At 68.3% G+C, this 115,343-nt stretch carries 91 protein-coding genes (2 of these 91 cut by a window edge); 60 read left to right on the top strand and 31 right to left on the bottom strand.

Annotated features, from left to right (window positions below; translation table 11 throughout):
* Nucleotides 1-520, bottom strand: the 5' portion of a protein-coding gene (locus tag ACQPYM_RS25420) for a FadR/GntR family transcriptional regulator (RefSeq protein ID WP_433004667.1). The gene continues 173 nt to the left of window position 1, outside the view; 520 of the gene's 693 nt are visible here — the first part of the coding sequence; its start codon is at nt 518-520; the stop codon falls past the left edge of the window.
* Between the two features lie 78 nt (nt 521-598).
* Here ACQPYM_RS25420 and ACQPYM_RS25415 point away from each other — a divergent pair, with 78 nt between their 5' ends.
* Nucleotides 599-1,810, top strand: a complete 1,212-nt coding sequence (locus tag ACQPYM_RS25415; RefSeq protein WP_433004664.1) for an alpha-hydroxy acid oxidase — start codon at nt 599-601, stop codon at nt 1,808-1,810.
* A gap of 5 nt (nt 1,811-1,815) precedes the next feature.
* On the opposite strand, the gene ACQPYM_RS25410 is transcribed toward ACQPYM_RS25415, so the two are convergent.
* From ACQPYM_RS25410 to ACQPYM_RS25400, 3 genes are all read right to left on the bottom strand, one after another.
* Nucleotides 1,816-2,943 carry a sensor histidine kinase gene (locus ACQPYM_RS25410; protein WP_433004661.1) on the bottom strand — a complete coding sequence of 376 codons (1,128 nt, stop codon included), beginning with the start codon at nt 2,941-2,943 and terminating at the stop codon, nt 1,816-1,818.
* A gap of 81 nt (nt 2,944-3,024) precedes the next feature.
* The gene (locus ACQPYM_RS25405) at nt 3,025-3,663 is read right to left on the bottom strand and encodes a pyridoxamine 5'-phosphate oxidase family protein (RefSeq protein WP_433004658.1); all 639 of its coding nucleotides are present in this window, start codon (nt 3,661-3,663) and stop codon (nt 3,025-3,027) included.
* The gene (locus ACQPYM_RS25400) at nt 3,663-4,937 is read right to left on the bottom strand and encodes an MFS transporter (protein ID WP_433004655.1); all 1,275 of its coding nucleotides are present in this window, start codon (nt 4,935-4,937) and stop codon (nt 3,663-3,665) included. The genes ACQPYM_RS25405 and ACQPYM_RS25400 overlap by 1 nt, the downstream gene beginning before the upstream one ends.
* A 141-nt stretch (nt 4,938-5,078) precedes the next feature.
* Between ACQPYM_RS25400 and ACQPYM_RS25395 the strand changes: the two genes are divergently transcribed.
* Nucleotides 5,079-5,528 (top strand): hypothetical protein, encoded by a 450-nt coding sequence (locus tag ACQPYM_RS25395; RefSeq protein ID WP_433004652.1) that lies wholly within the window; start codon nt 5,079-5,081, stop codon nt 5,526-5,528.
* Between the two features lie 15 nt (nt 5,529-5,543).
* Here the strand turns inward: ACQPYM_RS25395 and ACQPYM_RS25390 are convergent, their stop codons facing one another.
* A complete protein-coding gene (locus ACQPYM_RS25390) occupies nt 5,544-6,188 on the bottom strand; it encodes an alpha-ketoglutarate-dependent dioxygenase AlkB (RefSeq protein ID WP_433004649.1) in 645 nt (214 codons plus the stop codon).
* Between the two features lie 442 nt (nt 6,189-6,630).
* On the opposite strand from ACQPYM_RS25390, the gene ACQPYM_RS25385 reads away from it, so the two are divergent.
* The 5 genes from ACQPYM_RS25385 (at nt 6,631) to ACQPYM_RS25365 (ending at nt 11,401) form a co-directional block, all read left to right on the top strand.
* A complete protein-coding gene (locus ACQPYM_RS25385) occupies nt 6,631-6,975 on the top strand; it encodes a DUF664 domain-containing protein (protein WP_433004647.1) in 345 nt (114 codons plus the stop codon).
* 73 nt (nt 6,976-7,048) lie between these two features.
* Nucleotides 7,049-7,903, top strand: coding sequence for an AAC(3) family N-acetyltransferase (locus ACQPYM_RS25380; RefSeq protein WP_433004644.1), 855 nt, complete (start codon nt 7,049-7,051; stop codon nt 7,901-7,903).
* Between the two features lie 56 nt (nt 7,904-7,959).
* On the top strand, nt 7,960-9,321 hold the full coding sequence (locus ACQPYM_RS25375) for an amidohydrolase (RefSeq protein WP_433004641.1): 1,362 nt from the start codon (nt 7,960-7,962) through the stop codon (nt 9,319-9,321).
* Between the two features lie 50 nt (nt 9,322-9,371).
* Nucleotides 9,372-10,184: a dienelactone hydrolase family protein gene (locus tag ACQPYM_RS25370; protein WP_433004638.1), complete on the top strand. Its 813-nt coding sequence runs from the start codon at nt 9,372-9,374 to the stop codon at nt 10,182-10,184.
* A gap of 443 nt (nt 10,185-10,627) precedes the next feature.
* On the top strand, nt 10,628-11,401 hold the full coding sequence (locus ACQPYM_RS25365) for a hypothetical protein (RefSeq protein WP_433004635.1): 774 nt from the start codon (nt 10,628-10,630) through the stop codon (nt 11,399-11,401).
* A gap of 50 nt (nt 11,402-11,451) precedes the next feature.
* On the opposite strand, the gene ACQPYM_RS25360 is transcribed toward ACQPYM_RS25365, so the two are convergent.
* A complete protein-coding gene (locus ACQPYM_RS25360; RefSeq protein WP_433004632.1) occupies nt 11,452-12,984 on the bottom strand; it encodes a glycoside hydrolase family 71/99-like protein in 1,533 nt (510 codons plus the stop codon).
* Between the two features lie 250 nt (nt 12,985-13,234).
* Between ACQPYM_RS25360 and ACQPYM_RS25355 the strand changes: the two genes are divergently transcribed.
* The 8 genes from ACQPYM_RS25355 (at nt 13,235) to ACQPYM_RS25320 (ending at nt 27,401) form a co-directional block, all read left to right on the top strand.
* Nucleotides 13,235-14,506 (top strand): ROK family transcriptional regulator, encoded by a 1,272-nt coding sequence (locus ACQPYM_RS25355; RefSeq protein ID WP_433004629.1) that lies wholly within the window; start codon nt 13,235-13,237, stop codon nt 14,504-14,506.
* Nucleotides 14,503-16,044 (top strand): sugar ABC transporter ATP-binding protein, encoded by a 1,542-nt coding sequence (locus tag ACQPYM_RS25350; protein ID WP_433004626.1) that lies wholly within the window; start codon nt 14,503-14,505, stop codon nt 16,042-16,044. Before ACQPYM_RS25355 ends, ACQPYM_RS25350 begins: the two co-directional genes overlap by 4 nt.
* Nucleotides 16,044-17,201: an ABC transporter permease gene (locus tag ACQPYM_RS25345; RefSeq protein WP_433004623.1), complete on the top strand. Its 1,158-nt coding sequence runs from the start codon at nt 16,044-16,046 to the stop codon at nt 17,199-17,201. The genes ACQPYM_RS25350 and ACQPYM_RS25345 overlap by 1 nt, the downstream gene beginning before the upstream one ends.
* Nucleotides 17,202-17,253: 52 nt before the next feature.
* On the top strand, nt 17,254-18,303 hold the full coding sequence (locus tag ACQPYM_RS25340; protein WP_433004620.1) for a substrate-binding domain-containing protein: 1,050 nt from the start codon (nt 17,254-17,256) through the stop codon (nt 18,301-18,303).
* 18 nt (nt 18,304-18,321) lie between these two features.
* Nucleotides 18,322-19,485: a Gfo/Idh/MocA family protein gene (locus ACQPYM_RS25335; protein WP_433004617.1), complete on the top strand. Its 1,164-nt coding sequence runs from the start codon at nt 18,322-18,324 to the stop codon at nt 19,483-19,485.
* Entirely contained in the window at nt 19,482-20,633 is a 1,152-nt protein-coding gene (gene xylA / locus ACQPYM_RS25330; protein WP_433004614.1) for a xylose isomerase, read from the top strand. Before ACQPYM_RS25335 ends, xylA begins: the two co-directional genes overlap by 4 nt.
* A 138-nt stretch (nt 20,634-20,771) precedes the next feature.
* A complete protein-coding gene (locus ACQPYM_RS25325; protein WP_433004611.1) occupies nt 20,772-26,162 on the top strand; it encodes a ThuA domain-containing protein in 5,391 nt (1,796 codons plus the stop codon).
* Between the two features lie 228 nt (nt 26,163-26,390).
* Nucleotides 26,391-27,401 (top strand): sugar phosphate isomerase/epimerase family protein, encoded by a 1,011-nt coding sequence (locus ACQPYM_RS25320; protein ID WP_433004608.1) that lies wholly within the window; start codon nt 26,391-26,393, stop codon nt 27,399-27,401.
* A 57-nt stretch (nt 27,402-27,458) separates the two neighbouring features.
* Here the strand turns inward: ACQPYM_RS25320 and ACQPYM_RS25315 are convergent, their stop codons facing one another.
* Together ACQPYM_RS25315 and ACQPYM_RS25310 are read right to left on the bottom strand one after the other, a co-directional pair.
* On the bottom strand, nt 27,459-30,941 hold the full coding sequence (locus ACQPYM_RS25315; protein ID WP_433004605.1) for a hypothetical protein: 3,483 nt from the start codon (nt 30,939-30,941) through the stop codon (nt 27,459-27,461).
* Between the two features lie 181 nt (nt 30,942-31,122).
* Nucleotides 31,123-31,893: a hypothetical protein gene (locus ACQPYM_RS25310; RefSeq protein ID WP_433004602.1), complete on the bottom strand. Its 771-nt coding sequence runs from the start codon at nt 31,891-31,893 to the stop codon at nt 31,123-31,125.
* Between the two features lie 66 nt (nt 31,894-31,959).
* Between ACQPYM_RS25310 and ACQPYM_RS25305 the strand changes: the two genes are divergently transcribed.
* The 3 genes from ACQPYM_RS25305 (at nt 31,960) to ACQPYM_RS25295 (ending at nt 33,165) form a co-directional block, all read left to right on the top strand.
* Nucleotides 31,960-32,454 (top strand): MarR family winged helix-turn-helix transcriptional regulator, encoded by a 495-nt coding sequence (locus tag ACQPYM_RS25305; protein ID WP_433004599.1) that lies wholly within the window; start codon nt 31,960-31,962, stop codon nt 32,452-32,454.
* A gap of 73 nt (nt 32,455-32,527) precedes the next feature.
* Nucleotides 32,528-32,734, top strand: coding sequence for a hypothetical protein (locus ACQPYM_RS25300; RefSeq protein WP_433004596.1), 207 nt, complete (start codon nt 32,528-32,530; stop codon nt 32,732-32,734).
* A gap of 41 nt (nt 32,735-32,775) precedes the next feature.
* On the top strand, nt 32,776-33,165 hold the full coding sequence (locus ACQPYM_RS25295) for a YciI family protein (RefSeq protein ID WP_433004593.1): 390 nt from the start codon (nt 32,776-32,778) through the stop codon (nt 33,163-33,165).
* Here the strand turns inward: ACQPYM_RS25295 and ACQPYM_RS25290 are convergent.
* Both ACQPYM_RS25290 and ACQPYM_RS25285 read right to left on the bottom strand, forming a co-directional pair.
* A complete protein-coding gene (locus tag ACQPYM_RS25290; protein WP_433004590.1) occupies nt 33,162-33,746 on the bottom strand; it encodes a GNAT family N-acetyltransferase in 585 nt (194 codons plus the stop codon). The genes ACQPYM_RS25295 and ACQPYM_RS25290 overlap by 4 nt on opposite strands.
* 11 nt (nt 33,747-33,757) lie before the next feature.
* Nucleotides 33,758-34,534: an SGNH/GDSL hydrolase family protein gene (locus ACQPYM_RS25285; protein WP_433004587.1), complete on the bottom strand. Its 777-nt coding sequence runs from the start codon at nt 34,532-34,534 to the stop codon at nt 33,758-33,760.
* A gap of 58 nt (nt 34,535-34,592) precedes the next feature.
* On the opposite strand from ACQPYM_RS25285, the gene ACQPYM_RS25280 reads away from it, so the two are divergent.
* The gene (locus ACQPYM_RS25280; protein WP_433004584.1) at nt 34,593-37,568 is read left to right on the top strand and encodes a sacsin N-terminal ATP-binding-like domain-containing protein; all 2,976 of its coding nucleotides are present in this window, start codon (nt 34,593-34,595) and stop codon (nt 37,566-37,568) included.
* On the opposite strand, the gene ACQPYM_RS25275 is transcribed toward ACQPYM_RS25280, so the two are convergent.
* Together ACQPYM_RS25275 and ACQPYM_RS25270 are read right to left on the bottom strand one after the other, a co-directional pair.
* A complete protein-coding gene (locus ACQPYM_RS25275; protein WP_433004582.1) occupies nt 37,565-39,355 on the bottom strand; it encodes a BTAD domain-containing putative transcriptional regulator in 1,791 nt (596 codons plus the stop codon). The genes ACQPYM_RS25280 and ACQPYM_RS25275 overlap by 4 nt on opposite strands.
* Before the next feature lie 54 nt (nt 39,356-39,409).
* On the bottom strand, nt 39,410-40,237 hold the full coding sequence (locus tag ACQPYM_RS25270) for a class I SAM-dependent methyltransferase (RefSeq protein WP_433004579.1): 828 nt from the start codon (nt 40,235-40,237) through the stop codon (nt 39,410-39,412).
* A 288-nt stretch (nt 40,238-40,525) separates the two neighbouring features.
* Between ACQPYM_RS25270 and ACQPYM_RS25265 the strand changes: the two genes are divergently transcribed.
* From ACQPYM_RS25265 to ACQPYM_RS25245, 5 genes are read left to right on the top strand one after another with little or no spacing between them, the layout of a single operon-like run.
* Nucleotides 40,526-42,373 (top strand): ABC transporter substrate-binding protein, encoded by a 1,848-nt coding sequence (locus ACQPYM_RS25265; RefSeq protein ID WP_433004576.1) that lies wholly within the window; start codon nt 40,526-40,528, stop codon nt 42,371-42,373.
* The gene (locus ACQPYM_RS25260; protein WP_433004573.1) at nt 42,370-43,464 is read left to right on the top strand and encodes an ABC transporter permease; all 1,095 of its coding nucleotides are present in this window, start codon (nt 42,370-42,372) and stop codon (nt 43,462-43,464) included. Before ACQPYM_RS25265 ends, ACQPYM_RS25260 begins: the two co-directional genes overlap by 4 nt.
* Nucleotides 43,465-43,469: 5 nt before the next feature.
* A complete protein-coding gene (locus ACQPYM_RS25255; protein WP_433004570.1) occupies nt 43,470-44,345 on the top strand; it encodes an ABC transporter permease in 876 nt (291 codons plus the stop codon).
* Nucleotides 44,338-45,153, top strand: coding sequence for an ABC transporter ATP-binding protein (locus tag ACQPYM_RS25250; protein ID WP_433004567.1), 816 nt, complete (start codon nt 44,338-44,340; stop codon nt 45,151-45,153). The genes ACQPYM_RS25255 and ACQPYM_RS25250 overlap by 8 nt, the downstream gene beginning before the upstream one ends.
* Nucleotides 45,150-46,034 (top strand): ABC transporter ATP-binding protein, encoded by an 885-nt coding sequence (locus ACQPYM_RS25245; protein WP_433004564.1) that lies wholly within the window; start codon nt 45,150-45,152, stop codon nt 46,032-46,034. Before ACQPYM_RS25250 ends, ACQPYM_RS25245 begins: the two co-directional genes overlap by 4 nt.
* On the opposite strand, the gene ACQPYM_RS25240 is transcribed toward ACQPYM_RS25245, so the two are convergent.
* The 3 genes from ACQPYM_RS25240 to ACQPYM_RS25230 form a co-directional block, all read right to left on the bottom strand.
* Nucleotides 46,027-47,310 (bottom strand): MFS transporter, encoded by a 1,284-nt coding sequence (locus ACQPYM_RS25240; RefSeq protein ID WP_433004561.1) that lies wholly within the window; start codon nt 47,308-47,310, stop codon nt 46,027-46,029. The two genes, ACQPYM_RS25245 and ACQPYM_RS25240, sit on opposite strands and share 8 nt — an antisense overlap.
* A 206-nt stretch (nt 47,311-47,516) precedes the next feature.
* The gene (locus ACQPYM_RS25235; protein ID WP_433023383.1) at nt 47,517-48,743 is read right to left on the bottom strand and encodes an RNA polymerase sigma factor; all 1,227 of its coding nucleotides are present in this window, start codon (nt 48,741-48,743) and stop codon (nt 47,517-47,519) included.
* Nucleotides 48,734-49,069 (bottom strand): YciI family protein, encoded by a 336-nt coding sequence (locus ACQPYM_RS25230; RefSeq protein WP_433004558.1) that lies wholly within the window; start codon nt 49,067-49,069, stop codon nt 48,734-48,736. The genes ACQPYM_RS25235 and ACQPYM_RS25230 overlap by 10 nt, the downstream gene beginning before the upstream one ends.
* Before the next feature lie 511 nt (nt 49,070-49,580).
* Between ACQPYM_RS25230 and ACQPYM_RS25225 the strand changes: the two genes are divergently transcribed.
* From ACQPYM_RS25225 to ACQPYM_RS25185, 9 genes are read left to right on the top strand one after another with little or no spacing between them, the layout of a single operon-like run.
* Nucleotides 49,581-51,002 (top strand): family 2B encapsulin nanocompartment shell protein, encoded by a 1,422-nt coding sequence (locus ACQPYM_RS25225; RefSeq protein ID WP_433004555.1) that lies wholly within the window; start codon nt 49,581-49,583, stop codon nt 51,000-51,002.
* A 3-nt stretch (nt 51,003-51,005) separates the two neighbouring features.
* On the top strand, nt 51,006-53,240 hold the full coding sequence (locus ACQPYM_RS25220) for a terpene synthase family protein (RefSeq protein ID WP_433004552.1): 2,235 nt from the start codon (nt 51,006-51,008) through the stop codon (nt 53,238-53,240).
* A complete protein-coding gene (locus ACQPYM_RS25215; RefSeq protein ID WP_433004549.1) occupies nt 53,237-54,625 on the top strand; it encodes a family 2B encapsulin nanocompartment shell protein in 1,389 nt (462 codons plus the stop codon). The genes ACQPYM_RS25220 and ACQPYM_RS25215 overlap by 4 nt, the downstream gene beginning before the upstream one ends.
* Before the next feature lie 11 nt (nt 54,626-54,636).
* Entirely contained in the window at nt 54,637-55,689 is a 1,053-nt protein-coding gene (locus ACQPYM_RS25210; RefSeq protein WP_433004547.1) for a family 2 encapsulin nanocompartment cargo protein polyprenyl transferase, read from the top strand.
* A gap of 11 nt (nt 55,690-55,700) precedes the next feature.
* Entirely contained in the window at nt 55,701-56,636 is a 936-nt protein-coding gene (ispH, locus tag ACQPYM_RS25205; protein WP_433004544.1) for a 4-hydroxy-3-methylbut-2-enyl diphosphate reductase, read from the top strand.
* Nucleotides 56,633-57,784 carry a flavodoxin-dependent (E)-4-hydroxy-3-methylbut-2-enyl-diphosphate synthase gene (gene ispG / locus ACQPYM_RS25200; RefSeq protein WP_433004541.1) on the top strand — a complete coding sequence of 384 codons (1,152 nt, stop codon included), beginning with the start codon at nt 56,633-56,635 and terminating at the stop codon, nt 57,782-57,784. Before ispH ends, ispG begins: the two co-directional genes overlap by 4 nt.
* Nucleotides 57,781-58,548, top strand: a complete 768-nt coding sequence (locus tag ACQPYM_RS25195; RefSeq protein WP_433004538.1) for a hypothetical protein — start codon at nt 57,781-57,783, stop codon at nt 58,546-58,548. The genes ispG and ACQPYM_RS25195 overlap by 4 nt, the downstream gene beginning before the upstream one ends.
* A 2-nt stretch (nt 58,549-58,550) precedes the next feature.
* A complete protein-coding gene (locus tag ACQPYM_RS25190; RefSeq protein ID WP_433004535.1) occupies nt 58,551-59,870 on the top strand; it encodes a DUF6923 family protein in 1,320 nt (439 codons plus the stop codon).
* Nucleotides 59,867-62,476 carry an ATP-binding protein gene (locus tag ACQPYM_RS25185; protein WP_433004532.1) on the top strand — a complete coding sequence of 870 codons (2,610 nt, stop codon included), beginning with the start codon at nt 59,867-59,869 and terminating at the stop codon, nt 62,474-62,476. The genes ACQPYM_RS25190 and ACQPYM_RS25185 overlap by 4 nt, the downstream gene beginning before the upstream one ends.
* A 37-nt stretch (nt 62,477-62,513) precedes the next feature.
* On the opposite strand, the gene ACQPYM_RS25180 is transcribed toward ACQPYM_RS25185, so the two are convergent.
* Nucleotides 62,514-64,562 (bottom strand): phosphocholine-specific phospholipase C, encoded by a 2,049-nt coding sequence (locus ACQPYM_RS25180; protein ID WP_433004529.1) that lies wholly within the window; start codon nt 64,560-64,562, stop codon nt 62,514-62,516.
* A gap of 184 nt (nt 64,563-64,746) precedes the next feature.
* Here ACQPYM_RS25180 and ACQPYM_RS25175 point away from each other — a divergent pair, with 184 nt between their 5' ends.
* From ACQPYM_RS25175 to ACQPYM_RS25165, 3 genes are read left to right on the top strand one after another with little or no spacing between them, the layout of a single operon-like run.
* Nucleotides 64,747-65,385: an NAD(P)-dependent oxidoreductase gene (locus ACQPYM_RS25175; protein ID WP_433004526.1), complete on the top strand. Its 639-nt coding sequence runs from the start codon at nt 64,747-64,749 to the stop codon at nt 65,383-65,385.
* Nucleotides 65,385-65,825 carry an anthrone oxygenase family protein gene (locus tag ACQPYM_RS25170; RefSeq protein ID WP_433004523.1) on the top strand — a complete coding sequence of 147 codons (441 nt, stop codon included), beginning with the start codon at nt 65,385-65,387 and terminating at the stop codon, nt 65,823-65,825. Before ACQPYM_RS25175 ends, ACQPYM_RS25170 begins: the two co-directional genes overlap by 1 nt.
* A 40-nt stretch (nt 65,826-65,865) precedes the next feature.
* Nucleotides 65,866-66,354, top strand: coding sequence for a MarR family transcriptional regulator (locus tag ACQPYM_RS25165; RefSeq protein ID WP_433004520.1), 489 nt, complete (start codon nt 65,866-65,868; stop codon nt 66,352-66,354).
* Between the two features lie 28 nt (nt 66,355-66,382).
* Here the strand turns inward: ACQPYM_RS25165 and ACQPYM_RS25160 are convergent, their stop codons facing one another.
* Complete coding sequence (locus tag ACQPYM_RS25160) at nt 66,383-68,563, bottom strand: M6 family metalloprotease domain-containing protein (RefSeq protein ID WP_433004517.1); 2,181 nt, start codon at nt 68,561-68,563, stop codon at nt 66,383-66,385.
* A 119-nt stretch (nt 68,564-68,682) separates the two neighbouring features.
* On the opposite strand from ACQPYM_RS25160, the gene ACQPYM_RS25155 reads away from it, so the two are divergent.
* A complete protein-coding gene (locus ACQPYM_RS25155; RefSeq protein ID WP_433004514.1) occupies nt 68,683-70,041 on the top strand; it encodes an NAD-dependent succinate-semialdehyde dehydrogenase in 1,359 nt (452 codons plus the stop codon).
* 51 nt (nt 70,042-70,092) lie between these two features.
* On the opposite strand, the gene ACQPYM_RS25150 is transcribed toward ACQPYM_RS25155, so the two are convergent.
* Nucleotides 70,093-70,623: a type 1 glutamine amidotransferase domain-containing protein gene (locus tag ACQPYM_RS25150; protein ID WP_433004511.1), complete on the bottom strand. Its 531-nt coding sequence runs from the start codon at nt 70,621-70,623 to the stop codon at nt 70,093-70,095.
* Between the two features lie 59 nt (nt 70,624-70,682).
* On the opposite strand from ACQPYM_RS25150, the gene ACQPYM_RS25145 reads away from it, so the two are divergent.
* Nucleotides 70,683-71,342 (top strand): HAD family hydrolase, encoded by a 660-nt coding sequence (locus ACQPYM_RS25145; protein ID WP_433004508.1) that lies wholly within the window; start codon nt 70,683-70,685, stop codon nt 71,340-71,342.
* A 22-nt stretch (nt 71,343-71,364) separates the two neighbouring features.
* Here ACQPYM_RS25145 and ACQPYM_RS25140 read toward each other — a convergent pair whose 3' ends face one another.
* Together ACQPYM_RS25140 and ACQPYM_RS25135 are read right to left on the bottom strand one after the other, a co-directional pair.
* Nucleotides 71,365-72,279: an acyltransferase domain-containing protein gene (locus ACQPYM_RS25140; RefSeq protein ID WP_433004505.1), complete on the bottom strand. Its 915-nt coding sequence runs from the start codon at nt 72,277-72,279 to the stop codon at nt 71,365-71,367.
* Nucleotides 72,280-72,360: 81 nt separating this feature from the next.
* A complete protein-coding gene (locus tag ACQPYM_RS25135; protein WP_433004502.1) occupies nt 72,361-72,597 on the bottom strand; it encodes an antitoxin in 237 nt (78 codons plus the stop codon).
* Between the two features lie 233 nt (nt 72,598-72,830).
* Here ACQPYM_RS25135 and ACQPYM_RS25130 point away from each other — a divergent pair, with 233 nt between their 5' ends.
* Genes ACQPYM_RS25130 through ACQPYM_RS25120 form a run of 3 tightly spaced genes read left to right on the top strand, consistent with a single transcriptional unit; the run spans nt 72,831 to nt 74,712 of the window.
* Nucleotides 72,831-73,244, top strand: a complete 414-nt coding sequence (locus ACQPYM_RS25130; protein WP_433004499.1) for a hypothetical protein — start codon at nt 72,831-72,833, stop codon at nt 73,242-73,244.
* 13 nt (nt 73,245-73,257) lie between these two features.
* The gene (locus ACQPYM_RS25125; RefSeq protein ID WP_433004496.1) at nt 73,258-73,863 is read left to right on the top strand and encodes a cell wall protein; all 606 of its coding nucleotides are present in this window, start codon (nt 73,258-73,260) and stop codon (nt 73,861-73,863) included.
* A gap of 12 nt (nt 73,864-73,875) precedes the next feature.
* Nucleotides 73,876-74,712 carry a MauE/DoxX family redox-associated membrane protein gene (locus ACQPYM_RS25120; RefSeq protein WP_433004493.1) on the top strand — a complete coding sequence of 279 codons (837 nt, stop codon included), beginning with the start codon at nt 73,876-73,878 and terminating at the stop codon, nt 74,710-74,712.
* 45 nt (nt 74,713-74,757) lie between these two features.
* Here ACQPYM_RS25120 and lexA read toward each other — a convergent pair whose 3' ends face one another.
* Complete coding sequence (gene lexA, locus ACQPYM_RS25115) at nt 74,758-75,417, bottom strand: transcriptional repressor LexA (protein ID WP_433004490.1); 660 nt, start codon at nt 75,415-75,417, stop codon at nt 74,758-74,760.
* A gap of 152 nt (nt 75,418-75,569) precedes the next feature.
* On the opposite strand from lexA, the gene ACQPYM_RS25110 reads away from it, so the two are divergent.
* Entirely contained in the window at nt 75,570-77,291 is a 1,722-nt protein-coding gene (locus tag ACQPYM_RS25110; RefSeq protein ID WP_433004487.1) for an L-aspartate oxidase, read from the top strand.
* Nucleotides 77,292-77,297: 6 nt separating this feature from the next.
* On the opposite strand, the gene ACQPYM_RS25105 is transcribed toward ACQPYM_RS25110, so the two are convergent.
* Both ACQPYM_RS25105 and ACQPYM_RS25100 read right to left on the bottom strand, forming a co-directional pair.
* Entirely contained in the window at nt 77,298-77,816 is a 519-nt protein-coding gene (locus ACQPYM_RS25105) for a VOC family protein (RefSeq protein WP_433004484.1), read from the bottom strand.
* Between the two features lie 42 nt (nt 77,817-77,858).
* Nucleotides 77,859-78,242, bottom strand: coding sequence for a DUF5997 family protein (locus ACQPYM_RS25100; protein ID WP_433004481.1), 384 nt, complete (start codon nt 78,240-78,242; stop codon nt 77,859-77,861).
* Nucleotides 78,243-78,299: 57 nt separating this feature from the next.
* Here ACQPYM_RS25100 and ACQPYM_RS25095 point away from each other — a divergent pair, with 57 nt between their 5' ends.
* The 4 genes from ACQPYM_RS25095 to ACQPYM_RS25080 all read left to right on the top strand — a co-directional run bounded on the left by ACQPYM_RS25095 (nt 78,300) and on the right by ACQPYM_RS25080 (nt 87,357).
* Nucleotides 78,300-79,001: a LysR family substrate-binding domain-containing protein gene (locus ACQPYM_RS25095; RefSeq protein WP_433004478.1), complete on the top strand. Its 702-nt coding sequence runs from the start codon at nt 78,300-78,302 to the stop codon at nt 78,999-79,001.
* Between the two features lie 60 nt (nt 79,002-79,061).
* Entirely contained in the window at nt 79,062-79,493 is a 432-nt protein-coding gene (locus ACQPYM_RS25090) for a Fur family transcriptional regulator (protein WP_433004475.1), read from the top strand.
* Nucleotides 79,494-79,541: 48 nt separating this feature from the next.
* The gene (gene katG / locus ACQPYM_RS25085) at nt 79,542-81,731 is read left to right on the top strand and encodes a catalase/peroxidase HPI (RefSeq protein ID WP_433023381.1); all 2,190 of its coding nucleotides are present in this window, start codon (nt 79,542-79,544) and stop codon (nt 81,729-81,731) included.
* 133 nt (nt 81,732-81,864) lie between these two features.
* Nucleotides 81,865-87,357, top strand: coding sequence for a carboxyl transferase domain-containing protein (locus ACQPYM_RS25080; RefSeq protein WP_433004472.1), 5,493 nt, complete (start codon nt 81,865-81,867; stop codon nt 87,355-87,357).
* Between the two features lie 67 nt (nt 87,358-87,424).
* Here ACQPYM_RS25080 and ACQPYM_RS25075 read toward each other — a convergent pair whose 3' ends face one another.
* Nucleotides 87,425-88,684, bottom strand: coding sequence for a PucR family transcriptional regulator (locus ACQPYM_RS25075; RefSeq protein ID WP_433004469.1), 1,260 nt, complete (start codon nt 88,682-88,684; stop codon nt 87,425-87,427).
* A gap of 84 nt (nt 88,685-88,768) precedes the next feature.
* On the opposite strand from ACQPYM_RS25075, the gene ACQPYM_RS25070 reads away from it, so the two are divergent.
* The 6 genes from ACQPYM_RS25070 to ACQPYM_RS25045 all read left to right on the top strand — a co-directional run bounded on the left by ACQPYM_RS25070 (nt 88,769) and on the right by ACQPYM_RS25045 (nt 96,774).
* The gene (locus ACQPYM_RS25070) at nt 88,769-89,863 is read left to right on the top strand and encodes a ferredoxin reductase (RefSeq protein WP_433004466.1); all 1,095 of its coding nucleotides are present in this window, start codon (nt 88,769-88,771) and stop codon (nt 89,861-89,863) included.
* Nucleotides 89,864-89,876: 13 nt separating this feature from the next.
* Complete coding sequence (locus ACQPYM_RS25065; protein WP_433004463.1) at nt 89,877-91,025, top strand: fatty acid desaturase family protein; 1,149 nt, start codon at nt 89,877-89,879, stop codon at nt 91,023-91,025.
* A 192-nt stretch (nt 91,026-91,217) separates the two neighbouring features.
* A complete protein-coding gene (locus ACQPYM_RS25060) occupies nt 91,218-93,269 on the top strand; it encodes a transglycosylase domain-containing protein (protein ID WP_433004461.1) in 2,052 nt (683 codons plus the stop codon).
* Nucleotides 93,266-93,532 carry a hypothetical protein gene (locus tag ACQPYM_RS25055; RefSeq protein ID WP_360280893.1) on the top strand — a complete coding sequence of 89 codons (267 nt, stop codon included), beginning with the start codon at nt 93,266-93,268 and terminating at the stop codon, nt 93,530-93,532. The genes ACQPYM_RS25060 and ACQPYM_RS25055 overlap by 4 nt, the downstream gene beginning before the upstream one ends.
* Before the next feature lie 64 nt (nt 93,533-93,596).
* Nucleotides 93,597-94,361, top strand: a complete 765-nt coding sequence (locus tag ACQPYM_RS25050) for a beta-phosphoglucomutase family hydrolase (protein WP_433023379.1) — start codon at nt 93,597-93,599, stop codon at nt 94,359-94,361.
* 31 nt (nt 94,362-94,392) lie between these two features.
* Complete coding sequence (locus ACQPYM_RS25045) at nt 94,393-96,774, top strand: glycoside hydrolase family 65 protein (protein ID WP_433004456.1); 2,382 nt, start codon at nt 94,393-94,395, stop codon at nt 96,772-96,774.
* 92 nt (nt 96,775-96,866) lie between these two features.
* On the opposite strand, the gene ACQPYM_RS25040 is transcribed toward ACQPYM_RS25045, so the two are convergent.
* The 4 genes from ACQPYM_RS25040 to ACQPYM_RS25025 all read right to left on the bottom strand — a co-directional run bounded on the left by ACQPYM_RS25040 (nt 96,867) and on the right by ACQPYM_RS25025 (nt 101,886).
* Nucleotides 96,867-98,492, bottom strand: a complete 1,626-nt coding sequence (locus ACQPYM_RS25040; RefSeq protein ID WP_433004453.1) for a M4 family metallopeptidase — start codon at nt 98,490-98,492, stop codon at nt 96,867-96,869.
* Between the two features lie 164 nt (nt 98,493-98,656).
* Nucleotides 98,657-99,646 carry a LysR family transcriptional regulator gene (locus ACQPYM_RS25035; protein WP_433004450.1) on the bottom strand — a complete coding sequence of 330 codons (990 nt, stop codon included), beginning with the start codon at nt 99,644-99,646 and terminating at the stop codon, nt 98,657-98,659.
* Nucleotides 99,647-99,715: 69 nt separating this feature from the next.
* Nucleotides 99,716-100,567: a lytic polysaccharide monooxygenase gene (locus ACQPYM_RS25030; protein WP_433004447.1), complete on the bottom strand. Its 852-nt coding sequence runs from the start codon at nt 100,565-100,567 to the stop codon at nt 99,716-99,718.
* Nucleotides 100,567-101,886, bottom strand: a complete 1,320-nt coding sequence (locus ACQPYM_RS25025) for an alpha-lytic protease prodomain-containing protein (protein WP_433004444.1) — start codon at nt 101,884-101,886, stop codon at nt 100,567-100,569. Before ACQPYM_RS25025 ends, ACQPYM_RS25030 begins: the two co-directional genes overlap by 1 nt.
* Nucleotides 101,887-102,085: 199 nt before the next feature.
* Here ACQPYM_RS25025 and ACQPYM_RS25020 point away from each other — a divergent pair, with 199 nt between their 5' ends.
* The 5 genes from ACQPYM_RS25020 (at nt 102,086) to ACQPYM_RS25000 (ending at nt 108,527) form a co-directional block, all read left to right on the top strand.
* Nucleotides 102,086-102,787, top strand: a complete 702-nt coding sequence (locus ACQPYM_RS25020) for a response regulator transcription factor (protein ID WP_433004441.1) — start codon at nt 102,086-102,088, stop codon at nt 102,785-102,787.
* On the top strand, nt 102,784-105,348 hold the full coding sequence (locus ACQPYM_RS25015; protein WP_433004438.1) for a DUF4153 domain-containing protein: 2,565 nt from the start codon (nt 102,784-102,786) through the stop codon (nt 105,346-105,348). The genes ACQPYM_RS25020 and ACQPYM_RS25015 overlap by 4 nt, the downstream gene beginning before the upstream one ends.
* Before the next feature lie 211 nt (nt 105,349-105,559).
* Entirely contained in the window at nt 105,560-106,501 is a 942-nt protein-coding gene (locus tag ACQPYM_RS25010; protein WP_433004435.1) for an alanine racemase, read from the top strand.
* A gap of 77 nt (nt 106,502-106,578) precedes the next feature.
* Entirely contained in the window at nt 106,579-107,784 is a 1,206-nt protein-coding gene (locus ACQPYM_RS25005) for an MFS transporter (protein ID WP_433004432.1), read from the top strand.
* Complete coding sequence (locus tag ACQPYM_RS25000) at nt 107,781-108,527, top strand: class I SAM-dependent methyltransferase (RefSeq protein WP_433004429.1); 747 nt, start codon at nt 107,781-107,783, stop codon at nt 108,525-108,527. The genes ACQPYM_RS25005 and ACQPYM_RS25000 overlap by 4 nt, the downstream gene beginning before the upstream one ends.
* A 2-nt stretch (nt 108,528-108,529) precedes the next feature.
* On the opposite strand, the gene ACQPYM_RS24995 is transcribed toward ACQPYM_RS25000, so the two are convergent.
* The 3 genes from ACQPYM_RS24995 to ACQPYM_RS24985 form a co-directional block, all read right to left on the bottom strand.
* Complete coding sequence (locus tag ACQPYM_RS24995; protein WP_433004426.1) at nt 108,530-109,966, bottom strand: alkaline phosphatase PhoX; 1,437 nt, start codon at nt 109,964-109,966, stop codon at nt 108,530-108,532.
* 84 nt (nt 109,967-110,050) lie between these two features.
* The gene (locus ACQPYM_RS24990) at nt 110,051-110,416 is read right to left on the bottom strand and encodes a hypothetical protein (RefSeq protein ID WP_433004423.1); all 366 of its coding nucleotides are present in this window, start codon (nt 110,414-110,416) and stop codon (nt 110,051-110,053) included.
* 59 nt (nt 110,417-110,475) lie between these two features.
* On the bottom strand, nt 110,476-111,153 hold the full coding sequence (locus tag ACQPYM_RS24985; protein WP_433004420.1) for a TetR/AcrR family transcriptional regulator: 678 nt from the start codon (nt 111,151-111,153) through the stop codon (nt 110,476-110,478).
* Between the two features lie 53 nt (nt 111,154-111,206).
* On the opposite strand from ACQPYM_RS24985, the gene ACQPYM_RS24980 reads away from it, so the two are divergent.
* The 3 genes in view from ACQPYM_RS24980 to ACQPYM_RS24970 are tightly spaced (each overlapping or abutting the next) and all read left to right on the top strand, a layout consistent with a single transcriptional unit that may run on beyond the window.
* Nucleotides 111,207-112,640: an MFS transporter gene (locus ACQPYM_RS24980; RefSeq protein ID WP_433004418.1), complete on the top strand. Its 1,434-nt coding sequence runs from the start codon at nt 111,207-111,209 to the stop codon at nt 112,638-112,640.
* The gene (locus ACQPYM_RS24975; protein ID WP_433004415.1) at nt 112,637-114,349 is read left to right on the top strand and encodes an ABC transporter ATP-binding protein; all 1,713 of its coding nucleotides are present in this window, start codon (nt 112,637-112,639) and stop codon (nt 114,347-114,349) included. The genes ACQPYM_RS24980 and ACQPYM_RS24975 overlap by 4 nt, the downstream gene beginning before the upstream one ends.
* Nucleotides 114,346-115,343 carry the 5' portion of an ABC transporter ATP-binding protein gene (locus tag ACQPYM_RS24970; RefSeq protein ID WP_433004412.1) on the top strand. It continues 730 nt past the right edge of the window, so 998 of the gene's 1,728 nt are visible here — the first part of the coding sequence; the start codon lies at nt 114,346-114,348; its stop codon lies beyond the right edge, outside the window. The genes ACQPYM_RS24975 and ACQPYM_RS24970 overlap by 4 nt, the downstream gene beginning before the upstream one ends.

Raw genomic sequence — 115,343 nt, 5'->3', positions numbered from 1 at the left:
CGTGAATCGCGGTGCGCAACGACGACATCACCGCCGCGATCAGCACATTGCCCGCGAGCGCCGACAGCGCGACGTGGAACTCCGCATCCAGTAGGTGGAACTCCTCCGGCGCCAGCCCTGGAGCATCCATCCGGTCCAGCAACTCCTCGGCCGTCTTGAGTTGCTCATCGCCGGCCTTGTTCTGGGCGGCTTCGCGGGCCGTCCAGGACTCCAGCAGAACCCTGGTCTGGACGATGTCCCCCATCGGCAGGTGGTTGGTGGCGAGGTGCAGGCGCAGCAACGCGGTCAGCGGCGCCGCCGGCTCCGCAACGATCACTGCACCCGCTTCGGGGCCGGAGCCAGTCGCAGTACGGACGATGCCCATCGCCTCGAGCACCCGGACCGCCTCCCGCACCGACGGTCTGCTGATCCCGAGCTGCTCGGCCAGGGAGCGCTCGCCCGGCAGCCGGCCACCCAGCCGGAGCCGGCCCGCCGCGAGATCGGCCTCGACCCGGTTCAGGACCAGCTCGTAGTTCTTCACAGACGCGAGTGTAGCCGTGTGGTCGGACCACAGACTATGCTGTGGTCCGACCACACCGTCCTGCCCGAGGGAAGTCCGATGACCGATCGCCAGATGCCCCGCTGGTCCGAGCTCAAGCCGCTGCTGCGTCCCAAGCCGGTCACGCTGAACGCGACCGACCGCCGGCTGGCGAAGGCGCTCACGATCGCGGACCTGCGCGCGGTCGCCAAACGCCGTACGCCGCGCTCGGTCTTCGACTACACCGACGGCGCCGCCGAGGCGGAGATCAGCCTGGGCCGCGCGCGCCGGCTGTTCGCCGAGATGGAGCTGCAGCCGTCCATCCTGCGCAACGTGTCCGAGATCGACCTCGGGACGACGATCCTCGGCCGGCGCTCGGAGCTGCCGTTCGCGTTCGCGCCGACGGGCTTCACCCGGATGATGAACCATGAGGGCGAGAGCGCGGTGGTGAAGGTCGCGCAGGAGCTCGGCATTCCGTATGCGCTGTCGACGATGGGAACCACCTCGATCGAGGACGTCGCCAAGGCCGGGCCGGACGCGCGCAAGTGGTTCCAGCTCTACGTGTGGAAGGACCGCGCGGCGGGGGAGGACCTGGTCAAGCGGTCGGCCGCAGCGGGGTACGAGGCGTTGATGCTGACGGTCGACGTACCGGTCGCGGGTGCCCGCCTGCGCGACGTACGCAACGGCTTCACCATCCCGCCGTCCCTGACGGCCAAGACGGTTCTGGACGCGTCGCTACACCCGGCTTGGTGGGCCAACCTGCTCACCACCCGCCCGCTGGCGTTCGCGTCACTCTCCAGCTGGGACGGCACGGTCGCCGACCTGCTGAACCAGCTGTTCGACCCCACGATGACCATCGACGACCTCAACTGGCTGCGCTCGATCTGGGACGGCCCACTGATCATCAAGGGCATCCAAACAGTCGAGGACGCCCGCCGCGTAGTCGACGCCGGCGCCGACGCCATCGTCCTGTCCAACCACGGCGGCCGCCAACTGGACCGAGCCCCCACGCCCCTCCGCATCCTCCCCGACGTCCGCAAAGCCATCGGCACCGACGCCGAAATCTACCTGGACACCGGCATCATGACCGGCGCCGACATAGTCGCTGCCCTAGCCCTAGGCGCAGACGCCTGCCTAGTAGGCCGCGCCTACCTCTACGGCCTCATGGCCGGCGGCCAACGCGGAGTAGCCCGAGCCGCCGAAATCCTGACCACAGAAATCCACCGAACCATGGCCCTCCTAGGAGTAGCCACCACCACAGACCTAAACCCCACCCACGTCCGCCTCCCGTAACAGTTTCAGAGGGGAAGGGTTGCGGTGATTCTGAGGCTGCCGGTGGGGGTTCGGGTGGTGGTTAGGGTGCCGCCCAGGGCGGTGGCTCGTTCTCGCATGCCTACGATGCCGTTGCCGTCCTTGGGTGGACCGGTGAGTGCCGTCCCGTCGTCGTCCACCTGCACCACCAGCGACTCCTCGCCGTACTGGATGCGCACAGTCGCCGCCTTGGCCTTCGCGTGCCGGACGACGTTGGTGAGCGACTCCTGGATGATCCGGAACGCCGCGCGATCCAGCCCGGTCGGCAACGGGCGCGGCTCGCCGCGGATGATCGCGTGCACCTCCAACCCGGCCATCGACGTCCGGTTGATCAGCTGGTCGAGTCCGTCCAACCCGGCGACCGGCTGGCGTGGCGCCGCCTCGTCCGACTGACGTAGTACGCCGACAATCGAGCGCAGCTCGACAAGTGCTTCCTTGCTGGCGTCCTTGATCGCCGCCAACGCCGGCGCGGCCTGCTCCGGCTGCCTGTCGACCAGGTGCAGAGCAGTAGACGCCTGCACGTTGATCAGCGAGATGTGGTGCGCCACAACGTCATGGAGCTCCTGCGCGATCCGCAGCCGCTCCTCCCCGGCCCGGCGAAGCTCTGCCTCGCGCTTGGTCTTGTTGGCCGCCGCCACCCGCTCCCGATGCCCACGGAACAGCTCCGCCAAGAACCCCAGTACTACGAAACACGTGCCGACCAGGAGCACCTGGTAGACGCCTTGCTGGTTGATGTTGAGTACCAGCCGCCCGAGCACATGTCCGGCGTACAGGGCGACGATGCCGAGCCACCCGGCCAGCCGGTGACCGGACCTGATCACGGTGAAGACAGCGATGACGAAGCTGAAGATCACCGGGCCGTACGGGTACTCCCGGAGCATGTAGACGAGAGTCGAGACGACCGTCACCCACAGCACCGCCACCGGCCGGCTCCTGAGCCAGTAGAGCGACCCCGCGCCGATCACGAGGAGCACCACCATGATCCAGTCGGCCGGTCTCCGGTCGTGCGCGTTGCGGGACGCGGCGAACGAGCCGCCGATGGTCACCAGCATGAGGACGGCAGGCAGCGCCACCCGTCTCACGCGGGCGCCGACCGTCGGCTCAGCGGTGCTCACACTCGAACCGTAGAGGTCTGGGTCGCCCGGTGTCATCGTCGCCACGGAGTACGTCGCACTGCTTCGCCTGCGGTACGGCGCTCAGTACCTACCGTTGTAGATGCCCTTTTCGTACTGCGCCCCGTAGTACTCCCGCAGCTCGGCCAACTCGGCGTCCTTGCGGTCGAGCGCCTTCGCGATCTCGGCCCGGCTCGGTACCGCGTCCGGGTTCCAGGTCTCGGGCTTCCAGACCTTCGAGCGAAGGAACGCCTTCGAGCAGTGGTGGAAGATCTCGTCGATCTCGACCAGCAGCACCAGTTGCGGACGGTGGCCCTTGACAACCATGTCGTCGAAGAAGGGTGCATCCTTCACGATCCGGGCGCGGCCGTTGATCCGCAGGGTCTCGCCGCGGCCGGGGATGAAGAAGATGAGCCCGACGTGCGGGTTGCTGAGGATGTTGAGGAAGCCGTCGACGCGGCGGTTGCCGGTCCGCTCCGGGATCGCGATCGTGCAGTCGTCGAGAACCTTGGTGAACCCGGCCGGATCGCCCTTGGGTGAGACGTCGCAGCTGCCGTCGGCGGCTGACGTGGCGACCAAGCAGAACGGCGACTCGGCCAGCCACTGCTTGTCGAGCTCATGGAGCTCCTTGCGCACCTTGTCGGCAGTGGTCTGCAGCGGGGGCGGGACCACCGCGCGCAGCTCGTCGTACGAGGTGATCTCGACCAGTCCGGGGATGTCCATCAGGCGGCGCACTCCTCATTGAGCGACGGTTCGGTCACCTGGCTGGCGGACCGTGTCCGTGCCGCCCATCGTACGGCGGGACCAGTTGCCGCACTGGTCCCCAGGAACAGTGCACCGACCACCATCCAGCCCACCGCACCCCATCCCAGGACCAGTGTCGTGAGGAGCGCTGGGCCGAGCATGCGAGCCACTGCAGGGCCGGTACCGAAGAACCCCTGGTACTGCCCCTGCTTGTCGGCAGGCGCCAACCCGAAGCTGATCTCCCAAGCTCCAGAGGCCAGCTTCATCTCGCCGAACGTCAGCAGAGCGGCAGCAGCAGCCAGTACTCCGGCCGCGACGGCAGGAGCCATCCCGATGGCTGACAGGGCGAAGACCCCACAGGCGGCCAGCATTGCGACTCCGGCGAACCGGATCGAGCGGGTCGCAGTACGTAGGCCGGTGACGCTCCGGGCGATCCGTACCTGGAAGAGCATGACGCCGAGCGTGTTGATGATCAGCAGCGAGGCAACGACCCAGCCGGGTGCGTTGGTGCGCTCGACGATCCACAGCGGTACGACGAGACTCAGCAGTGGCATGAACATCAGCATCACTGCGTTCAGGAGAGCCAGCAGGGCGTAGGGGCGATCGTGCAGCACCGCCAGGCGAGGCTCGCCCGCGACCCGGAGCTTCACTGCCTTCACCGCGGGCACCCGGTGGATGAGCGCGGCGGCGACCAGGAAGCTGGCGGCGTCGACGGCGAACACAGTCAGGTACGCCGGTGCCGTGTCGAACCGCAGCGCGACACCACCGAGTGCGGCGCCGACCGCGAGGCCTGCGTTGACCGTCGCCTGCAGGAAGGCGCGGATGCGGGTTCGCTCGGCCGGCTGGACGAGGCCCGCCAGCAGAGCTTGCCTGGCTGCGGTCAGCCCGGTCTGGCTGGTGGCGTAGGCAATGGCCGCGATCAGGAAAAGCGGGAAGCTGCGGACGAAGAGGAACGAGCCGACCGAGACCGCGGTGGACAGCGCCAACAGGATGGCGACGCCGCGAGCGCCTTTGCGGTCGGCGAGATTGCCGAGCGGGACCCCGGTCAGGAACCCGACCAGCCAGGCGATCGTCAGCCCGAGCCCGACCTGCGCGGTGGACAGCCCGACGACCCGGGTGAAGAAGAGCGCGGAGGTGACGATGAACGCGCCATCGCCGACCGAGTTGGCCAGTTGCGCAAAGGCCAGATGGCGGGCAACCCCGGCGGGCGGCAACAACGACCCAGTTCCGAAACGGCGAACGGTTGCACTCATCAGCTTCTCCCTAGGCTCGGTACTACGAACCTAAGCCGCTATCGGCCCATGTCTCAGATCCACTTCCTGTCGGATCTTATGGGCCAATTTGGGTTGTGGATAACCGCGGATCCGAGGGGGAGACGACGGCATGTTCTAGGTATGACCTTCACTGATCTGCCGGCGAACTGGCTCACGTTGCCCCTGACCGATCCCGACCTGGCCGCCAACGTGGTCGACCTGTACGTCTCACAGGGCGACCGCCGCCGAGGCGTGCTGTCGGCGCTGCTGTGCGACGCCGACACCCGCTTCCTGGCCGCCATCCATCTAGACCTTCCAGAGGAGGGCCCACTCACCTCACCCAAGTCCTGCGCCAAAGCGTTGGCACCGCTGATCCCCGCGCTACAGCTCCGCCCCGGCGGCGCCCTGCTGCTCGCCCTCGGCCGTCCCAGACCGGACCCAGCCTCGGACCACGACTGGACCCAGGCGGCCCTGCAAACCTGTCGAGCGGCATCGATTCGCCTGCTCGCCTTCTATCTGGCGACCCCAGGCCGCCTCCAACGCGCACCACTGCCGGCGCCTCACACCGACCCGGTGGCCGCTGTGGGTTGACTGTCCGGGGCGCTGTCAGCGGACGCCGCGAGGACGGAACTGGATGCTGATGCGCGGGCCGATGTGGCCGGCCGACTTGGGGATGGCGTGCTCCCAGGTGCGCTGGCAACTGCCGCCCATGACGATCAGATCGCCGTGGCCGAGCGGATAGCGAAGGGTCGAGCTCACCGGACCGCTGGCCCCGCCGGGCTTCGGTCGCAGGGCGAGGACGCGTGGTTCACCCACGGAAAGGATCGCCACCATCGTGTCCTCACGGCTGCCACGGCCGATCCTGTCGCCGTGCCAGGCGACGCTGTCGCGCCCGTTCCGGTAGAAGCACAAGCCGGCTGTCCGGAACGGTTCACCCAACTCGTCCGCGTAATGCTCGCTCAGCAGCTCCCGGGCCTCGTCGAGAATCGGCAGGGGAAGATCTTGGTTCTCACCGTAGAAACACAGCAGCCTCGGGACGTCGACCATCCGGTCGTACATCTGCCGCCGCTCCTCGTGCCACGGCACATCGGCAGCCAGCCGCTCGTACACCTGATCCGCCCCGGTCAGCCACCGCGGCAGAACATCGATCCACGCACCCTGGCTCAGCTCCGTGCGCTGAATCCCGTCCAGCGAACCCAACGCAGGATCCTCGAACGCATCCAGCAAGGAGGCCTGAAGATCAGCACCCATAACCCCACCATACCCGAAACTCGAACAGATGTTCCCCTAGGTTCGCCACACGGCATCCGGCATCCACCGAGCGATCCGCCTCCGCCGTGCCAGCCACCAGATCATCGGCCGGTACCCGGTTGCCGACGTGCGGATCCCCACGCGCCCGCCGCACTCGCTCGTCCGCCGCACTCGCTCCTTCGTCGCTCCTGCTCTGGACGCTCCCGCCCACCCTCTGCGACTACCGCTCCGCCGTCGCGCGGGCACCCACAGCGCGCGTGGCGTTCGGTGGTGGATCAGTCGATTAGGGTCGGCGGATGATGCGGCGGCGACCGGGTGGCGGGGCGGATGAGCGGGCGATGCTTACCGGTTGGTTGGATTTTCAGCGTGCGACGGTGCGGTTGAAGTGTGATGGGTTGTCGGAGGAACAGCGCGGTTGGCTCCGTTGCCGTCGTCGCCGCGGATGACTGTGGCGACGCTGGTTGCGCATCTGGCCTGGGTCGAGCAGTCCTGGTTCGAGGTCAGCTTCCTCGGCCTCCGGGGGTTGACGGCTAAGGATCCCTTCGAGTTGTCATGCCCACCCAGTACGCCGCTCAGCCAACTGCTGGACGACTACGACACTCAATGCGCCAGATCCCGCGAGATCGTCGCGGCCCATCACCTCGATGAGCTCGAGGCATGGGCACCCGAAGGACTCGAACTTGTATCCCTGCGCTGGATCCTCGGCCACCTCCTCGAAGAGACAGCCCGCCACCTAGGCCACCTCGACGCCCTCCGCGAACTCGCCGACGGCACCACCAGCCACTGAGTTGAGCGCGCTCGTGGTGGGCGGGGTGGAAATTGGGGGGCTGGGTTGGGGGTGGGTGCGGGAGGATCTTTGGATGACGGGTTTGGTGCGGGTGGCTGATGTTGTTGGTGGGCTTCGGGGGTTGGGGCTGGGGGAGGGTAGCGCGGTTGTTGTGCATTCGTCGTTGCGGTCGTTTGGGCGGGTGGATGGTGGGGCCGAGGCGGTTTGTCAGGCGTTGGTTGAGGTTTGTGGGACGGTGTTGATGCCTGCGGCTGCAGGGGATCTGACCGGGATTAGTCCGCCTCCCGGACTGCAGCGGCCAATGAATGCGTTTGAGCCGTGCGGCACTTGGGCTGAGTTCGATGAGGGACTGGCTAGGGCTCAGGGGTTCAGTACGGATCTGCCTGTCGATCGTGAGCTCGGTGTCATTCCCGAGACGTTCAGGCTGACGCAGTCGCATCTTCGGAGTGGGCATCCGCTTTTCTCTTACGTTGCGGCGGGAGCGGAAGCCGAGCGGCTGATTGGTGCGCAGCGGCTGGGCTTGCCGCTTGGGCCGATCAGGGAGCTTGCGGAGATGGACGGGACGGTTTTGTTGCTGGGCGTCGATCACACGTCGAACACGGCGATCCACCTGGCTGAGCAGCAACTTGGTCGGTCGTCGTTCTATCGGTATGCCAAAGCAGACGACGGTGCCTGGCTGGAGTTGCCTGGCATTCCTGGTGAGAGCCATCGGTTTGATGCCATTGAGCCTGTGCTGCGATCCGCTACGCGCGAGACACTCATCGGGGACTGCCGGGCTCGGGCGATTCCGGTTCGGTCCGTCGTCGCTGCTGCGCGAGACCTGATAAGCCAGGATCCACGTGCACTGCTCTGCGACGACGATCCGGACTGCCGTTGCGCCGCGGCGTACGAGCAGAGGTTGGCGGCGATGAGTCTGGCTGCCGGGTGACCGGTTGGTGGAGCAGACTTCGAGCAGCGACGTTCGGCTGAAGCTGTGGAGGAACGATGGCGCGGTTGGTGATCCGGAACTGCTCGGTGCTGGTGGTGCCGGTCGAGGGGGAGTGCCGGGTCGACGAGTACCAGGACATCCTGATCGAGGACGGCGCGATCACCGAGGTGATGCCGGCCGGTGCGGTCGACGCCGAGCCTGGTCTGGAGGAGCTCGACGCGACCGGGCTGATCGCCGTACCGGGGCTGGTGAACGCGCACACCCACAGTCCGATGGTGATGATGCGGGGTGCCGCCGAGGACGTGTCGATCGACGACTGGTTCAACCGCAAGATCTGGCCGATGGAGATGAACCTGACGCCCGAGCGGGTGCAGGTCGGCGCCCGGCTGGCGTGTGCGGAGATGTTGCTGGCCGGCGTCACCACGTTCGTGGATCACTACTTCCATGCCGAGCAGATTGCCGCGGCCGCGCTGGAGACCGGGATCCGCGCCGATCTCGCGCCGACCTTCTTCTCGTCGACCGGCCCGGACGGGCGCGAAGCCGCATACGAGGCGGCACGCGCCATCCAAACCTTGGGGAAGAGCGCAGCCGGAGACGGACCGCCACGAATCACCACGAGCCTAGGGCCGCACGCGCCGTACACGGTGACAGAGGAAGACCTTACCCGTACTGCGGAAGTCGCGCGCGCCGAGCATTTCCGCATTCACCTGCACGCCGCCGAGACCCTCGACCAGACGCAGTCGTCCAAGGATCGTCTCGGGGTGACGCCGATCGAGGCGCTCGAGCGCACCGGCGTACTGGATGCGGGCGCGTTGATCGCCCACGGCTGCGGCATCCTCGACTCAGACCTCGGCATCCTCGCGAACCACGCCCGCCGTACGACGGTCGCCGCGTGCCCGAAGGTCTATCTGAAGCTCGCGATGGGCTCGACCACTCCCATCAAGCAACTGCAGTCGGCCGGGATCGCCGTCGGGGTCGGGACGGACGGAGCCGCCGTACACAACACCCTCGATGTCTGGGAATCCCTGCGACTACTGGCGTTGACGCAGAAGCAGCGCGAGGAGGATGCGGAGTGGATGACCGTCTCGGACACTCTTCGCCTCGCAACGAGAGGTGGCGCGGCAGCAGCCGGACTGGCCGACACGGTTGGCGCGATCGAGCCGGGACGCCGCGCGGACATCGCGCTGGTCGACCTGTCCGGGCCGCACTGCCAGCCGCTCCACGATCCGCGCGCCGCGCTCGTCTACTCCGTGCGGGCCTCGGACGTCGTCACAGTTGTTGTCGACGGCAACATTGTCGTCCGGGACCGCCGCCTGCTCACCGCGGACCTTAACGAGATCCTGCAAGACGCGAGACGTGTGGCGCACACACTGGTCGACCTGTCCCGCGGTGGAGCGGTCCAGCACTACGCACCCTGATGCCCGGGGGGCGATTAGGGTGACACCTCGCAGACCGTGAGGAGAGTTGGATGCCGGACAATGCGCCGAGTTCGAGTCTGGACGGCTGGGTCAAATCACCTTTCAGCGGCGCAGGTCTCACGTACGACTGCTACGAGAAAGGCGCCGGCCCCGGCGTCGTGCTGATTCCCGAGATTCCGGGCATCACGCCAGAGGTGCTGGGCCTGGCAGATCACCTTGTGGGCGAGGGATTCACGGTCGTCATCCCCTCGCCGTTCGGTACGACGGGCAAAGCGGAGTCGAACGCCTACACCCTGGGCGTCGTCGCCCGGGTTTGTGTGTCGGCCGAGTTCCGTGCGTTCGCCGTCGACGCCAAGCGACCGATCACGGCGTACCTGCGAGCCGTCGCCGCTGATCTCGCCACCCGTACGCCGGGCCGCGGGGTGGGCGTGATCGGGATGTGTTTCACCGGCGGATTCGCGCTGGCCACCGCCATCGAGCCGAGCGTGCTTGCGCCGGTCATGAGTCAGCCGTCCACCCCGTTGCCGCTGTCCGCGAGCCGCCGGCGCGACCCCGGTCTGTCGCGGGACGAGCTGGCGCAAGTTGTCGAGCGGACGCGGACCGACGGCCTCTGCGTACTCGGCCTGCGGTTCAGCGGCGACCGTCTCGCTCCCAAGGAGCGCTTCGCCACTCTCCGCGAGCACCTCGGCGACGCGTTCGAAGTGATCGAGCTCGACTCCGGGTCCTGCAACTCCGGCGGCTTCGCCAAAACCGCGCACAGCGTCCTCACCCGCGACCTCCGCGACACCCCAGGCCACCCCGCCCTGGAGGCTCGCACCCGCACCGTCACGTTCCTCCGCCAACACCTCGACCCGACGCCATAGCCACCGGCACCCCGCGCCCTGACCACCCGGCACCCCACGCCCTACCACCCGGCACCCCACGCCCTACCACCCGGTGCCCCGCGTCCTGCAGCCACGGAAGGCAAACGATTGTTTCATCTGGAGCGCGATCTTCCATCGATGGAGACGATCGCCGGAACCACGGACTGCGTGCAGGCGAATGGTCACTCGCCGTACCGGAAGTGTTAAGGGAGTGTGTGGAATTCGGCCGCTGTGATTACCGGTTTAGAGGGCGGGGACCGTTGCACTGATACTGGACGTTGTGAGCTGGGCGGGGGTGTTTCGGGTGCCCGGACGGCTGAATTCGTTGCTCTGCGCAAGGCGCGTTCAGCCGTGGGTGACGCTGGTCGATTTGCCCTGGCCGCACCCCCTTGCGACGTGGCACGATCGGCCACCGGGGAGTCAAGTCATCAGGGGGCGGACGAATGGCGAAGGCCAAGCGAGTCAACGACCGGAGTGCGAACGACATGGGTGCCGACAGGGCTGAGAACCGCCGCCACCAGAACGGCCCCGCGCCACTCACGGTCCGCAACGGCCGCTCACCCAACGGAACCGCATCCGACGACACCGCACCCAACGGCGCCGCCCCTAACGGAGCAGCAGCCACCGGAGCCGCGCCCAACGGACACGGCGGGGCAGCACCCACCAACGGAGTGCACCCGGCAGCAGCAGTCCCCGGCCAAGGCCCAGTCCCCGGCGGGGAGCCGCAGGGCACCACTTCAGGCTTCGGTACTCCGGTGAAGGTCGACGAGATCGCAGTAGCCGCGATGGCCCTCTCGGAGAACCTGTTGGCGGCGACCCGCGGTCTGTCCGAGTCCGTCGCGGGCCGCAAGTTGCGCCGCGACCTGGACGAGGCGGCCGACACCTTCCGCGCAGTGGCAGGCGAACTCGAAGCCACCGCAGGCAGCCTGGTTCGCCTGGCCGCGACCGAGGGCCAGCCCTGTGGCGTCAGCTGGGGCATCTGTGAGGACCACGGCCTCACCCTGATGAGCGTCGGCGAAGTCGTCACCTGCCATGTCCTCGGCTGCCATCGCGAACAGCAGGCCGTCGTGGAACGCTGCACCCAACCAGTCGCCTACCGGGTCGTCGACGTGGCCGGCCCCGCCCTCCTCACCTGCGCCGGCCACGCCATCGCCTGCCGGGTGCACCTCGACGGCGCCGTCATCACCCTCGCCACCGACAGCCTCGAACTCCTCTAGCCCAGACCCCGAACTGGACCAGACCCCGAACGGCTTCTAGAACAAGCGCCTCACTGAATCCGGCACGACGTCAGCTGGTCGTTCGCATTGGGCGACAGAGCAACGAAGTTCGCCGTGTCCGCCGTCCGCGTCCAACTCTGCCCAGTGAAGTTGTCCTCGGCAAAGATCGTCACCGACCACCCCGCCGGGACCCGGACCGACGACGCCCAGTTGTCCGGTACGCCGGCCGCCGCCAGCTGCGCGCGAGTGTAGTTGCCCTTGGCAAGCGCCTGCCCGGCCGCGCCGCCGTAATCCACGTGCTGGTAGAAGATCACCCCACCCGCGCCCTGGCTCGGCATCGGCTGGGTCGGCCGCTGAGCGGTCAGCGGAAGCTGCCCCTTGAACATCCGCCCACCGTCGTTCGTGAGCCGCAGATAGTAGTCCGAGGAGCACGCCGTACCGTCCTCGTCGAGCGCGCGAATCCCTGACCCACCAGGGATCCAGGCCGGACTCTCGGCCGTCTTGGCGATCTGGTTGCCCTCGTTGTACTCGTCGAACATCGAGATGTACATGCCCTGCACGCCGACCCGGGTGAGGTTGTAGAACTGCCGCCACATCAGGTCGCCGTGCCGACGGTGCCCCGACTGCAGGTCACCCGGAATCACGCACGGCTGATAGTCGATCCCGTGCGCGTTGCAGTCGGCCTGGTCCTGCTGGTTCACGTTGTTGTAGTAGTGATCCGCGCCGGCGACGTCCTGGAACCGGCCGACCATCCACGGCGAGATCATGTTGAACGCGTGGTACACGTCGAGATATCCCGCCCGTGAGTCCTCGACACCTCGTCGCCAGTGCGTCGGCACGCCGCCGATCACATAGCATCCCTGGCCCTTGAACCAGTTGACGACATCGAGACACACCGAAGCAGGGAAGGCTTTGTTGGGCTCGTTGAAGCCGAATCCCCAGATGCACACCACCGGCTTGCCGTTCTGCTTCGCGTAGGCCGGCGACGAGGTGTACGACCGCATTTTGTTGATCCAGTCGGCCTTCATCTCCGACTGCATGTTCGTCCAGTCGGTCGCGTCGTACATGAGGTAGAACTTCCGCCCGAACGTCTCGGCGGCCCGACGGACCTTCACCGCCATCGCGTCGCGGGTCGGGCCTTCGCCGCCGGTCGGGTTGAACCGTTGCAGCGCGGCGGTGTCGCAGCCGTGCTGCTGCATCCACTGGAAGTGTGTGTCGACGGTCTGCTGGTCGTACGACGAGAACAGTTTCGCGGGCTGCCCGTTGCCGAGATTCGCGTACGCCGTCTGGTAGGTGCTCGTGTAGTCGCGGACATCGGGCCAGCTGCCGAGCGCGTTGTTGCTCGGTGAGGGCGGCTGGCCCCAGTTGTGGCTCCAGTGCCACCAGCCGTTGATCGGTGCGCCGTCGCCGGTACAGGCGAACCAGCCCTGGTATCCGACGGTGATCTTGCCGACCACATCGCCGGGCGGACTGGCGAGCGGACTGGCTGGCGTCGCGGTCGTCGCCGAGGTCGGCAAGGTGCTGCCGATGGTGGTTGCTGCGGCTGCCGAGGCAGCCAGGAAGGTACGGCGGGTTACAGACATGTGCAGGCTCCTGATGGGGGCGGACAGGACTGCGGAGAGTGGCGCCGAGCGTACAAACGAGTGCTTCAATCTGCAAGACTTCGATGGAAGTCTGCAAATTACGAATCGAAAACTTTCGATGATGTCGTGAAGAAACTTGGCCGCAACATCTTGACGGCCACCCCGCCGGTACTTAGTTTGTTGGCTCAACAGACAAAGTCTGTGACTGGCATCACAGATGCCGTTTCTCGGGGGAGAAGGGGGTGGGCTCATGACGCTGTCCAAGGGCAGCCGACCAGGCAGCGGTGTCGTCGCTGCCGATCATGTCTCGCTCCGGCGGAACAATCTGTCCGTCGTCCTCCGGCACGTCCGCGAAGCGGGATCGCGCTCTCGCGCCCGGATCGCGGCCGAGACCGGCCTCAACAAGGCGACCGTGAGCAGCCTGGTCGCCGAGCTGGTCGAACGCGGCCTGCTGCGCGACGGTCAGGCCGAAGCCGGTGCGCTCGGCCGGCCCGGTCAGCTCGTCGAGCTCGACGGTCGCGGCATCTGCGGCGTCGGCGCCGAGATCAACGTCGACTACCTCGCCGTGTCGGCTCTGGACCTCGGCGGCGAGACCGTCACCGAACGCCGCGTCCCCCTCGACGTCGCCCACCTCGACCCCGGTACGACGCTCGACCAGCTGGCCGAGCTGATCCGCGAATCGGTGGCGGCCGTGCTGGCCCGGGGCGGGCTGATCGCCGGCGTCACCCTCGCCGTACCGGGTCTGGTCCAGAGCGCGACCGGGTCGCTCAAGCTCGCGCCGAACCTCGGCTGGGCGGAGGTGCCGGTGGTCGACGAGATGCGCGAGCGGCTCGGCAGTCCGGCGTACCCGGTGCGGGTGGACAACGAGGCGAACCTCGCCGCGCTGGCGGCGTACTCGGAGATGAAGACGGGGCCGGATCCGGTGCAGGACATCGTCTTGCTGACCGGTGCCGTCGGTGTCGGTGGCGGCATGGTCACCGGCGGGCATCTGCTCCGCGGTGGGCACGGCTTCAGCGGCGAGGTCGGGCACATGCCGGTCGCCCCGGCCGGCGGCACCTGCGGCTGTGGCCGGACCGGTTGCTGGGAGACCGTGGTCGGCCTGACCGCTTTGTTGAACAAGGCAACGGATCTCGACGACCCGGTCCGCGACCCGTCACTGGACGTGGAGCAGCGGCTGGCCGAGATCACCCGGCGGGCCGAGGCCGGCTCGGAACGGACCCTGAACGCGCTGGCCGACGTCGGCAACTGGCTGGGAATCGGAGGTGCGGTCCTGGTGAACATCCTGAACCCCGACGTGCTCGTGCTCGGCGGTTACTTCGCCATGCTCGGGCCGTGGCTGAAAGAACCGCTGGAGACCGCGATCCGAGATCGCGTGATCGCGCCGGACGGTGGCGGCTGCCGCGTGGTCCAGTCCGAGCTCGGCTTCACCGCCGCGGTCCGCGGCGGCGCGCAGATCTCGCTGGACCAGGTTTTCCTCGACCCGACACTGGTCGGTCGCGACGCGGCAGGAGTGGCCCAATGACCCAGTACGACGTCCCGGCGGCCGGCGAGGCGGAGAGCGCGGACCTGCTCCGGATGACCGGGATCGTGAAGGAGTTCCCCGGTGTCCGGGCCCTGGACGGGGTCGATCTGGACATCCGGCGCGGCGAGGTGCACTGCCTTCTCGGCCAGAACGGCGCCGGCAAGTCGACGCTGATCCGGGTGCTGACCGGCGCGCACAAACCCGACGCCGGCACCATCCGGGTGAACGGCAGCCTGGTGACGCTGAACACCCCGGCCGACTCGATGCAGCTCGGAATCGCTGCCATCTACCAGGAGCTCGACCTCGTCCCCGACCTCACCGTCGCCGAGAACGTGTTCCTCGGGCACGAGCCGTCCCGGTTCGGGCTGACCCGCCGGCACGAGGCCAACACACAGACCCGCGAGCTGTTGAAGGGCCTCGGCCATGGCGAGATCCCACCCGGCCGGACCGTCGGTCTGCTGTCGGCGGCCGGTCAGCAGGTCGTCAGCATGGCCCGAGCGCTGTCCAGGAAAGCGCGGCTGATCGTGATGGACGAGCCCTCCGCGGTGCTCGACTCCGAAGAGGTCGACAACCTGTTCCGGGTGATCCGTGACCTCACCGCGCAGGGCGTCGCGATCGTGTACATCTCGCACCGGCTCGAGGAGATCCGCGAGATCGGTGACCGGGTCACCGTGCTCAAGGACGGCGCCACCGTGGCCACCGGCCTGGACGCCCGCGAGACGCCGACCACCGAACTGATCCGGCTGATGACCGGCCGCTCGATCGAGTACGTCTTCCCGCCCCGCGTCGACCTCGCGAGTACCGCACCCGTCGTGCTCGAGGTGGAGAACCTGTCCCGGCCACGGGAGTTCGCCGGCATCCACTTCGCAGTACGGGCTGGGGAGATCCTTGGGCTGGCAGGCCTGGTGGGGTCCGGGCGTTCCGAAGTACTGGAGACCGTGTACGGCGCGCGCAAGGCGGCGACCGGTGTCGTCCGGGTGGACGGCAAGATGCTCCGGCCGGGTCAGGTGCAGGAGTCCGTCAAGGCGGGCATAGGCCTCGCTCCGGAGGAGCGCAAGAGTCAGGCGCTGCTGCTGGACCAGGCGGTCTACAAGAACATCACGGTGTCGAGCATGGGCCGCTTCGCCAGCGGGGGATTCCTCAACGGTCAGGCGGAACGGCAGGCAGCGGAGGAGCTGACCAAGGCTCTGGATGTCCGCCCACCGGGAGTCGAGCAGCCTGTCCGCAACCTGTCGGGCGGTAACCAGCAGAAGGTCGTGCTGGCCCGCTGGCTGTTGCGGGACTGCCGGGTTCTGCTGCTGGACGAGCCGACCCGGGGGGTGGACGTCGGAGCCCGGTCCGAGATCTACGCGCTGATCCGCAAGCTGGCTGCCAATGGCGTCGCGATCGTGCTGGTCTCCAGTGAGGTCGAGGAAGTGCTCGGTCTGGCCGACCGGGTTGTGGTGATGCGGGAGGGGCGGGCCGTGCACACGGGCCCCGCGCAGGAAATCGACGAGCACCAGGTGCTCGACCTGGTGATGGAAGGAAGTGCCGTCTGATGAACGACGGAGTCGCACGACCCGGGGCCGCCAAACAGGACGAGCCTCTCCAGGATCAGCCGAGCAGCAAGTTGCCCGGCCAGAATCAGCCGGTCGAGCATCAGTCGGTCCAGGGCCAGGCGATGGTCGAGGTCGACCCGACCGGTACGGCGCCGCGCAGCGGCCGGGGTGGCCTGGTCGCGGGGACGGCCGTCGGCAACCTGCTGAAGAGCGGGGCCGGCCGGAACGTCGGTCTGGTCATCGCGCTCGTCCTGCTCTGCATCGTCGGATTCGCCACGGCGGGGGACCGGTTCGCGAGTACCGCCAACATTCTCACCATCCTGCGGCTGGCCGCGGTGATCGGTGTGGTCAGCATCGGGATGACGTTCGTGATCACCGGCGGCGGGATCGATCTGTCCGTCGGGGCGATGGTCGCCCTCTCCAGCGTCTGGGCCAGCACGCTGGCCACCCAGCAGATGGCCACCGACTACCACTGGATCTTCATGGTCAGCACCGCGCTGCTGGTCGGCTCGGCGTGTGGTCTGGTCAACGGGTTACTGGTTGCCTACGGCAAGATAGTTCCGTTCATAGCGACCCTGGCGATGCTGGCCGGGGCGCGCGGTCTGGCCGAGATCCTGTCCGACCGCAAGACCCAGATCATCAACGTCAACTCGTTCGTCGACTTCTTCGGCGGCTCGCTGATCGGCGTACCGGTGCTGGTCTGGATGTTCGTGCTGGTCGCCGCGGCGGGCTGGGTGCTGCTCAACCGGACCACCTTCGGCCGGCGGACCTTCGCCGTCGGCGGCAATGCCGAGGCGGCCCGGCTGGCCGGGATCAAGGTGCAGCGGCACACCGTCGCCCTGTACGTGCTGGCCGGTCTGTGCTGTGGCATCGCCGCGGTGATGCTGATGGCCCGGACGACGACCGGCAGCTCCACCCACGGTGGACTCTACGAGCTCGACGCGATCGCCGCGGTGGTGATCGGCGGCACGCTGCTGTCGGGTGGCCGCGGCACGATCGTCGGCACCGTGTTCGGCGTGATGATCTTCACCACCCTGAACAACGTCTTCACCCTGAACAACCTGAGTATCTCCGCCCAGTCGGTGGCGAAGGGCCTGATCATCGTGGTCGCCGTCCTCCTCCAGCAACGCCTGGCCGCTCGAGCTACCGCGCCCTAACCCGAAGAAGTCACAGCAACCCCTGTAGATGCATCACCTTTTGGAGGACAAGATGTCCGTACGTTCAGCCCGATTACTGCTCACCGCCGGCCTGGTCGGGCTCAGCTCGATGGCCCTGATCGCCTGTACCAGCAACACCCCCGAGGCCGAGAAGACCAAGGACCCCGGCACCCAGCAGGTCGCGGCCAAGGGCAACGACGAACCGGGCAAGAAGGTGAAGATCGGCTTCTCCGCGCCGGCCGCCGACCACGGCTGGATGGGCGCGATCACCAAGGCCACCCAGGCCGAGGCGAAGAAGTACTCCGACGTCGAGCTGGTGGTCGCCGAGGGCACCAACGACGTGAACCTGCAGATCAGCCAGGTGGAGACCTTCATCAACGACAAGGTCGACGCGATCGTGCTGCTGCCGTTCGACGGCGCGGCGCTCACCCCGGTGGCGATCAAGGCGATGGAGGCCGGGATCACGGTGGTGAACGTCGACCGTGAGTTCGGCAGCACCTTCGCGGCCCGGACCACCATCCTCGGCGACAACAAGGGGATGGGCGTCTCCGCGGGCACCTATGTCTGCAAGGAGATGAAGGGCAAGAAGGACGCGGTCATCGCCGAGATCGCCGGCATCGACTCGCTGCCGCTGACCCAGGCGCGCAGCGCGGGCTTCAAGGAAGCGCTGGCCGACTGCGGGCTGAAGGTCAACAACCGGGTCGCGGCGGAGTTCACCGTCGAGTCCGGTGAGAAGGCCGCGGCCAACCTGTTGCAGGCGGCCCCGAAGATCGACGCGATCTGGAACCACGACGACGACCAGGGCGTCGGCGTGATGGCCGCGATCAAGAACTCCGGCCGCAAGGAGTTCTTCGTGGTCGGCGGCGCCGGTTCGGCGAACGTGATGCGCGACATCAAGGCCGGCACCTCGGTGGTGAAGGCCACCGTCATCTACCCGTCCACGCAGGGTGCGGACGGCGTCCGGCTGGCCCGGCTGCTGGTGCAGAAGAAGGCCCTCGGCGACCTGGTGGAGGTCGAGGTCCCGCGCACCATCCAGCTGTACGCGCCGGTCGTCACCAAGGACAACGTCGACCAGTACCTGCCGACCGCCTTCGAGAGCTGACAAAGGAGTTCACAAGAGATGACGAACCTGGGCATCGGCCTGATCGGGTACGCCTTCATGGGGGCCGCCCACTCACAGGCCTGGCGCAGCGCACCGCGCTTCTTCGACCTGCCGCTGCAGCCGGACATGACCGTTCTGTGCGGCCGGTCGGCCGACGCGGTCAGCGAGGCGGCCGGGAAGCTCGGCTGGAGCCAGACCGAGACCGACTGGCGCAAACTGCTCAACCGCGACGACGTGCAGCTGATCGACATCTGTACGCCGGGCGACAGCCACGCCGAGATCGCGATCGCCGCGCTGCGAGCGGGCAAGCACGTGCTCTGTGAGAAGCCGCTGGCCAACACCGTCGCGGAGGCCGAGCAGATGGCTGCCGCGGCGGCCGAGGCGGCGGCCAACGGGATCAGGTCGATGGTCGGGTTCACCTACCGCCGGGTGCCGGCGATCGGGCTGGCTCGCCAGTTGGTGGCCGAGGGCAAGATCGGCACCATCCGGCACGTGCGGGCGCAGTACCTGCAGGATTGGATCGCCGATCCGGAGGCGCCGCTGTCGTGGCGGCTCGACAAGGAGAAGGCCGGCTCGGGGGCGCTCGGTGACATCGGGGCGCACATCGTCGACCTGACCCAGTACATCACCGGCGACCGGATCACCGAGGTCAGCGGGCAGCTGGAGACGTTCGTCAAGGAACGGCCGGTCGCGGCCGCGCACAGCGGCTTGTCCGGTGAGGCCGGGACCGAACGTGGACCGGTCACGGTGGACGACGCCGCGATCTTCCTCGCGCGGTTCGGCGACGGCGGGCTCGGCGTCTTCGAGGCGACCCGGTTCGCGACCGGCCGGAAGAACGCGATCCGGATCGAGATCAACGGCAGCGAAGGCAGTCTCGCGTTCGACTTCGAGGACATGAACGAGCTGCACTTCTACGACGCGACGGAGCCGGCCGAGACCGCCGGCTTCCGCCGCATCCTCGTCACCGAGGCATCACACCCGTACGTCGCCGCCTGGTGGCCGCCGGGGCACCTGCTCGGCTACGAGCACGGCTTCACCCACCAAGTGGTCGATCTCGTCACGGCGATTGCCGAGGGCAAGGATCCGGAACCGTCGTTCGCGGACGGCCTGCAGGTCCAGCGCGTCCTCGCCGCGGTCGAGGACAGTTCGACCTCCCGACAATGGCAGGAGATTCCTGAATGAGCTCATATACACCGGCCAAGGACGACAAATTCTCCTTCGGGCTGTGGACCGTGGGTTGGGAGGGCGTCGACGTCTTCGGTACTGCGGTTCGCGCGCCGCTCGACCCGGTGCACACGGTGGAGAAGCTGGCCGAGTTGGGTGCCGCGGCGGTGTCGTTCCATGACGATGACCTGGTGCCTGATGATGCGACCCGCCAGCAGACGCTGACCCGTTTCTCCAAGGCGCTCGCCGACCACGACATGGTGGTCGAGATGGCCACCACCAACCTGTTCGCTCATCCCGTCTTCAAAGATGGTGGCTTGACGGCCAACGACCGCGACGTACGCCGGTACGCGCTGGCCAAGATCCTGCGCAACGTCGATCTCGCCGCCGAGCTGGGCGCGAAGACGTATGTGTTGTGGGGTGGCCGCGAGGGTGCTGAGTCGGGTGGCTCGAAGGACGTGCACGCCGCGCTGGATCGGTACAAGGAGTCGATGGACCTGCTCTGCGGCTATGTACGTGAGCAGGGCTATGACATCCGGTTCGCGTTGGAGCCGAAGCCGAACGAGCCGCGCGGTGACATCTTGTTGCCGACGATCGGGCACGCGATTGCCTTCATCAACGATCTCGAGCACCCCGAGCTGGTGGGGATCAACCCCGAGATCGGGCATGAGCAGATGGCCGGGCTGAACTATGCGCACGGGATCGCGCAGGCGATCTGGCACGGGAAGTTGTTCCACATCGATCTGAACGGTCAGCACGGTCCGCGGTTCGACCAGGACCTGCGCTTTGGTGCGGGGAACCTGCGGGAGGCGTTCTGGACCGTCGATGTGCTGCAGGGCAATCCCGGCTATGACGGGTACGTGCATTTCGACTACAAGCCGCCGCGCACCGAAGACGTCGAAGGAGTCTGGGAGACCGCGCGGGCTTGTATGCGCAACTACCTGATCCTGCGGGAGAAGGTCCAGGCGTTCCGCGCTGACCCCGAAGTACAGGAAGCCGCCGCTGCGGCTCGGGTGGCTGAGTTGGCTCAGCCGACGCTGGGTGAGGGCGAGTCGCTGGAGGAGCTGCGCAAGGCGACGTACGACGCCGATGCACTGGCCGACCGTGGGCTCGGGTTCGAGCGGCTCGACCAGTTGGCGATGGAGCACCTGCTGGGCGTCCGGTAGGTAGCAGACAGATCCCGCGCAGGGCAGAGCACGGGGAACGCGGTAGCTGAACTTCGTAGTACCAGGGCCGAAAAAGCCGGGGACCCGCCCCGGCACCAGATGGAGCGCGCGCCTTATCCGACCCATGAGGAGCACCCCATGATCCAGCTACGCAGACGAGGCACGCTCATTCGCCTCCTCGTGCTCGCCCTGATCGCCTCCCTGGTGATCACCCTGCCGATGAGACCGGCCGAGGCCCATCCCGGGCACGGTGACGAGACCTTCAACGCGTTGATCTTCAGCAAGACCGCCGGCTTCCGGCACGACTCGATCCCGGCCGGCATCCAGGCGATCAAGGACCTGGCGGCGGCCAACGATTTCACTGTCACCGCGACCGAGGACGCGGCGATGTTCAACGACACCGAGCTGGCGAAGTACGAGGTGGTCATCTGGCTGTCGACGACGGGTGACGTGCTCAACGCGGACCAGCAGGCCGCCTTCGAGCGGTACATCCGCAACGGTGGCGGGTATGCCGGAGTGCACGCCGCATCGGACACGGAGTACGATTGGCCGTGGTACGGCAAGCTGGTCGGCAGCTACTTCGACAGCCACCCGCCCGGTACGCCGAACGCGACGGTGAAGGTGGAGGACCACGCGCACCCGTCGACTTCCGAGGCGCCGACGAGCTGGCCGCGGACGGACGAGTGGTACAACTACCGCTCGAACCCCCGGGGCGCCGTACACGTGCTGGCCTCGGTCGACGAGACGACGTACACCGGCGGCAACATGGGCGCCGAGCACCCGATCGCGTGGTGCCAGGACTACGACGGCGGCCGCGCCTGGTACACCGGGATGGGCCACACGATCGAGTCGTTCGCCGACGCGACGTTCCGCAAGCACCTGCTCGGCGGCATCAAGACCGCCGCGGGGGTGCAGCCGGCCGACTGTGGCGCCTCGCTGAGCGAGAGCTACGAGAAGGTCACGCTGGACGACAACACCGCGAACCCGATGGAACTCGCGATCGCCAACGACGGCCGGGTCTTCTACATCGACCGCAACGGCGCGATCAAGATCATCAAGACCGACGGCTCGGTGCTCACCGCGGGCACCCTCAGCGTGTACACCGGCCAGGAGTTCGGCCTGCTCGGGATCGCACTCGACCCGGCCTTCGACCAGAACGGCTTCCTCTACCTGTACTACTCGCCGGCCGGAACCGACTCGCACGACAAGGTCTCGCGTTTCAAGGTGACCGGGGACACCCTCGACCTGGCCACCGAGAAGCAGGTACTGCGTATCGACACCCAGCGCGCCGAGTGCTGTCACGCCGGTGGCGCACTGGAGTTCGACGGCCAGGGCAACCTCTACATCGCGACCGGTGACAACAGCAACCCGTTCGACTCCGACGGCTACTCGCCGCTGGACGAGCGGGCCGGCCGCTCGGCCTGGGACGCGCAGCGCAGCTCGGCCAACAGCAACAACCTGAACGGCAAGGTGCTGAAGATCCACCCGGAGGCTGACGGCAGCTACACCGTCCCCACCGGCAACCTCTTCCCGGCCGGTACTGCGAAGACGCGGCCAGAGATCTTCGCGATGGGCTTCCGCAACCCCTTCCGGATCGGTATCGACCCGGCCACCGACAACCTCTTCGTCGCCGACTACGGTCCGGACGCCGGCCAGGTCTCACCGACGCGCGGCCCGGACGGCCGGGTCGAGTGGAACATCGTCAACAAGCCGGGCTTCTACGGCTGGCCGTACTGCGTCGGCAACAACACGCCGTACAACGACTTCAACTTCGCCACCGGCGCCGCGGGGGCCACCTTCAACTGCGCGGCTCCGGTCAACGAGTCGCCGAACAACACCGGTATCACTCAGCTGCCGGCCGCGATCCCGGCGACGATGTGGCAGGGCAAGTCGACCACCGGCGTACCCGAGATCGGCGGTAGCGGTGCGCCGATGACGAGTGGTGCGTACAAGTTCGATCCGGACAGCGACTCGGACCGCAAGTGGCCGAAGTACTTCGACGGCAAGGCCGTCTGGGCCGACTGGAACGACAGCCGGTTGTTCTCGGTGCAGCTGAAGGACGACCGCGCCGGGGTCGCGGACGTCTCGCGGATGCTGCAGAAGCTGGCCTTCGTCCGGCCGCACGCGTTGCAGTTCGGCCCGGACGGCGCGCTCTACGTGATCGAGTGGGGGAGCGGGTTCGGTGGCAACAATGCCGACTCGGGCATCTACCGGATCGATTACGTGCAAGGCAATCGCGCGCCGATCGCGCAGTTCAGCACGGACAAGACGTCCGGTCCGGTGCCGCTGACGGTCGCGTTCGACTCGACCGGTTCTCGCGATCCGGATGGTCAGCCGATCACGCTGGCGTGGGACTTCGACGGCAACGGGACGACGGACAGCACCGAGGCCAAGCCGTCGCACACCTACACGACGGCCGGGGTCTTCACGGCCCGGTTGACGGTGACCGACAGCGATGGCCGTCCGGCCGTGTCCAACCAGTCGATCACGGCCGGCAACACCGCGCCGACGATCACGGTGGAAGCGCCGCTCGACGGTGGGTTCTTCGACTTCGGCGACACGATCAGGTACAAGGTCACGGTCACCGATCCCGAGGACGGCACGGTCAACTGTGCCGAGGTGATCACGCAGCCGGCGCTGGGCCACGACGAACACAATCACGATTTCGAGCAGTACCCCGGGTGTGAGGGCGTCATCCCGGTCAACGGGGACGACGGCCATGTCGGCGCGAACATCTTCGGCCTGGTCAAGGTGAAGTACACCGACAAGGGCGCCCCGGGCAGCGGGCGGCTGACCACCGAGAAGGTGGTGCAGCTCCAGCCGAAGACGCGCGAGGCGGAGTACTTCAATGAGACCGGTGGGCCGGGCGACACGGGCGGCGTACAGGTCGAGGACACCGGTGACGTGGCCGGTGGGGGCAAGAACATCGGGTTCATCGAGGACGGTGACTGGTGGGGCTGGAAGCCGACCAACCTGACCGGCATCACCCAGCTCCAGTTGCGGGCCGCTTCGCCTGAGGCGGGAGCAACCGTGCAGGTGCGGCAGGGGTCGCCGACGACCGGACCGATTGTTGCCACCATCACCGTTACACCGACCGGGGCCTGGCAGACGTACGGCAACTTCACCGCGGACGTCTCCGGCGCCTCGCTGACCAGCGGGCCGCTGTACTTCGTCAAGACGACCGGGCAGCTGAACGTCAACTGGGTGAAGTTCATCGGCAAGGGCATCACCGAGAACCAGCGGCCCAACGTCGCGATCAGTGCGACGCCGGTGCAGGGCAAGGCGCCGCTGAAGGTCGACTTCACGGCGACGGCGACCGACCCCGAAGGCGACGTTCCGTTGTCCTACGCATGGAGCTTCGGTGACGGCGCCACAGCCACCGGCGCGACCGTCAGCCACACCTACACGACCTCCGGTACCCACGAGGCGACCGTCACGGTGACGGACGCGAAGGGCGCCACCGGTACGTCGCACGTGCAGGTGAAGGTGGATGCGTCAGCCCCACCGACCTGCTTGACCGGCCGGTCGGACGGCTTCGAGGGGACGACGCTCGACACCGGCCGCTGGAACTCCATTGTCAGAGGCAACCAGGAACTTGCCGTGAGCAACGGCGACCTGATGCTGCCGTTGACCGCGACCGACATCTACGGCACCGGCAACACCGGTACGCCGAACATCGTGCTCCAGCCGCTCCCGGCCGGCGCATGGCAGGCGACGGCGAAGATGACGTTGCCGGCCCGGCTCGCGTACCAGCAGGCTGGGTTGATCGTCTACGGCGACGACGACAACTACGCGAAGATGGTGCTGCAAGGCCGCTCGACGGGCTCCCCGTCGGCCGCGGACCGGATCTTCCAGTTCGTCCGGGAGGAAGCCGGTGCTCCTAACGAGGTGGCCGCGTCGAACACGGCCAACCTGGGCGCGGCGTACCCGGACACCGTCTGGGTCCGCTTCACCAGCAACGGGCAGAACCTGCGGGCGTCGTACAGCGCTGATGGTGCGACGTTCGTCGACATGCCGGAGACGAAGTTGCTGGCCGGGATCAGCAACCCGAAGATCGGGCTGTTCGGTTTGGCCAACCGGGCCGCGGCGCTGCCGATCTCGGCGCAGTTCGACTACTTCTCCATCACGCCGGACGACACCGCCGAGGCACCGACCCCGGACGACGCGTTCGACGGTACTGCGCTGGACGCCTGCCGCTGGTCGGCGAGCGTGCGGCCGGACGCATCGGCGTACCGGGTGACCGGCGGGGCGCTCGAGATCGACACGAGCAAGGGCGACATCTACCAGGGCACGGCCACGAACCCGAAGAACCTGCTGCTGCAGCCGGCTCCCGACGGTGACTGGACGATCGAGACCAAGGTGGACGGGTCCGCGTTCAACGAGGCGTACCAGCAGGGCGGCCTGATGGTGTACGGCGACGACGCGAACTACGTGAAGCTCGACTTCCTCACCTCGAATGCCGCCGGCAGCACGGTGAGCCGAGGGATCGAGCTGCGCAGTGAGGTGAACAACGCGATCGTCCAACCCGCACCGAACGCATCACCGGCACCCACCCAGGGTGTCTGGTATCTGCGGCTGGCGAAGACCGGTACGACGTACACCGGGTCGTACAGCGCGGACGGGCTGGCGTGGACCACACTGCCGGCCGTCACCAACACCGCGCTGACCTCGGCGAGCTTCGGGATCTACGCCTTCGGGGTCGACCAGGTCGCTTCGAAGACGGCGAAGTTCGACTACTTCAAGCTCGTCAAGGACACGGTCGCGCCGCAGGTGAACCTGTCGGTCAACCCGTCCGCGCCATCAGGTGACAACGGCTGGTGGACCGATGCCGTGGTCGCGACGGCAATGGCGACGGACAACCAGCCGGGCCAGCTCTACCTCGAGCAGAAGGTCGGCGACGGCGACTGGGCGGAGTACACGACTCCGGTCAACCTGACGGCGGACGGCACCCACACCCTCCAGGTGCGGGCGAGTGACACCGCGGGCAACGTGTCCGAACCGAAGTCGGTGACGGTCAAGATCGACAAGACAGCCCCGGTGGCAACGGTGACCGGCCTGACGGCTGGCGCCGAGCTCGGTGTGGCGAGTCTGGCCACGGTGGCGGCGACTGCCACGGATGCGCTCTCCGGGATGGCCGGCGTGACGCTGACCATCGACGGGCAGCCGTTCCCGGAGACCGGCAAGCTCGACGGCATGCTGCTCGGACTGGGCGCGCACGAAGTGATCGCCCGGGCGACGGACAAGGCCGGCAACGTCTCGGTGACGAAGGTGCCGTTCACGGTCATCGCGACGTACGCGCAGGCGCTCGAGGTGGTCAAGCGCTACCGCGACGTCCGGACACTGGCTCTGCAGCCCACCGTCGAGATGAAGGTGCGGCTGCGGGCGGCTGAACGGGAGCACGCCAAGGGTCGCCTGGCGGCGGCCCGGACCGCGATGGACAAGTACCTGGCCGAGGCTCAGAAGGTCGCCGACGTACCGGCCAGGACGCTGCTCGTCGCTATCGGTCAGGACCTCAGGATGAGGATCTGACCCCATGATCGTCGCCGTGTGCAACCGCACCCTGTCCGACGCGGAGAGGTGGACAGGAGCTCCTCCGGCCCGGGGTGGTTCGGCCCCGCCCCGGGCCGGCGGGAGAGCGGTGGCGCACGGTCGGCGGGGGACCGGTTCGTCCGGTCCCGGTCCCCGGCGCCGCGACCAGCGCTCCGGCCGCGGCGCCGGGGACACCCCTATCGATCCCTTGTGGAGAAGGAGTTTGTGATGGCACGACCGATCACCCTGTTCACCGGCCAGTGGGCCGACCTGCCGTTCGAGGAGGTGGCCCGGCTCGCGTCCGGATGGGGCTACGAAGGACTCGAGATCGCCTGCTGGGGTGATCATCTCGACGTCCGCAAGGCGGCCGAGGACGACGGCTACGTCCGCGACCGGCTGGACATCCTGGAGAAGTACAACCTGAAGGTCTGGACGATCTCCAACCACCTGCTCGGCCAGGCGGTCTGCGACGACCCGATCGACCAGCGGCACCAGGCGATCCTGCCCGCGCACATCTGGGGCGACGGTGATCCGGAAGGTGTCCGGCAGCGGGCGGCCGAGGAGATGAAGACGACCGCGCGAGCCGCTCGCCGGCTGGGTGTGGACGTCGTCGTCGGCTTCACCGGGTCGTCGATCTGGAAGACCGTCGCGATGTTCCCGCCGGTGCCGCCGGCGATGATCGAAGCCGGGTACCAGGACTTCGCGGACCGGTGGAACCCGATCCTGGACGTCTTCGACGAGGTGGGCGTGAAATTCGCGCACGAGGTGCACCCGTCCGAGATCGCCTACGACTACTGGTCGACGACCGCGACGCTGGAGGCGATCGGGCATCGCGAGGCGTTCGGGCTGAACTGGGACCCGAGCCACTTCGTCTGGCAGGACCTCGACCCGGTCGGCTTCCTGTGGGACTTCAAGGACCGGATCTACCACGTCGATTGCAAGGACGCGAAGCGCCAGGTCGGCAACGGCCGCAACGGCCGGATGGGGTCCCACCTGGCCTGGGGCGACCCGCGGCGCGGCTGGGACTTCGTCTCGACCGGTCACGGCGACGTCCCGTGGGAGGCCTGCTTCCGGATGCTCAACTCGATCGGGTACGACGGCCCGATCTCGGTCGAGTGGGAGGACGCCGGGATGGACCGCCTGGTCGGCGCCGCCGAAGCCCTCCAGTTCGTGAAGTCGCTGGCCTTCGACCCGCCGACCGCCTCCTTCGACGCGGCCTTCTCCTCCTCAGACTCCTGACAGCACGTACTGCGCGCCGTGGCCGGTCTCCCGGGCCACGGCGCGCAGTACGGTCTGCTACCTGCCGATCTTCACCGACAAGGTGGTGCTGTTGTTGGCTGCCACCGGATCACCTGTTGGCGATGCGACCGCCGCCGTGGTCGTCACCACGCCCTTGCGGCCCTTGACGAGCAGGTGGACGTTGAACGACCAGCTCGCACCGGCGGTCAGTGCGGTCGGCCGGGCACAGGTCAGGACCTGGCCGGCCTGGGTGCAGTTGGCGGTGTCGAACACGTAGACCGCTGCCTTGATATCCGGCAACCCGACGGTCACCGTCGGGGACTGGGCATCGGACGGACCGAGGTTCGCCACCGTGGCGGTGTAGACGATCGTCGACGACGGCTTGTAGACGTCCTTGTCGGCGACGAGCGCCATCCGCAGATCGGCCGACGTGCCGACCGTCGTGGTGGCCGACGCGGTGTTGTTGCCCGGTACCGGGTCGGTCGCGTTCGAGGTCACGGTCGCGCTGTCCGAGATGGGACCGGCCGGAGTACCGGACTGGACGCGGGTGGCGATGACCACCGTGGTCGGACCGCTGGCCGGGGCCATCGTGCCGAGTTCACACTCGACCTGCTTGGACGGCGGATCCTCCGGAATCGTCACCAGCACACAGCTTCCGGATCCCGTCGTCACCGTCGCGGACGTGAAGTCGACCGCTCCGGGCAGGACGTCGACCAGTTTGACCCCGGTCGCCGTCGACGGTCCCGCGTTACTGACCTTGACCGTGTAGGTCAGCGGCCGTCCGGCGAACACCGGGTCGGGACTGTCGGTGGAGGTGACCGAGAGATCGGCCTGGCTTCCGACCTGGGTGGTGACCGTGTCGTTGTTGTTGCCCAGGTTCGGATCGGCCGTCGTCGAGGACACCGTCGCGTCGTTGTGCATCGAGCCGGTGAAGGATGAGTTGATCGTCGCGACGACCGTCATCGTCTCCGAGTCACCGGCCACCACGTTGCCGATCGAGCACGTGGTCGGTTGCGACGCGCTCCCCGGCACACCCGCTGTACAGGTGCCGGCGGTGGAGCTGACCGAGACGACGGTGACCTGTGCGGGCAGGATGTCCCGCACGACCACGTTGGTCGCGGTCGACGGCCCGGCGTTGGAGATCGTGGTCGACCAGGTGATCTGGCCGCCCGCGGTCGCGGTCGCCGGTGCTGTCTTGTCGATGCTCACGTCCGCCGAGGAAACGAAGTGCAAGGTGTCGGACGCGGAGTTGTTCGCCGTGTTGGGATCGACCGAACCGCTGCTGACGGTCGCGGTGTCCGCGATGTCCTGCGCTTCGTTCGCGCTCTCCCGGATCACAACGCTGCGCTGCTGACCCGACGGGACGTCACCGAGCAGACACGTTGCCTGCGCGCTGCCGGCCTGGTCGCCCGCGGGTGCGGTGCACCCGGCCGAGGTGGTGGACAGCTGGAACGTCCCGCTCGAGGTCACCGTGTCGGTCACCTGGACCGCCCGCGCGATGGCCGGGCCGTTGTTCGTCACGGTAATGGTGCACGGGTACGACGTACCGGCTGCTGCCGGACCGTCCGGCAGACAGTTCTTCGCGACTGCCAGATCAGCGCGTCCGGTCGCCGAGGAGAAGGCGTCCAGAACACCCGAACCGAAGGCGTTGTCAGGACCCGCGGCGGCCCGGTCGGTGGCATTGGCATTCAGTACTGCGGTCAACGCCGAGGGTGTCAGCGAATCCGGACCACCGGCCGCGTCCAGCACCAGAGCCGCGACGCCTGCCGCGCTCGGTGTTGCCGCCGAAGTACCGAAGAACCTGCAGTCGCCTTGAGTCGTGGCTGGGCAGCTGCCCGCACCGAAGTCTCCGACGCCGCTGACCGACACACCGTCACCGGCCGTGTAGGTCGGGGCGATCGCCGTTCGGCCACCACCGCCGGCCACACTCTGGTTCGTGGTGCCCGGGGGAGCGACCGCGGGACACGGGTACGAAGTCGAGCACACTGTCGTGCTGACCAGCGAGACCGGGCCCTGGCCGCTGAAGTTCTCCAGCGGGACTGTGGCGGGATTCTGGTCCACACCGGCGTTGACGGCGCCGGCCGAGGTCGCGAGGTCGGTGTAGTTGCTGTCAGGGTTGAGTGATCCGGCGCTGCCGGCTGCGTCGATGGCGCCGGCACCACGCCAGCGGAGGTCGAGCGTCGGCGTGCCCGTCGCGCCGGTCGAGCCGGTCACGTTGACCACCATCTTGACGGTGGCCGCGGTGGTCGCGCTGGGGTTGGTCCAGGCTGCCTGCTCGATCGTGTCGCCGGTACCGCCACCTTGGGCGCCGGTGCTGTTCGCCAGGCAGGCCGTGCCGGCCGCGTTGAGGATGTAGAGATCGAGGTTGGTGAACCCACCCGCGCCTGCCGTGGGGAAGATCGCCCGCGGCTCGCTCCACTGCAGGGTCGAACGGAGCGTGCCGCCTGCCGCGACGGTGACGTCGAAGGTGGTGTCGGCGCCGTTGAAGGCGACGGTGTTCGTGGGAGCCACACCGCAGCCGGTGGGTGCTCCGCCGTCGGGGCCGTTGCCGGTTCCGGTGGCGGCGACCCGCGGAGCGTGCGTGCCGTTCAGGTTTCCGGCCGACGAGCTGACCCAGACGCCCGACGCGGCGAGGATCTCGCCGTTCACCGCGGCGATGCCCTTCTGGAAGGCCGGCTCGCTGTCGAACGGGATGTCCTCGGTCAGGACGTCGACGCCGGCCGTGGCGAGGTCGTTCTGGGCCGCAACATGGTCGGCCACACCGTTACCGGTGGCGTGGAAGAACAGATCGGCGCCGGGCGCCATGTCGTGCACGATCTCCAGCATCGAGGTGCCCTCGTCGCCGGACCCCGTCTCCAGCACGGTGACGCCGGCGGGGAGATCCCCGAGGTCCTCGGCCGCGGCGAGGTTGCTGACGCCGTCCGAGATGACGCCGACGGAGATGCCGCCGCCGTCGAAGCCGATGTTCTGGGCGGCGTCGGCGCGGTGCAGCGCGACGCCTTCACTGAGGAAGCTGCCCGCGTCGGGCGGCAGGGTCTCCGTCGGCCGGATCGCGGCGACCCAACTGAGGGCCGCGACCTCGTCCACCCGGTCGTAGGGCACGAGCGCGCGGAAGACGCCGGCGTTGAGAAGTGCCTTGACTCGTTGGGGTTTGACCCATTGGTCGGAGCCTTTGAGAACCTGCGCTCCCAGCCGTTGCAGCTCGGCCCGCTCCTTGCCGGCCACCCGGCCGAGGGCGTGGACTTCGAGGTCGAGGTTCGCCGCCGTGTCCACGGTCAGCAGCGGATCGCTGAGCTTGGCGCGCTGGCCGGCGTCGAGCCGATGAGTCGCGCCGGCCGCCTTGCCGACCGCGGCGATGCGCTGGCTGACCAGTGACGGGATCTTGGCCGCGGGAGCGGCCGCCGTACTGGCTGCAGGACCGGTGGCCGCGGTGACGGCCGCGGGTTGAGCTTGCGCGATACCTGATCCCATGATCAGGAAGGCGACGAGCCCGGCCGAGGCCGCTGCTCGGCGCTTCCGGGCATGACTGTAGTAACTCATCGGTGGTGCCCCCTGTGTCTCTCGCCCCTGTGCTTCCCCAAGCACCTGTCCCCCCGCCCCCCAGGCGCAGAATGATTTCGACGGTGCTCGCACTCGCCGTGGGTGTCAAGGCCTGAGGCAACGACGATAGGGACCCAAGGCAACCAATCTGCCCTTTCGGGCATCCCCGCGTGCCCTGCGGTCAGGTCAGGAGGGCGGCGGTTTGGGTTTGGAGGAAGGGGATGTGGACCTGGTGGGACCAGCGGTTGACTTCGGTGGCGAGCGCGCGGGACGCCTCGGGATTGCCTTCGTCGCGAGCCAGTACTGCGAGGAGAGCCTGCTGGGCCAACGCGCCCAGGAGGTGACCGGCCTTCTGGCGTAGTTCGGTCGACCGTTCCCACTGCGCGCGGGCGAGGACGAGGTCACCAGCCGTGTGGGCGTGGTCGCCGAGGTGACGCAGGGCGAGCGAGATGAGGAGGTCGTCGGCCGAGCGCTCGCCGAGTTCGAGCGCGGTGTTGTAGGCGGTGAAGGCAGCTGCGGGGAGTTCCTGCAGGTTGTCGGCGATGACGCCTTCGTAGAAGGCCGCGTAACCAGATCGGGCCTCGTCGGGCGCTGTCGCGTGGAGTTCGGCGGCCCGCTTCGCGTAAGCCTCACCAGCGGTGCGGTCACCCGTGGAGAGCGCTGTGCCGTAGTCCTTCTTGAGGTGGAGGAAGGCGAGGTCCCAGCTCGTCGTCGCGTCCGGAGTCTCAGCGAGCGCCTTCTCCAGTACTACGAGCGCGGGGCCGGCGTTGTCGGTCTGCTGGCTGAAGTCCTGGTCGACCGTGACTTCAGCCATCGCAGCCGCGAGGGCGAGGCTGTCGGACGGGGTCGAGGCGGTGGCAGCCCGCAAGAGTTCGGTGGCTGTGGTCCAGCGGCCCGCGCGCATCAACGCGGTCACGGCGGCGAGCAGGGGAGCGAGTGCGATCTGTGTCATGGCGGGACAGTATTTCGACATCGAAAGTTTTGACAACAAAGCTTCAGGCGGTGAATCATTCAGCGGGTGAAGGACTCGATCGACGCGCACGTGGAGCTGTGGAGCCGGGAACTGCCGGAGATGGACCTGCGGGTCGAGGGCATCGCGACCCGGCTGCAGGCTCTCGGGCGCTACCTGGACCGCCAGCGGGACGCAGTACTGGCTCGGCATGGTTTGCAGTGGTGGGGATTCAAGACGCTGCACATGCTGCGCCGGGGTGGTGCGCCGTACCAGTCGACGCCGGGGCGGCTGGCCACTCAGCTCGGGCTGTCGCCGGCCGCGATGACGAATCGGCTGGACGCGATGGAGCGGGCGGGGTACGTCGCGCGGCATCACGATCGCGACGACCGGCGCAAGGTGGTCGCGACGCTCACCGACGCGGGGCTGCTGATCTGGCAGCAGGCAATCGGCGACATCACCCAGGTCGAGGTCGACCTGGTGAACCAGCTGCCCGCCATCGATCAGGATCGCCTGACCGAGCTCCTCCGCACGCTCCTGCACTCGACCGAAAACCAAATGTAGAGAGCCGGGAGACGGCTTCGACGTTCGTTGTGAAGGCACCCACCAGGGGAGTCCGGGCAGGGAGCGTCGAGTGATGGAAGCGTTGAGCGTGGTCGTCAACAGCAAGCTGGTCGCCGATGACGTGCGGCATTCGGTCGGTGGTGACCACGAAGTACGGCGTACCGCTGACGAGGCATTGCGGTTCCAGCGCCGCGAGCGCCGGCTGTGGAACGCTGTGAAACGGAGCATCACCGCGCTGACCCTGTCGAGAACGGGAGATCGGCTCCGACGTTGCTGCTGAGCGACCCCGGTACGGGGACGGACGGACAAGGAGTGGGACCGATGAAGTACATGCTGTTGATGCATTCCAACAAGCAGGACTGGGACGACATGCCGAACACCTGGTCGCAGGAGGACCTCCAGGTGATGGTCCAGTGCATGCACGACCTCAACAAGGAGCTGCAGGACGCCGGGGAGCTGGTCGAGGCACGCGGCCTGACCGGTCCGGACGCCATGAAGACGGTCCGCGCACAGGACGACGGCGAGCCGATCATCACTGACGGTCCGTTCAGCGAGACCAAGGAAGTACTGGCCGGCTACTGGGTCGTCGACGTCGCCTCCGAGGAACGCGCCATCGAGCTCGCAGTGCGCATCTCCCGTACGCCGGGCCCCGGCGGCCGCCCGCTCAACCAGGCGGTCGAGGTCCACCCGGAGGGTGTCGCGCCCGCCTAACTCCTGGGTGGGCGGCGCATGGCCCAGTGTTTTGGGCCTTGGGATGGTAGGTCGAGCTCGGCGAGGACTTCGAAGCCGAGCGACTCGTAGAAGGCGACGTTGGCAGGATCCTGCGTCTCCAGGAACGCGGGGGAGCGTTCCTCGTCGGCCGCGGCGAGGCCGGGAGCGATCACCGCCCGGCCGAGCCCGCGGCCCTGCCGCTCGGGATCCACGCCGACGACGCTGAGAAACCAGATCGGCTCCGACGGCCGGAACAACACCATCGCCTGCTCGTACTGCGCCGCCAGTTCGGCTCGACTACCCGCGATCTCCTGGAACTCCTCGGCCAGCGGGGCAAACACACCGGGCGGTGTCCGCGGCGTCGTCCAACTGGCGACCGCGGAGTGGTCGTTAGCGACCCAGACCCGGCCGTGCGCCAGACCGACTTCGCGGAGGAACAACCGGTGGTACTGCGCAAGTCGGTCGAGGTAGCCGTCCGGGTCGAGCCCCAGCCGGGTCAGCGGGTAGTCCTCGAACGCCCGCACCAACGTGTCCACGGCCGGCTCCAGATCGCCGGCCTCAGCCAACCGGATCTCCACCATGTCGGGTCGCCTCAGCGCAGCTTCGCGACGATCAAGTCGGCGACGGCGGCCATACCGGCTTCGTTCGGGTGGTACGGGACGCCCCGGCCGAGCCGGAAGCCCGTGGTCCAGGGAGTCGCCGATCCCACCGCGTGGTCAAGACTTGCGGCCGAGGCCGCGATCAGGTCGGCACCAGTCTTCTCGGCCGCCGTCGCGAAGGCCTTGGCGAGGCCGTCGGCCATCATCACCACACTCGGCAGTTGCTCCTCGTTCAGCGGTACGTCGAGCCGCGGCCGAGTCGCCGGGCCCGCCACGGTCAGGTAGTCGACGAGCATGATCCGGCTGCCCGGAGCGCGATCGCGAACCTCGGTCACGATCTCGGCAAGGGAAGCCGCGACGGCGTCGTACTCGGACTGGTCCTTGAGGTAGCTCACCCGCGCGCGGATCCGGTTGGCGACGCGCCTGCCGAGCAGGGTGGCGGGCTTGGCGAGCGTGTTCATCAGGCTGCCCCGCAGGAAGGTGCCGATGTACTCGAGATCGTTGCCGCCGGCAGTGATCGTGACGAGCGCCGTATCGGGACCGACGGCATCGATCTGTGGGGGAGCACCGTCCTGACGGTCCCGCAGGATGGTGGCCGTGGTGGCGCCCGAGTACGTCACGTCGGTCAGTTCCAGCGCGAGGGCCTCGGCGACCAGATGCGGATAGTTCCGGCTGGACCGGCCGGCCGCCTTGTCCACGATCGGCTTGATACCGGGTCCGGCGGCAAACGAGCTGCCCAACGCGACGTAGCGACTGCCAGGGGTGATCACGCCCCGACGATACCGGCCCGCTGTGGGGAGGGGATTTCTTGACGGCATACTCACCCGGGTGAGTGACGTGTTCGGGACTGGTGGGATTCGTGAGCGGGTGCTGGCCGGCTGGGCCGCGGCGCCGGTTCGGTTCAGGGAGGACGCCAACGCGGAGGAGGACCTGGCGCTGGGCGGCTACCTCGATCGAGTCGTGGTCGAGCTGGCCCAGAACGCGGCCGACGCGGCTGTCCGCGCGGGGGTGCCGGGGCGGGTCCAGTTCTCGCTCCGGAGCGGGACGCTGGTCGTCTCGAACACCGGCGCGCCGCTGACGGCCGAGGGCGTCGAGTCGCTCGCGACCCTGCGTGCGTCGGCGAAGCGGGACGACTCGGAGAGCGCGGTCGGGCGGTTCGGTGTCGGCTTCTCGGCCGTGCTGGCGGTGACCGACGAGCCGGTGATCCTGTCGCGCACCGGTGGCGTGCGCTTCTCCCGCCAGGACAGCGCGGCGGCTGTCGCCGGTCTGCAGTCGGCGGGACTGGCGACCGAAGTACGTCGACGCGATGGTCAGGTCCCGGTACTGCGCCTGCCGTTCGAGGCCGAGGGCGAGCCGCCGGAAGGCTACGACACAGCCGTGATCCTGCCGCTCCGCGACGAGGCGGCGGCCGAACTGGTACGCCGGTTGCTCGACGAAGCCGGCGATGCGTTGCTGCTCGCGTTGCCGGGTCTTGAGTGGATCGAGGTCGACGTCGAGGGGTCGGTTCGCGTTCTCGCCGACGCCGAGTCACGGTGGTACGTGCAGCGTGCGGCCGGCATGCTCGACGAGAACGACAGAGAGCGCCTCCTCGCCGACCGGCCCACCGAGGAACGCTCACGGCCGTACTGGTCCATCCTCTGGGCACTCCCGCGGACTGCGGCCGCCGATGAGCTGCCTGGAGTCGTCCATGCGCCGACTCCCACCGATGAACCGCTCTCCCTGCCGGCGTTGCTGTTGGCAACCTTTCCGCTCGATCCGTCGCGCCGCCACGTCGCCACCGGGCCGTTGACCGACTACCTCGTCGAGGCGGCAGCGACGGCGTACGCGGAGTTGCTCCATGACCGCGCCGAGGACGGCGCCGACGTGCTGTCGCTGGTTCCGACCGGCCTCGCCGCGGGTGCACTGGATCGTGCGCTCCGAGATGCGAGCCTCTCCGCACTGCCCGGTACGCCGATCGTGCGCGCCGTCGAGGACGGCTCGCTGCTGCCGCCGCGTGACGCCGTCGTCGTCGAGGGCTCGGACGACGCGTTCAACCGCGCCCTCGCCCCGATCGTCCGCGGGCTGATCGGCTCGCCGCGCCACCACCGGACCGCACTCGATGCCCTCGGCATCCGTCGGCTGGAGCTCGCCGACGTCGTCGACCAGCTCGGGTCCGTGGCCGCGGCGGAGCCACCGGCTTGGTGGCGTGAGATCTACGCAGCCCTCTCCGAGATGGTCACCGACGCCTTGCTCCGCGAGTCCCTCGGCACACTTCCCGTCCCGTTGGCGGATGGGCGATTGGTCCGCGGAGTCCGCGGCTTGCTGCTTCCGGGCGACGAGGTGCCGGCCGGCGTACTGGCCAGCTTCGGCGAGTACGGCGTACGGGTCGTGCATCCGGAGGCGGTTCACCCTTCGCTGGAACGGCTCGGCGCAACTCCGATGTCCCCGCGCGCATTGCTGGAGGACAGCGCAGTACGGGTGGCGGTCGAGCATTCCGCCGACGCCGATGATCCCGACGTCATCGCCGACGCGGTGCTCAGCGTGGTCGCGGCGGACGTCTCCCAGGCGGAAGGCCTGTGGTGGTTGTCCGACCTCGTACTCCGAGACGCCGACGGCGAACTCGTCCCGGCCAACGCACTCGTGATCCCCGGGTCGGACGCTGCCGCCGTACTGGACCCCGAAGAGGTCGCACCGATCGACACCGCGATCGTGGAGCGTTACGGACTCCCGGCCGTCGAGGCGATCGGCGTACTCAGCTCGCTGGGCACGATCTCGGCCGCCGACGTCGCCCTCGACGAGTTGCCCGAGTCACTGGCCGATCTGGACGGAATCAGCGACTGGGCGTACGACGTGGCGCCGGACGGCTCGCGATTCGGGGCGACCGTCGGCGAGTTGACCGCCGTCCGCGATCTCGACTGGGTGATGGACGAGGCCTGGCCGCGGGTGCTCGAACTCTTCGGGACCTCGCCCGAGCTGCGCCGCGCGCTGGTCGAGCCGGTGCGGGTGGTCGGGCCGGACGATCGACCGCATGGCGGCTTGTCCTACGCAGCCTGGTGGATCAGGGATCGCGTTGTTCTCGAGGACGGAGAGCTGCTGGCGGGACGGGCCGATCCCGCGGCGGATCCGGTCCTGGCGAGCTTCTTGGACGACGCGCCCGAATGGACGGCGCGGCTCGACCCCGAGGTGCGGACGGCGGTCGGGCTGGTGCGGGTGGTGAGCGATTTGGATGCTGCCGGTGTCGAGCTGTTGCTGGACCGGCTCGCGGACCCTGACCGGGGCGTCGAGGAGAGTGCGATCCTGCGGCTCTGGAGTCAGCTCGGGACGCATTCGGCGTACCCGGGGGAGACGCCCGACGACGTTCGGGTGCTGGACGGAAGCGGTCTCACCCGGGTGGTGAGTGCGGGGGAGGCGGTGGTCGCCGATGCGCCGATGTGGTTGCAGCGCAGCGATCTCGGCGGTTTCGTGGTCGCCTCCGGAGCAGCTGCCGACGGGTTGAGCGATCTGCTCGACGTGCCGATGGCGGAAGAAGTTGCCGCAGGCAAGATTGATGGCGAGGGGACGGCGGCCGACGTACCGGACCTGGTGCGTGAGCTGGTTCCCGAGGCGCCGGACACCTGGTGGGAGCACGAGGAGCTGCTGGTCGACGGCGTCGAGGTCTCCTGGTGGGTCGACGAGGAACGCCGGCCGCACGCCGCGACCTTCGACGGCCTGGCGAAGGCCCTCGCCTGGTCAGCCGGCCGCTGGGACCAACGCCACGTCATCCGCGCCGTCCTCAGCGAACCCGACCGCTCCTCCGAACTCCGCCTGGACGCCACCTTCGACTAACTACTGTTGTGGATCAGGGTGTCCAGAGCAGGGTTGTCGATCGCGGTGGCGAGCAGTCGGGCCGAGTCGGCTGCAGTGGTGTCGCCCAGGTGGGCGTGATGGAGTTTGGCTCGGACCATGAGTTCGCGCATCTCGCAGCGGGCGGCCACTTCGGCCAGTTGGTTCACCAGTGGCCGGGCGCGTTCCTCGTCGTCGCGCGCCAAGGCGGCAGTACTGGCTGCGTCGAGGACATGTGCGTGCACCCATTGGTAGCGGTCCGGCTCGCGACTTGCCCGGCTGGCAGCTTGCGCAAGCCACTCGGTTGCTCCGGCATGGTCGCCACGTCCCGCGCTGAGTAGTCCGAGGCCGCGACCCGCCATCCCTTCCCAGCAAGGATCGTTGAGCTGGCAGCCGAGCACCCAGGCTTGTTCGAAACCGTCGGCGGCGGCGTCCACATGTCCGGCGTACAGCTCGAGCTCGGCATTGAGTGCCTGCGGCCACGGCATGAAAGCGATCCAGCGCTCCTGCCTGACCAGTTCGAGCGACTCGCGGAGGGCCGTGGCCGCCTGGCTGTACTCCTCCCGCAGCAGATGCGCGCGACCCGTGAGCGACAGCGACCAGGCTTTCTGGCGGCGGTCCCCGCAGCGCGCGGCCGATTCCGCCGACTCACCCAACTGCTCGAAGGCCGCCGGATAGTCACCCTGGTCCGACGAGTTCATCCCCCGTACGCCGAGGATCGCCGCGTACTCCTCGTCGGTCTCGGCCAGTTCCTGAGCCTTCGTGAGCCAGTTGCCGGCGGTCTGGCGGCGACCGGCCTGCACCTCCACGAAGCCGAGCTCGCGATGAGCCAGCACCGACGTACTCCGGTCACCGGCCTGCTCGGCGACCAGGATCGCCTCGTGCAGCACGATCGCGCCCTCCTCGTCCCGGCCCCGGACGGCGTGGACGAGTGCGCCGCCGAGAGCCGCGAGCGCGCGACCTCGCAGTACGGGGTCTTTGCAGTGCTCCGCCTCGGACACCGCTCGCCGGAGGCACTGCAGGCCGGCGTCCACCGCGCCGGCCACGATCGCCGCACGACCGGCTTCCAGCTGACTGGCCGCCGCAGCGTGACCGCCCAAGGCGGGACCGGCAGTTGAGCCGGGCCCGAGGTCTGCTGCTTCCCGCAAAGCAGCAGACGCCTCTATGCCGAGCTCACGGCGCAGCAGGTCGGCGCATACCGCGACCTGCCGGAGTGCGGCCGGCCGGTTCCCCGAGATCGCGAGGCTGCGGACGAGGAGCTCGTGGTTGCCCTGTTCCAGGGGATTCATCGCGACAGCCTTGGAGGCGTAGGCAACGGCGTCCGCCGCTCGGCCACTCGCCACCAGCGATGCGGCCGTCTCCCGCAGCCGGCCTTCGATCGCGGCAGAGAGGCGATAGCGCTCAACGAGCAACCACGACTCGAACTCAGGGCAGGACTCGAGGTCGATCCCTTCGAGCAGCTCACCACTGAGCTCCAGCAATGGCTCTGTCGAGTCCCCGGTGGTGACCAGAGCGTCCACGGAGGTCCCCGGGCCGAGCGTCATCACCACGGGATCGCCACTGAGGTCAACGCCTTGCAGTGCTCGTCGTAGCTCAGCCAGCGACCACCGCAGCGCTCCTAGCGGGTCGTCGGCGTCTGCGAACAGCATCTCGGCCAGCCGCTTGCGGGTGGGTGGGCGGTCGGCCAGCAGGACATAGGCGAACAAGGCCCAAGCCTTACGGCCCCGCGGCGCCCGAGACCCGTCTCCCTGGCCGACCGCCGGCGCCCCCAACAGCCGGATCGCCCCCATAGCTGTCCCCTCCCCGATCCCCAGTGTGGCTCACCAACCGCCCCACCGCGAGCGTCAGCGTCTGATGCCGACTGCCTCCAGGTACTCGGCCGGTGCGGCCACCGTGCCGTCGTCCGCCCGGTTGTGGCCGCGGGGCACCTCCGCGAGGTCGGCTGCGAACGAGGCGAGGTCGTCGCCGGACAGGGTCCCCGCGAGGCGGGTGATCGGGCCGTAGTACTGCTGGAACCAGTCGGAGAAGTGCTCTGCGGACAGGTACCGGAACACGTAGTGGCGCTTGGTCAGGCTGACCCACTCGACCCTGTCCCCGAAGAGCCCGGACAGGTGCTCCTCATCGCCCCACAGCGTGGCCGGCTGCACTCCGGGCGGCGGCGGGGCCCACTTGCCGACTGTGCGGAACAGGTCGCCGATCATGCCGGTCGGCGTCCAGCTGGCCAGCGCGATCTTGCCGCCGGGCTTCGTCACCCGGACGAGTTCGTCCGCGGCCCGTTGATGGTTCGGTGCGAACATCACGCCGACCGTGCTCGTGACCAGATCGAACGCGGCGTCCGGTACCGGCAGCTTCTCCGCGTCGCCCTCCAGGAAGGTGACCGGCAGGTGCTCGGCAGCCGCCCGCTCCCGGCCCTGCTCCAGCAGGTTGACCGCGTAGTCCACCCCGGTCGCGTCGGCGAACCGCCGCGCCGCCGCCATCGCCACATTCCCTTGTCCACAAGCCACATCCAGGACGGTCTGACCCGCCCGGACGTCGGCCGCTTCGACGAGCAGCTCGGCGATGATCTGCAACGTGTTGCCGACCCGGGGATAGTCCCCGGTCTCCCACCCGGCCCGCTGCTTGGCCTTGATCGCCTCGAAGTCGATCGCCGCACCCGTCAGTTCCGTACTCATGTCTTTCCCCCTCGAACGAACCGCGCCCCCCAGCAACGCCACCACCCTTCGCGGTGTCACCCCGATCAGACCGCCGCGCCGTGTGACGAGGCGTGTGACAGCTCCCGGTCTCAACACAACGCCTTCGTTGTCAGAGGTTGGTATATCCATTGATCAGCGCGTTCGGTCCGATCCCTTCAGTTTTGCTGCAAAGTCTTTACAACGTTGTCATCGCTACTTATAGTCCGAGAAACGTTTCCATGAGTGACGTACCCGCCCGGTCAGGACTCGGATCGAAGGGAAACCATCGTGAACGATGCGCCGCGCCCCCAGTTCGAAGACGTCGCTGACGTCGTCCGTCATCAGTTGAACAGCCCTCTGACCCGACGCCTCGTGGTGGGCGGAGGCGCGGCCACGCTGGCCGGCTTCCTGGCCGCGTGTTCCGGCAACGGCGGCTCGTACTCCGACAAGCCCGCGAACGACAAACCCGCCGCCACCAAGTCGATCCAGATCGGCAAGGCGAACATTCCGACACCGCGCGACCAGACGGTGATCGTCGGCCAGGTCGAGTACACGGTGTTCGACAGCTTCAACGGGATGATCCCGAACGGCTCGCCCGGTGGTGCCGGCGTGGAGCTGGCCACCGAGCCGCTGTTCTTCCTGAGCTTCGCCACCGGCAAGCTCACCCCGTGGCTGGCCACGGAGTACAGCTACAACAGCGACCACACCGAGCTGACCCTGAAGTTCGACCCGAAGGCCCACTGGAACGACGGCAAACCGTTGGGTGCGAAGGACTTCCGGTTCACCGTCATGCTGCTGAAGGACCGGCCCGACCTGTTCGGCGGCGGCGGTGAGCTCAAGGAGTTCGTGAAGAGCGTCGAGGTCCCCGACGACCACACCGCGGTGGTCAAGCTGCTCAAGCCGACGCCGCGCCTGCACTACAACTTCATCGCCGCGATCTCGGGCGCGCCCATCAACGTGATGGCCGAACACGTCTGGAAGTCGCAGGACCCCACGAAGTACAAGGACAACCCGCCGGTCCGGTCCGGCCCGTACAAGCTGAAGCAGGCGATCCGGAACCAGAAGATGTTCGTCTGGGAGAAGGACCCGAACTACTGGAACAAGGACAAGCTCGACGTCAAGGCGCAGTACGTGATCTTCCAGAGCATGTCGAAGCAGGGCGACCAGGCCTCGCTGGCGTTCGAGCGGGCCGAGTTCGACGTCGGCTCGATCGACGCGCAGCACGCCAAGCAGCTGGCCAACGCCGGCTACCCGAATCTGCAGACCACCCAGTTCCACGATCCGAACCCGCGGGTGATGTGGCTGAACTGCGACCCGGCCCGCGGCGTGATGGCCGAACCCAAGATGCACTGGGCGATCAACTACTGCCTGGACCGGGAGAAGATCGGCAAGTCGGTGTGGCAGGTCGAGGTACCGCCCGCGATCTACCCGTGGGCCGACTACCCGACCAACGAGAAGTGGAAGAACGACGAGCTCGCGAACAAGTACAAGTTCGAGTACAGCCTGGAGAAGGCGACCGCGCTGCTGGACGAGATCTGCCCGAAGAACGCCGCCGGCAAGCGGATGTACAAGGGCAAGGAGGTCAACCTCGAGATCATCACCCCGGCGCAGAAGGACAAGGACGAGTACGCGATCGCCAATGTGCTGGTGACCGACCTGGCCAAGGTCGGGGTGCCGGCCACCTTGCGGAGCCTGTCCGGCAGCGTGCACAGCGAGAAGTTCGAGCGCGGTGAGTACGACATCGACTCCAGCTGGGCCGGGTTCGCGATCGACCCGGAGCAGCTGTACACGGACTGGGAGAGCAGCCGGGCGCGGCCGATCGGCAAGAACGCGGCGGGCAAGAACAAGATGCGGTTCCGGGACCCGAAGTTCGACGAGATCTCGCAGAAGCTGGCCGGGATGGACCCGAACAGTGAGGAAGCCAAACCGCTGCTCGACCAGGCGCTGGAGATCTACTTCCAGAAGCTCCCGCTGCTGCCGGTGATCCAGACCGGCTACCCGCAGTTCTTCAACACCGCCTTCTGGACCGGCTGGCCGACCGATGAGGATCTGTACGAGGTGCCGCTGAACTGGTGGCCGCACTTCACCTTCGTGCTCGCCAGGATCAAGCCCACCGGGCAGAAAGGGCCGGCGTGACCGCTGAGGCGCCGCCGGTCGTTGCTGTGGACAAGGAGCAGATCTCCGCACCCCGGCCCGGGGTGCGGGCCTGGCTGTCCCGGCATCCGCTCGCGGCGTACGCGATCCGCCGGCTCGGGCTGTACGTGGTGGAGCTGTGGGGAGCGCTCACCATCGCGTTCTTCTTCTTCCGGCTGATGCCCGGCGACCCGATCAACACGCTGATCCAGAGCCTGCAGCAGAACTACATCTACAACCAGCAGGCCAGTGCCGAGATCATCGCCCGGTACCAGCACGAGTTCGGACTCGAGGGCAACCTGTTCTCGCAGTACCTGAAATACATGGAGAAGCTCGTGCTGCACGGCGATCTCGGGCCGTCGCTGATCAACTACCCGACCCCGGCGCAGGACGTGATCCTGCGGGCGTTGCCGTGGACGATCGGTCTGCTCGGTATCTCGGCGGTGCTGTCCTGGGTGCTCGGCATCGCGGTCGGTGCGATCGCCGGCTGGCGGCGCGGCAAGCGGGGTTCGGCGATCATCACCAACCTGTCGATCGCGCTGGCCCACGTGCCGTTCTTCTTCGTCGCGCTGATCCTGGTCTACGTGTTCGCCTACACCCTCGGCTGGCTGCCGGCCCGGGCGGCGTACGACTCCAACATCAGTCCGGGGTTCAACGCCGACTTCATCGGCAGCGTGCTGAAGTACGGTCTGCTGCCCGGCCTGTCGATCGTCGGGATCGGCGCGATGGGCTGGATCCTGTCGACCCGGATGCTGATGGTCCCGGTGCTCGGCGAGGACTACCTCGTGTACGCCGAGGCGAAGGGGCTCAAGCCCTGGCGGATCCTGACCCGCTACGCGTTGCGCAACTGCTACCTGCCCCAGGTCACCGCGTTCGGCATCTCGCTCGGCTTCATCTTCAACGGCAACGTGCTGGTGGAGCAGTTGTTCAACTATCCCGGCCTCGGCACGACCCTGGTGACCGCGATCCAGCAACTCGACTTCAACACCATCCTCGGGGTCACCAACATGGCGATCTTCTCCGTCCTGACCGCGGTCCTGTTGCTGGACCTCCTTCTCCCGTTGCTTGACCCTCGGGTCAAGTACTGGAAGTAGGGCCGATGAGAATCCTCACCGCGGTACTCCGAACCGTCCGCAACAGTGGCCGTCTCGCCACCGGCCTGGTGATCATCGCGGTCATGGTCCTGCTGGCCGTGCTCAGTCCGTTGATCGTCGGGTGGATCGGCGGTGGGACGGACCCGATCGAGGTCGCGGCGTACGAGAAGTGGCTGGTGCCGTCGGGCGACCATGTTCTCGGCACCGACCAGTTCGGCCGGGACGTGCTCGCGATGGTGCTGAGCGCGCTCTCGGTGTCGCTGCAGATCGGTGCGATCGCCGGGCTGATCTCGACCGTGGTCGGCGTGGTCGTCGCGTTCGTGGCCGGCTACAAGGGCGGCTGGATCGACAACGTGCTCTCCACGTTCACCGGCATCCTGCTGGTGATCCCGACCTTCCCGTTGCTGATCGCGTTGTCGGCGTACGCGAAGAACGTGAGTCTGTTCCAGGTCGGGGTGATGATCTCGATCTTCTCCTGGCCGTTCGCGGCCAAGACGATCCGCTCCCAGGTGCTCAGCCTGCGCTCCCGCCCGTACGTCGATCTGGCCCGGGTCAGCAAGGCGCGCGACCTGGAGATCATCACCACCGAGCTGCTGCCGAACCTGCTCCCGTTCATCGGCGTCGGGTTCGCCTCGTCGGCGCTCGGCGCGATCTTCGGGCTGGTCGGCCTGGAGGTGATCGGGCTCGGGCCAGGTGGCGTGATCGACCTGGGCCAGATCATCTTCAACGCGATCAACACCGGTGCGCTGACGCTCGGCGCCTGGCCGATGTTCGTCGTACCGATCGTCTTGCTGACCCTGCTGTTCGCGGCGCTGAACATGATCAACATCGGCCTCGAAGAGGTCTACAACCCACGGCTGAGAGGAGTGGCCGGTGAGTGACGAGACCGTACTGGAGGTGTCCGGCCTCGAGGTCGTCTACTCGACCAGCCGTGGCGACGTGAAGGCCGTGGAAGGGCTGGACCTCTCGGTTCGCCGGGGCGAGATCCTCGGCATCGCGGGGGAGTCGGGCAGCGGCAAGTCCACTCTCGCCGTGGCCTTGTTGCGGTTGCTCAAGCCACCCGGCAAGGTGACGGCGGGCTCGGCGATCTTCCACCGCAAGGGCGGTTCGCCGGTCGACCTGCTGAAGGTCCAGGGCGAGGAGCTCCGCGTACTGCGCTGGAGCGCGCTCTCCTACCTTCCACAGGGCTCGATGAACTCGCTCAACCCGGTGATGCGGGTCGAGGACCAGTTCAAGGACGTCATCCTGGAGCACGCACCGGAACGCAAGGAAGCTCTCTCCGAGCTGATCATCCGGCTCCTCGACCAGGTCGGCCTGGAACCGCGGGTGGCCCGGATGTACCCGCACGAACTGTCGGGCGGGATGAAACAGCGCGTGCTGATGGCGATCTGTGTCGCCCTCGAACCCGACCTGGTCATCGCCGACGAACCGACCACCGCGCTGGACGTGACGATCCAGCGCGTCATCCTGCAGAGTCTGGCCGACCTGCGCCGCGACTTCGGCGTCACCTTGATGGTGATCTCGCACGACATGGGCGTGCATGCGCAGCTGGTCGACCGGGTCGCGGTGATGTACGAGGGCCGGCTGGTCGAGGTCGGCGATGTGCACCAGGTCTTCAAGGATCCGCGGCACGACTACACCCGCCAGTTGATCGACTCGATCCCACGACTCGGAAGGAGGGCGTCATGACGGATGGCAAGGTGATCGAACTGCGCGGCGTCCAGCAGCGCTTCCATGCCCGCGGTACGGCGGACGGCTACCTGACCGCCGTTGCCGACGCCACCTTCCGGCTCGACGCGGAGCCGCCGCAGGTGGTCAGCCTGGTCGGCCAGAGTGGCAGTGGCAAGAGCACGATCGCGCGCAACGTCCTCGGCCTGCAGAAGCCGACCGCCGGCACGATCACCTATGGCGGCAAGGACATCTTCAAACTCAACCGCGCCGAGTACGACGAGTACCGTCGCAACGTGCAGCCGGTCTTCCAGGACCCGTACTCGATCTTCAACCCGTTCTACCGCGTCGACCGGGTGCTCTGGAAGGCGGTCAAGAAGTTCTCGCTGGCCACCACGCGGGAGGCCGGCCAGAGCCTGATCGAGGAGTCGCTGCAAGCGGTCAGCCTCGACCCCGGCCGGGTCCTGGGCCGGTATCCGCACCAGCTGTCCGGTGGCCAGCGGCAACGGATCATGCTGGCCCGGATCCACATGCTCCGCCCGGCCTTCGTGATCGCCGACGAACCCGTCTCGATGCTCGACGCGCAGATCCGCAAGCTGTTCCTCGACATCCTGCTGGACTTCCAGCGCGACCACGGCATGACGACGCTGTTCATCACCCATGACCTGTCCACCGTCTACTACCTCGGTGGCCAGGTCATGGTGATCAACCAGGGCGAGATCGTCGAACGCGGCCCGGTGACCGAGGTGATGCACACCCCGAGCCACCCCTACACCCAACTGCTGCTCGACTCCATCCCGCAACCGGACCCCGACGCGCGCTGGACCAACCGCATCACCATCCACGAAACCGGCGCCACCCCACCCACCGACACCGCGGAAGAAGCTACTCCGATCATTTGACGGTTCGGCGCCAACCGAAACCTGCCATGGCGGTGAGTATGCCGAGCAGACCGAGGACGGTGATGAGAACGAACGCGGTGTGGAAGCCGGCCAGGCCGGAGCCGGCGACCAGGACCGTCGCGACGACGGCGACTCCGGCGGCGCCGCCGATCTCGCGCATCGTCTCCACCAAGCCAGAGGCCAGACCGGAGGCCGACTCATCCACGCCTGACAATGCGCCGATCTGCAGTGCGGGTCCGCAGAGCCCGAAGCCGACTCCGGCCAGGAGGAAGGCAGGCAGGAGTTCGGTGACGTAGTCGGCCTCCGCCGGCACTCGGGCCAGCCAGGCCGCTCCGACGGATACCAGTGCCATGCCGGTCACCAGTACCCAGCGGATCCCGAGCAGCGGAATGAGCCGGGCGCCGTTCATCGCTACGACGACGACAGTGACCGTCGTGGCAAGCCAGGACAGTCCGGTTCGGGTCGGCGAAAAGCCCAGCACCTGCTGCATCAGCAGGGAACCGATGAAGATGTAGGACAGAAGCGTGGCGAACGCGAGGAACGCGGTGAGGTTGGCAGCGACGAGAGTCCGGTTCTTCAGCGTCGACGGCGGAATGAGCGGGGCGGCGGACCGTGCCTCGATCAGAACGAAGCCACCGAGTAGCACGCCGGACACCGCGAACAACGCCAGAGCCGAGCCGGATAGCCAGCCGTGACCGGCGGCGTGCTGCAGTGCGTAGACGAACGCCAGGAGACCGGCCGTCACCGTGGTGGCACCGGCGGTGTCGAGTCGGGTGGTGCGGTCGACCGCACGATCCTTCGGCAGGAACGCGGTGGCGAGAGCGATGACCACCAAACCGATCGGGACGTTGATGAAGAAGGCCCATCGCCAGCCCGGACCGGCTGTCAGCAGGCCGCTGGCGACCACACCGATCGAGCCGGCGGCGCCACCGACCGCACCGAACAGCCCCAGCGCGCGGTTGCGTTCCGCGCCTTCGGTGAAGGTGACGGCCAGTAAGGACAGCGCCGCCGGTGCAACCAGCGCGGCACCGAACCCCTGAATCCCGCGGGCGGCGATCAGCAGACCCGCGTCCGAGGTGGCACCCGCGAGGAGCGAGGCGAGCGAGAAGATGACGAACCCGGCCAGGAACACCCGCCGGCGTCCCAGGTAGTCGGTCATCCTGCCGCCGAAGAGCAGGAAGCCGCCGAGCAGCAGGCCGTACGCGACGACCACCCACTGCACCGTCGCATGGCTGACCCCTAGTTCGTGCTGGATCGAGGGCACCGCCACGTTCACGATGGCAGTGTCGAGGCCCACCACCCCCTGCGCGGTACAGGCCAGTGCGAGCACCAGCCCGCGTCGGGCGGGCCGCGCGGGCGGTCTCTGGTCGACTGCTCCGGGCTCGAGGTCGCAGCGAGACATGGATCGTTACCTCCGTTGTGGTCGGTTGTGCCCGACCGACGAAGGGGACGGCGCCAGATCGACATCCGCCCGAAAAAACCTCAGAGTTTGTCGAGCCGCCCCGCCAGGTACCGGCGTTCCGCCTCGGTCGGAGCCAACTCCAGGGCCTCCGAGTACGCCGCCTTCGCCTCGGTCACCCGCCCGGCTCGCCTGAGCAGGTCGGCCTTGGTCGCAGGCAACAGGTAGTAGCCGGCGAGCCGGCCGGACGCGGTCAGCTCGTCGACCAGCGCCAGCCCGGCCGGGATACCTTCCGACATCGCGATCGCCACGGCACGGTTCAGGTCCACCACCGGTGACGGCGCCAGCCACGCGAGTTCGGCGTACAGGCCGGCGATCTGTCCCCACTCGGTGCTCTCGCTGTCCGGGGCGGTGGCATGACAGGCGGCGATCGCGGCCTGCACCTGGTACGGGCCGGACCGCAGCATGGCCATCGCCCCACCGAGTACCGCGACACCTTCGTCGATCAGGTCGCGATCCCACTTCGACCGGTCCTGGTGCTCCAGCGGGACCAGGACGTCGCCTTCGATCCGCGATGTTCGCCGAGCTTCGTGCAACAGCATCAGCGCGAGCAGACCGGCGGGCTCGGGCTCCTGCGGCATCAGCCGAACCAGTACTCGCGTGAGGTGGATCGCCTCGGCCGTCAGCGCCCGGCGTCCTTCCTGTTCGTCATAGCCCTCGTTGAAGATCAGATACAGCACTCCGAGCACCGCGGCCAGCCGTTGCGGCAGCAGGTTGGCGGGCGGGACGCGGTACGGGATGCCCGCCTCGGCGATCTTGCGCTTCGCACGGACCAGACGCTGCGCCATCGTGGTCTCAGCGGTCAGGAAGGCCTTGGCGATCTCGGCCGTGCTGAGTCCGGCCAGCGTCCGCAGGGTCAGCGCGACCCTGGCCTCGAACGGCAGCGCCGGATGGCAACAGGTGAAGATCAGCCGCAGCCGATCGTCGGGAATCTCGTCCACGGCCGGTTCGTCCGGCTCCCGCGCCAGTACTGCGAGCTGCCGCAGCTTGGCGCGCCCGACCGCGTCCCGGCGCAACCGGTCGGTCGCCCGGTGCCGCGCGGTGGTGGTCAGCCAGGCACCGGGACGACGCGGAATACCGTCTCGCGGCCACGTCGCGAGCGCCGCCTCGAACGCCTCCTGAGTGCAGTCCTCGGCCAGATCCCAGTCCTGGGTCTGCCCGACCAGGGTCGCGAAGACCTGACCCCACTCCTCCCGGTACGCCGCGCCGACGGCCTCCCGGACGGCGTCGGGGGAGGCGGTCACTCCCAGACCGGGCGGATCTCGATGCACCCGCGCGCCGCGTAGGGGTGGCCGGCGGCGATCTCGATCGCCTCGTCGAGATCGGCGGCCTCGATCACCGACACCCCGCCGACGAAGTCCTTGGTCTCGGCGAACGGCCCGTCGGTGGCCAGCGTCTCGCCGTTCCGGACCCGGACCGTGGTGGCGTCGGCGACCGGCCGCAGCCGCGCCCCGAAGAGTTCCGCCCGGCGCTCGTCCAGCGCGGCCTTCCAGGCCGTGTGCACGGGATCGGCGGCCAGTTCCTCCTGGCTGGGCGACCCGTTCTCGTCGTCACAGATCAGCAACATGTACCTCATGACCCGAGTCTGCCAGCCGCCCGGACCCCGGTCCCAGCGTGGTATCGATTCCATAACCGTTCGGCCCGAGAGGTTGCCGATGGCATCGGAGCGGTTGCCTCACGCAATCGGATCGGGGCGGAACGGCGTTTCCTCGCGGTGTTCGGTGGATTGTTTCGGGGGTTTGGAAGGTTTGGAAAAACTTGCAGGTGTGCTCATCTTGACGCGTGGGGTGAGTGCTCGGTTACGGTTTGTGATGTAGCGGTCGACACGGTGGGACACAGGGCGAACTGGGCGCCAGGCAGTCTGTGATCCGGCCGGAGCCCTGGGGGGCGGTCGGCCAATCGGATCAAGCGGAGCTGGGTCAGCCAATCCATCGAGCAGGTGCCGCGTGCACCTGTGCCCGAACCCGTGCCGGTCCACCCGCCGGCCGGACACCCCTGCCCGGACACCCGTGCCTGGCGGGGGCCGCGACGACCGCCCGTGACTCGGGCCCGACAACGTGAACCGCGAACGAATGGTGGTGGGTAGTGTGACCTTGACCGAGCCGGCCTCGCAGGATGTCAACGCCGACGAACAACGGCCTCAGTTGAGCCTGGGAACCGCGGCCGCACGCAACCTGGCGACGACGACCAAGTCCGAGCCGCAGATGCAGGGCATCACCTCGCGCTGGCTGCTGAAGCTGCTGCCCTGGGTGGAGGCCAAGGGTGGCGCCTACCGGGTGAACCGGCGGCTCAGCTACGCCGTCGGCGACGGGCGGGTCACCTTCACCACCACGGGTTCCGAAGTACGGGTGATTCCGCAGGAGCTGTGCGAGCTGGCGCTGCTGCGCAGCTACGACGACGTCGAGGTGCTGACCGCGCTGGCCGACCGGTTCGTCCAGCAGGAGTTCCAGCCCGGTGACGTGATCGTCGAGCGCGGCCGCCCGGCCGACCAGATCTGCCTGATCGCGCACGGCAAGGTGGACAAGATCGGCGTCGGCAAGTACGGCGACGAGTCGGTGCTGGAGACGCTGATCGACGGCGACCACTTCACCTACCGGGCGATCCTGGAGTCCGACGACTTCTGGGAGTTCACCGTCAAGGCGATCACGCCGTGCACGCTGCTCACCCTGTCGCAGGACGCGTTCGAGGAGCTCGTCGGCCGGTCCGACAGCCTGCGCCAGCACATCGAGCAGTTCCGCCGCAGCCCCGAGCGCAGCGAGAACGAGTTCGGCGAGGCGGCCATCGAGATGGCGGCCGGTCACCAGGGCGAGGCCGAGCTGCCCGGCACGTACGTCGACTACGAGACGACTCCGCGCGAGTACGAGCTGAGCGTCGCCCAGACCGTCCTGCGGGTGCACACCCGGGTAGCGGATCTCTACAACCACCCGATGGACCAGACCGAGCAGCAGTTGCGGCTGACCATCGAGGCGCTGCGCGAGCGGCAAGAGCACGAGCTGGTCAACAACCGCGACTTCGGCCTGCTGCACAACGCCGATCTGAGCATGCGGATCCCGACTCGCACCGGCCCGCCCACGCCCGGCGACCTGGACGAGCTGCTCAGCCTGGTCTGGAAGGAGCCGGCCTTCTTCCTGGCCCATCCGCGCTCGATCGCCGCGTTCGGCCGGGAGTGCACGAAGGCCGGGGTCTACCCCGACAGCATCGACGTCGGCGGGCACCGGCTGCCGGCCTGGCGCGGCGTACCGATCTTCCCGTGCAACAAGCTCGGGATCAGCGACACCCGGACCAGCTCGATCATGCTGATGCGCACGGGGGAGGACAGCCAGGGCGTGATCGGTCTGCACCAGACCGGCCTGCCCGACGAGTACGAGCCCGGGCTGTCCGTGCGCTTCATGAACATCAGCGAGAAGGCGATCATCAACTACCTGGTCAGCGCCTACTACTCGACCGCCGTCCTGGTCCCGGACGCACTCGCCATCCTCGAGGGCGTAGAGATCGGCCGGGAAGGCTAGACCATGGCGCAGCCCTACCAGCTGCCCGACTTCTACGTGCCCTATCCGGCCAGGATCAACCCGAACCTGGAAGGAGCCCGGGCACACAGCAAGGCCTGGGCGTACGAGTTCGACATGATCGACGTTCCCCAGCAGGGTAAGGCGATCTGGGACGAGCACGACTTCGACTCCCACGACTACGCGCTGCTGTGCGCCTACACCCATCCCGACGCGACCGGGCCGGCGCTCGACCTGGTGACGGACTGGTACGTCTGGGTGTTCTACTTCGACGACCACTTCCTCGAGCTCTACAAGAAGACCCGGGACCTGGCCGGCGCGAAGGCCTATCTCGATCGGCTGCCGGCCTTCATGCCCGTGGAGGGCCCGATCACCGCGATCCCGGAGAACCCGGTGGAGCGCGGCCTGGTCGACCTGTGGAACCGCACCATCCCGTCGATGTCACCCGGCTGGCGCAAACGCTTCGTCGGTACGACGGAAGCGCTGCTGGCCGAGTCGCTGTGGGAGCTCACCAACATCAGCGCCGGCCGGATCGCGAACCCGATCGAGTACGTCGAGATGCGCCGCAAGGTCGGTGGTGCACCCTGGTCGGCCAACCTGGTCGAGTACGCCGTGAACGCGGAGGTCCCGGTCGCGATCGCGGGCACCCGGCCGATGCAGGTGCTCAGCGACACGTTCTCCGACGGGGTCCACCTGCGAAACGACCTGTTCTCGTACCAGCGTGAGGTGGAGACCGAGGGCGAGGTGAACAACGGCGTCCTGGTCGTGGAGCGCTTTCTCGGGTGCAGTCCGCAGGAGGCGGCCGAGCTCGTGAACGACATCCTCACCTCGCGGCTGCACCAGTTCGAGAACACAGCGCTGACCGAGATCCCGCCGTTGCTGGCGGAGAATCTGGTCGGTCCGGAGGGCCAGCTCGATGTCCTGAACTACGTGAAAGGCCTGCAGGACTGGCAGTCCGGCGGTCATGAGTGGCACCTGCGGTCCAGCCGCTACATGAACAACGGCGGTAAGGCCGCGTTGGGCGGACCAACCGGGCTGGGGACGTCCGCCTCGCGCATCCTGTCGTCGCTGGTCGCGACAGCGCCGTACCGGATCAGGAGCCACAGTTTTGTCCCGCACCGGGTGGTGGGGGAGACGCCGTTACCGGACTTCTACTTGCCTTATGCACCTAAGCGCAGCGCGCATCTCGACGCAGCACGCGAGCATGTGCGGGAGTGGTGTGCGGAGATGGGCATGCTCGACGGGGTGGTCTGGGATGCCGACTACCTGGAGGCCAACGATCTGCCCTTGTGCGCGGCCGGAATTCACCCCGACGCATCGCCGGAAGGGCTGAACCTTTCGTCGGACTGGCTGGCCTGGGGCACGTACGCCGACGACTACTACCCGGTCGTGTTCGGCCGGAACCGGGACATGACCGGGGCGAAGGCGACGACGAAGAGGTTGTCGGACCTGATGCCGATCGAAGGGCCGGCGGCCACGCTGCCGGTCACCCCGTTGGAGCGTTCGCTGGCTGACCTGTGGGTCAGGACGGCCGGGCCGATGAGTGTCGAGCACCGGCAGGACTTCAAAGCAGCGGTCGACATCATGACCGACAGCTGGCTGTGGGAGCTGGCCAACATGTTCCAGAACCGGATCCCCGACCCGGTCGACTACCTCGAGATGCGCCGGCGGACGTTCGGCTCGGATCTCACCATGAGTCTGTGCCGGATCGGGCACGGTCGCACGGTGCCGCCGGAGATCTACCGGTCCCGGCCGATCCGGGCGATGGAGAACGCTGCCGCCGACTACGCCTGCCTGCTGAACGACGTCTTCTCGTACCAGAAGGAGCTCCAGTTCGAGGGCGAGTTCCACAACATGGTTCTGGTGGTGCAGAACTTCCTCGGCTGCGACCGCGACCGGGCCCTCGGCCTGGTGAACGACCTGATGACGGCGCGGATGCAGCAGTTCGAGCACCTGATCGCGGTCGACCTGCCGGCCCTGTTCACCGATTTCGGTCTCGACGACGAGGTCCGGCGCACCCTCACCGGGTACGCCGGGGAACTGCAGAACTGGATGTCCGGAATCCTCGTCTGGCACGCCGGCGTCGATCGCTACAAGGAAGCCGCATTGCTGAGCCGGGCAGCCGAACCGGCCAAACCGCTGCGAGTCCTCCGTGGTGCCACCGGGCTGGGCACCTCCGCGGCTCGTCTTCCCAGACCACGGCAGCTCGTCGGGGCGCAACGAATGGACGGTGCATCGTGACCGCGATCGATCAGGAAAAGCCGCAGCTCAGTCTCGGGACCGACGCCGCCAGGCAACTGGCGACCACCACCAAGTCGGTGCCGCAGATGCAGGGCATCTCGCCACGGTGGTTGCTCAGGATGCTGCCCTGGGTGGAGACCCAGGGCGGCGCGTACCGGGTCAACCGCCGGACCAGTTTCGCGGTCGGCGACGGCCGGCTGAGCTTCTCGGCGACAGGTGCCGACGTCCGGGTGATCCCGGCCGAGCTCACTGAGTTGCCGCCGTTGCGGGACTTCGCCGACGACGACGTACTGACTGCGATGGCGGATCGGTTCTACCAGCAGGAGTACCAGCCGGGGGACGTGATCGCGGAGTTCGGCAGCCGGGTCGACGACGTCGTACTGATTGCCCACGGCAAGGTCAGCAAGGTCGGCACCGGTCCGTACGGCGACGACACCGATCTGGGGACTGTTGCCGACGGCGACTATCTCGGCGAAGGGCTGCTCACCGAGCCGCCGGAGAACCTCTGGGAGTACACAGCCAAGGCGTTGACCCAGTGCACGGTGCTGAAGCTGCACCGCAACGACTTCAACAACTTGGTGGGGCAGTCCGAAGCGCTGCGGAATCATCTGGACGAGGTACGCCGGCGCCCGCAACGGCCGCAGAACAAGAATGGTGAGGCGGCCATCGAGGTCGCTTCCGGCCACGCTGGTGAGGACGAGCTGCCGGGGACGTACGTGGACTACGACCCGGCGCCGCGCGAGTACGAGCTGAGCGTGGCGCAGACGATCCTCCGGGTCCAGACCCGGGTAGCAGATCTCTACAACCAGCCGATGAACCAGACCGAGCAGCAGTTGCGGCTGACCATCGAGGCGTTGCGGGAGCGGCAGGAGTCCGAGCTGATCAACAACCGCGACTTCGGGCTGCTGCACAACGCGGACTTCAGCCAGTGCATCTATACCCGGACCGGCCCGCCCACCCCGGACGACTTCGACGAGCTGCTGACCCGGCGCCGCAAACCACGGCTCCTGCTCGCGCATCCGCGCGCCATCGCGGCGTTCGGCCGGGAGTGCACCCGCCGGCACGTGATGCCCGAGACGGTCGAGGTCGAGGGCCGCCGGGTGCACGCCTGGCGCGGCGTACCGCTGCTGCCCTGCAACAAGATCCCGATCACCGACACCAACACCACCTCGGTGCTGGTACTGCGGACCGGACTCGAGGACGAAGGCGTCATCGGCCTGCGGCAGACCGGCCTGCCGGACGAGGTCGAGCCCGGTCTGAACGCCCGGTTCATGGGTATCAACGACCGCGCCGTCACCTCCTATCTGGTGAGCACCTACTACTCGGTGGCCGTGCTCGTCCCGGACGCGCTCGGCGTTCTGGAAAACGTCGAACTCGGTGGATGAGGAGCAATGTCATGTCCACTCTCCAAGAGGCGAGTCAAGCCGCCGGTGCCGGCCGGTCTGCTCAGCAACTCCTGGCCTGGAGTCGCGACCAGGTCGAACCCGCACTCCGCGCGGCCGTCGCCGGCATGCCGCTGGCCACGCAGCGGATCACCAACTACCACTTCGGCTGGGAGGACGAGGAGGGAGCTCCAACCCGTGCCGACGGCGGCAAGGCCCTCCGCCCGGCGCTGGTTCTGCTGGCTTCGGAAGCCGTTGGCGGTACTGCGGAAGCTGCGGTTCCCGCCGCCGTAGCGGTGGAGCTGGTGCACAACTTCTCCCTGCTGCACGACGACGTGATGGACTGCGACCTGACCCGGCGGCACCGGGCGACCGCGTGGTCGGTGTTCGGTCTGGGCCCGGCGATCCTGGCCGGTGACGCGTTGCTCAGCCTGGCGTTCGACGTACTGGTTGACAGCGGCAACGAACGCGCGGGGGACGCGGCCCGGATGCTCGGCTCGGCGGTTCAGGAGCTGGTGGACGGGCAGTTGTCCGACTCGTCGTTCGAGACCCGCGACGACGTCGTCCTATCGGAGTGCGTCCGGATGGCACAGCTCAAGACCGGCGCGCTGCTCGGCTGCTCCACGGCCCTCGGCGCGCTCTTCGGCGGCGGCCGGGCCGAGCAGATCGACCGCCTCCGCCTGTACGGCGAGGATCTCGGGCTCGCCTACCAGTACGTCGACGACCTGTTGGGGATCTGGGGAGATCCGAAGGTCACCGGCAAGCCAGTGCACTCGGACCTGCGCCGGCGCAAGAAGTCGCTACCCGCGGTCGCTGCGCTGATGTCGGGGACGGAGGCCGGCCGCGAGCTGGCAGCCATGTACCGCCGCAAGGACGACCTGTCGGATGCCGAGCTGGCGCAGGTGGCGGACCTGATCGAGACGACCGGAGCGAAGGAGCAGAGCCAGTTGCAGGCAGACGCTCTGCTGTCCGCGGCCTTGGGGGAGCTGGCCTCGGCCCGCACGGTCCAGCCGGCCGCGGGCGAGCTGGAACGACTGGCCGGATTGGCCACGCGCCGCGATCACTGAAGGGGGAATCGATGACGACACGCACCATCCTGCTGGCTTCGCCGCGCTCGTTCTGCGCCGGTGTCGAGCGGGCCATCGAAGTGGTCGAGCAGCTGCTCGAACGGCGCGGCCGTCCGGTCTACGTCCGCAAACAGATCGTGCACAACGCCCACGTCGTCGCGGAACTGGAGAGCCGCGGCGCCGTCTTCGTGGACGAACTGGACGCCGTACCGGAGGGCGCGACGGTCGTCTTCTCGGCCCATGGCGTCTCGCCGGCGGTCCGGGACGAGGCGGATCGGCGAGGCCTGGACGTGATCGACGCGACCTGCCCGCTCGTCACCAAGGTCCACGCCGAGGCCCGCCGGTACGCCGGGCGGGGCGACACGGTGGTCCTCATCGGGCACGCCGGACATGAAGAGGTCGAGGGAACGATGGGGGAGGCGCTGGACCGGACTGTGCTGGTGGAGACCGTCGAGGACGTCGCCCGGCTCGAGGTCGAGGATCCATCCCGGGTCTCCTACCTGACCCAGACCACCTTGGCGGTGGACGAGACGACCGCCATACTCGATGCCTTGCGCAACAAGTTCGGTGCGTTGCGAGGACCCGAGGCGGCCGACATCTGTTACGCGACGACCAACCGCCAAGAGGCGCTGGCCGCGATCGCGGACGAGTCGGATCTGGTTCTGGTGGTCGGTTCGACCAACTCCTCGAACTCGCGCCGGCTGGTCGAGCTGGCACTGAAGCGTGGCACACCGGCCCACCTGATCGACGACGCGACGGACATCGATGCCCATTGGCTCGACGGCGTACGGGTGATCGGCCTAACCGCCGGTGCGTCGGCGCCACCGCGCTTGGTCGACGAAGTAGTCGACTGGGTGCGCGGCTTCGGCCCGGTCGAGGTGGTCGAACGAGAGCTCACCCGGGAAACGATCCACTTCACCCTGCCGTCCACAGTGAGACAGCCATGACGGCCGCCGGCCAGGCTCCGCCGCGTTCCGCTCTACCGATCCAGCTCGGCATGCCTGCCGCGCCCGCTCCGCGACGCAGGTCGCGCTCCCTGATGGTTGGCAGCGTCGAGGTCGGTGGCGGAGCCGCCGTGTCCGTGCAGTCGATGACGACGACGCCGACTGCTGATGTGGAGGCGACTCTGCGGCAGATTGCTGAGTTGACCGCGGCCGGGTGTCAGATCGTGCGGGTGGCGGTGCCGTCGCAGGACGATGCGGACGCGCTGCCGGCGATCGCCTCGAAGTCGGGGATCCCGGTGATCGCCGACATCCACTTCCAGCCGAAGTACGTGTTCGCCGCGATCGAGGCGGGGTGCGCCGCGGTCCGGGTGAACCCGGGCAACATCCGCAAGTTCGACGACCAGGTCAAGGAGATCGCGCGGACGGCCGGTGACGCGGGGGTGCCGATCCGGATCGGGGTGAACGCGGGCTCGCTCGACCAGCGGCTGTTGGCGAAGTACGGGAAGGCCACACCGGCGGCGCTCGTGGAGTCGGCGCTGTGGGAGTGCTCGCTGTTCGAGGAGCACGGGTTCACCGACCTGAAGATCTCGGTGAAACATCACGACCCGCTGGTGATGATGGCCGCCTATCGCGAACTGGCGAAGCGCTGCGACTACCCGTTGCACCTGGGCGTGACCGAGGCCGGACCGTTGATGCAGGGCACGATCAAGTCGGCCGTCGCGTTCGGCGTCCTGCTGGCCGAGGGGATCGGCGACACCATCCGCGTCTCGCTGTCGGCCCCTCCGGTCGAGGAGGTCAAGGTCGGAATCGGAATCCTGGAGTCGCTCGGACTGCGGCCGCGCCGGCTGGAGATCGTCTCCTGCCCGTCGTGCGGCCGGGCGCAGGTGGACGTGTACAAGCTCGCCGAGCAGGTGACCGCCGCGTTCGAAGGGTTCCCGGTGCCGTTGCGGGTGGCCGTCATGGGCTGCGTGGTCAACGGTCCCGGCGAGGCACGCGAGGCCGATCTCGGCGTGTCGTCGGGCAACGGCAAGGGCCAGATCTTCGTGAAGGGCGAGATCGTCCGGACCGTACCGGAGAGCCAGATCGTCGAGGCGCTGCTCGAAGAGGCGATGAGCCACGAGTGGCCGGGGGCAAGTGAGGGGGATGTATGAATCTGGTGGTGAGTGGGCTCTTCTGGGTCGTCGGCGTGATGGTGGTGACCGCGGTGCTTGCGTTCATCCTGCGGCGGGCGCGGCAGCGGGTCGGCCGGGAGGCGAACAACGAGGTCGCCGGTCAGGTCTTCACGGTGGTCGGTGGTGTGAACGTGGTGATCGCCGCCTTCGTGCTGATCTCGCTGTTCGACGCGATGGACAAGGCGCAGGACACGACGTACGACGAGGCGAACGCGCTGGTCGCGGTGCAGTGGGCGAGCGAGTCGCTGGCCGAGCCGGAGCGGTCGAAGGTGCAGCAGCTCACCAGGTCGTACGCGACTGTGGTGTCCGAGCAGGAGTGGCCGGACATGCGGGCGGGCCGGCCGGTCCATCCCGAGGGGTGGGAGCTGCTGACCAGTTTGCAGTCGACGGTCGAGCAGGCGAAGACGACCACTGAGCGCCAGGAGAACAGCCGGGTCGACGCGGCCGCGCAGGTCTGGAACGTCTACCAGGCCAGGCAGGTCCGGCTGAACTCCAGTGGTAGCGGGGTCAGCGGCGTCGTCTGGTTCGCGATCCTGGTCGGCAGTGTGATGTCGGTGGCGCTGATGTTCCTGTTCGGCGGGCCGGGCGTGTACTCGTACGCGATCATCGTGTCGATGCTGTCCGGCGCGATCGGCCTGCTGCTGTTCGCGATCTACCAGCTGCAGAACCCGTTCAGCGGCGGCGCGAGCGTGGGACCGGATGCGTTCGTGTCAGCCCTGGCCAGGCTCGGCAGCGGCGGTTGACGGTGAGACGCTCAAACCCTCATCCGGTACTGCGTGACGCGGCCGGCGCGGCTGCCTTCGTCCTGGCCGGCGTCAGCACCGTGCTGGCCGCCGACTCGTCGGAGGCAGTCACCGAGTGTTCGATGCTGCAGTTCCAGACGGCGGGCCATCACTCGTTGTCGCGGCTGGCGCGGATCGACCTGCCGTCGGGCCGGAGTACTGACCTCGGGCGGCTCGACTACCAGATCAACGCGGCCGGGTACTCGAAGGATCAGGACCTCGTCTACGGGATCGCCGCCCGGGACAAGTCGGGGTGGTTGCGTCGGCGGCCGATCCTGGTGACCGTCGATCGCCGCGGCACAGTCACCGAGCTCGGTCCGGTGAGGGTCGGTGTCGGTGGGGTCGCCGACCCGACGGCCGGGACGGTGGCGGGGTCGCGGTTGTACCTGCGCGACCACCATCGGCTGTACACGATGGACATCGACCCGCGCAGTACGACGTACAAACGCGTCGTGAAGGTGGTCCGCTTGTCGCCGGTGCTGCTGACGCTGTCGATGGACGACTTCGCGATGGACTCCCGCAGCGGGTTGCTCTACGGCATCTCGACGCTGGGTCACAAGGCCCGGATCGTCAGCCTGGATCCGCACCGGGGCACGGTGAAACTCGTCGCCGAGGTCGGGGGTGCGCCCGGCCACGACTCGTACAGCTCGGTGGTGATGTCGGGCAGCAGCCTGTACGCCGTCCGTACGGGCGGCTCCCGCAGCCGCCTCTACCGGATCCGCCTGGACGGCTCGGCCACCCAGTTGGCGACCCTGCCCGCCCTCACCTCCTCCGACGCCGCCGGCTGCCTCCACCAAGCCCCACCGCCCCTGCCACCGCAGCCCCCGCCACCGCAGCCCCCGCCGCCTCCTCCTCCGCCTCCTCCTCCTCCGCCTCCGCCGCCGACGCAGCCGCCGCCATCGACGCCGAGGCCCACGTCTGCGCCGTCCTCGCCACTGCCGACCCTCAGACCACCCAGGCGAACCCCCGTGGTCACGCCCAAACCCACGCCGACTCCCACCCCGACCCGACGCCCGTCGGCACGCCCGACTCCCGCACCCACCCCGGCGCCCGAGCTCCCGCCACCCCCACCCCCGACCCCAACCCCCACGCCGACTCCGCGGCCGACACCGAACCCACCTGCGTCGACACCTGCCGAGATCACCATTGCCCGGCAGACGGCAACCAGTCCGGAGCCCCCGGACCAGACGGTCCAGGTCCTCCGTCGCTGGTCCCTCGCCACCCTCCTGATGGTCCTCGCCGGAGGCGCCGCGATGGCTGCCCAACGCCGAATGCGCCGATGACGTTCGCGAAGCTGGTGGGCAGAGACCAGGAGTTGCGCGTACTGCGAACCGCGGTGCGCGCCGCTCCTGGCGTGGTACTCGTGGTCGGGGAAGCCGGGGTAGGGAAGTCCCGGTTGGTCAGCGAGGTCCAGGAGTCCCACTCGGTGCGGTGGCTGACCGGCCAATGCCGCCCGGTCGAGGACCAGTTGCCGCTGTCCCCCGTGATCGAAGCCCTGTCCGAGCCCGTACTCCGTTCCGGCAGCCGCCACGCGGTCTTTACCTCAGTGCTCGATCAACTCGCCGGCACCGGACCGGCCGTCTTGCTGATCGAGGATCTGCACTGGGCGGATCCGGCAACCCTGCAGCTGTTGCGATTCGTCGCCGGCCGTCTTCCGCGTGACCTGGTGCTGATCGGTACCTATCGCGAGGAGGACACCCAACTCGCGGGGGAGATCACCGCGCTGGCCGGCTGCGTCCCGGCCGGGGCGAGAGCCACCGAGGTCCGGCTGCGGCCGCTCAAGCGAACCGGCGTACAGGATCTGGCGGCTGGGTTGCTCGGAGTGAAATCGTTGCCGCCTTCGCTGACTGCTGCGTTGATCGAGCGCACCGGCGGGCTTCCGTTCGTGATCGAGGAACTTCTGCGTGGGGTGTCGATCGGGAAGGGCACGATCGATACCTCGGCCATCGTCAGGGCATTGGCGGACAAGCCTGCGCCGGTCGCCGTCCGGGCGTCGCTCACGATCCGGCTTCAGCAGATCCCGGACCACTGCCGCGAAATGATTCGTGCGGCCGCCGTCCTCGACGCGCCCGCGTCGGAGGCGCTGCTCGGCGCTGTCGCGGACATGTCGGGCAGTCAGCGGCTGACCGCGCTGGACACCGGAATCGCCCGTGGTCTGCTCGGTGAACCGAAGCCGGGACTGTACGACCTGCGGCACACGCTGGCCCGCCGGGCGATCTACGAGACGATCCCGCCGGACGAAGTACGGCGGTTGCATCGGCGGTCGGCAACTGCGCTGGCGGCCGTCGAACCTCCGGATCATGCGCAGATCGCGGAGCATTCGCGGCTCGGTGGATCGTTGCGGGACTGGATGATCCATGCCGAACTCGCCGCGGATCAGTGCTACACCCGTGGTGACCATGCCGCGGCCGCCGCGCAGTTGACCGAGATGTTGCGGATCGAGGCTCTGCCTTGGAGTGATCGCGCCCGACTGGCCGCCAAACTCGGGCCAGCCACTGCGGCTGGTGGGGTGGGGATGGACGCGGTCGCGACGATGAAGGCTGTGCTGGCGGAGTCGACCGTTGCGAGCCCGGTTCGCGGGCGGCTGCGACTGGCGCTCGGGCTGCTGCTCCAGGAGCGGGCCGGGGAGATCAGTGCGGGCCGCCGCGAACTGCTCGCTGCGGTCGGCGAGCTGGGCGAGGATCCGGAGTCAGCCGCGTGGGCGTTGTCGGCGCTCGCTGTGCCGACCGCGGGGACGGAACCGATCGCCGAGCAACGCGACTGGCTGGAACGCGCGCTGCTGCTGGTCGGCGACGACACGGAGGGGGAGGCGCAGGCTGCAGTACGACGGAATCAGGCGCGCTTCCGGCTCGCACTGGGGGAGGTCGACGAGGCTGAGGGTGTCGAGATCGCGAGCGGGCTGGCGTGGCTGGGGCACGACCGGCGGAGTACGGCGTTGCTGGACCGCGCCGCGGAGACCGAGAATCCCCTCACCAGAACGGAGATCGCGGCGACCCGAGCCCGGCTGGACTTTGCCGCCGGCAACTGGGAGGGACTCGCCGATCGGGTCGCGCGGGCCTGGCGTGAGGCCGCGGATCTTCCACTGTTGCGAGCCGAACTCGATCTGGTCAACGGTCGGCTGCGGTTGGCGCAGGGAGATGTTGCTGGCGGCAAGGAACTTCTGGAGTCGGTGCTTGTGGCAACCGTGGATGGGCCTTGGCCGATCCGGGTGGCGGCCACAGCTGCGCTCGCCCGGTATGCCGATCCTACCGGGACTGCGTCGGCGTTGGCGTCGGTGGAGGAATGTCTTGCGATGGTGATGCGCAAGGACGGCTGGGCGTGGGCGGGGGAGCTGATCGCAGTGGCTGTCGGGCGACGTGATGACGCGGCGGATCGGTTGGCGAGTGAATTTGCTGCGGCTGTTGCGAAGCGGGACGCGCCGGCCGCCGCGGCAGCGGCATCATTGGTTCGTGCCTTGACGGAGGATTCGGTGGAGTTGTTTGGTGATGCCGCTGAGCAGTTCCGGGTGATCGGCCGACGCTACGTCGAGTACGTCGCGCGGGAAGGTCGCGGCCTGCGGTTGCTCGCAGATGGTCTTCCCGACGAGCTCCTGTCGGTAGCCAACACCTACGAAGCGATGGGCGCGCGCGGCGACGCTCGCCGATGCCGGGAGGCACTGCGGGGAGCTGGGATCGCCGTCTCGCCGAAACGCGGCCGGCGCGGCTACGGGAACGCGCTGTCTCCGCGTGAGTTGGAGGTCGCGCGACTGGCCGCCGAAGGGCTGACCAACAGCCGGATCGCGGCCACGCTGACCTTGTCGGTCAGCACTGTGGAGGATCACTTGTCGCACGCTATGCGCAAGCTGAAGGTGCGGTCGCGCCACGACTTGGCGCCGCTGATCAAGCCCTGATCCCGGCTGCGGAGCCGGGACCAGGACGCGATCGTCGTCAGTCGGTGAAGATGGCCGGATCGCTGACGCCGGCTTCACCTGTTTCGACGTGGCCGGCGAAGCGCCGGGAGAAGGCGCTGTCGGTGTCGGCGACCACCGTGACGTCGTACCACTGCTTGCTGTGATGCACGTTCAGCATGTACTGCGCGCTGCGGCCCTTGAGCACCCTGATCCGCTTGGGCCGGCCGTCGTAGGAGTTCGTCAGGGTGAAGACGACATCCTTCGTGCTGCTGTTGGTCAGCGTGAAGTCGAGGTCGTGCGTGCTGCTGTTGTGCCGGGCGGTGACTTCCAGGCCGGTACCGGGCTTGCCCTTGAAGCCGCGGACGAAACCGTTCGGGCCGTGCACGATCAGGTCGGTCACGCCGCCGGAGTACACGGTGTTCCAGGTGTCCGCGATCGTCTCGCCGGCTTCGGTCGTGTAGGTCCACGGGCCGTCGGTGCGATTCCCGGAGGTGACCCAGAACTGCGCTCCCGCTTGGTTGCCAGAGGCAAACGTCAGCTGGTACTTGCCGGCTTGGGTGGCGCCGTCGACGTACGGTGCATAGGGCAACGGCCGGGTCCGTCTGGTTCCGCGCTCCTGGACCGGCATGGCGCCGACTGCGGGAGGTGTCGGCCGGTAGTCCGGGTGCCGCTCGTGGTCCGGCGGCTCGTACGCCGAGGTGTCGGGCAGCTGGCCCGGTTGCGCGGCGTCGGCGCTGAAGTCGAAGGCCGAGGTGAGGTCACCACAGATGGCGCGGCGCCACGGCGAGATGTTGGGCTCGTGGACGCCGAACCGGCGCTCCATGAACTGGATGATCGAGGTGTGGTCGAACACCTCGGAGCAGTTGTAGCCGCCCGTGCTCCAGGGCGACACCACGATCATCGGGACGCGCGGGCCGAGACCGTACGGGCCGGCCTTGTAGCGGGAGCCGCCGGCGTACAGGTCGGGGGTGACGTCGACGGTGGACAACCCCTGCGATGCCGAGGCGGGTGGGAGCGGCGGCACGATGTGGTCGAAGAACCCGTCGTTCTCGTCGTAGGTGATGAACAGCGCCGTCTTGCTCCAGACCTCGGGGTCGGAGGTCAATGCGTCGATGACCTGGGAGATGTACCAGGCGCCGTAGTTCGACGGGAAGTTCGAGTGCTCGGTGAACGCCTCCGGGGCGGCGATCCAGGAGATCTGGGGGAGGTTGCCACTCGTGACGTCCGCCCGGAGGTGGTCGAAGAAGCCTTCGCCGGCCTTCGCGTTCGTCCCGGTCCGTGCCTTGTCGTAGAGCGGGTTGCCGGGGGAGGCGTTGCGGTAGTTGTTGAAGTACAGCAGCGAGTTGTCACCGTAGTTGCCGCGGTACGCGTCCTCGATCCAGCCCCAGTGGCCGGCGGCGTCCAGGCCGTCGCCGATGTCCTGGTAGATCTTCCAGGAGACACCGGCCTTCTCCAGCCGTTCCGGGTACGTCGTCCAGCCGTAGCCGAGCTCGTCGTTGCCGAGCACAGGGCCGCCGCCGGTTCCGTCGTTACCGGTGTAGCCGGTCCACATGTAGTAGCGGTTCGGGTCGGTCGCGCCGATGAACGAGCAGTGGTAGGCATCGCAGACGGTGAACTTGTCGGCGAGGGCGTAGTGGAACGGGATGTCCTCGCGGGTCAGGTACGCCATCGTCGGCGGCGTCTTGGCCGGCACCCAGCGGTCGTACTTGCCGCCGTTGATGGCTGCCTGACCGTCGGGCCAGCTGTGCGCGAGACCCTGCAGGAACTGCATGCCGAGATCGTCGGCGTCGGGATGGAACGGCAGCACGTCCTTCGTCCCGTCCGACTGGTGGAAGACCGACTTGCCGCTCGGCAGCGTCACCGGCCGCGGATCACCGAAGCCGCGGACTCCCCGCAACGCGCCGAAGTAGTGGTCGAAGGAACGGTTCTCCTGCATGAGCACGACGATGTGCTCGACATCCTCGATGCTGCCGCTGCGGCGGCTGGCCGGGATCGCGGCGGCCTGCTCGATCGTGCTCGACATCGCCGCGAGGGCGGCACTGCCCCCGGCGAGTTGCAGGAACCGGCGGCGGTTGAGTTCTGGCATGGGCGGATTCTCCTCGTCGGGCGGAACGGGAACGAGAACAACAGGTAGCAGAACTGTGAAGAAAGCTGCGCGTAAATCGTCGGTTCCAAACCGTAACGGACGGGCTTAACGTTTGAACAGCTCTTCTCATCATATGGAATCCATATGATATGGTTTCGATATAACCAAAGGAGAGGCGAGGACGATGCGGATCACGGTGTTCGGAGCGACTGGGCGGATCGGGGCTGCGGCGGTTGAGCAGGCGTTGGAGGCGGGCCACAAGGTTGTTGCGGTCGTGCGCGCTTCGGCGCAGTACGAGGTGCGGCATCCGGCGCTCGAGGTGGTGAAGGTGACAGGGCTGACCGATGCGTCGGAGCTGGTCCGGGCGGTGGATGGTGCGGAGGCGGTGCTGTCGGGGGTCGGGCCGCGCGGGCGCAAGGACGGGCCGGTCACGTCCACGTCGACCCGCTCGATCATCCAGGCGATGCAGCAAACCGGAGTACGCCGGTACGTCGGGGTCAGCGCCGCACCCGTCGGACCGGTGCCACCGGGAGACAGTCTGGTCAACCGGGCGCTCATCCACCCGTTCTTCGGGTGGTTCCTGAAAGACACGTACGCGGACCTCGCGCTGATGGAGGACGAACTCGCCCAGTCCGGCCTCGACTGGACCGTCGTCCGCCCGCCCCGACTGGTCAGCAAGCCGGTGACCGGCGTCTACCGCACCGCCCTCGATGCCAACCTGCCCCGCGGCATGGCGATCTCCCGTGAAGACACCGCCCACCTCATGCTCGCCACTCTGGCCGACCCGACCACGACCGGCCACACGATCGGGATCGCGTACTGATGAGACTCATCCGGTTCATCAATCTGTGGACGGCCGGTGTGTTCGCGGGTTTCCTGCTGACGGTGCTCGTTCTCGAACACTCGCTCCGCCGCTTCGACGCGCAGGTCTACACCCAGGTGCGCCAGGTGGAGCTGGTGCGGCTGGACACGCTCGCCATCGTGACGTTGCTTCCGGCAATCATCACCACGGCGATCCTGGTACTCCGGGCCAGGCGCGGGCCGGCCCTGGCCGCGCTGGTGCTCCTGATCGGCGTGTTCGTGCTGACCCTTGCGGTGAACCTGCCGATCAACTCCGATCAGACCCATTGGGTGGTCGAGAGCCCGCCGGCCGACTGGGCCGACGTACGGGATCGGTGGCAGGTCTCGCATCTGGTCCGGACGGTTGCGGCGATGGTCGCGTTCGGTCTGCTGGCCGGGGTGCGTTGGCAGCCCGCTGAGTAGGGTGTTGTTCGGGGTACGGACAACACGAGGAGCGCATCATATGAGTCCGGTAGCTTCTGAGGAGGCTCGGCGGCGACGGCGGCTGGCGACCGAGATCAAGGACTCGCTGCGCGTGCTGAGCAACCAGCTCTCCCTGCTCAACCACCAGGTCGGCGCGCAACTCGCCCTCAAGGACGTCGACCTGGACTGCCTGGACCTGATCAGCCGGGAAGGTCCGCTGACGCCGAGCATGCTGGCTCGCCGGACCGGCCTGCACCCGGCGACCATGACCGGCATCCTCGACCGGCTCCAGCGCGGCGGCTGGATCACCCGCGAACGCGATCCCGAGGCCACCGACCGCCGGGCGGTGATGATCCGCGCGCTCCGCGACCGGAGCGCCGAGGTCTTCCAGGCTTATTCCGGTATGAACACCACCATGGACGCCGTCCTGGCCGAGTACTCGGCCGCGGACCTGGAGCTCCTGGTCGACTTCCTGCAGCGCACCACGGCGGCCGGCCAGACCGCGACGAGCGAACTCGCCGAGGCCTGACCGGCGCCGGATGAACTAACGGGGTGAACTAGCGGGCGATGGCCACGCAGGTGGTGGTGGCCTTCCTGGTCGGGTCGGACTCCGAGGTGGCGGTCAGGGTCACCTGAGCCAGGCGACTGGCGTTGCCACTCGGCTTGGCCTGAACAGGGACCTTGATGGTGGTGCCGGTCTTGGCCGTGGCCAGCGCGTTGGGCAGTGCGATGGCCCAGCCCTTGCCGCTGACCTTGGCGGACAAGCGATAGACGTCGCTGTTCAGGTACTGCGCGACATCCTCAGGGTGCTCACCTTGCGGCGGCGCCGTCTTGCCCGTGTTGGTCAAGGGGAAGGCGCAAGTGGTGGCGCCGTCAACGCCGGTGAGGCCGACGGTCGGCAGCAGCCGGACGCCGCGCTTCTGCGGGCCGGAACCGTCGAGCGAGCGGATCGCCACGGTGTACGAGAGCTCGCCCGAGCTGTTGCGGTGCACGTTGGTGATGTAGAGGTGCAGCCGGTTGGCCTGGTCGACGTACTCGTACTCGCTGCCCGAGTTGGTCCCGGCGTGGAACAGCGCGTCGGACAGCTGGCGGTAGTCGCCGATCGTGATCGGGACCTTGGTGCCGTCGGGCAGCACGTAGTCGGTCATGTTGATGTCCTGCGGGTTCGCGTCGATCACCCACTCGAAGGGCGCCGTGTCCTGGTTCTTCGTCTTCGCCAGCAGGACCCCGGAGTCGGGTGTGAACGAGTCGGTGCCGACCCGGTCGACGACCTCGACGGTGTAGTTGTTGTAGTTGCCGCCGTCGCACAGCGGGTCGGTGGTGACGTTGCAGGTGGGGGAGAGGTCGCCGGTGCCGAGCGCGATGTTGACGCCTGACAGTCCGGTGGCTCCCGGCTGGATCGCCCTGGCGGTGACGTCGGCGACGACCACCCCGGACTGGGCCAGTGCTTCGCGCGACAGCCGCAGTACGTTCTGCTCGTCGACCATCTGCAGTTTGATCTTGTTGCGCAGCATGTGTTGCGCGCCCATCGACGCGCCACCCGTCGCCGGGATCATCCACCGGCTGTGTGGGCCGCCGGGGCCGTTGAAGGTGCCGCGGCTGAGCATCTCCCAGATGCCGCTGTACGCGCGCCGTGGCGGGACGCCGAACGGGTTGTTGTAGTTGTCGCCGATGCCGAGCACGTGGCTGAGCTCGTGGGCGAAGACCGACATGCCGGAGCTTTCGGCCTGCGTGGTCGAGCCGCCGCCGGCGTTGGGCCAGAGGGTTGAGCCGGACGCCCACGACGTCCAGGGGACGTAGCGGGTCAGCGACCAGTTCGGCAGGGCCGGGTCGGGCGGGCCGAAGGCGTCGGTGACGTCCTCCTTGGTCGGGAACTTCATCGGCCCGAACTCCTGCCAGGTGGACGACTCGTCCTGGCCGGCGCTCATGTAGAAGATGAAGTCGAACCCGGCCGGTACTTCGGCGCCGACATCGGCGACCCAGGCCGCGCGGGCGTCGGTCCGCAGGTTCTTGGTGCAGGTGTCACCGGCGGGACAGGCCGTGCCGCCCTGGAACTCCATCGCGTACTCGTGCGACTTCCCCGGCAGCTGATAGGCACCGAACGAGGTCAGCTCGACGCCGTACCGGCCGCCGGAGTCCTCCATCCAGTACTCGTGGATGGTGTGGCCGCGGTTCAGCGCGTTGGGCGTGTTGAGGAAGTCGCGGTAGAAGTCCGCGACCTGCTCCCGCGGTACGCCGCTCGCCTCGGCACTCGGATTGCCGAACACCGACGAGCCCTTCGGCTGAGTCACCACGAACGGCTGGTTCGGATAGTCGACGAGCACGAGCGCGCCCTTGAACGTCCGGACCGACCCTTTCTTGCTCGGATCGGCCCAGTTGGTCCCAGGCGGCTTCTTGTAGTCGGCCCACGTCATGTGGTCCGGGTTGACCCAGTTCTGCGGGTCGAGGGGAGCGCCGAAGCCAGGCTGCGCTGCGATCCGCTTGGCAGCAGGCTTCTGCTCCTGCCACGGCTGCTGCTGCGGCCAATGATCGAACTGCCACGGATGGACTGGATCAGCCTGCGCTGGATCGCCTGGGGCCGCCGGTACTACGGACGCGGCAGCGGGGCCGGCCTCAGCGCTTGGTCCGGCACTGCGCAGTCCGGCACCTGGCGCGGCAAAGGCAAGCCCTGGAAGCGAGACAGCGGCCACCAGAGCGGTCGCGCGCAGGGCAAGACGGAATTTTCGTTGCTCAGACACGGGCGGGGTCCGATCGACGAAGGAATCATGCGGTCTTTCAGCATGCCCCATGCCGGTCCTGGAGGCGAGAGAACGAGCTCACTGTATACAGTATGTGAAGAAGTGGGTAGGGTGCTGGTATGTACTCAGTCACGAATCCTGCGACGGGTGAACTGGTCGAAGAGGTGCCGAACTCGACTGCTGAGGAGGTGGAGGCGGCGATTGCGCGGGTCCACGGCGGCTATCAGGCGTGGCGGCGGCGGAGTGTGGAAGAGCGGGCCGCGATCGTGCGGCGGGCGGGGGAGTTGTTTGCTGAGCGGGCCGACGAGCTCGCGGCGATCATGACGCTGGAGATGGGCAAGCGGATCAACGAGGGCCGTGGTGAGGTCGGCATCGTGGTCGACATCTTCGAGTACTACGCCGAGCACGGGCCGGCCCTGCTGGCCGACGAGCCGATGACGCTGAAGGGTGGCCGGGCGGTCATCACCAAGAACCCGATCGGTCCGCTGCTCGGGATCATGCCGTGGAACTTCCCCTGCTACCAGGTCGCCCGGTTCGTCGCCCCGAACCTGGTCCTGGGCAACACGATCCTGCTCAAGCACGCGTCGATCTGCCCGCGCTCGGCCGCGGCGATCGAGTCCGTACTCCGCGACGCCGGCGTACCGGAGGACGTCTACGTCAACACGTTCGCCTCCTCGCGGCAGATCCCGGCGATCCTCGCCGACCCCCGCATCCAGGGTGTCTCGTTGACCGGCAGCGAACAGGCCGGCATCTCGGTCGCCGCCGAGGCCGGCCGGAACCTCAAGAAGACAGTGCTCGAGCTCGGCGGCTCCGATCCGCTCATCGTGCTCGACAGCGACGACCTGGACGAGACGGTGAAGGCCACGGCGACCGCCCGGATGCGCAACTGCGGCCAGTCCTGCAACGCGCCGAAACGGATGATCGTGCTGGCGGACCTGTACGACGAGTTCGTCGACAAGCTGACCAAACGCGTGGCCGACTTCTACCTCCCCGGCGACCCGGCGGACCCGGAAACCAAGCTTCCCCCGCTGGCCTCGATCGCCGCGGCCGACGAGGTCGCCGAGCAGGTCGCCCGCGCAGTACGGCAGGGAGCGACGCTGCGCACCGGCGGTCAGCGGATCGAGCCCGGTGCGTACCTCGAAGCGACGGTGCTGACCGACGTGACGCCAGAGATGGACGCGTACTACGAGGAGATCTTCGGGCCGGTCGTCATCGTCTTCAAGGCCGCGGCGGACGAGGAGGCGATCGCGATCGCCAACGACTCGCCGTTCGGACTCGGGGCCAGCGTGTTCGGGACCGACCCGGAGCGCAATCGCCGGGTGGCCGACCAGATCGAGTCGGGAATGGTCTATCTGAACAGCGCCGGCGGGTCGCAGGCCGATTTGCCGTTCGGCGGGATCAAGCGGTCCGGCATGGGCCGCGAACTCGGGCCGGCCGGCATCGAGGAGTTCATGAACAAGAAGTCCATCCGGCTCTGAACCGGATGGGCTTCCGTGGGCACCGCCGTACCGGAGTACAGGGAGCTGGTGTCAGCCGATGGCACCCAGGAGGGTTTTGGTGAAGGCCGGCAGGTCGTCGGGGTTGCGGCTGGTGATCAGGTTGGCGTCGGTGGCGACGGTCTCGTCCACCCAGTTGGCGCCGGCGTTGCGGAGGTCGGTCCGGAGGCTGGGCCACGACGTCACGGTCTTGCCCCGGACGACGTCCGCTTCGATCAGCGTCCACGGCGCGTGACAGATGGCGGCCACCGGCTTGCCGGAGTCGACGAAGGCCTTGACGAAGCTCGCCGCGGTCTCGTCCGTCCGCAGCGCGTCCGGGTTGGCCACGCCGCCGGGCAGCACCAAGGCGGCGAAGTCGTCGACCGAGACGTCCCCGACAGTCTGATCGACCGGCTTCTTCTCAGCGGCCGTGAGGTGGTCGAAAGTCTGCACCTCCCCGGTCTCCGGGCTCAGCAACACCGGCTGATGACCGGCCTCCGAGACGGCCTTCCAGGGTTCGGTCAACTCCACCCGCTCGATGCCTTCGGCAGCGACCAGGAATGCGATCTTCTTCTTGTCTGCCATAGGGCGCCGGTACCCGGTCGGCCGCGGCGTACACGACCTGGCTGGATAAAGTTGCGGCCGTGAACACTGTGAGGGCGTCGCACATCGTCTGGGACTGGAACGGCACCCTGCTGCACGACAACGCGGTGGTACTTGCCGCAGTCAACGAAGTCTGCGCCGCCTTCGGCCGCGCGCCGTTGCAGTGGGAGGAATGGCAGGAGTTCTACTCCCGCCCGGTTCGCGCTTGCTACGAACGCCTGCTGGACCAACCCCTCGACGACGAGGCCTGGGCTCGCGTCGACCGCCTCTACCACGACCGGTACGACGTACTGCTGCACACGAGCGTCTTGGCCCCCGGCGTACCGGACCAGCTGGTCACCTGGCAAGAAGCCGGCCGAACCCAGTCCCTGCTCTCGATGTGGTTCCACTCGCAACTCGTCCCCACCATCGCCGGCCACGGCCTCACCGACCTCTTCAACCGCGTCGACGGCCTCCCCGGAGAACTAGGCGGCGAATCCAAAACAGACCACCTGATCCGCCACCTAAACGCCCAAAACCTAGACCCGGCTTCGGTGGTCGTAATCGGCGACGTAGTAGACGACGCCCTGGCAGCAGCCGCAGTCGGCGCCCCCTGCATCCTCGTAGCCACCGGCGCCATGACCCGCCCAGCCCTCGAATCAACCGGCGCCCCGGTAGCCAACACCATCCCCGAAGCCATGCGCTACGTAGTACCGGCCTGAGGTCGCTCCGCGGTGTAGGCGTTCAGAAGGCGAACCACCCCGTCCGCGCCTGCCAGTGCCGTCCAGATCGAAGGTGAGTCACGTACGCCTTTCGCAGTGAGGTGTCTTGGGGCAACTTCGCCAGGAGGTCGGCGGTCACCGGCTCGTTCTGACTCGGGCGCCCGAAGACGTATTCGAGCATGTCGCCGTCTGAAAAGTGCAGACCATCCGATCCAGGCGGCTTCAGTTCGAAGCGCTGGAGAAAACGCACGAGGTTCGATTGCTCGGGGAGGTACTCGGTGAGCTGCGGATCGAGCAACCAGGAGTGGCAGACGAAGTGCGAGACCCGCTCTTCGGGGAAATGGCGGTTGAAGAACGCGCGGGCCAGGGCGAGTGATTCGTCGCAGGAGCCCGGGGACAGCGGGGTGCCGGAGGGGATGTGCAGATTCAGCAGGAATCCTGTCGTGCCGTCCGGGAGTTGGCCGAGACCTCGGTCGTACTCGAGCCGGCCCAGCCGGTACTCGGCACCGCGGAACTTCAACGGTGGACACCACTGACCGAATCTCCCGATTCCGCCGAGCCCGTGAAGGGATCGGTGCTGGGCCATCGCGGACCCCAGCTGCGACAGCGTCTCCCACGATCGTCCGCGGTCGATACCGCGCGCGGCGTGGTACTGAAGTGTCTCGGGCAGGACCGCGAGATAGAGCCAGACGTACAAATGGAGCGCTACCGGATCGGTTTCGGCCGTCATCGCCGGGAAGCCGTCGTACCCCTTGGCCGGCAGTCCGCAGCCCATGTTCGACGTCAAGTCGCGATAGCACAGTTCGAGCTGACGCCACAGCTCTGGATGCTTCCGGGGATCAGGCCGGGCGGCCAGTGCCTCCTCTCGGTCCCCAGGCGATGCGCCCAGTTGCTCCAGTAACCGCGCTGCGTCCGCGTCCGAGGGAAGTTCAAGCACGGAACCCAACCTACCCACAGCTCCGGGAGCGCGAACGGGCCGAGAGCTGAGCGCTCGCGGCCCGTTCGGGGAGGGGTGGGGTTAGCTGTTGATGTCGTCGTCCTGGCCGTCTAGGGAGTCGAGGCGGTCCTTCGCCTGGTCTACGCCCTGGTCGATCTTGTCGCCGTGCTGGCCGCCGGTTTTCTCGTCGGCCATGCCGCCGGCCTTGTCGAGGCCTTCGCTGACCTTGTCGCCGTGCTGGTCGACCGCGTCGGTCGCCTTGTCCTTGAAGCTGTCGAAGGCACCCATGTCGCTCTTCCTTTCGTCGGAGTCGAGCATCCGGCGGCTCCTCGCCCCCTCCGCAGGGCGGGGCCGGACGCTCTGTACTCCGGCCATGTGCCCCTCCGTCCGGTTGCCAAACGCAACGGGACCGGCCGGTTACCCGGTGACACCCCAATTCCGATACGCAGGGTGAAAAGTTACCGGATCTCACGCTGAGTTGTATATCTCTGACGCTCCGCGAGGTATAAGGGGCAGATGGGTCGAACCGCCCCTTGGACCTAGGAGGAGTAATGGCTGCATTGCAAGGAGAAGTGTCATGGTTCTGTTGCGGGAACGCATGGGGACCGTGTGGATCGGTCGGTCACGGTGCCTGCGGGACCTGCAACTCGGGGAGCTACCAGCACGCCTGGACCAACACCTCGGACGCCTGTTACGCGATCACGCGTCCCGACCGCTGTGGGATCACCGGCGTCTCCCGGCGTACCTGCGGGTTCCGGCACGCCACGACCAACTTGTGCAACGGCAAGCGGGTCGTCACCAGCATCGCCGACTGCGGGCCGCAGACGGACCTGTTCTGTGGTGAGCGGGCCTGCTGTGGCGGTACCTGCGCGTCCAACCGGGTCATCGACCTGACCCCGGCCGCGTTCAGCGCGATCGCGAGCCTGAGCGCGGGACTCGTCCCGTGCCGGGTGGACGCGGGCTGAGGGGGACTGACCGATGAAGAACACCATGGATCGCCGCACCCTGCTCACCAGTGCGGTAGTCGGCACCACAGCGACCCTCGTCGGCGCGACCGCGATGGGCTCGCTTGCTCCCGAGACGGCCTTCGCGGCCCGCTCGCAGGACCCGGAACCGGGCAGCCCCGACCCGAACTTCGCCGAAGGACGGGTGACCGCCCGCGACGGCAGCATGCTCGTCGTCTCCGGTTCCGACGGCAGGTTCCACCGGCTCCGTCTGACCGGTGGGACCAGCGTCTGGAAGCTCCGGCCGACCACACTCGACCAAGTCAAGATCGGTGACGGCCTGTACGCGCGCGGCGTCCTGCTGCCCGACGGCACGCTGGCGGCCGAGGCGGTCTGGGTGAACATCGTCAACCTGATCGTGCACGTCACCGCGATCGGCCGGAACGTCCTGCACCTGGACCATCACGGCGCCAAGATCGTCGGCCACGTCGTACCGGGGACCAGCGCCGCGGTCTACAACGGCAAGCCGGCGGTGGCCGACATGTCGATGGTGAAGGTCGGCAAGCGCGCCCAGGTGATCGGTGCCTGGCGGCCGGACACCAACGAGATCGACGTCGCCACCATCTACGCGACGGCCTAGGGAGGCCCGCCGATGATGGGACAAGTGGCGGCTCTGCAGGCGCTGGTGATCAGCGCGTTGCTGGTCTGGTCGTCGTACGGGAAGCTGGTCGGGGCGATGGTCGGGGCGAGAGCCCGACGGACGGCGCTGAAGAAGATCGTCGGCGAGGAGAAGGCTGAGCCGGCGTTTCGTGCGGTGGGTGTGGTCGAACTGTTGCTCGGCGCGCTGCTGTTGCTGCCACCGCTCTGGGCAGTGGAGAGTCCGGCCGCGATCGCTTTGGCTGTGGGCTTTCTGGCGTATCTGACCTACGCGCGGGTGGCCGCTCCGGACTCGTCGTGCGGTTGCGCGGGTTCGGCGACCGCGCCCGTGACGTGGCGGTCGTTCGGCCGAGCTGGGTTGCTGCTGGTTGCTGCGGTACTGGCGTCGACGGCTGACGTCGGCTGGTGGTCGATGCCGGGAGTCGCCGCCGTTGCGGTCGTGATCGTCGAGGTGATGCTGTTCGTTGCCTTGTCGCCCGAACTGGACCGCCATTGGTTGTTGCCGCTGCGCCGATTGAAGGTGAGGCTGACCCACCCGATGGCGGCCACCGCGTCGTACGACGTACCGCTGGCCACGACGCAGCATCAGTTGTTGCGGAGCGGTGCCTATCGCGCGGTGAACTCGTTGCTGCGATCGGACATCCGTGACCAGTGGGAGGAAGGGGACTGGCGTTTCGTCAGCTACACCGCGTCGTACGGCGAACGTCCGGCGACGGCGGTCTTCGCAGTACCGCGGCTGCGGTATGCGCCGGAAGAGATTCGAGTCGCGATCGTCGACGACGAGAACGGCGAGACGGTCTACCGGCCTTCGCTGCTGCCGGTACTGGCCTGACCAAACTGTCCTGCTGATCTCACCCGGAGATCAGCAGGACAGTTGTCAGACGCTGCGCAGGACCGAGACGACGATGCCGAGGATGACGGCGTTGTCGCCGTCGATCACCTCGTAGGCGTCGTTGCGCGGTTCGAGGTACACGTGGCCGTTGCGGCGGCGGTAGACCTTGACGGTGGCTTCCTCGTCGATCATCGCGGCGACGATCTGGCCCGAGTGCGCCTCGGTCTGCTGCCGGATCACCACCATGTCGCCGTCGCAGATGGCCGCGTCGACCATCGAGTCGCCGCGCACCCGGAGCGCGAAGATGGTGCCCCGGCCGGTCAGCTCGCGCGGCAACGTGAGGGTGTCGTCGAGGTGCTCGATCGCGGAGATCGGCGTACCGGCCGCGATGTCACCGACCACCGGCACCGCCACCGAGTCGTCGGCAACCGCCTGCGGCCGGCTGTCCTGCAGGAACATCCGCACGTCGATCGGCCGCGACATCGACTGACTCCGGCTGAGAAACCCTTTCTCCTCCAGCGCCGCCAGATGCTTCGACACCGACGACGAAGACCGCAACCCCACCGCCTCACCGATCTGCCGCGTACTCGGCGAGTACCCGTGCCTGACCACCCAGTCCCGAATAGCCACCAGAATCTTCTGCTGCCGTTCCGGAAGACTCGCGGCATTCAATTGCTCAAAGGGATCAAGTGCGTCGTAGGTCACCGGCGAATTCTGTCACAAACGGGCAGGGTGCCGGGTCTTATGTCACAGCGGGGAAGTGATCTCGGTGACGGACGGCTGAGCCTCGTGGTGGACATGATGATGTGACACACGACAGGTCAAAGGAGATCTGGATGGTAGTCGGTAGTGGTTTCGTGGAGCATCAGATTGCGACCTCTGTGCTGGTGATCGGGACCGGGGGAGCGGGGTTGCGGGCTTCGATCGAGCTGGCGGAGCGCGGGGTCGAAGTACTTGCTGTGGGCAAGCGTCCGCGGGCGGACGCGCACACCTCGCTGGCGGCGGGTGGGATCAATGCGGCGCTGGCCGCGATGGATCCGGAGGACAGTTGGCAGCAGCACGCGGCCGACACTCTGAAGGAGAGCTATCTGCTGGCCAACCCGGTCACCGTGCAGATCGTGGCCGAAGGGGCCGCGCGCGGGATCGAGGATCTCGAGCGGTACGGGATGCCGTTCGCGCGGGAGGGTGACGGGCGGATCTCGCAGCGGTTCTTCGGTGCGCACACCTACCGGCGGACGGCCTTCGCCGGTGACTACACCGGGCTGGAGATCCAGCGCACGCTGATCAACCGCGCGCTGCAACTGAAGGTGCCGATCCTCGACACCGTCTACATCAGCCACATCCTGGTCAAGGACAACGTCGTCTTCGGTGCCTACGGTTTCGACCTCAACGACGGCACGCGGTACGTGATCCACGCGGACGCCGTCATCCTGGCCGCCGGTGGGCACACCCGGATCTGGCGACGGACCTCCTCGCGCCGGGACGAGAACACCGGTGACTCCTTCCGGCTCGCGGTCGAGGCCGGTGGACGGATCCGCGATCCCGAGCTCGTCCAGTTCCACCCGTCCGGCCTGATCGAGCCGGAGAACGCGGCCGGCACGCTGGTGTCGGAGGCGGCTCGTGGCGAAGGCGGTCAACTCCGCAACAACCTGGGCGAGCGGTTCATGGCCCGGTACGACCCTGAGCGGATGGAGTTGTCGACGCGGGACCGGGTCGCGCTGGCGGCGTACACGGAGATCAAGGAAGGCCGCGGTACGCCGAAGGGCGGCGTCTGGCTCGACGTCTCGCACCTGCCGCGCGAGACGATCATGCGCCGGCTCCCACGGGTCTACCAGACGCTGCTCGAACTCCAGATGCTCGACATCACCCAGCAGCCGATCGAGATCGCACCGACCGCGCACTACTCGATGGGTGGCGTGTGGGTGCGGCCCGACGACCACGGGACCGGCGTCGACGGCCTGTACGCGATCGGCGAAGCGGCCAGTGGGTTGCATGGCGCCAACCGGCTCGGCGGGAACTCGCTGATCGAGCTGCTCGTGTTCGGGCGGATCGTGGGGGTGGAGGCTGCGAAGTACTCGAAGGACAAAGAGTCGCAGGTGCGGTCGGCCGACGTACTGGGTGAGGCCCGGGCGGAGGTCGACGGGTTGCTCGCGAGCGACGGGCCGGAGAATGTGCGTGCCCTGCAACGAGTCCTGCGCGACACGATGACCACGCACGCCGGTGTGGTCCGTGACGAGGAAGGCCTGCTGACCGGCTTGTCGGAGCTGGCCGCGTTGGAAGAGCGGATGCAGAACGTCGGCGTCCACCCGGACATCGCCGGGTTCCAGGATCTGGCGCACGCGTTCGACCTGAAGTCCTCGGCGCTGGCTGCTCGCGCGACGCTCGACGCGGCCCTGGTACGCCGGGAGACGCGCGGCTGCCACAACCGGTCGGACTATCCCGAGCTGGACGAGTCGCTCCAGGTGAACCTGGTCTGGTCCGGGCCGGGCAAGGTCGAGCAGGAGGAGATCCCGGCGATCCCCGCGGACCTCGCAAGCCTGATGCAGGAGGTGTCCAGCGCCGGCAAGCTGGTCGAGTAAGGAGTCCTACTCGGCGGGGCGGGAGATCCCGAGACCGCTGCGGGCATCGCGACCGTACTTCGCGATCTCCGCGGCGAGGTCGAGCCGGGAGACCCCGCCCTTGGCGCGGTCCTCGTCGGTGAGCAGCGCGGCCGGAATGATCCAGACGATCTCGAACTCCAGACCGTCCGGGTCCCGGCCGTAGAGGGACTTGGTGGTGCCGTGGTCGGAGGCACCGACCAGCGCGCCGGCGCCGGTGAGGCCCTTCGCCAGGTCCTCGAGGTCGCCGAGCGTGTCGACCTCCCAGGCCAGGTGGTAGAGGCCGACGGTCGTCCGGCCGGCCCCCGACGGGCCGGCCTCGGCGCCGAGCTGGAACAGGCCGAGGTCGTGGTCGTTGGTCGATCCGGGCGCACGCAGGAACGCGGCGCCCTGGAAGGAGTCGCCGCCCTCGATGTAGCCGAAGCCGAGAACGTCACGGTAGAAGGCGACACTCGCGGTGACGTCGCGGACGTACAGGACAGCGTGGTTCAGCCGGAAGATCGCCATGCCCCCATGGTAGTTGAGGACTCAACTTTGGGAAGGGCAGCCTCAGTGGCGCTTGGCGGCCTTCGCCTCGCGCACCCGCTCCGCCTCAGCCTGTACGTCGGCCTGGATGGCGCGCTCGCGCTGCAGCCACTCCGGGTTCTCCTCCCGCAGTTCCTCGATCTGCTCGGTGGTCAGCGGCTCGGTGACGCCACCCCGGGCGAGACCGGAGATGGAGATGGCCAGCCGGGCGGCGATGACCGGACGGGGGTGCGGGCCGGTCCGGCGCAGCTCGCGCAGCCACTCCGGCGGGTCGGCCTGCAGTGCGTTGAGCTCGTCGCGGGACACCACACCCTGCTGGAACTCCTCGGGGGTGGCTTCCAGGTACACGCCCAGCTTCTTGGCCGCCGTCGCGGGCTTCATCGTCTGGGCTGTTTTCTGCGAACTCATGTCCCCAGGGTATCGAGGATGCAGACCCGTCCCGACCACGCCGGATAGCCTGACCGGGTGACTGCACCCTCGTTCCGGCTCGCGTACGTTCCCGGCGTCACGCCGACCAAGTGGGTGCGGATCTGGAACGAGCGGCTGCCCAGGGTCGCGCTCGAGCTGATCGGCGTACCGGCGGCCGAGGCGGCCGGCCTGATCCGGGACGGCGGTGCCGACGCGGGGCTGGTCCGGCTGCCGATCGACCGGACCGGGCTGAACGCGATCCCGCTGTACACCGAGACGACAGTGGTCGTCGCACCGTTGGACCATCTGGTCACGGCGGCGGAAGAGGTGACCGCCGCCGATCTCGCCGACGATGTCGTACTGCGTCCGCTGGACGACACGCTCGAGTGGGACGAGTTGCCGGGCGAGCCGTTCGCCGAGCGGCCGGAGACGACCGCGCAGGCCATCGAGCTGGTCGCGGCGGGAGTCGGGCTGCTCGTCGTACCGCAGTCGCTGGCGCGGCTGCATCACCGCAAGGACCTCACCTACCGGCCGATCACGGACGCGCCCGAGTCGCGGGTGGTGCTGAGCTGGCCGGAGGGCGAGAACAGCGACTTGATGGAGCAGTTCATCGGCATCGTCCGCGGGCGGACGGTCAACAGTTCGCGGGAGCGTCCGGCCGAGCCGGCCCGGAAGAAGACCGAGAAGGCGAAGGCCGAGGCGAAGAAGCGGGCAGCACAGCCCGCGCGAGGCAAGGGGCGCGGCAAGCCGCGACGCTGATCAGCAGCCGCTGGGCGCGTAATCTTGACTCATTCCAGAAAAGGGGCCAGACTGCAGAGCGTGACCACAGCGGCGGATCTCGAGCACAGGCTGCGCGGGGCCGCGTTGCGGGTGACGCGACCGCGGCTGGCCGTGCTGGCCGCAGTGCACGAGCATCCCCACGCCGACACGGACTCGATCATCCAGACCGTGCGGACCGAGCTCGACGTCTCCCACCAGGCCGTGTACGACGTCCTGCGCGCGCTGACCACGGCCGGTCTGCTCCGGCGGATCCAGCCCACCGGTTCGGTGGCCCGCTACGAGTCGCGGGTCGGTGACAACCACCATCACGTCGTCTGCCGGTCCTGCGGAGCCATCGAGGACGTCGACTGCGCCCACGGCTCCGCTCCTTGCCTGACGGCATCGGACGATCACGGGTACGTGATCGACGAGGCCGAGGTCGTCTACTGGGGTCTGTGCCCCACCTGCTCCACCACGTCCAGAAATCCTTGATCCGGAAGGTTTGCCGTGTCTGAAGGTCCGAACGCCGAAGTCGGCGAGATGAACGATGAGAGCGGCGCCCAGTGTCCCGTCGCACATGGGCAGCTCAAGCACCCGACCGAGGGTGGCACCAACAGTGAGTGGTGGCCGAACCAGCTCAACCTGAAGATCCTGCGCAAGCACCCGGTCGAGGCGAACCCGATGGGCGGCGAGTTCGACTACGCCGAGGCGTTCGCCACCGTCGACCTGGACGAGCTGGCCCGCGACATCGACGAGGTGCTGACCACGTCGCAGGACTGGTGGCCGGCCGACTTCGGGCACTACGGCCCGTTCATGATCCGGATGGCCTGGCACAGCGCCGGCACCTACCGGATCCACGACGGCCGCGGTGGCGCGGGCGCCGGTATGCAGCGGTTCGCGCCGCTGAACAGCTGGCCGGACAACGGCAACCTGGACAAGGCCCGCCGGCTGCTCTGGCCGGTGAAGAAGAAGTGGGGCGCCAAGGTCTCCTGGGCCGACCTGATGATCTTCACCGGCAACCGCGCGCTGGAGACGATGGGCTTCAAGACCTTCGGCTTCGGCGGTGGCCGCGCCGACGTCTGGGAGCCGGACGAGGACGTCTACTGGGGTCCCGAGACCACCTGGCTGGGCGACGAGCGCTACACCGGTGACCGGGAGCTCGAGACGCCGCTGGCAGCGGTCCAGATGGGCCTCATCTACGTGAACCCGGAAGGCCCGAACGGCAACCCGGACCCGCTCGGCTCGGCCCGCGACATCCGCGAGACGTTCGGCCGGATGGGCATGAACGACGAGGAGACCGTCGCGCTGATCGCCGGCGGCCACACCTTCGGCAAGACGCACGGCGCGGCCGACCCGGAGAAGTACGTCGGGGTCGAGCCCGAGGGCGCTCCGCTGGAGGAGCAGGGCCTGGGCTGGAAGCAGGGCTTCGGCAAGGGCAAGGGCCGCGACACGATCACCAGCGGTCTGGAGGTCACCTGGACCTCGACTCCGACCCAGTGGAGCAACGGGTACTTCGAGAACCTGTTCGGCTACGAGTGGGAGCTGTCCAAGAGCCCGGCCGGCGGGCACCAGTGGGTGGCCAAGGACGGCGCCGGGGCGAACACCATCCCGGACCCGGAGGACGGCACGCTGAACCGGCCGCCGACGATGCTGACCGCCGACCTGGCGCTGCGCTTCGACCCGATCTACGAGCAGATCTCGCGCCGCTTCCTGGAGAACCCGGACCAGTTCGCGGACGCCTTCTCCCGCGCCTGGTTCAAGCTGACCCACCGCGACATGGGCCCGATCCAGCGCTACCTCGGCCCGCTGGTGCCGCAGGAAGAGCTGGTCTGGCAGGACCCGGTACCGGCCGTCGACCATGAGCTGATCGGCGCCGACGACATCGCCGCACTCAAGGCGCAGATCCTCGGCACCGGCCTCTCGGTCGCGCAGCTGGTCAGCACCGCCTGGGCATCGGCAGCGTCGTTCCGCGGCAGTGACAAGCGTGGCGGCGCGAACGGCGCCCGCATCCGGCTCGAGCCGCAGCGTGGCTGGGAGGTCAACGAGCCCGACGCGCTCGCGCAGGTCCTGCGGACGCTGGAAGGCGTCCAGGAGACCTTCAACACGAGCGGCAAGAAGGTCTCGCTGGCCGACCTGATCGTGCTCGGTGGCGTCGCCGCCCTCGAGACGGCTGCCAAGGCCGCCGGGTACGACGTGGAGGTGCCCTTCACGCCGGGCCGCACCGACGCGTCGCAGGAGCAGACCGACGTCGACTCCTTCGCCGCGATGGAGCCGACCGCCGACGGGTTCCGCAACTACCTCGGCAAGGGCAACCGGCTGCCGGCGGAGTACCTGCTGATCGACCGGGCGAACCTGCTCACCCTGACCGCGCCGGAGATGACCGTCCTGGTCGGTGGCCTGCGCGTCCTGGGTGCCACCCATGGGCAGTCGCAGCACGGCGTACTGACCGAGCGGCCGGGTCTGCTGACCAACGACTTCTTCGTCAACCTGCTGGAGCTGGGTACGACGTGGAAGCCCTCGACCGCCGACGACGGGACCTACCAGGCCATCGGCGCCGATGGTGCGGTCAAGTGGACCGGCACCCGGGCGGACCTGGTCTTCGGCTCGAACTCCGAGCTGCGGGCACTGGCGGAGGTCTACGCCAGTGACGACGCGCAGGAGAAGTTCGTCCGCGACTTCGTCGCCGCGTTCGACAAGGTGATGAACCTGGACCGCTTCGACATCCGCTGATCCAGTGTCACAGGACAGCCCGGGCCGGTTGGCCCGGGCTGTTCCTATGAGTTGGGACCCCGACTCGACGGTAGGGGTTTCCGCCTGGGAATGTGTGCGGTGACAGGTTTCCCGACGACAGGAGTACTGCCCGGTGTTCAGCCGTATCGCCATCGTCAACCGGGGAGAAGCCGCCATGCGGCTGATCAACGCGGTCCGCGAGCTCAACGCCGAGACCGGGAGCCGGGTCGAGACGGTGGCGTTGTACACCGACGCCGAGCGCTCCGCGACCTTCGTCCGGGCGGCCGATCTGAGCTACCCGCTGGGGCCGGCGGCCAGTCGGCCGTATCTGGACCACGCCAAGCTCGAGCGGGCGCTGGTCGAGACCGGCGCGGACGCCGCCTGGGTCGGCTGGGGCTTCGTGGCCGAGGACCCCGGGTTCGCCGAGCTGTGCGCGCGGATCGGTGTCACGTTCATCGGCCCGAGCGCGGAGGCGATGCGCAAGCTCGGTGACAAGATCGGCTCGAAGCTGATCGCCGAGGAGGTCGGCGTACCGGTCGCTCCATGGAGCCGGGGCGCGGTCGACTCGCTGGAGGCGGCGATCGCGTCGGCGGCCGAGGTCGGCTACCCGTTGATGCTGAAGGCAACGGCCGGTGGTGGTGGCCGCGGCATCCGGGTGATCCGCGACGAGGACGAGCTCCGCGAGGCCTACCAGCGGACCAGCGACGAGGCCGCTCGCGCCTTCGGTAGTGGTGTGGTGTTCCTGGAGCGCCTGGTCACCGGCGCCCGGCACGTCGAAGTACAGGTCATCGCGGATGGCCAGGGCACCGCCTGGGCGCTGGGTGTGCGGGACTGCTCGGTGCAGCGGCGCAACCAGAAGGTGATCGAGGAGTCGGCGTCGCCGGTCCTCTCATCGGACCAGAACGCCGAGCTGAAGGAGTCCGCCGAGCGGCTCGCACTCGCCGTCGGCTATCGCGGCGCGGGCACGGTCGAGTTCCTCTATCACCCCGGCGACAAGCTGTTCGCCTTCCTTGAGGTCAACACGCGGCTGCAGGTCGAGCACCCGATCACCGAGCTGACCACCGAGTTCGACCTGGTCAAGGCGCAGCTCCACGTCGCGGCGGGTGGACGGCTCGAAGGGCAGCAGCCTGCCGAACACGGTCACGCCGTCGAGGCCCGGCTGAACGCCGAGGACCCGGATCGCGACTTCGCGCCGTCGCCCGGCCGGATCGCCCGGCTGCGGTTGCCGTCCGGCCCGGGCATCCGGGTCGACACCGGCGTCAGCGAGGGTGACGAGATCCCGGCCGACTTCGACTCGATGATCGCCAAGATCATCGCCTTCGGCCGGACCCGCGAGGAGGCGCTCGGCCGGCTGCGCCGCGCGGTCGCCGACACGACGGTCGTGCTCGAGGGCGGAGCGACCAACAAGAGCTTCGTGCTCGATCTGCTCGACCAGCCCGAGGTGATCGACGGCAGCGCGGACACCGGCTGGATCGATCGGGTCCGGGCCGAGGGCCGGCTGGTGTCGAGCCGGCACTCCGGCGTCGCGCTGATCGCCGCCGCGATCGAGGCGTACGAAGAGGCCGAGCGGGTCGAGCGGCAACGGCTGCTGGAGACCGCTCGCGGTGGCCGGCCACAGATCCAGCACGAGGTCGGCCGCGCGATCGCGCTGAAGCTGCGCGGCGCGGCGTACAAGGTGTCGGTGGCCCGGATCGGTCCGCACCGGTACCGCGCGGGCGTGGGTTCGGGCGAGGAGCAGCAGTACCTCGACGTCGAGATCGAACGGCTCGACGCGTACGACGCGCGCATCCTGGTGGCCGGCCGGCGGTTCCGGCTGATCACCGCGACGCACGGGCCCGTCCATCTGGTCGAGGTCGACGGCGTCACGCACCGGGTCAGCCGCGACGAGGGTGGCGTGATGCGCGCACCCGCTCCGGCTCTGGTGGTCGCGACTCCGGTCGCGGCCGGCGACGAGGTCGAGGCGGGCGCACCGGTGCTCGTGCTGGAGAGCATGAAGATGGAGACGGTGCTCTACGCGCCGTTCAAGGCGATCGTGCGGGAGCTGCCCGTGTCCGCCGGCAGTCAGGTCGAGACGGGCGCACCGCTGGTCCGGCTGGAGCTGGTCAGTGGTGCCGAGGTCAAGGTCGAGACGGCGGAGAGCGCCGACCTCGAGCTGCCTGAGCCGCCCCGCCCGACGGCCGCCGACCGCGCCGCCCGCGGCCTGGACGATCTGCGCAGCATGCTGCTCGGGTTCGACATCGACCCGCGCGACGAGGGCCGGACGTTGGCGGAGTACCTGGAGGCCCGGGCGGAGCTCGCCGAGCCGCCGGTCGCCGACGAGATCGAGGTACTGCGGCTGTTCGCCGACCTGGCCGAGTTGAGCCGCAACCGGCCCGTCGGTGAGGACCTCAGCACGGAGCTGCGGGTCCACAGCCCCAAGGAGCACTTCCACACCTACCTGCAGACGCTCGACACCGAGCGCGCCGGGCTGCCCGCCGAGTTCTGTGAGCGGCTGGCCCGGGTGCTCGGCCACTACGGCGTCAAGGATCTGGACCGCAGCGACGAACTGGTCGACGCGGTGTTCCGGATCTTCCTGGCCCAGCAGCGCACGTCTCCCGACGTACTGCTGGTGACCGCGTTGCTGCAGCAGTGGCTCGCCGAGCCGCTGCCCGCACCGCCGTCGGATGCCGAGGCGAACGCGCTGCTCGACCACTTGGTGCTGGCCACCCAGCTGCGGTTCCCGGTGATCGGTGACCTGGCCCGCAGTGTGCGGTTCCGCTGGTTCGACCAGCCGCTGGTCGACCAGGCGCGGGCCGAGGTGCTGTCGATCGTCGGTGACGAGCTGGCGACGCTCGCGCTCGACCCGGACGCTGCCGACTACGCGGAACGCGTCGAGGCGCTGGCGACGATCCCGGAGCAGATCGTCCGCTTCCTGGCCGACCGGCTGGAGCGCGGGGTCAACGGCAACGAGCCGATGCTGGAGGTGCTGGTTCGCCGCCACTACCTTGAGCACGAGCTGCACGATCTGCGCAACGCCAGCGTGAACGGCCGCGCGGTGACCACCGCCGACTACACGTTGGACGAGCGGCCGACCCACCTGGTCAGCACGATCGGCACGGTCGATGAGCTCGCTGATCCGGAGAGCGCGCTGGTCCACGACCTGACCGCGGAGATCGTCGCGCGTCCGGCCGGCCACGAAGCAGTCACCGACCTCTACCTGTCCTGGCCCGGTACGCCGGAGCACCAGCAGGAGGCGTCCGACCAGCTGTGCGGGATCGTCGCCGCGCTGCCGTTCATCCAGCAGGTACGCCGGGTCGCCATCGCGGTGGTCCCGGGTGGCGGCCGTGAGGTCTGGTACTTCACCTACCGCCCGTCGGTGGACGGAATGGTCGAGGACGACAACGTCCGCGGCGTGCACCCCATGGTCGGTCGCCGGCTCAACCTGTGGCGGCTGCGCGACTTCCGGATCACCCGGCTGGAAGCCCCCGAGGACGTGCTGCTCTACCACTGTGTTGCCCGCGACAACGAAGCTGACGAGCGCCTGGTGGCTCTGGCACAGGTTCGTCAGTTCGCCGTGGTCCGCGACGAATCCGGCAAGGTCACTTCACTGCCGCATGTCGAGCGGGCGATCGCGAACTGCCTGGAGGGAATCCGCCGGGCCCGTACTGCGCGCGGCGCGGCCGGCGCCCGGCTGGAGATGAACCACGTCTGGGTGACGGTCTGGCCGGTCATCGACGGTCAGGTCGCCGAGCTGACTGCACTGCAGCGCAACATCGCGCCGCTGACCTCGGGCGCCGGGATCGAGGAGGTCGTCGTCACCGGCCGCGTGATCGGCTCGAACGGCCAGCCGTTCCCGGTGGTCGGCCGGTTCTACTACCAGCCCGGCGCCGGCGTCGTCACCGCGGTCGAGCGGCCCGCCACCGAGCCGCTCAAGCCGCTCGACGACTACGCCCAGAAGGTACTGCGGGCCCGTCGCCGCAACACCGTCTACCCGTACGAGGTCGCCGGCATGGTGGTCGGCGCGGGCGGCAGCTTCGTCGAGCACGACCTGGACGACTCGGGCGCACTCGTCCCGGTCCAACGGCCGCGCGGCCTCAACAAGGCAGGCCTCATCGTCGGCGTGATCAGTACGCCGACCCGTCGGCACCCCGAAGGCGTCACCCGGGTCGTGCTGAGTGGCGACCCGACCAAGGCACTCGGCGCGGTCGCCGAGGCGGAGTGCGCCCGCATCATCGGCGCGCTCGACCTGGCCGAGAGGCTCGGCGCCCCGGTCGAGTGGTTCGCGGTCTCCGCCGGGGCCCGGATCTCGATGGACTCCGGTACCGAGAACATGGACTGGGTCGCGAAGGCGCTGAAGCGGATCGTCGAGTTCACCCAGGCCGGTGGCGAGATCAACGTGGTGGTGGCCGGTATCAACGTCGGCGCGCAGCCGTACTGGAACGCCGAGGCGACCATGCTGATGCACACCAAGGGCATCCTGGTGATGACCCCGGACAGCGCGATGGTGCTGACCGGCAAGCAGACGCTGGACTTCGCCGGTGGGGTGTCGGCCGAGGACAACTTCGGCATCGGCGGCTACGACCGGGTGATGGGGCCGAACGGGCAAGCGCAGTACTGGGCGCCCGATCTGGCCGGTGCGCGGGACATCCTGATGGCGCACTACGACCACACGTACGTCGTACCGGGGGAGAGCGGGCCGCGGCGGGCGGCGACCTCGGACCCGCACGACCGGGACGTCACCGTGTATCCGCATGATCCGGTCGATGGCGGGTTCACCTCGGTCGGGGAGATCTTCGGGACCACGACGAACCCGGACCGCAAGAAGGCGTTCGACATCCGCACGCTGATGCGGGCGGTGTCGGACCAGGATCACCCGATGGTCGAGCGCTGGGCCAACATGGCCGACGCGGAGACCGCGGTCGTCGCGGACACCCGGCTCGGCGGGCTGTCGGTCTGCCTGCTCGGGATCGAGTCCAAGCCGGTACCGCGGCGTGGTTTCCCGCCCACCGACGGGCCGGACACCTACAACGGCGGCACGTTGTTCCCACGCTCGTCGAAGAAGGCGGCCCGCGCGATCAATGTTGCCAGCGGCAACCGTCCGCTGGTGGTGCTGGCGAACCTGTCCGGCTTCGACGGTTCGCCCGAGTCGATGCGCAACCTGCAGCTCGAGTACGGCGCCGAGATCGGCCGGGCGATCGTGAACTTCCAGGGCCCGATCGTGTTCTGCGTCGTCTCGCGGTACCACGGTGGCGCGTTCGTCGTCTTCTCCAAGGCGCTCAACCCGTCGATGACGGTGCTCGCGGTGGAGGGTTCGTTCGCGTCCGTGATCGGTGGCGCGCCGGCGGCCGCGGTGGTGTTCTCCGGTGAGGTGAACAACCGCACGTCGGCCGACCCCCGCGTCACCGAGGTGTCGCACCGGCTGGCCGAGGCCGAGGGGGCCGAGCGCGCCGCGCTGACCAACGAACTGGCCGAGATCCGCTCGGCGGTCCGGGCGGAGAAGCTGGGTGAGGTCGCGGCCGAGTTCGACCGCGTCCACAACATCCACCGAGCCGTCGCCGTCGGATCGGTCGACGCGGTGATCAGCCCGGAGGAGCTCCGCCCGCAACTCATCGCCGCCATCGAAGCCGGCCTGGCCCGAGCCCTCTGAGGGGTCAACCCCTCAGGGGGTGGGTTGCCCCGCCAGATTCTGAGGGGGCAACCCATCGCTTGGCGGGTTAACCCCTCAGAGGTGCTGGGGTAGCGAGGGCGATGGTGAGGGCGAGGACGGTTTCGGGGTCTTCCAAGCGGTCGCCGTAGAGGTCGCGGATCTGGCCCATGCGGTAGCGGACCGTTTGGGGATGGACGTGGAGGGCCGCGGCGACCTCGTCGCGGCGGCCGAGGTGGAGCAGCCATTCGCGGAGCGTCTCGGCCAGCCGCTCGGCCGTGCCCGGGCGGACTGCTTCGAACGGGGCGAGCACCTGCCGGCGGAGGTCGTCGAGGGCCGCCTGGTCGGATGTCACCACGAACGTGGTCAGGTGCCGCTCGGTATCGACCGGTGCGTCGGGCTCGGCGGTCAGCCGCAACTGCCGCGCCCGCAAAGCCCGCAGGTACGACGTACGCACGTCCGTCCAGGGTCGGGTCGGGCCGACATAGGCCTGGTAGCCGCGCAGGTTTCGCAGCAACGCGGTGCGCGCTGAGCCGTCGGCATCGGGAACCAGCAACACGGCCACCTCCGACGCATCCTGGTCATCGGGTTCGGCATCGTCGCCTGGAGTCAGGTCGTCGAGGCCGGCTTCGGGACGCAACGTCCGCGGATCGAGAGCGCCGAGCATCCCGCGGACGTGCGCGCTGGGCAGGATCACCGCGGTCAGGGTGCGGGGCGGCTCCCAGTCGGCCAGCTCCGCCCGGCCGGTCAGTTGCTCGGGGGAGTCGCCGTGCAGGAGGCCGCGGCCGAGCTCCTGGAGATAGCGCTCCCTGACCCGGCCCGTGGTCGCCAGTTCGTCGGTGTGGCCGGACACGCTGGCGGCGGACAGTTCGTCGATGTAGGCGAAGACCAATTCGGCGAACTTGGCCAGTGTGTCGGCGGAGAGACGCGCCTCGACCGCAGTACGGGACAGTTCTCGCCAGGCCACTCGGGCGCCGACTCGGTAGGCGGCGAGGAGGGCGTCCATGCTCCGGCCGCTGCGGGCCTCGCCGCGGCCGAGCACGTAGGCGCCTTCGAGAGCGGGAGCGAGCGGCGTACCGGGATCGCCGCTGCTCGCCAGCCGGAGGAATCCGCCGAGGGCGAGCTGGACGGCGCCCTCGATCTTGGCGCCCATCGGGCCGGCCAGCGCGTTGGTGTAGGCGGGCACTTCGACGATGATCGCGGTCACGGTCAGCCCGGCGATGTCCCGCAGCCGCGAGCGCAAAAGGTCGACGGCGGCCTCACCCAGCTCGAGCTCGGCGGCGCCGCGGGCGGTCCGGCTGGCGTGCCGGGCGGGGTCGATCTCGGCCATATTGTTCCCTCCGAACAAGATCGCGGAACAGATTCACCGCTGGCGGTCATGAAACTACACCGTGCGCCGAGGATGCTGGTACCTATGACCACGTTTGCGTCCGACCCGGGAGCCCCCGACACCCTGCGGGGGCGGCTGCGTGACCGGCTCTGGCGAGTCGCGGCGGCTGCCACCCATCCGCTCGACCCCGCCGAATACCTCGACATGTTCCGCCCTTTGCGGGCCGGCGCCGACCTGCGCGCCCGGGTCGTCGAGGTCCGCCCCGAGACCGCCGACGCAGTGACCGTCGTACTGCGGCCCGGCGCCGCCTGGCGCGGGCACGAGCCGGGACAGTACGTCCGGATCGGGCTCGAGGTCGACGGCATCCGGCTGTGGCGTTCCTACTCGTTGACCTCCGCGCCGGGCAGCGAACTGCTCACCATCACGGCCAAGGCCGTGCCGGACGGCCTGGTCAGCGCACACCTCGCGCAGGAGCTGCGGCCGGGCCAATTGGTCCATCTGGACCAGGCGGTCGGAGACTTCGTGCTGCCGAACCCGGCGCCGCGCAAGGTCCTGTTCGTCACCGGCGGCAGTGGCATCACGCCCGTCATGGGCATGCTGCGGTCCGGCCTCGACCGGCTCGACGACGTCGTCCTCGTCCACTCCGCGGCCTGTGCCGACGAGGTGATCTTCGGCGACGAGCTGCGCAGCTTCGCCGACGACGGCCGGCTGCGCCTGGTCGAACAGCACACCGACACCCAGGGCCGGCTCGACGTCGCGGCGCTGGCGGACGTAGTACCGGATCTGGCCGAGCGGGAGACCTGGGCCTGTGGTCCGGCCGGTCTCCTGGACGCGCTCGAAGAGCAGTGGACGGCGCTGGAGCTGGCCGGCCTGCACACCGAGCGCTTCCGGACCGCGCTGGCCGAGCCGGGGGAGGGCGGCACCGTCCGCTTCACCGGCACCGGAACCGAGATAGAGCTCGACGGCACCACCCCGATCCTCGACGCGGGCGAGCAGAACGGCGTCCTGATGCCGTCCGGCTGCCGGATGGGGATCTGCTTCTCGTGCGTGCTGCCACTGCGCTCGGGCTCCGTGCGAGACCTGCGCTCCGGCGACGTGACGACTGCCGCACCGGGCGACGGGGTACTCATTCAAACCTGCATCTCGGCCGCGGCCGGCGCGTGCGACATCGACTGTTGAGGAAGAGACTCAGATGACCGTTCTGCAGAAGAAGTCCGACAACCCGATCGCGCACCTGAGCACCGAGGACATCGAGGAGATCGGCCGGCGGCTGGACGCGATCCGGGCCGAGGTCATCGCCGCCCGCGGCGCGTCGGACGCGGCGTACATCCGCAAGGTGATCAGCGTGCAGCGCAAGCTGGAGCTGTCCAGCCGGGCGGTGCTGCTGCTGTCGCTGTTCCCGCCGGCCTGGATCGTCGGTACGGCGGGACTGTCGGTGGCCAAGATCCTGGAGAACATGGAGATCGGCCACAACGTCATGCACGGCCAGTGGGACTGGATGCGGGACCCGAAGATCCACTCGACCAAATGGGAGTGGGACCACGCCTCGCCGTCGGAGCAGTGGAAGCACTCGCACAACGAGCTGCACCACACCTACACGAACGTGGTCGGCAAGGACAACGACCTCGGCTACGGCATCATGCGGGTCGACGAGGACCAGAAGTGGTACCCGGCCTATCTGGCCCAGCCGCTGTGGAACTTCGTCAACGCGATGTTCTTCGAGTACGGCATCGCGGCGTACGACCTGGAGCTGGGCAAGAACCTGGCCACCAAGAAGCGGCGCAAGGACCCGGAGTTCAAGGCGCGGGCCAAGCAGGTGTTCAAGAAGATCCGTGGGCAGATGACGAAGGACTACGTCGTGCACCCGCTGCTGTCGGGTCCGTCGGCGGTGCACACGCTGGCCGCCAACTTCACCGCCAACATCGTGCGCAACGTCTGGGCGCACTCGGTGATCATGTGCGGTCACTTCCCCGAGGGCGTGCAGACCTTCGAGAAGAAGTCGATCGAGGGCGAGACGCGCGGCGAGTGGTACCTGCGGCAGATGCTCGGGTCGGCCAACATCAGCGGCGGCCGCGCGATGCACATCATGACCGGCAACCTCTCGTACCAGATCGAGCACCACCTGTTCCCAGACCTGCCGAGCAACCGGTACCAGGAGATCGCGCCGAAGGTCCAGGCGCTGTTCGACGAGTTCGGGCTGCAGTACACGACCGGGCCGCTGCCGAAGCAGGTCGCGTCGGCGTGGGCGAAGGTCTTCCGGCTGTCCCTGCCGAACGACTTCGGCTCGAAGGTCCGGGGTGCGCTGACCGGCGCGCAGCAGCGTCCGCTCACCGCCGGCTGACGGTCGGCTGGTCAGCGCGCGGCGGTGACGGCGACCCGGATCCTGTAGGGGCCCTCGGCAAGTAGCTCCGGGATCCGGGTTTCCAGGAGTTCAGGAACTGTGACACTCCTGGTGGGTGCTCGTGACCACGGTCGCCCTTAGCCTTGAAGTATGCGTCCAGCCAGAGCAGGCTTACGCACTGCGATCCGGTCGATGATCACGTTTGTCGGCGTCAGTGTCCTCGCCGGTGCGCTCGCCGCTGGGCTGGCGATCCCGTTCGCCGGGTTCGCCGGCAGCGCTACGGAGGACCTCGCCTCAACGGTGGCGAGCCTGCCGAAGGAGCTCCAGACGGAGCCGCTGGCGGTCCGCAGCCGGGTGCTCGCGGCCGACGGCAGCCTGATCACCACGCTGTACGAGCAGAACCGCGTCCCGGTGCGACTCGACCAGATCAGCCCGATCATGCGGAAGGCGATGATCGGGATCGAGGACTCGCGCTTCTACGACCACGGCGCGATGGATGCCAAGGGCACGCTGCGCGCGATGCTGCGCAACCAGAGCGAGGGTGAGGTCCAGCAGGGCGGCTCGAGTATCACCCAGCAGTACGTCAAGCTGAGTCTGGTCGAGAAGGCGAAGACCGACGAGGAGCGGCACCGGGCCACCGTGGTCTCCTACCAGCGCAAGCTGACCGAGCTGCGCTACGCGATCGCCGTCGAGTCCCAGCTGTCCAAGGACCAGATCCTGGAGCGGTATCTCAACCTGGTGAACTTCGGCGACGGGGCGTACGGCGTACAGGCTGCGGCTCAGCACTACTTCCGGATCTCCGCCAAGGACCTCAACCTCCCGCAGGCCGCGCTGCTGGCCGGGCTGGTGAAGAACCCGACCGGTTACGACCCGACCAACAACCTGCAGCGGTCGAAAGAGCGGCGTGACCTCGTACTGCGGCGCCTGCAGGAGCTGAGCGTGATCACTCCCGCGCAGGCCAACGCGGCGATCAAGAGCCCGATCGACCTGAGCCGGATGCGCAAGGTCCCGAACGGCTGCGCCAGCTCGAAGTACCCGTTCTACTGCGAGTACGTCGTCGCCAAGTTGCTCGACAACCCCGCGCTCGGCCGGACCGCCAAGGAGCGGGAGCACTACCTGAAGACCGGCGGGCTGACCATCCGGACCACGCTCGACCCGCGGATCCAGGCCGCCGCGCAGGCGTCGATCAATGCGCACACCAAGCGCACGGACACCGCGATCGCGGCCATCACCGTGGTCGAACCGGGCACCGGGGTGGTGAAGGCGATGGTGCAGAGCCGGCGGTACGGGAACGGCCGGTACGAGACGGCGTACAACTACAACGTGGAGAAGTCGTACGCCGGCGGCTACGGCGGGTTCCAGAACGGCTCCACGATGAAGGCGTTCGTGCTCGCGGCGGCCCTGCAGCGGGGTCTGCCGATGAGCCACCGGATCAACTCGCCGCAGCAGATCGACCTGAGCAACAAGCCGTTCCGGACCTGCAAGGGGTGGACCCGCGACCCGGACTACAAGCCGAAGAACTCCACCAGGAGCGGCGACCTCACCATGGTCGAGGCCGCGCGGTACTCGACCAACACCTACTTCCTGCAGCTGTCCCAGCAGACCGGGCTGTGCGCACCGGCCACCATCGCCGGCAAGCTCGGCATGTACAACGCGCAGTCGCTCAAACCGCTCGACCAGGTGGTGTCGTTCACCCTGGGCGTCGGCTACACGACGCCGCTGATGCTCTCGAACGCGTACGCCACCTTCGCCGCCCGCGGCAAGTACTGCAAGCCGCTGCTGTTCGTCTCGGTCCACGACAACTCGCGGCGGCTGATCGAGACTCCCAAGGTCAGCTGCGAGCAGGCGATCCCGCCGGCTGTGGCCGACGGCGTCAACCGGGTGCTCGGCGCGGTGATGGAACCGGGCGGCACTGGCGGGCGGCTGAACTTCGGCCGGTACGACCTAGCCGGCAAGACCGGCACGATCCAGGAGAACAAGGCCGTCTGGTACGCCGGTTACGCGCCGAACCTGGCCGCCGCCGCGGTGGTGGCCGACGCGAGCCTGCCGTACACGAACCTGATGTACCGCCACACCCTCGACGGCAAGGACATCTCCGACCCGACCGGCTCCGGCACCGCCGGCCCGTTGTGGCAGACCGCGATGATGGGTGCGCTCAAGGGCCTGCCGATGGAGCGCTTCGTCGCGCCGAGCCCGACGATGGTCGGCAAACCGACCAAGCCGAAGGAGCCGAAGCCCCAGTGACAACGCCCGGTACGCCGGACCTGGACCCGATCGCGCAGGCCACCGCGGATCTCGCCGCCCGGCTCGGTATCGAGCCCGCCGAGGTGACCGTGGTCAGCTCCACCGAGGTCACCTGGCCCGACGGCAGCCTCGGTTGCCCTGAGCCCGGAATGTTCTACACCCAGGCACTGGTCAACGGCACCCGCACGGTGCTGGAGGCGAACGGCAACCGGTACAACTACCACTCCGGCGGCGGCCGCGCTCCCTTCCTCTGCATGTTTTGACCTGGCCCTCACCGGACACCCGCTACGGTGACAGTGAGCCATGTCGCCGATCGGAGGGCGAGTGATGTTGGGACTGCCTGGTCAGATACGCGCCTGTCTGTTCGACCTCGACGGCGTGCTGACCGACACCGCGGCGGTGCACGCGGCCGCGTGGAAAGAGATGTTCGACGACTTCCTGCGCGACCTGGCCGTCCGGACGGGCACGCCCTTCGTGCCGTTCGACGCGCACGCGGAGTACGACGCCCATGTCGACGGCAAGCCGCGGCCCGACGGTGTTCGTGACCTGCTCCTGTCGCGGGGGATCACGCTGCCGGAGGGGCATCCCGACGATCCGCCGGGCACCCAGACGATCAACGGGCTCGGCAACCAGAAGAACGTCGCCGTACTGCGCCGCATCCGCGACGACGGTGTCCGGGTGTTCGAAGGGTCGAGGCGCTATCTCCAGGCGGCCCGGGACGCGGGGCTGCGGCGGGTCGTGGTGTCGTCGAGCGCGAACACCGGCGAGGTGCTCCAGGTGACCGGTCTGGCCGAGCTGGTGGAGCACCGGATCGACGGGCTGACGATCCGGGAGCAGGGTCTGCGGGGTAAGCCGGCGCCGGACACGTTCCTGCAGGGGGCGGCATGGTGCGGCGTACAGCCGTCCGAGGCGGTCGTCTTCGAGGACGCACTGGCAGGGGTGGCAGCGGGCCGGGCTGGCGCCTTCGGGTTCGTGGTCGGCGTCGACCGCGTCGGCCAGGCCGTGCAACTGAAGGCGCACGGAGCCGACATCGTCGTCACCGACCTGGCCGAGCTGATCGACAACCCCAGCCTCGAAGGACCGCAGCGATGAGCGACAGACCCGACGACGAAGGGCAGCAGGCATGATCGATCGTGGGCCGCATCCGATCGAGCCCTGGCAGTTGCGCGAGACCGAGCTGCCGCTGAACAAACTGGCCCAGGCCGAGTCCTTGTTCGCCCTCTCCAACGGGCACATCGGCCTGCGCGGCAACCTCGACGAGGGCGAGCCGTACGCGATCCCCGGCACCTACCTGAACTCCTTCTACGAGGAGCGCCCACTCCCGTACGCCGAAGCCGGCTACGGCTACCCCGAAGAGGGCCAGACCCTCGTCGACGTCACCAACGGCAAGCTGATCCGGCTGCTCGTGGACGACTCGCCGTTCGACGTCCGGTACGGCGAACTGCACTCGCACGAGCGCTGCCTGGACTTCCGCTCCGGGATCCTGCAGCGGAAGGTCGACTGGACCTCACCCGCGGGCAAGCGGGTCAGGGTGCGGTCCCGGCGACTCGTCTCGCTGACCCAGCGCGCGGTGGCCGCGATCGAGTACTTCGTCGAGGTGGACCAGCCGGTCCGCCTGGTGATCCAGTCCGAGCTGGTCGCCAACGAGACTCAGCCGTCGCTGTCGGACGATCCGCGGGTGGCCGCAGTACTGGAGAACCCGCTGAAGGCGGTGTCGCAGGACAGCGATGCCGAGGAGGTCGTGCTCGTTCACCGCACCTGCTCGAGTGAGCAGCTGATGGCCGCGGGGATGACGCACCAGGTCGAGTGCCCCGCCCGGACCGAGCAGGACGTCGACGTCCGGGAGGACTGGGCGCGGAACACGATCATCACCGAGCTGGAGCCGGGGCAGACCCTGCGGGTGGTGAAGTTCCTGGCGTACGGCTGGTCCAGTCTGCGCTCGGAGACGGCGATCAGCGACCAGGTCTCGGCCGCGCTGGCCGGGGCGCAGTTCTCCGGCTGGGACGGTCTGGTCGAGCAGCAGCGCGCGTACCTGGACGACTTCTGGGATGCGGCCGACGTGGAGGTCGAAGGCAATCCGGAGCTGCAGCAGGCGGTCCGGTTCGCGTTGTTCCATGTCCTGCAGGCGGGTGCGCGCGCCGAACGGCGAGCCATCCCGTCCAAGGGGCTGACCGGCGCGGGGTACGACGGGCACACCTTCTGGGACACCGAGGGATTCGTGCTGCCGACGTTGACCTTCACCATGCCTCAGGCTGCCGCCGACGCGTTGCGCTGGCGGCACTCCATCCTCGGCCTGGCGAAGGAACGCGCGGCGGTGCTCGGCTTGAACGGTGCCGCCTTCCCGTGGCGGACGATCCGCGGGCAGGAGTGTTCGGGGTACTGGCCGGCCGGGACAGCCGCCTTCCACATCAACGCCGACATCGCGGCGGCGGTCGGGCGGTACCACCTAGCCACCGGTGACGACGCCTTCATCAAGGACTGCGGCCTGGAGCTGCTGGTCGAGACGGCTCGGTTGTGGATGTCCCTCGGGCATCACGACCGGCACGGGAAGTGGCATCTGCCCGGCGTGACCGGCCCCGACGAGTACAGCGCTGTTGCCGACGACAACGTTTTCACCAACCTGATGGCCGCGCGAAACCTCAAGCTGGCGGCCAGCTTCGCCACCCGCTTTCCCGATCAGGCCCGCAAGCTGGGCGTCAACACCGAGGAGGAGGCCCGCTGGCGGGACGCTGCCGCCGCCGTCCACATCCCGTACGACGAGGAGCTCGGCGTGCATCCGCAGTCGGAGGGCTTCACCGACTATGCGGAGTGGGACTTCGAGGAATACCGGGGCAAGTACCCCCTGATGATGCACGCGCCGTACTTCGAGCTGTACCGCAAGCAGGTCGTCAAGCAGGCGGACCTGATGCTGGCGATGTACTGGTGCGGTGACGAGTTCACGCCGGAGCAGAAGGCCCGCAACGTCGACTACTACGAGCGGATCACGGTCCGCGACTCGTCCTTGTCGGCCTGCGTGCAGGCGGTGACGGCGGCGGAGGTCGGGCATCTCGACCTCGCCTACGACTACGCCTACGAGGCCGCGCTGATCGACCTGCTGGATCTCCACCACAACACCGGCGACGGATTGCACATGGCTTCGCTGGCCGGTGCCTGGAGCGCCCTCGTCGGTGGTTTCGGCGGGCTGCGCGAGCGTGACTCCGGGCTCTGTTTCAACCCGGCGCTCCCGGCCGGGCTGTCCCGGCTGGCGTTCTCGGTCCGCTGGCGCGGTGTCCGGCTGCGGGTGGAGATCACCCAGGACGAGGCGACGTACTCCGTCCATGACGGGCCGGACGCGTCCCTGACCGTCGCCCATGTCGGTGAGCCGATCGAAGTGACTGCCGACAAGCCGGTGACGCGGCCGCTGGTCAAACGTCAGCCGCTGCTGGACCGCCCGACGCAGCCGACCGGGCGCGAACCGATGTCGGCGATCGGCAACACCACCAGCGTTCACCACCCGGACAGCTGACAGCACAGCAGCCTCCTCGCAGGGCGGCGCGAGGAGGCTGCTGTGTTCAGCTCGAGCTGGGCCCGGCTCAGGTGGGCCCAGCTCAGTCTGGTTCAGCTGCAGGTGGGTTCACCGGGCTGGGCGCCGAGGCTGACGGCGTTCCAGGCGGCCTTCACCTTGTTGTACTTCACACAGGTCGCGTCCAGGTTCTTGGCCGCGTTCAGGGTGGCGATGCGCCACTTGGGGTAGCTCATCCCGGACGTCTTGAGCATCATCGCGTTGTAGAAGATCCGGCCGGCTTCCTTGATGCCGATCCCGGTCAGCGTGCTGCTGTTGCAGGTCGGGCTCACCGGCTGGCCGTTGGTGGGATTGGTGCCTTCGGCAAGCAAGTAGAACCAGTGGTTCATCGGTCCGGCCGCAGCGTGCACCGACGACGGCAGGCTGGTCGAGTAGCAGTTCGGGTGGCCGGACACCCGCGACGGGTTGTACATGTAGCGGATCGGGCCGTTGCCCGAGAGGTTGATCAGCTCGCCGACCTCGTAGTCCGGCTTGTCGTTCGGGTTGTTCAGGTAGTGCTCGGTCAGCGCGCCCCAGATGTCGGCGACGGCCTCCTGGCTCGGGTAGCCCGAGATGCCGCTCGGCGTCTTGGCGTCCAGGCCGTGCCCGTACTCGTGGGCCACCACGTCGGTCCCGGTGATCCAGTAGTTCAGGTTGTTGCGGCCGAAGATGACGCCCCCGATGTTGCTGGAGTGGTTCCAGTAGGCGTTGACGGCCGGCAGCCCGACCTCGGCGTCGGCCCAGTTGCCCCGGCCATCGAGTCCGTTGCGGCCGTACCAGGTCTTGAGCAGGTCCCACTCGCCGGCGGCGACGTACATGACGTCGACGCACCCGGAGACCTTGTCGGTCTTGCTCGCGCTGCCCCAGACGTTGTCGGCATCCGTCATGATCCGGTTGGTGCTGTAGTCGATGCAGGACAAGCCGGGGCGAGCCGGGTCGGTCATCCGGTAGGAGCTGCCGGACTGCGTCGTACCGAAGGTCAGGCCGGCGCCGTTCCAGATGCCGCGGCCGGTGCCGGAGGCGGTCTGCTCGGCGCTGTGGGCGACCTTGGCGGTGGCCGCGTCGACGTACACGAGCTCCTGGGTCGCGTTGTCGCCGTGGTCGTGGGCGGAGTGCTTCGCCTTGCCCGCGACCGGGACCTCCCAGGCCAGGACGGGCTTGGGCTGGCCGACGACCAGGACGACGAGCTTCGGCGTACCGGTGCCGGTCACGGTGGTGAACGCCTTGCGCGCCGAGGCGGTCGCCTGCGCGGGGGTGAGTTTCGGCGTCGTACCGACCGAAATGCTGGCCTGCGAAGCGGCGAGCGTGGTGAGCACGTTGCCTGCGGCGTCGGTCGAGACGACGGCGTCGCCACCGACGACGTGCAGACCCTGGTAGGTCTTGTTGTACGAGACGTAGAACAGGTCCTGCGTGTCGGCGTCACCACCTTCGAAGACGCCGAGGCGGGTGTACGTCTCCTGGGCGCCCTTGCGCAACGTACCGAGGCCGGCGTTGACGGCCCGGTCGGCGGCGGCGACCGCGACGGCGGTGGCATCGGGCGGGTCGGCCGGTGCGGTGGCGCCGGCAGCGACGCCGCTACTGGCCAGGGTTCCGGCGATCAGGGCGGCGGTCAGGCCGGTGGCCGCGGTCAACTGGACGGCGCGGCGGTTGCGACGGGCGGTGCGGGGTTTCGGGACTCTCACGGGGGGACTCCTCACGGGGCGGTGTGAGAAGTACGGTGACGAACTTGCCGGAATCACGGCAAGCAGTAGTCACCCTTGGTTGGGTCGCGGGACACACAGCAAGGGGAAGCCTTCGGCACTCCCGGTCTCACAACTGAGAGCAGAGGGTGACCAGTCGTTGACAATCAGCTCCGAACCGTGGTGGCACCTTCCGCCCCGTACTGCGGATTTCCGGCCAGCCAGTCGGTGTAGCGCGGGCTGCGGGCGATGGAGTCGAGGTAGGCCAGCCCGGCGAGTTCGATCACCTGGTTCGCCAGTCCGGCGGCCGGCCCGTCGGGATGCCACCCGATCAGGTGCCGCCACTTCAACGGCACTCCTTCGATCGGTACGGCGACCACGCCGGGCATCTCGCGGAACACCGGCTGGCAGAGCACGACCGCGTCGCCGGACTCGACCATGTCGATGCAGCTCACCACATCGGTTTCGTACAGGGTGCTGGGTGTGAAGCCCGCTCGGCCACAGGCGGCGGCGAAGCAGTCAGCGAAGCAGCCGTCGCCGGGGGTCGCACCCCACTGTTCGGTGGCGAGCTGTGCGAGGTCGACGGCCGGAGAGTCGGCCAGTGGATGGTCAGCAGCAAGCAGGACGAAGACTGGATCGGTGCCGAGCACCCGCCAGGTCAGACCTGGCTGGGCCGGCGGCGGCGCGTCGCCACAAACACCGACGATGGTGTAGTCGATCCGTCCGTCGGCAACCATCGCGGCGAGTTCGTCGGCAGACCAGGAGACCTGCGTGGTCACCCGCATCCCGGGATAGACCGCGGTCAGGTGGTGCAGAAGGCGGCCGAGCAGATGGCCGGTCGCCGAGCCAATGGTCAGACTTGCCGGGTCCTCGCCGATCCGCCCGTTGCTGTTGCTGAACCGAGCTGCTTCTTCCTGCAGCCCGGAGACGGCGGGAAGGAGCAGCCTGGCTCTGGCGAGGACGAGCTCGCCAAGCGGGGTGGGCCGGATGCCGGTCCGGTCGCGTTCGAACATCACCCCACCGAGCACCCGCTCGATGCGCTGCAGTTGCGCGGTGAGGGCCGGCTGGGCCAGGCCCAGGTTTCCGGCGGCTTTGGTGATGGAGCCCGCATCGGCCACAGCACAGACGATCCGCAGATGTCTTAGTTCCAGCTCCATGGCAGCAAGGTAGGCAACCGGAGGCCGATCAGGAAGAGTCTGGTCGGCCTCCGGCGCGTCAGTGCTACTTCACAGGACTTGCCACAGCGCTGGGACGTTCGGTGGTTCCCAGCCTGGTTGAGCCGTGTGGCCCTGCAAGCAGCGGTAGGTCCGGCCGTTGAAGGAGGCGAGAGTGGCGGCCGGATAGGCGGTGCCGGCTGCCCAGGCCGGCGTGGGGTTGGTCGGAGTGGAGGTCGGGGTCGGGGTCGGAGTCGGGGTGACCGTCGGAGTGGGTGTCGGAGTGGGTGTGGGTGTGGTTCCGAAGGTCACGTCGGAGCAGGTGTAGAAGGCCTCCTGACTGTCGGAGCGCTGCCAGATCGAGTAGACGAGATGCCGTCCACTGCGCACCGGCAGTACTGCGGTCATCTTGTAAGCGCCGCTGGTCAGCGGCGGATCGGTGGCCCGGTGGAACAACTCCAGGTCCGCCCAGCGCAACGGCTGGGACGGGTTGTACCCGGGCCGCGTGACATACAGCTCGAACGACCCACGATGCGCCGCCGTCGCCCGATAGCTGAAGGTGTGGCTACCACCCGAGGGCAGCGGGGTGGCCGGCCAGTCCGCCCGGGCCAGATCGAAGCCCTGGTACTTCGCCCGGTTGGCACTGCACAGCTTGCCGTCCGGGATCAGTTCGCGATGCCGGCCACCCGCGTTGGCGATGTTGACCTCGTTCCAGTCGTAGACCGCCTGGGTGCCACCGAGCGCGACCGCCGCCTTGCACGCCGCGGAGTCGGGGGACTCCGCGCCTTCGAGGAAGCAGGTGTACGTGCGACTCGCCGGGCTCTGCATCGAGCCGTGCCCGAGCGCCGAGGCGGCGAACAAGCAGGAGGCGCCGACGACGATCGCGGTGGCGGAACTGATCAGGACGGTCTTCTTGGTTGCCATCAGGCCGTGGTCCACAGGGCCGGGACGTTCGGGGGTTCCCAACCGGTCTGCGCCGTGTGGCCTTGCAGGCAGCGGTATCGCTGGCCGCTGTAGGTGACGGTGGAGCCGGTCGCGTACGTCGTACCGGCCTGCCAGGTGGTGCCGCCCGGCGGGGGAGTGGTCGGGGGAGGCGTGGTGGGCGGGTTTCCGCCACTGACGGTCAGCGTCAGGTTGTAGACGCTGAGGATCTCGTTCACCGGCTGGAAGTAGATGACGCCGCCGGTTCGGCAGTTGCCGGAGCCACCCGAGGTCACGCCTTGTGCCTGGTCACCGGTCAGCCAGGAACCGCCGGAGTCACCTGGTTCGGCGCAGGCGTTGGTCCGGGTCAGGCCGGTGATGGTGCCTTCGGGGTAGGTCACCGACGCGTTCTTCTGCTGGATGGTGCCGCAACGCCAGCCGGTGGTCGAACCCGAGCGGCAGACGGACGAACCCACCGCGGCTTCGGTCGAGCCGGCGACCGGCACGGTGCCGGGGTACCGGTTGACCAGCGGCCGCGGAGTGTTGCCGGCGGCAACTCTCACCCAGGCGTAGTCGTTGCCCGGGAAACTCGATCCGGCGAAGGTACCGCTCGGTTGCGTGGTGGTCGCGCCGACCCGGCCACAGTGGCCGGCCGTCACGAAGCCGCCGGTGACCGCAAAGCCGACCGAGCACCGGCTGCCGCTGCCGATGTAGTAGGCGTTGCCGCCGATGATGTCGATCATCGGCTTCGGGCTCTCGGTGGAGGTGACGAAGCGGACTGTTGCCGCGTCGACCCCGCTGGCCTTGGCGAACGCCTTGGCCTGTTGGGATTTGCCGGGCTTGGTCAGCATGACGAGCTGGTTCGTGGTGACGTCGACGTACCAGCCGGGCACCGTCTTGGGAGCTCGTGAGGCCTTGCTGTCCAAGCGGTTCTTGAGTGCTTCGAGTTGGGTCAGGCTGCGCGGTACAGCCTTGGGTACGGCGCCGGCGGCTCGGACCAGTCCGGCTCGGGACGGGTCGGTGATGCCGACGGTGAGTGTGCTCGCGTCGCGGTCGAGCCAGGCGCCGGCGAACGCAGTACCGAGGCTGGTGCGCAGGAACCCTTCGACCTCGGCGGCCTTGTGTTCCCTGGCCAGCCGGGCTTTGGCTTCGTCGGGGCTGATCCGCAGGTCTCGGGCGAGCGCGCTCAGCATCGGGTCCTCGGCGGCGGCTGCTTCTTGGTACTGCGCCGCGTTGCTGGGGATGAGTGGGGTAAGGGTGACGGCAGCCACCAAACCTGCTGCGGATACGGCGGCCGCTAAGGCGGCGATCTTTCGGGACATCGGCACTCCTGCCAGGGGGCGGTCCAGCTACGGATTGTTGAATCGGACCGTAACTAGCGAACAGCCTCGCCGGGCACATCTCAGTTGGGTCATACCGTGGCCTCGGGAGCAGGTTTTCAGCGCGATCGAGTGCGGACCTGCACAGAACCTTCACGAGTCGTCCGCTAATCCTGACCGAGCTGACTCCTAGGCTCGCACTATGCCAGTCAATGCAGCGGGCGCGCGGATTCTCGTGGTCGAGGACGAGCCGGTGATCAACCAGGCGGTGACCGACCGGTTGCGCGGTTCGGGGTACGAGGTGGTCCAGGCCTGGGACGGACCGGAGGCGGTCGAGCAGTTCACCGACACCGCACCCGATCTGGTCGTGCTGGACGTGATGCTGCCCGGGTTCGACGGTCACGAGGTGTGCCGCCGGATCCAGGCGGCCCGGCCCGTCCCGGTGCTGATGCTGACCGCTCGCGACGACGAGGCGGACATCCTGGTCGGCCTCGGAGTCGGGGCCGACGACTATCTGACCAAGCCGTTCCGGATGCGGGAGCTGGTGGCTCGCGTCGGCGCCCTGCTGCGCCGGGTCGAGCGGGCAGCAGAACTCGCCACCCGGACGACGACGGCCGATCTGGGCGACCTGCGGGTCGACTCGGCGTCGAGGCGGGTGTGGGTCGCGGACGCCGAGGTTCACCTGACACCGACCGAGTTCGACCTGCTCGCCTGCCTCGCGGCCAGCCCCGGCGTCGTCCTGACCAGAGAAAACCTGTACGCCGAAGTCTGGGGCTGGCCGGGTGCCTCCGGGACCCGCACGGTCGACAGCCATGTGAAGGCGTTGCGCGCCAAGATCGGTGCGGAGCGAGTGCGCACGGTGCACGGCGTCGGCTATGCGCTGGAGACCGGTGGTGCCGCGTGAGCAGCCCGGTGCTCAACACCGTCAGGTCGGTCAAGGTCAAGCTCGGCCTGCTGGTCGCGGTCAGCGTCACGCTCGCCTCGATCCTCGCGGCGACCGGCGCGGTGGGCAGTGTGCCGTTCTGGCTCACCGTCCCGGTCACGGTTGGTCTCGCACTCGGTGTCACCCAACTGCTGGCCGCCGGGATGACATCACCCCTGCGCGAGATGACCGCCGCCGCGCGCGGGATGGCTCGGGGCAATTACTCGGTCCGCGTCACCGCGACCTCGAGCGACGAGGTCGGTGAGCTCGCCCGCGCCTTCAACCGGATGGCCGAGGACCTCGCGGCCGTCGATCGCCAGCGACGCGAGCTGGTGGCGAACGTCAGCCACGAACTGCGGACACCGCTGGCCGCGCTGTGCGCAGTACTGGAGAACCTGGTGGACGGGGTCGCTGAGCCGGATCCTGTTTCCCTGCGGACGGCGCTCGACCAGGCCGAACGACTTGCCGCGCTCGCGTCCGACCTGCTCGACCTCGCCCGGGTGGATGCCGGTAAGGCCGAGTTGTCCACCACTCAAGTGCCCGTCGAGGAGTTGCTGCAGCGCGCGGTGGCAGAGGCGAAGGTGTCCCGCCGGGAGGTCCGGTACGACGTCCGCGTCACGCCACCGACGTTGACGGTCCCGGCCGACCGCTCGCGGCTGCACCAGTTGGTCGCCAACCTGCTGGACAACGCGTCGCGGCACAGCCCGGCCGGTGGCGTCGTCCGGCTGATTGCGCTGGAGACGCCGGACGGCTGGCGGCTGGAGGTCACCGACGAAGGGCCGGGCATCCCGGCCGCGGATCGGGACCGCGTCTTCGAGCGCTTCGGAACGCTGTCGGAGACCGACGGCGGTGGCGGTACCGGCCTCGGCCTGGCCATCGCCCGCTGGGTCACCGACCTGCACGGCGGCACCATCCACTTCGTCGAGCCAGAACCCCGCAGTACCGGCGCGCGGGTGCGCGTGGACCTTCCCCGCGAACCAGGCCAGCGCCCGAATCTTCTGCCCAGCAAGACCAAGGAGCCCGTGATGACCCAACCGGTCAACCGTCCCGTACCTCCCGCAGCGCCGGCACCCCCGGCGCGTCCCGTCCCCGAGTCGGGGATGGACATCCTGTTCGGCAGGTTCTGGCCCGATGCCCGGATCCCCGGGAACGTCCGCGCCGTCCTCTGCAGCCTGGCGGTCGGTCTGCTGGCTAGCATTATCCTGCCCTTCCGCGACCTCGGCGTCGGGACGTCCGTCGTACTGCTGGCCGCGGGCGGCGTGATCCTGTACTTCAGCGCCAACCGGAAGTCCCGCTTCACCCAGGCCTGTGCCGCCTTGTGCGCCCTGCTGTCGGTGACGGCCTTCGTCCGGGACGCGGAATGGATCGTGATCCTCTGCCTGCTGGCCGGTGGCGCGGTCTGCGTCGCCGGGCTCGTGAACGGCCGGACCATGCCCGCCTTCGTGCTGGCCGCCATCTCGCTGCCGCTGGCCGGCTTGCGCGGGCTTCCGTGGCTGGGGCGTTCGGTGCAAGCAGTCAGCAGCCTGAGGACGAGCGCGGCCGCGCTGCGAACAGTCATCTGGTCACTACTCGGTCTCCTCGTCTTCGGACTCTTGTTTGCTTCCGCTGACGCATTGTTCGCCAAGTGGGCGGGCGCGATCGTGCCGGACCTGGAACTGGATTCCTTTGTCCTCAGGGCTTTCATCACCATCGCGGTCGGGGGAGTGGTGCTGGCCGCGACGTACCTCGCGCTGAACCCGCCGAAGGTCGAGACCGGGAACGGCGTGGTGCGCCCGGTCGCGCGCCGCTACGAATGGCTTGCGCCGGTCCTCATCGTGGACGCCGTCTTCCTGGTTTTCCTGGCTGCCCAGGCCACCGCCAGCTTCGGCGGGCACGAGTACCTCGAACGCGTCACCGGGCTGACCTACGCGGAGTACGTCCACCAAGGCTTCGGCCAACTCACTGTCGCCACCGCACTGACCCTGCTGGTTGTCTGGGCAGCAGCACGCAAGGCTCCCCGTACTACGCCCGCCGACGTTCTCTGGTTGCGCGGTTCACTCGGCCTGCTCTGCCTGCTGACCCTGGTGGTGGTCGCGTCCGCTCTCTACCGGATGCACCTCTACCAAGAGGCCTACGGCTTCACCCAGCTTCGCTTGCTGGTGGACGTTTTCGAAGGCTGGCTGGGACTGCTGGTGATCGGTGTGATGGTGGCGGGCGTAACGCTCAAGGCTGCCTGGCTTCCGCGCGCCGCACTGCTCAGCGGGGCCGGCCTCCTGCTCGGCTTGGCAGCGATCAACCCGGACGCCTGGATCGCCCAGCACAACATCGACCGCTACACCGAAACTCAGAAGGTCGACTGGTACTTCCTGCAGACTCTGTCGGACGACGCCGTGCCGGTGCTGGCCAAGCTACCGGCTGAGGCTGCCAACTGCGCGCTGAAGCGGTACGACATCAAGGACGACGACTGGCTGGAGTTCAACCTCGGCCGGCACCGTGCCGAGCCGATCCTGACCTCGCGCCCGGAGCGCGCCACGGCCGTCTGTCCCGCCGAGAGTCCGCGCTGACCTGCTCTTGAATTGCTCAGTTTTTGCCTCGATCTTGGGGTTCCGGCTGATTGATGGCTGACCTAGACTCCGGTGCTCCGACAGGATCACAGGGAGGTGGGGCGTCATGCGCTGTATCGATCCGCCAGTGGAGAGCTGACCACCGATGTGAGGCGCGCGCCCGGCGCTCCGGCCCGGGCGCACGTCGACAAGCTCGATCGTGTGAGGACCGATGACCGCCGTACCTGTGCTCCTCGATGCCCAGCAACTCGATCGGAACATCAAGCGTTTTCACCAGCAGGTGGCCGATGCCGGCGGTGTCACCAGAGCGCATCTGAAGGCGCATCGCACCACGGAGTTGGCGGCCCGGCAGGTTGCGGCGGGCGCGGTGGGAGTTGCGGTCCACAGTGCACAGGCAGCGCGCGACCTCGCAGCTGCTGGTGTCACCGACGTCGTGCTGGCGTGGCCGTGGCGCGAGTCGTGGCGTTGGCCGTTGTACGTCGGCGCCGCTCATGAGCTCGAGCGTTTCGCTGTGCACGTTGACGATACGGATGTGATCACTGGTCTCGGGCGTGCCGCTCATGCGGACGGGACCCGGATCGGCGTACGGATCGATCTGCGGCATACGCCGGCGGACGACGTACTGAAGCTGGCCCGGTTGGCCGAGACCACGGCCGGGGTGTGGCTGGATGGGGTGAGCGGCTATCGCGGGCCCGAAACCATTGAGGACATCAAGGACTTCTCGTTGCTGGGAAGGCGTCAGGCCGAACACGTGGTCGCGGTTGCGGAGTCGATCCGGGCGGAGGGGATCGCCTGTCCGGTGGTGAGTGTCGGTGGTACGCCGACTGCTGCGGGAGCCCTGGAGGTCGACGGCATCACCGAGATCGTCGCGGGTGCGTACGCGACCCTGGATGCTGGGCTCGCCGCCGCCGGTGCCTGCGAGCTCGCGGAGGTCGCGATCAGTGTGGACGGCGATCGCACCGATCTGCTGGTTGACTGCGACCAGCCGTGGGATCCCGGCGCGGTGTCGGTGCCCTTCGATGGCCGGCTGCTGCCCGGGCACGTCTGCCCGTTGGCCGTGAATCTCATGCGCGGCAAGGTCGAGCTCACCGTGATCGACGATGGCGCGGTGGTCGACCAGTGGCTGCCGAGCGGCCGACCGGATCGCGAGTAGATGGGTGCCGAGTGGCCGGCCGGATCGCGAGTAGGCGGGTGCTGAGCGGCCGGCCGGATCGTCCAGCGAGTAGGCGGATGCCGCGGCGGTTCTGGATCTTTCTCATTGCCCGGACGGTGTCGGTGCTCGGCAGCGCCTTCGGCCCGATCGCCCTCGCCTTCGGAGTTCTCTCACTGCCTGGCACAACGGCCGCCACCCTCGGCGTGGTCCTCGCTGCGCAAGGCGTTCCGCAGCTCGCCCTGCTGCTTCTGGGTGGCGTCATCGGGGACAGGTTCCCCCGGAACCGGGTGCTGGTGGTCGCCGAGTTGGTCTCGGGTTTGGCCTATGCGGCGCTGGCGACGATGTTGCTCACCGGACACGCGCCGATCGTCCTGCTGTGCACGGCCGCCTTCGTCGCGGGTGCGGCCTCGGCGCTGCTGCTGCCGTCGCTCACTGGCACTGTCGCCGACCTCGTGCCAGCCGATTCGCTGCAGCGCGCCAACGGTCAACTCAGACTCGGCACCAACTCGGCGCGCATCGCCGGAGTGGTGGCCGCCGGCGCGGTCGTCGCCTTGGTTGGTCCGGGAGTGGCGCTGGTGGTCGATGCAGCGACGTACTTCGTTGCCGCCGGCCTCCTGAGCGTGCTCCGACTGCCCGGCTCAGCCAGTACCGGCCGTCGTGATCTGCTGGGCGATCTGCGCACGGGCTGGCGGGAGTTCTCGAGCAGGTCCTGGTTGTGGTCGACCGTTGCTGCGGCCGCGGTGATCAATGCGGCTTCCACCGCCGCGTTTGGTGTTCTCGGTCCCGCACTGGCCAAGGATCGACTCGGCGGCGCGTTGGCCTGGTCGTTGGTGCTGGCCGGTTACTCGGTCGGCATGCTGGCCGGAGTCGTGGTGGCGATCAGGTTCAAACCGCGGCGGCCGCTGCCGACAGCCGTCCTGTTCGCGCCGTTGCTCGCGTTGCCGTTGCTGGCTCTGGGCTTCCGCGCACCTTTGCCGATCATCGTCCTCGCGGCCGTCTGCGCCGGCATCGCGACGGACATCTTCGGGGTTCTGTGGGACACCACCATGCAGACCGAAGTACCGGCGAGCGCGTTGTCGCGGGTCAGCTCGTACGAGTACCTGGTTTCCCTGTCCCTGAAGCCCGTCGGCGCGGTCGTCGCGGGCTTGGTCGCCGCCGAGTTCGGTCCCGCCGCCGGGCTGCTGCTCTTCGGCGGACTGATTGTCCTCGCCGCGGCCGGCGCGCTCGCCCAGCCGGCAGTCAGGTATCACCAACCCCGACAAGACCTTGGAGCCCGCCCATGAACGAGGGATACGTCGAAGGATTCGCCCAGGCCTACGACCTGTTCTGGCAGCCGTATCCGACCAAGTCCGCGGCGTCGCTGCTGAAGCTGATGCAAGAGGCCGCACCCGACGGCCGCGCCGTGCTGGACATCGGCTGCGGCACCGGCATCGTGGCCGATCACCTTCAACGGGCCGGGTACGCCGTGACCGGCCTGGACAAGTCAGCGGCCATGCTCGCCCGGGCAAGGGCGCGTCTTGGCGACGGCGCAGTACTGATCGAAGGAGATGCGGCCGACTTCACCGTCGACGAGCAGTATCCCGTCGCGGTGTCGACGTACGACATCCCGAATCACCTGCCCGATATGGAGCACATCGCGGCGTACCTCGGCTGTGTGTACCGGGCGGTCTCGCCGGGCGGGCTGTTCGTGTTCGACATCGCCACGGTCGCCGGGTTGCGTGGGATGAACACAGTGCAGATCCGCGAGACCGACGAGGCGATGCTGCTGTTCCGCGGCGCGCTGAACGAGCCGCTGGGTGTCGGCTTCTACCGCATCTCCGGTGTTGTCCAGGCCGACGACGGTCGCTACGACCGGTTCGAGACCACGATGACGAACATCGTCGTACCGGTCGACCAGCTCCTGAAGGAGCTGGCCGAAGCCGGTTGGGTCGACAGCTACGTGGCCGCCCAGGACGACCTGCTGACGCCGCTCGACGAGGTGCCGGAGACGCTCCCGCACCTGTTCGTGGTCTCGCGCAAACCCTGAGGTCAGCCGAGGTAGTCGCGCCAGGGGCCGGTGATGGCCAGCGTCAGGCCCGGTGACTGGATGTTGACGAACAGGACCTTGCCGTCCGCGGAGAAGGCCGGGCCACAGAACTCGGAGTCGCTGATCATGTTGCGCGCGATCGCGTAGGTCGGACCGCCGGGGGTTGAGCTCAGGATGTGGCTGCTGGCGTTGCCGTCCTCGGCGAGGATGAGCGAACCCCAGGGCGTGACGGTGACGTTGTCCGGGCCGTCGAAGTTGAAGTCCTGGTACTTCGCGCCGGCGCCCTGGTCGGCGGCGGCGCTCGACGGGAAGTACGTGACGAGCTGGATGGTCTGGGTCTTGTAGTTGTAGAACCAGACCATGCCGTCGTGCGGGACCGCGTCGGCCGGCAGGTCCTTCGTCCCCAGGTTGGCGAACGAGTTGACGACGTACGCGCCGTCGTCGGTGCCGTAGACGCCTTCGAACTTCTTGCCGCGGGTCACCTGGTCGTCGGTGAACTGCTTGCGGCAGGAGACCGAAACCGCGTCCCGGTCGGGCACCGGCACCCAGGCGACCCGGAACGGGCGGAGCAGTTGGGCGGAGGTCAGGTAGGCGACGTCCGGGATCGGCTTGCCGTCGTCACCGAGGATGGCCATCGCCTCGAGGGTGCCGAAGTCGACATCGGTGAGGTCCTGCCAGCTCCGCTTGTCGAGCCGGTAGCCGGCCGGTGCGCGCCAGCGGTAGAACAGGCCGTTGGGGCCGGAGGCGTCCTCGGACAGGTAGATGTGGGCCTTGTCGCGGTCGATCGCGAGGGCTTCGTGCGCGTACCGGCCGAGGGCTTTGAGCGGTACCGGGTGGGCGGTCTCGCCGTCGCCCCAGACCTCGAAGACGTAGCCGTGGTCCTTGAGGCGGGTGGTGCCGTTGGCCTTGCCCTCGGTCTCTTCGCAGGTCAGCCAGGTGCCCCACGGAGTGTGGCCGCCGGCGCAGTTGGTGAGCGTGCCGGAGATGGCGACCCACTCGCCGTGGTTGGTGCCGTCACGGTCGACGGAGATGACGGTGCAGCCGCCGGCCGCGCCGACACCCGGGTCGTAGACGGTGCCCGGCACCTGCGGCACACCCAGCGCGTTGTTGCTGCCGATCTCGTGGTTCTGGATCAGCGTGTAGTGCTTGCCGGTGCCGAAGACCGCCATCCCGTCGTGCTTGCCAGGTGTCGGCTCGCCGGTCTTCAGCTTGGTCTCGCCCGCGCGGGTGACGATGGTGTACTTGAAGCCCGGCGGCAACGCGAGGACGCCTTTGGGGTCGTCCATCAGCGGCGGGAACGGGCGGTGGGTCGGGTACGGGCCGCGCTGGGGGTTCGGGGTCGCCTCGGCGAGCGAGGGGACGGCACCGACGGCGGCGAAACCCACACCCGTGGCGCCGACGGCGGCACCACGGAGTACGGAACGACGATCGAGAGACATGGCGGAGCTCCTTCAGACAGGGGTTCGGCCAGATCGTCCACCGGCTCGACGACAGCGTGGCGAACGGAACCTGAACACCCCGCGTCAGGTGCTTCCCAGCGACCGCCGCTTCTCGATTCGTGATCGGTTTGCCCGGTCGCGGGGGAGCCAGGTTGCCACGGTGGTTCGGTGGGAAGGGAGCACGTGGATCTGGACGACGTCGATTCGGCGTACTTCGTCTCTGCGGAGGCCGAGCATCGGGAGAGCGAGCCGGACCTGCTGGATCGCCATCGCGCTCGGGAGGCCGTGAGTTCGGAGTACGACCTCCTCGTCGCCCTCGACGAAGAAGAGGACCGAGCGCAAGCGGAGGGGGCGGGGGAGGTGGCGCGCGGCGCGGCGCAGCTTGTGCAGCTCAGCGGCAGACGGTGGAAAACCGCAGTGCACCCGTACGACCACGTTGTACCGGCCCATACAGCCGATGATGCGCTCGCGGGCGCCGAGCCGCCAGGCGATATTCGGTAACGGGACCGTCAGGACCGCTGGGTGGCCTGGGCCAGCAGGCCGTCGACGAAAGCTTCGAGACCTTGCCGGAAGGCGTCGCTGCCCACCACGGGACCCCACAGGTCCGCAACCGCTGCCAGGTGCGGGAGGCCGGACATGTCGCGGTCTTCGAACAGGTCATCGCTGCTGGTGTAGTCGACCTGTTCGCGGCGGGAGCGGGCGCGGACCAGGATCTCGCCGACGGTGTAGTACCAGAGCCCGCGGAAGAGCCGGATGGCCTCCTCGCGAGTGCAGCCGGCGTCGACGGCACCGGCCAGGATCACCTCGACGAACCAGAGGGCCGACTCGCCGATCCGGGCGATGAACCCGTCGACGGCGAGCACCTCCGCGGCCCAGGGCCAGGCCACGAGCGCGTCGTGGATCGCCGTCGCGGCCAGGAGGATGCGGTCCCGCGGCTCGGCGGGCAGCTCCGGGTGCGGGATCTGGTCGGCGTACTCGGTGATCAGCAGGAGAAGCAGGTCCTCCTTGTCCCGGACGTGGTGGTAGAGCGTCGTCGGCCCGATGCCGAGCTCGGCAGCCAGCTGGCGGATCGTCAGCCTCTCCCAGCCGTCGCGGTCGATGAGCCGGCGGGCACCGGCCAGGATCTGCGCGCGCGACGTCACCGGCGGCCGGCCGGTGCGGGTCTGCGAAGCGGGTGGTCGAGGCATCGTCCCATCATCGTGCACTCGACGGCCGGATCGGCGCATGCTACTTTCGGAACATGTTCCGGAACGCGTTCGAAAACGCTTCTCACCGAGCCACCCGACCCGGCCTGGTGCTGGCCGCGGTGGCTGTCGTGCAGTTCATGGTGTCGCTGGATCTGTCGGTGGTGAACCTCGGTCTTCCGCGGATCGGCGCCGCCCTCGGTTTCAGCGAAGTCGGCCTGACCTGGGTCATTCACGCCTACGCCCTGACCTTCGGTGGCTTCCTCTTACTCGGTGGCAAGCTCGCCGACCGGTACGGCCGCAGGCGGATCCTTCTCCTCGGGCTGGCCGTGTTCGGCCTCGCGTCGTTGGCCGGCGGTTTCGCGTCGCTGGCCGGTCACCTGGTCGCTGCCCGCGCCGTCCAGGGCATCGGCGCGGCCGCTCTGGCTCCCGCCGCGTTGTCTCTCCTGACCTCCACTTTCCCGGGTGGCAAGGCCCGAGTCCGGGCGTTCGGCGTCTGGAGCGCGGTCAACGCCGCCGGTGGCGCGCTCGGCGTGCTGATCGGCGGCCTGCTCACCGAGTACGCAAGCTGGCGCTGGCTGATGTTCGTCAACGTGCCGATGGCCGCGGGCGCTCTGATCCTGGCCGCTCGCAGCGTGGCCGCCGACCCGCCTGCCGAGTGTCGCGGGCGGCCGGATGTCCTGGGTGCGGTGCTGGCCACCGCGGGCATGGTCCTGCTCGTGTTCGGCGTCGTCCGCACCGACCGGCATGCCTGGACCTCCTCGACGACTCTCACCACCTTGCTGATCGCCGTGGTCCTGCTGGCCGCCTTCGTGTACGTCGAGAAGACCACGACCCGCGATCCGCTGATCCGGCTCGGCCTGTTCGCCAATCGCTTCGTCGTCGGCGCCAACGCGTTCAACCTGCTGCTCGGTGCCGCGATGGCCTCGTGCTTCTACTTCGTCTCCCTCTATATCCAGCGAGTGCTCGGCACCGGCCCTGCCACGACTGGACTCCAGTTCCTGCCGTTTGCTCTCGGGGTGGTGCTCGGTGCGGTGCTCGCCGTCAAGTTCGGCTATCGGGCCGCGCCCAGGACCTTGCTGGCCGTCGGCGGGCTGTTGACCGCGACCGGGTTCGCCTGGTTCGGGTTCATCAGTGCGCACGGGTCCTTTCTCGTCGATGTTCTAGGCCCGTCGATCGTCACCAGTGTGGGTTTCGGGCTGTGTCTCGGGCCGGTCGTGTCCATCGCCACTCGGGGAGTCGCGGAGCATGAGACGGGGACGGCTTCCGGTCTGCTGGCAAGTTCTCGCCAGATCGGCGCCTCGCTCGGGTTGGCGGCTCTCGGGACCGCTGCGCATCGGCGTACGGGGGCGGCGGGAACGCTCAACGATGGCTACGCGCTGGGCTTGACGTTGGGTGCTGTCCTGCTGGCGGGTGCTGTTGTCGTCGCGCTCACTGTCCTGCCGCGCGTCGTACTGGCTGCGCCGAGCTTGGTGGGGGAGAAGCGATGAGGTTGCTTCGCCCTTATCTACCGGCCTTCACGGCTGTTGCGGTCCTGCAGTTGATCGGAGCGCTCGCCGGTCTGGCTCCGCTGCTGGCGGTTGCCGAGTTGGGGCGCACCTTGCTGGCGCCAGGACCGATCGATCGGGACCAGGTCTGGTACGCCGTGGTCGTGGGTGCGGTGGGGTTGCTGGTGCGGCTGGTCTTCATGGCGGCGTCTTCCGCCGTCGGCCACCTGCTCGACGATCAGATGCAGCTGTCGTTGCGGCGGGAGTTGGCCCATCGGCTGGGACGGGTGCCGCTCGGCTGGTTCTCGCGCCGCCGGACTGGTGAGCTGGCGAAGGTGGTCGGGGAGGACGTGAGTGCAGTTCACCCGGTCATCGCGCACACACCCGGCGAGCTCGTCTCGGCTTTCGTCGTACCGGTGGTGTCTTTGATCTACCTGTTCACGATCGACTGGCGATTGACGCTGATCGCCTTGGTGCCCGTCGTGCTGGCTCTGGCGTTCGTACCGCTGATGATGACCGAGGCGCGGCAGCGGGAGCAGCGGGAGTTCGACGCGGCGATGGGGCGGATCTCCAACTCGGTCGTCGAGTTCGTGCAGGGGATCGCGGTGGTCAAGGCGTTCGGCGCGTCCGGGCGGGCGCATCACCGTTTCCTGCAGGCCGCGGACGAGTTCGTCGCGAGCTTCTACCGGTGGGTGCGCGGCCTGGCGGGAATCGCGGCCGGCATGCAACTGGTGTTGTCACCGCCGTTCGTCTTGCTGGTGGTGCTTGTGGGTGGCGCGGTGCTGATCACCGACGGTTCGCTGCCGCCCGCCGATCTGCTGCCGTTTCTCCTGCTGGGGTTGGGTTTGACCGCTCCGGTGGCGGCGCTTGGTCATGGGTTCGACGACCTGCTGGCGGCCCGGCGTGCGATCGGCCGGATCGGCGAAGTGGTCGAGCTGCCGCCGCTACCGGAGCCTGCGCAACCCGTTGCGCCACAGGGGTACAAGGTGGAGTTGCGGGACGTCCACTTCGGCTACGACGACGATCACGAAGTACTGCGTGGCATCGACCTGACCCTCGAACCCGGAACGGTCACCGCGATCGTGGGGCCTTCGGGTAGCGGGAAGTCCACGCTGGTTCAGTTGTTGCCGCGGTTCTTCGACCCGACCCAAGGTTCGGTCCGGCTGGGTGGAGTCGATCTGCGCGACATCGGCAGCCGGGAGTTGTACCGGGCGGTCTCGTTCGTCTTCCAGGACGTGCGGCTCCTGCGTGCGTCGGTCGCGGACAACATCGCGCTGGCGGTGCCGCAGGCGTCACTCGCCGACGTGGTCGACGCGGCGCGGCTCGCGAACGTCCACGACCGGATCCTCGAACTGCCGCGCGGCTACGACACCATCCTCGGCGAGGAGGCCTCGTTGTCCGGCGGCGAAGCGCAGCGGATCGCGATCGCCCGCGCTCTGCTGACGGCCACACCGGTTCTCGTCCTCGACGAGGCGACCGCCTTCGCCGATCCCCAGACCGACCACGCTGTACGCCGGACCCTGGCGAGGCTGGCCGGCGATCGGACCATCCTGCTCATCGCGCACCGGCTCGAAACGGTCATCGACGCCGACGCCGTCGTGATGCTGGAGAACGGATCGATCGTCGAGCAGGGCAAACCGGCTGACCTACTGTCCCAGAACGGACGGTTCGCCGCGTTCTGGCACGGCGTACCGCAAGGAGACTCGAGATGATCCGACTGCTGCTCGGCGTACTGGGCCGGGAGTATGCCCAGCCTGTTCGTCGCACCCTGGCCTTGATGACGGTGACCGCTGTCGCCGAAGGCCTCTCCTACGCGTTGTTGGTCCCTGTGCTCAGGGAGCTGTTGGGACCTAGGCCAGCAGATGTCTGGCCTTGGCTTGTTGCTTTCGCTGCCGCGGTGGTTCTTTATGCCGGCCTGCGTTATCGCAGCGATGTGTCGGGCTTTCGTGTCGGGACCACCTTGCTGCGCGGGATGTATCACCGGCTGGGCGATCACCTGGCTCGCTTGCCCATCGGTTGGTACAACAGTGGCCGCATTGGGCAAGTGTCCGGGCTGGCGGGCCAAGGCGTTCTGCAGGCGATGGGGGTGATCGCCCATCTGCTGGCGCCCTTCATCTCCGCCGCGGTGACTCCCTTGACGATCGTGCTCGTCATGCTCGCGTTCAACTGGCAACTGGGTCTGGCCGCCCTGGTCGCAGTACCGATCGTCGTCCTGGTCCAGCTGTGGGCGGGCCGGTCGACGGTGAGCGCCGACGCCCACCGCTCCGACCGGGAGCAGGAGGCTACGAGCCGCGTCATCGAGTACCTCCAAGCCCAGCCGGTACTGCGCGCCGGCGGCCGCGCGGACCTCACATCGCTCGATGACTCGCTCCAAGAGCTGCAGCGCGCCTCGCGTCGGTCGACCCTGTCGGTGTTGCCGGGCATGCTGGGGCTCACCCTTTCGGTGCAGGCGATCTTCACCGTAGTACTTGCCCTAGGCGCCTATCTCGCGATCGGCGGCGACATCGGCACGGCGGAGGTGCTGACCATCCTGGTGCTGGCGGCGCGGTGCGCGGATCCGCTGCTGTCGCTGGCAGAACTCGGCGGCCAGCTCCGGAGCGCCCACGCCGTCCTCGGCAGACTCGACGCCGTACTGCGCACCGAGCCGCTGCCGGAGCCGGACTCGCCGGTCGAGCCGAGCGGACACGGGGTGGAGTTCGACTCGGT

The sequence above is a fragment of the Kribbella sp. CA-294648 genome, from assembly GCF_050943845.1.
GTDB lineage: Bacteria > Actinomycetota > Actinomycetes > Propionibacteriales > Kribbellaceae > Kribbella.
Note: the sequence above shows the minus strand (reverse complement) of the source record. Positions and strands in the feature narration are given on the sequence as shown.

What these genes read in the sequence shown, in the direction of transcription:
- ACQPYM_RS25405 (WP_433004658.1), bottom strand. Translation starts at nt 3,663, where the DNA reads ATGGACATCCCCGGACTGGTCGAGATCACCTCGTACGACGAGCTGCGC.
- ACQPYM_RS25170 (WP_433004523.1), top strand. Translation starts at nt 65,385, where the DNA reads ATGAGACTCATCCGGTTCATCAATCTGTGGACGGCCGGTGTGTTCGCG.
- ACQPYM_RS25185 (WP_433004532.1), top strand. Translation starts at nt 59,867, where the DNA reads ATGACGTTCGCGAAGCTGGTGGGCAGAGACCAGGAGTTGCGCGTACTG.
- ACQPYM_RS24980 (WP_433004418.1), top strand. Translation starts at nt 111,207, where the DNA reads ATGTTCCGGAACGCGTTCGAAAACGCTTCTCACCGAGCCACCCGACCC.
- ACQPYM_RS25345 (WP_433004623.1), top strand. Translation starts at nt 16,044, where the DNA reads ATGAACGACGGAGTCGCACGACCCGGGGCCGCCAAACAGGACGAGCCT.
- ACQPYM_RS25360 (WP_433004632.1), bottom strand. Translation starts at nt 12,984, where the DNA reads ATGTCTGTAACCCGCCGTACCTTCCTGGCTGCCTCGGCAGCCGCAGCA.
- ACQPYM_RS25130 (WP_433004499.1), top strand. Translation starts at nt 72,831, where the DNA reads ATGGCTGCATTGCAAGGAGAAGTGTCATGGTTCTGTTGCGGGAACGCA.
- ACQPYM_RS25045 (WP_433004456.1), top strand. Translation starts at nt 94,393, where the DNA reads ATGATCGATCGTGGGCCGCATCCGATCGAGCCCTGGCAGTTGCGCGAG.
- ACQPYM_RS25025 (WP_433004444.1), bottom strand. Translation starts at nt 101,886, where the DNA reads ATGTCCCGAAAGATCGCCGCCTTAGCGGCCGCCGTATCCGCAGCAGGT.
- ACQPYM_RS25150 (WP_433004511.1), bottom strand. Translation starts at nt 70,623, where the DNA reads ATGGCAGACAAGAAGAAGATCGCATTCCTGGTCGCTGCCGAAGGCATC.
- ACQPYM_RS25255 (WP_433004570.1), top strand. Translation starts at nt 43,470, where the DNA reads ATGAGAATCCTCACCGCGGTACTCCGAACCGTCCGCAACAGTGGCCGT.
- ACQPYM_RS25325 (WP_433004611.1), top strand. Translation starts at nt 20,772, where the DNA reads ATGATCCAGCTACGCAGACGAGGCACGCTCATTCGCCTCCTCGTGCTC.
- ACQPYM_RS25340 (WP_433004620.1), top strand. Translation starts at nt 17,254, where the DNA reads ATGTCCGTACGTTCAGCCCGATTACTGCTCACCGCCGGCCTGGTCGGG.
- ACQPYM_RS25180 (WP_433004529.1), bottom strand. Translation starts at nt 64,562, where the DNA reads ATGCCAGAACTCAACCGCCGCCGGTTCCTGCAACTCGCCGGGGGCAGT.
- ACQPYM_RS25075 (WP_433004469.1), bottom strand. Translation starts at nt 88,684, where the DNA reads ATGGCCGAGATCGACCCCGCCCGGCACGCCAGCCGGACCGCCCGCGGC.
- ACQPYM_RS24975 (WP_433004415.1), top strand. Translation starts at nt 112,637, where the DNA reads ATGAGGTTGCTTCGCCCTTATCTACCGGCCTTCACGGCTGTTGCGGTC.
- ACQPYM_RS25175 (WP_433004526.1), top strand. Translation starts at nt 64,747, where the DNA reads ATGCGGATCACGGTGTTCGGAGCGACTGGGCGGATCGGGGCTGCGGCG.
- xylA (WP_433004614.1), top strand. Translation starts at nt 19,482, where the DNA reads ATGAGCTCATATACACCGGCCAAGGACGACAAATTCTCCTTCGGGCTG.
- ACQPYM_RS25155 (WP_433004514.1), top strand. Translation starts at nt 68,683, where the DNA reads ATGTACTCAGTCACGAATCCTGCGACGGGTGAACTGGTCGAAGAGGTG.
- ACQPYM_RS25000 (WP_433004429.1), top strand. Translation starts at nt 107,781, where the DNA reads ATGAACGAGGGATACGTCGAAGGATTCGCCCAGGCCTACGACCTGTTC.
- ACQPYM_RS25370 (WP_433004638.1), top strand. Translation starts at nt 9,372, where the DNA reads ATGCCGGACAATGCGCCGAGTTCGAGTCTGGACGGCTGGGTCAAATCA.
- ACQPYM_RS25100 (WP_433004481.1), bottom strand. Translation starts at nt 78,242, where the DNA reads ATGAGTTCGCAGAAAACAGCCCAGACGATGAAGCCCGCGACGGCGGCC.
- ACQPYM_RS25035 (WP_433004450.1), bottom strand. Translation starts at nt 99,646, where the DNA reads ATGGAGCTGGAACTAAGACATCTGCGGATCGTCTGTGCTGTGGCCGAT.
- ACQPYM_RS25315 (WP_433004605.1), bottom strand. Translation starts at nt 30,941, where the DNA reads ATGAGTTACTACAGTCATGCCCGGAAGCGCCGAGCAGCGGCCTCGGCC.
- ACQPYM_RS25165 (WP_433004520.1), top strand. Translation starts at nt 65,866, where the DNA reads ATGAGTCCGGTAGCTTCTGAGGAGGCTCGGCGGCGACGGCGGCTGGCG.
- ACQPYM_RS25390 (WP_433004649.1), bottom strand. Translation starts at nt 6,188, where the DNA reads ATGGGTGCTGATCTTCAGGCCTCCTTGCTGGATGCGTTCGAGGATCCT.
- ACQPYM_RS25295 (WP_433004593.1), top strand. Translation starts at nt 32,776, where the DNA reads ATGAAGTACATGCTGTTGATGCATTCCAACAAGCAGGACTGGGACGAC.
- ispH (WP_433004544.1), top strand. Translation starts at nt 55,701, where the DNA reads ATGACGACACGCACCATCCTGCTGGCTTCGCCGCGCTCGTTCTGCGCC.
- ACQPYM_RS25105 (WP_433004484.1), bottom strand. Translation starts at nt 77,816, where the DNA reads ATGGCGATCTTCCGGCTGAACCACGCTGTCCTGTACGTCCGCGACGTC.
- ACQPYM_RS25125 (WP_433004496.1), top strand. Translation starts at nt 73,258, where the DNA reads ATGAAGAACACCATGGATCGCCGCACCCTGCTCACCAGTGCGGTAGTC.
- ACQPYM_RS25135 (WP_433004502.1), bottom strand. Translation starts at nt 72,597, where the DNA reads ATGCTCGACTCCGACGAAAGGAAGAGCGACATGGGTGCCTTCGACAGC.
- katG (WP_433023381.1), top strand. Translation starts at nt 79,542, where the DNA reads ATGAACGATGAGAGCGGCGCCCAGTGTCCCGTCGCACATGGGCAGCTC.
- ACQPYM_RS25400 (WP_433004655.1), bottom strand. Translation starts at nt 4,937, where the DNA reads ATGAGTGCAACCGTTCGCCGTTTCGGAACTGGGTCGTTGTTGCCGCCC.
- ACQPYM_RS25275 (WP_433004582.1), bottom strand. Translation starts at nt 39,355, where the DNA reads ATGGGGGCGATCCGGCTGTTGGGGGCGCCGGCGGTCGGCCAGGGAGAC.
- ACQPYM_RS25065 (WP_433004463.1), top strand. Translation starts at nt 89,877, where the DNA reads ATGACCGTTCTGCAGAAGAAGTCCGACAACCCGATCGCGCACCTGAGC.
- ACQPYM_RS25060 (WP_433004461.1), top strand. Translation starts at nt 91,218, where the DNA reads ATGATCACGTTTGTCGGCGTCAGTGTCCTCGCCGGTGCGCTCGCCGCT.
- ACQPYM_RS25245 (WP_433004564.1), top strand. Translation starts at nt 45,150, where the DNA reads ATGACGGATGGCAAGGTGATCGAACTGCGCGGCGTCCAGCAGCGCTTC.
- ACQPYM_RS25020 (WP_433004441.1), top strand. Translation starts at nt 102,086, where the DNA reads ATGCCAGTCAATGCAGCGGGCGCGCGGATTCTCGTGGTCGAGGACGAG.
- ACQPYM_RS25335 (WP_433004617.1), top strand. Translation starts at nt 18,322, where the DNA reads ATGACGAACCTGGGCATCGGCCTGATCGGGTACGCCTTCATGGGGGCC.
- ACQPYM_RS25395 (WP_433004652.1), top strand. Translation starts at nt 5,079, where the DNA reads ATGACCTTCACTGATCTGCCGGCGAACTGGCTCACGTTGCCCCTGACC.
- ispG (WP_433004541.1), top strand. Translation starts at nt 56,633, where the DNA reads ATGACGGCCGCCGGCCAGGCTCCGCCGCGTTCCGCTCTACCGATCCAG.
- ACQPYM_RS25120 (WP_433004493.1), top strand. Translation starts at nt 73,876, where the DNA reads ATGATGGGACAAGTGGCGGCTCTGCAGGCGCTGGTGATCAGCGCGTTG.
- ACQPYM_RS25320 (WP_433004608.1), top strand. Translation starts at nt 26,391, where the DNA reads ATGGCACGACCGATCACCCTGTTCACCGGCCAGTGGGCCGACCTGCCG.
- ACQPYM_RS25005 (WP_433004432.1), top strand. Translation starts at nt 106,579, where the DNA reads ATGCCGCGGCGGTTCTGGATCTTTCTCATTGCCCGGACGGTGTCGGTG.
- ACQPYM_RS25385 (WP_433004647.1), top strand. Translation starts at nt 6,631, where the DNA reads ATGACTGTGGCGACGCTGGTTGCGCATCTGGCCTGGGTCGAGCAGTCC.
- ACQPYM_RS24995 (WP_433004426.1), bottom strand. Translation starts at nt 109,966, where the DNA reads ATGTCTCTCGATCGTCGTTCCGTACTCCGTGGTGCCGCCGTCGGCGCC.
- ACQPYM_RS25350 (WP_433004626.1), top strand. Translation starts at nt 14,503, where the DNA reads ATGACCCAGTACGACGTCCCGGCGGCCGGCGAGGCGGAGAGCGCGGAC.
- ACQPYM_RS25290 (WP_433004590.1), bottom strand. Translation starts at nt 33,746, where the DNA reads ATGGTGGAGATCCGGTTGGCTGAGGCCGGCGATCTGGAGCCGGCCGTG.
- ACQPYM_RS25220 (WP_433004552.1), top strand. Translation starts at nt 51,006, where the DNA reads ATGGCGCAGCCCTACCAGCTGCCCGACTTCTACGTGCCCTATCCGGCC.
- ACQPYM_RS25415 (WP_433004664.1), top strand. Translation starts at nt 599, where the DNA reads ATGACCGATCGCCAGATGCCCCGCTGGTCCGAGCTCAAGCCGCTGCTG.
- ACQPYM_RS24990 (WP_433004423.1), bottom strand. Translation starts at nt 110,416, where the DNA reads ATGGGCCGGTACAACGTGGTCGTACGGGTGCACTGCGGTTTTCCACCG.
- ACQPYM_RS25210 (WP_433004547.1), top strand. Translation starts at nt 54,637, where the DNA reads ATGTCCACTCTCCAAGAGGCGAGTCAAGCCGCCGGTGCCGGCCGGTCT.
- ACQPYM_RS24985 (WP_433004420.1), bottom strand. Translation starts at nt 111,153, where the DNA reads ATGCCTCGACCACCCGCTTCGCAGACCCGCACCGGCCGGCCGCCGGTG.
- ACQPYM_RS25380 (WP_433004644.1), top strand. Translation starts at nt 7,049, where the DNA reads ATGACGGGTTTGGTGCGGGTGGCTGATGTTGTTGGTGGGCTTCGGGGG.
- ACQPYM_RS25375 (WP_433004641.1), top strand. Translation starts at nt 7,960, where the DNA reads ATGGCGCGGTTGGTGATCCGGAACTGCTCGGTGCTGGTGGTGCCGGTC.
- ACQPYM_RS25070 (WP_433004466.1), top strand. Translation starts at nt 88,769, where the DNA reads ATGACCACGTTTGCGTCCGACCCGGGAGCCCCCGACACCCTGCGGGGG.
- ACQPYM_RS25010 (WP_433004435.1), top strand. Translation starts at nt 105,560, where the DNA reads ATGACCGCCGTACCTGTGCTCCTCGATGCCCAGCAACTCGATCGGAAC.
- ACQPYM_RS25195 (WP_433004538.1), top strand. Translation starts at nt 57,781, where the DNA reads ATGAATCTGGTGGTGAGTGGGCTCTTCTGGGTCGTCGGCGTGATGGTG.
- ACQPYM_RS25030 (WP_433004447.1), bottom strand. Translation starts at nt 100,567, where the DNA reads ATGGCAACCAAGAAGACCGTCCTGATCAGTTCCGCCACCGCGATCGTC.
- ACQPYM_RS25355 (WP_433004629.1), top strand. Translation starts at nt 13,235, where the DNA reads ATGACGCTGTCCAAGGGCAGCCGACCAGGCAGCGGTGTCGTCGCTGCC.
- ACQPYM_RS25230 (WP_433004558.1), bottom strand. Translation starts at nt 49,069, where the DNA reads ATGAGGTACATGTTGCTGATCTGTGACGACGAGAACGGGTCGCCCAGC.
- ACQPYM_RS25365 (WP_433004635.1), top strand. Translation starts at nt 10,628, where the DNA reads ATGGCGAAGGCCAAGCGAGTCAACGACCGGAGTGCGAACGACATGGGT.
- ACQPYM_RS25050 (WP_433023379.1), top strand. Translation starts at nt 93,597, where the DNA reads ATGTTGGGACTGCCTGGTCAGATACGCGCCTGTCTGTTCGACCTCGAC.
- ACQPYM_RS25300 (WP_433004596.1), top strand. Translation starts at nt 32,528, where the DNA reads ATGGAAGCGTTGAGCGTGGTCGTCAACAGCAAGCTGGTCGCCGATGAC.
- ACQPYM_RS25270 (WP_433004579.1), bottom strand. Translation starts at nt 40,237, where the DNA reads ATGAGTACGGAACTGACGGGTGCGGCGATCGACTTCGAGGCGATCAAG.
- ACQPYM_RS25310 (WP_433004602.1), bottom strand. Translation starts at nt 31,893, where the DNA reads ATGACACAGATCGCACTCGCTCCCCTGCTCGCCGCCGTGACCGCGTTG.